Annotated in this window: 119 protein-coding genes, 1 other RNA gene, 1 pseudogene and 4 other annotated features (2 of these 125 cut by a window edge); of the genes and pseudogenes, 23 read left to right on the top strand and 98 right to left on the bottom strand. The window is 46.3% G+C overall.

Features of this window, described 5'->3' with window-relative positions:
• The 3 genes from ACHWTJ_RS05720 to ACHWTJ_RS05710 form a co-directional block, all read right to left on the bottom strand.
• Positions 1-490, bottom strand: partial view of a pyruvate carboxylase gene (locus tag ACHWTJ_RS05720; RefSeq protein ID WP_294740687.1) — the start only. The gene continues 2,945 nt to the left of window position 1, outside the view; the window shows 490 of its 3,435 coding nt (coding positions 1-490); the start codon lies at positions 488-490; the stop codon falls past the left edge of the window.
• Positions 483-1,754, bottom strand: coding sequence for an FtsW/RodA/SpoVE family cell cycle protein (locus tag ACHWTJ_RS05715; protein WP_394679251.1), 1,272 nt, complete (start codon positions 1,752-1,754; stop codon positions 483-485). The genes ACHWTJ_RS05720 and ACHWTJ_RS05715 overlap by 8 nt, the downstream gene beginning before the upstream one ends.
• A 71-nt stretch (positions 1,755-1,825) precedes the next feature.
• Entirely contained in the window at positions 1,826-2,104 is a 279-nt protein-coding gene (locus tag ACHWTJ_RS05710; RefSeq protein WP_023468835.1) for a YlaN family protein, read from the bottom strand.
• A 123-nt stretch (positions 2,105-2,227) separates the two neighbouring features.
• Here ACHWTJ_RS05710 and ACHWTJ_RS05705 point away from each other — a divergent pair, with 123 nt between their 5' ends.
• Positions 2,228-2,689 carry a hypothetical protein gene (locus tag ACHWTJ_RS05705; RefSeq protein WP_294740683.1) on the top strand — a complete coding sequence of 154 codons (462 nt, stop codon included), beginning with the start codon at positions 2,228-2,230 and terminating at the stop codon, positions 2,687-2,689.
• Positions 2,690-2,728: 39 nt separating this feature from the next.
• Here ACHWTJ_RS05705 and ACHWTJ_RS05700 read toward each other — a convergent pair whose 3' ends face one another.
• Positions 2,729-4,045 carry a PhoH family protein gene (locus ACHWTJ_RS05700; RefSeq protein ID WP_294740681.1) on the bottom strand — a complete coding sequence of 439 codons (1,317 nt, stop codon included), beginning with the start codon at positions 4,043-4,045 and terminating at the stop codon, positions 2,729-2,731.
• A 40-nt stretch (positions 4,046-4,085) separates the two neighbouring features.
• Positions 4,086-4,538, bottom strand: a complete 453-nt coding sequence (locus tag ACHWTJ_RS05695; protein WP_294740680.1) for a hypothetical protein — start codon at positions 4,536-4,538, stop codon at positions 4,086-4,088.
• Positions 4,539-4,655: 117 nt separating this feature from the next.
• Here ACHWTJ_RS05695 and ACHWTJ_RS05690 point away from each other — a divergent pair, with 117 nt between their 5' ends.
• On the top strand, positions 4,656-4,859 hold the full coding sequence (locus tag ACHWTJ_RS05690; RefSeq protein WP_029342171.1) for a YlaI family protein: 204 nt from the start codon (positions 4,656-4,658) through the stop codon (positions 4,857-4,859).
• Positions 4,860-4,902: 43 nt separating this feature from the next.
• Here ACHWTJ_RS05690 and ACHWTJ_RS05685 read toward each other — a convergent pair whose 3' ends face one another.
• The 3 genes from ACHWTJ_RS05685 to typA form a co-directional block, all read right to left on the bottom strand.
• Positions 4,903-6,000, bottom strand: a complete 1,098-nt coding sequence (locus ACHWTJ_RS05685; protein WP_294745518.1) for a sorbosone dehydrogenase family protein — start codon at positions 5,998-6,000, stop codon at positions 4,903-4,905.
• Between the two features lie 122 nt (positions 6,001-6,122).
• Positions 6,123-6,476: a YlaH-like family protein gene (locus ACHWTJ_RS05680; protein ID WP_394679250.1), complete on the bottom strand. Its 354-nt coding sequence runs from the start codon at positions 6,474-6,476 to the stop codon at positions 6,123-6,125.
• A 26-nt stretch (positions 6,477-6,502) separates the two neighbouring features.
• Positions 6,503-8,350, bottom strand: a complete 1,848-nt coding sequence (gene typA / locus ACHWTJ_RS05675; RefSeq protein WP_023468842.1) for a translational GTPase TypA — start codon at positions 8,348-8,350, stop codon at positions 6,503-6,505.
• Between the two features lie 185 nt (positions 8,351-8,535).
• On the opposite strand from typA, the gene ACHWTJ_RS05670 reads away from it, so the two are divergent.
• Positions 8,536-8,706, top strand: coding sequence for a DUF5325 family protein (locus ACHWTJ_RS05670; protein WP_294752152.1), 171 nt, complete (start codon positions 8,536-8,538; stop codon positions 8,704-8,706).
• Between the two features lie 41 nt (positions 8,707-8,747).
• On the opposite strand, the gene ACHWTJ_RS05665 is transcribed toward ACHWTJ_RS05670, so the two are convergent.
• The 3 genes from ACHWTJ_RS05665 to ACHWTJ_RS05655 form a co-directional block, all read right to left on the bottom strand.
• Positions 8,748-9,533, bottom strand: a complete 786-nt coding sequence (locus ACHWTJ_RS05665) for an inositol monophosphatase family protein (protein WP_294740677.1) — start codon at positions 9,531-9,533, stop codon at positions 8,748-8,750.
• A 124-nt stretch (positions 9,534-9,657) separates the two neighbouring features.
• Entirely contained in the window at positions 9,658-9,846 is a 189-nt protein-coding gene (locus tag ACHWTJ_RS05660; protein ID WP_023468845.1) for a hypothetical protein, read from the bottom strand.
• 282 nt (positions 9,847-10,128) lie between these two features.
• Complete coding sequence (locus tag ACHWTJ_RS05655; protein WP_294740676.1) at positions 10,129-10,401, bottom strand: UPF0223 family protein; 273 nt, start codon at positions 10,399-10,401, stop codon at positions 10,129-10,131.
• 132 nt (positions 10,402-10,533) lie between these two features.
• Here ACHWTJ_RS05655 and ACHWTJ_RS05650 point away from each other — a divergent pair, with 132 nt between their 5' ends.
• Positions 10,534-12,021: an aminotransferase class I/II-fold pyridoxal phosphate-dependent enzyme gene (locus tag ACHWTJ_RS05650; protein WP_394679249.1), complete on the top strand. Its 1,488-nt coding sequence runs from the start codon at positions 10,534-10,536 to the stop codon at positions 12,019-12,021.
• A gap of 57 nt (positions 12,022-12,078) precedes the next feature.
• Here ACHWTJ_RS05650 and ACHWTJ_RS05645 read toward each other — a convergent pair whose 3' ends face one another.
• The 5 genes from ACHWTJ_RS05645 to pdhA all read right to left on the bottom strand — a co-directional run bounded on the left by ACHWTJ_RS05645 (position 12,079) and on the right by pdhA (position 17,365).
• Positions 12,079-12,384 (bottom strand): SAV0927 family protein, encoded by a 306-nt coding sequence (locus ACHWTJ_RS05645; RefSeq protein WP_394679248.1) that lies wholly within the window; start codon positions 12,382-12,384, stop codon positions 12,079-12,081.
• 110 nt (positions 12,385-12,494) lie between these two features.
• A complete protein-coding gene (gene lpdA / locus ACHWTJ_RS05640) occupies positions 12,495-13,907 on the bottom strand; it encodes a dihydrolipoyl dehydrogenase (protein WP_294740671.1) in 1,413 nt (470 codons plus the stop codon).
• Positions 13,908-13,910: 3 nt separating this feature from the next.
• Entirely contained in the window at positions 13,911-15,200 is a 1,290-nt protein-coding gene (locus ACHWTJ_RS05635) for a dihydrolipoamide acetyltransferase family protein (RefSeq protein WP_294740669.1), read from the bottom strand.
• A gap of 101 nt (positions 15,201-15,301) precedes the next feature.
• Positions 15,302-16,279 (bottom strand): alpha-ketoacid dehydrogenase subunit beta, encoded by a 978-nt coding sequence (locus tag ACHWTJ_RS05630; protein ID WP_294752145.1) that lies wholly within the window; start codon positions 16,277-16,279, stop codon positions 15,302-15,304.
• Positions 16,280-16,282: 3 nt separating this feature from the next.
• A complete protein-coding gene (gene pdhA, locus ACHWTJ_RS05625) occupies positions 16,283-17,365 on the bottom strand; it encodes a pyruvate dehydrogenase (acetyl-transferring) E1 component subunit alpha (protein WP_023468852.1) in 1,083 nt (360 codons plus the stop codon).
• Positions 17,366-17,742: 377 nt separating this feature from the next.
• Here pdhA and def point away from each other — a divergent pair, with 377 nt between their 5' ends.
• Positions 17,743-18,282, top strand: coding sequence for a peptide deformylase (gene def, locus ACHWTJ_RS05620; protein ID WP_023468853.1), 540 nt, complete (start codon positions 17,743-17,745; stop codon positions 18,280-18,282).
• A 45-nt stretch (positions 18,283-18,327) separates the two neighbouring features.
• Here def and rnjA read toward each other — a convergent pair whose 3' ends face one another.
• Together rnjA and ACHWTJ_RS05610 are read right to left on the bottom strand one after the other, a co-directional pair.
• Positions 18,328-19,995 (bottom strand): ribonuclease J1, encoded by a 1,668-nt coding sequence (gene rnjA / locus ACHWTJ_RS05615; protein WP_035406688.1) that lies wholly within the window; start codon positions 19,993-19,995, stop codon positions 18,328-18,330.
• Entirely contained in the window at positions 19,992-20,207 is a 216-nt protein-coding gene (locus tag ACHWTJ_RS05610; protein WP_023468855.1) for a DNA-dependent RNA polymerase subunit epsilon, read from the bottom strand. The genes rnjA and ACHWTJ_RS05610 overlap by 4 nt, the downstream gene beginning before the upstream one ends.
• A gap of 173 nt (positions 20,208-20,380) precedes the next feature.
• Between ACHWTJ_RS05610 and ACHWTJ_RS05605 the strand changes: the two genes are divergently transcribed.
• Entirely contained in the window at positions 20,381-21,157 is a 777-nt protein-coding gene (locus tag ACHWTJ_RS05605; RefSeq protein ID WP_394679247.1) for a Cof-type HAD-IIB family hydrolase, read from the top strand.
• A gap of 36 nt (positions 21,158-21,193) precedes the next feature.
• On the opposite strand, the gene ACHWTJ_RS05600 is transcribed toward ACHWTJ_RS05605, so the two are convergent.
• The 5 genes from ACHWTJ_RS05600 to ACHWTJ_RS05580 all read right to left on the bottom strand — a co-directional run bounded on the left by ACHWTJ_RS05600 (position 21,194) and on the right by ACHWTJ_RS05580 (position 26,620).
• Positions 21,194-21,862: a TrkA family potassium uptake protein gene (locus ACHWTJ_RS05600; protein WP_035406684.1), complete on the bottom strand. Its 669-nt coding sequence runs from the start codon at positions 21,860-21,862 to the stop codon at positions 21,194-21,196.
• Between the two features lie 104 nt (positions 21,863-21,966).
• Positions 21,967-22,989: a cytochrome d ubiquinol oxidase subunit II gene (locus ACHWTJ_RS05595; RefSeq protein WP_035406681.1), complete on the bottom strand. Its 1,023-nt coding sequence runs from the start codon at positions 22,987-22,989 to the stop codon at positions 21,967-21,969.
• Between the two features lie 12 nt (positions 22,990-23,001).
• Positions 23,002-24,399 carry a cytochrome ubiquinol oxidase subunit I gene (locus tag ACHWTJ_RS05590; protein ID WP_394679246.1) on the bottom strand — a complete coding sequence of 466 codons (1,398 nt, stop codon included), beginning with the start codon at positions 24,397-24,399 and terminating at the stop codon, positions 23,002-23,004.
• A 234-nt stretch (positions 24,400-24,633) separates the two neighbouring features.
• The gene (locus ACHWTJ_RS05585) at positions 24,634-25,746 is read right to left on the bottom strand and encodes an N-acetyldiaminopimelate deacetylase (RefSeq protein ID WP_294740660.1); all 1,113 of its coding nucleotides are present in this window, start codon (positions 25,744-25,746) and stop codon (positions 24,634-24,636) included.
• A complete protein-coding gene (locus tag ACHWTJ_RS05580; protein WP_029342184.1) occupies positions 25,730-26,620 on the bottom strand; it encodes a LysR family transcriptional regulator in 891 nt (296 codons plus the stop codon). Before ACHWTJ_RS05580 ends, ACHWTJ_RS05585 begins: the two co-directional genes overlap by 17 nt.
• 65 nt (positions 26,621-26,685) lie before the next feature.
• On the opposite strand from ACHWTJ_RS05580, the gene ACHWTJ_RS05575 reads away from it, so the two are divergent.
• The gene (locus tag ACHWTJ_RS05575) at positions 26,686-27,081 is read left to right on the top strand and encodes a disulfide bond formation protein B (protein WP_294752142.1); all 396 of its coding nucleotides are present in this window, start codon (positions 26,686-26,688) and stop codon (positions 27,079-27,081) included.
• Between the two features lie 50 nt (positions 27,082-27,131).
• On the opposite strand, the gene ACHWTJ_RS05570 is transcribed toward ACHWTJ_RS05575, so the two are convergent.
• The 7 genes from ACHWTJ_RS05570 to ACHWTJ_RS05540 all read right to left on the bottom strand — a co-directional run bounded on the left by ACHWTJ_RS05570 (position 27,132) and on the right by ACHWTJ_RS05540 (position 32,927).
• Complete coding sequence (locus ACHWTJ_RS05570) at positions 27,132-28,403, bottom strand: FAD-dependent oxidoreductase (RefSeq protein ID WP_294752138.1); 1,272 nt, start codon at positions 28,401-28,403, stop codon at positions 27,132-27,134.
• 114 nt (positions 28,404-28,517) lie between these two features.
• Positions 28,518-29,336, bottom strand: a complete 819-nt coding sequence (gene nadE / locus ACHWTJ_RS05565) for an ammonia-dependent NAD(+) synthetase (protein ID WP_294740653.1) — start codon at positions 29,334-29,336, stop codon at positions 28,518-28,520.
• Positions 29,337-29,369: 33 nt separating this feature from the next.
• Positions 29,370-29,816, bottom strand: coding sequence for a BsuPI-related putative proteinase inhibitor (locus ACHWTJ_RS05560; RefSeq protein ID WP_394679245.1), 447 nt, complete (start codon positions 29,814-29,816; stop codon positions 29,370-29,372).
• Positions 29,817-29,897: 81 nt separating this feature from the next.
• Positions 29,898-30,110: a hypothetical protein gene (locus ACHWTJ_RS05555; protein ID WP_023468866.1), complete on the bottom strand. Its 213-nt coding sequence runs from the start codon at positions 30,108-30,110 to the stop codon at positions 29,898-29,900.
• Positions 30,111-30,468: 358 nt separating this feature from the next.
• Positions 30,469-31,560: a conserved virulence factor C family protein gene (locus ACHWTJ_RS05550; protein ID WP_294745493.1), complete on the bottom strand. Its 1,092-nt coding sequence runs from the start codon at positions 31,558-31,560 to the stop codon at positions 30,469-30,471.
• Positions 31,561-31,647: 87 nt separating this feature from the next.
• A complete protein-coding gene (locus tag ACHWTJ_RS05545; protein ID WP_294740647.1) occupies positions 31,648-32,361 on the bottom strand; it encodes an alpha/beta fold hydrolase in 714 nt (237 codons plus the stop codon).
• Positions 32,362-32,369: 8 nt separating this feature from the next.
• Entirely contained in the window at positions 32,370-32,927 is a 558-nt protein-coding gene (locus ACHWTJ_RS05540) for a GNAT family N-acetyltransferase (protein ID WP_294740645.1), read from the bottom strand.
• 111 nt (positions 32,928-33,038) lie between these two features.
• Here ACHWTJ_RS05540 and ACHWTJ_RS05535 point away from each other — a divergent pair, with 111 nt between their 5' ends.
• From ACHWTJ_RS05535 to ACHWTJ_RS05520, 4 genes are all read left to right on the top strand, one after another.
• On the top strand, positions 33,039-33,791 hold the full coding sequence (locus ACHWTJ_RS05535; RefSeq protein ID WP_294740643.1) for a hypothetical protein: 753 nt from the start codon (positions 33,039-33,041) through the stop codon (positions 33,789-33,791).
• A gap of 247 nt (positions 33,792-34,038) precedes the next feature.
• Complete coding sequence (locus ACHWTJ_RS05530; protein WP_050677561.1) at positions 34,039-34,332, top strand: hypothetical protein; 294 nt, start codon at positions 34,039-34,041, stop codon at positions 34,330-34,332.
• 346 nt (positions 34,333-34,678) lie between these two features.
• Entirely contained in the window at positions 34,679-36,004 is a 1,326-nt protein-coding gene (gene brnQ, locus ACHWTJ_RS05525) for a branched-chain amino acid transport system II carrier protein (protein WP_294740641.1), read from the top strand.
• Between the two features lie 65 nt (positions 36,005-36,069).
• The gene (locus ACHWTJ_RS05520; protein ID WP_294740640.1) at positions 36,070-36,945 is read left to right on the top strand and encodes a DegV family protein; all 876 of its coding nucleotides are present in this window, start codon (positions 36,070-36,072) and stop codon (positions 36,943-36,945) included.
• Between the two features lie 55 nt (positions 36,946-37,000).
• Here the strand turns inward: ACHWTJ_RS05520 and ACHWTJ_RS05515 are convergent, their stop codons facing one another.
• The 3 genes from ACHWTJ_RS05515 to ACHWTJ_RS05505 are packed head-to-tail and all read right to left on the bottom strand — an operon-like array spanning position 37,001 to position 38,660.
• A complete protein-coding gene (locus ACHWTJ_RS05515; RefSeq protein WP_294740638.1) occupies positions 37,001-37,498 on the bottom strand; it encodes a hypothetical protein in 498 nt (165 codons plus the stop codon).
• Complete coding sequence (locus ACHWTJ_RS05510; RefSeq protein WP_394679244.1) at positions 37,498-38,118, bottom strand: phosphatase PAP2 family protein; 621 nt, start codon at positions 38,116-38,118, stop codon at positions 37,498-37,500. The genes ACHWTJ_RS05515 and ACHWTJ_RS05510 overlap by 1 nt, the downstream gene beginning before the upstream one ends.
• On the bottom strand, positions 38,118-38,660 hold the full coding sequence (locus tag ACHWTJ_RS05505; RefSeq protein WP_294740634.1) for a phosphatidylglycerophosphatase A: 543 nt from the start codon (positions 38,658-38,660) through the stop codon (positions 38,118-38,120). The genes ACHWTJ_RS05510 and ACHWTJ_RS05505 overlap by 1 nt, the downstream gene beginning before the upstream one ends.
• A gap of 145 nt (positions 38,661-38,805) precedes the next feature.
• On the opposite strand from ACHWTJ_RS05505, the gene ACHWTJ_RS05500 reads away from it, so the two are divergent.
• Positions 38,806-39,318, top strand: a complete 513-nt coding sequence (locus ACHWTJ_RS05500) for a YjcG family protein (RefSeq protein WP_023468877.1) — start codon at positions 38,806-38,808, stop codon at positions 39,316-39,318.
• Positions 39,319-39,322: 4 nt separating this feature from the next.
• Here ACHWTJ_RS05500 and ACHWTJ_RS05495 read toward each other — a convergent pair whose 3' ends face one another.
• Together ACHWTJ_RS05495 and fabI are read right to left on the bottom strand one after the other, a co-directional pair.
• A complete protein-coding gene (locus ACHWTJ_RS05495) occupies positions 39,323-39,541 on the bottom strand; it encodes a hypothetical protein (RefSeq protein ID WP_294740632.1) in 219 nt (72 codons plus the stop codon).
• Between the two features lie 123 nt (positions 39,542-39,664).
• Complete coding sequence (gene fabI / locus ACHWTJ_RS05490; protein WP_029342212.1) at positions 39,665-40,438, bottom strand: enoyl-ACP reductase FabI; 774 nt, start codon at positions 40,436-40,438, stop codon at positions 39,665-39,667.
• A 144-nt stretch (positions 40,439-40,582) separates the two neighbouring features.
• Here fabI and ACHWTJ_RS05485 point away from each other — a divergent pair, with 144 nt between their 5' ends.
• Positions 40,583-41,752, top strand: a complete 1,170-nt coding sequence (locus tag ACHWTJ_RS05485; protein ID WP_294740629.1) for an FtsW/RodA/SpoVE family cell cycle protein — start codon at positions 40,583-40,585, stop codon at positions 41,750-41,752.
• A 54-nt stretch (positions 41,753-41,806) separates the two neighbouring features.
• Here ACHWTJ_RS05485 and ACHWTJ_RS05480 read toward each other — a convergent pair whose 3' ends face one another.
• Genes ACHWTJ_RS05480 through ACHWTJ_RS05470 form a run of 3 tightly spaced genes read right to left on the bottom strand, consistent with a single transcriptional unit; the run spans position 41,807 to position 44,175 of the window.
• Positions 41,807-42,691 (bottom strand): RluA family pseudouridine synthase, encoded by an 885-nt coding sequence (locus ACHWTJ_RS05480; RefSeq protein WP_394679243.1) that lies wholly within the window; start codon positions 42,689-42,691, stop codon positions 41,807-41,809.
• Between the two features lie 25 nt (positions 42,692-42,716).
• Positions 42,717-43,520, bottom strand: a complete 804-nt coding sequence (locus tag ACHWTJ_RS05475) for an NAD kinase (protein ID WP_294740626.1) — start codon at positions 43,518-43,520, stop codon at positions 42,717-42,719.
• Positions 43,521-43,530: 10 nt separating this feature from the next.
• Positions 43,531-44,175 (bottom strand): GTP pyrophosphokinase family protein, encoded by a 645-nt coding sequence (locus ACHWTJ_RS05470; RefSeq protein ID WP_035396676.1) that lies wholly within the window; start codon positions 44,173-44,175, stop codon positions 43,531-43,533.
• Between the two features lie 96 nt (positions 44,176-44,271).
• Here ACHWTJ_RS05470 and ACHWTJ_RS05465 point away from each other — a divergent pair, with 96 nt between their 5' ends.
• Entirely contained in the window at positions 44,272-44,853 is a 582-nt protein-coding gene (locus tag ACHWTJ_RS05465) for a CYTH domain-containing protein (protein ID WP_294745474.1), read from the top strand.
• A 94-nt stretch (positions 44,854-44,947) separates the two neighbouring features.
• A complete protein-coding gene (locus tag ACHWTJ_RS05460) occupies positions 44,948-45,739 on the top strand; it encodes a DsbA family protein (RefSeq protein ID WP_050677567.1) in 792 nt (263 codons plus the stop codon).
• Between the two features lie 217 nt (positions 45,740-45,956).
• On the opposite strand, the gene pepF is transcribed toward ACHWTJ_RS05460, so the two are convergent.
• From pepF to cls, 3 genes are all read right to left on the bottom strand, one after another.
• Positions 45,957-47,759 (bottom strand): oligoendopeptidase F, encoded by a 1,803-nt coding sequence (pepF, locus tag ACHWTJ_RS05455; protein ID WP_294740621.1) that lies wholly within the window; start codon positions 47,757-47,759, stop codon positions 45,957-45,959.
• Between the two features lie 64 nt (positions 47,760-47,823).
• A complete protein-coding gene (locus ACHWTJ_RS05450; protein ID WP_394679242.1) occupies positions 47,824-48,774 on the bottom strand; it encodes a competence protein CoiA family protein in 951 nt (316 codons plus the stop codon).
• Positions 48,775-48,792: 18 nt separating this feature from the next.
• On the bottom strand, positions 48,793-50,304 hold the full coding sequence (cls, locus tag ACHWTJ_RS05445; RefSeq protein ID WP_294740616.1) for a cardiolipin synthase: 1,512 nt from the start codon (positions 50,302-50,304) through the stop codon (positions 48,793-48,795).
• 71 nt (positions 50,305-50,375) lie between these two features.
• Here cls and ACHWTJ_RS05440 point away from each other — a divergent pair, with 71 nt between their 5' ends.
• Positions 50,376-51,098, top strand: coding sequence for an SDR family NAD(P)-dependent oxidoreductase (locus tag ACHWTJ_RS05440; protein ID WP_294740614.1), 723 nt, complete (start codon positions 50,376-50,378; stop codon positions 51,096-51,098).
• A 62-nt stretch (positions 51,099-51,160) separates the two neighbouring features.
• Here ACHWTJ_RS05440 and mecA read toward each other — a convergent pair whose 3' ends face one another.
• From mecA to ACHWTJ_RS05425, 3 genes are all read right to left on the bottom strand, one after another.
• The gene (gene mecA, locus ACHWTJ_RS05435; protein ID WP_394679241.1) at positions 51,161-51,787 is read right to left on the bottom strand and encodes an adaptor protein MecA; all 627 of its coding nucleotides are present in this window, start codon (positions 51,785-51,787) and stop codon (positions 51,161-51,163) included.
• A 171-nt stretch (positions 51,788-51,958) separates the two neighbouring features.
• Entirely contained in the window at positions 51,959-52,357 is a 399-nt protein-coding gene (gene spxA, locus ACHWTJ_RS05430) for a transcriptional regulator SpxA (RefSeq protein WP_012370920.1), read from the bottom strand.
• A 172-nt stretch (positions 52,358-52,529) separates the two neighbouring features.
• Positions 52,530-52,667 (bottom strand): hypothetical protein, encoded by a 138-nt coding sequence (locus ACHWTJ_RS05425; protein ID WP_023468890.1) that lies wholly within the window; start codon positions 52,665-52,667, stop codon positions 52,530-52,532.
• A 223-nt stretch (positions 52,668-52,890) separates the two neighbouring features.
• Here ACHWTJ_RS05425 and ACHWTJ_RS05420 point away from each other — a divergent pair, with 223 nt between their 5' ends.
• Entirely contained in the window at positions 52,891-53,424 is a 534-nt protein-coding gene (locus ACHWTJ_RS05420) for an HD domain-containing protein (protein WP_294740607.1), read from the top strand.
• Positions 53,425-53,468: 44 nt separating this feature from the next.
• On the opposite strand, the gene ACHWTJ_RS05415 is transcribed toward ACHWTJ_RS05420, so the two are convergent.
• The 5 genes from ACHWTJ_RS05415 to ACHWTJ_RS05395 form a co-directional block, all read right to left on the bottom strand.
• Entirely contained in the window at positions 53,469-54,422 is a 954-nt protein-coding gene (locus ACHWTJ_RS05415; protein ID WP_294740604.1) for an ABC transporter ATP-binding protein, read from the bottom strand.
• Positions 54,422-55,495: an ABC transporter ATP-binding protein gene (locus tag ACHWTJ_RS05410; RefSeq protein ID WP_035406599.1), complete on the bottom strand. Its 1,074-nt coding sequence runs from the start codon at positions 55,493-55,495 to the stop codon at positions 54,422-54,424. Before ACHWTJ_RS05410 ends, ACHWTJ_RS05415 begins: the two co-directional genes overlap by 1 nt.
• 32 nt (positions 55,496-55,527) lie before the next feature.
• Positions 55,528-56,559 (bottom strand): oligopeptide ABC transporter permease, encoded by a 1,032-nt coding sequence (gene opp3C, locus ACHWTJ_RS05405; protein WP_294740602.1) that lies wholly within the window; start codon positions 56,557-56,559, stop codon positions 55,528-55,530.
• Entirely contained in the window at positions 56,559-57,485 is a 927-nt protein-coding gene (opp3b, locus tag ACHWTJ_RS05400; RefSeq protein ID WP_035406592.1) for an oligopeptide ABC transporter permease, read from the bottom strand. Before opp3b ends, opp3C begins: the two co-directional genes overlap by 1 nt.
• Positions 57,486-57,818: 333 nt before the next feature.
• Positions 57,819-59,432, bottom strand: a complete 1,614-nt coding sequence (locus ACHWTJ_RS05395) for an ABC transporter substrate-binding protein (RefSeq protein ID WP_294740598.1) — start codon at positions 59,430-59,432, stop codon at positions 57,819-57,821.
• A gap of 272 nt (positions 59,433-59,704) precedes the next feature.
• Here ACHWTJ_RS05395 and ACHWTJ_RS05390 point away from each other — a divergent pair, with 272 nt between their 5' ends.
• Positions 59,705-60,085, top strand: coding sequence for a DUF3899 domain-containing protein (locus ACHWTJ_RS05390; RefSeq protein WP_294740597.1), 381 nt, complete (start codon positions 59,705-59,707; stop codon positions 60,083-60,085).
• Between the two features lie 56 nt (positions 60,086-60,141).
• Positions 60,142-60,347: a binding site (T-box leader), on the top strand.
• Between the two features lie 51 nt (positions 60,348-60,398).
• Entirely contained in the window at positions 60,399-61,400 is a 1,002-nt protein-coding gene (gene trpS, locus ACHWTJ_RS05385) for a tryptophan--tRNA ligase (RefSeq protein ID WP_294740595.1), read from the top strand.
• A gap of 101 nt (positions 61,401-61,501) precedes the next feature.
• On the opposite strand, the gene ACHWTJ_RS05380 is transcribed toward trpS, so the two are convergent.
• The 15 genes from ACHWTJ_RS05380 to ACHWTJ_RS05310 form a co-directional block, all read right to left on the bottom strand.
• Positions 61,502-63,145, bottom strand: coding sequence for a peptide ABC transporter substrate-binding protein (locus ACHWTJ_RS05380; protein WP_294740592.1), 1,644 nt, complete (start codon positions 63,143-63,145; stop codon positions 61,502-61,504).
• 205 nt (positions 63,146-63,350) lie between these two features.
• Positions 63,351-64,907: a peptide ABC transporter substrate-binding protein gene (locus ACHWTJ_RS05375; protein ID WP_394679240.1), complete on the bottom strand. Its 1,557-nt coding sequence runs from the start codon at positions 64,905-64,907 to the stop codon at positions 63,351-63,353.
• 97 nt (positions 64,908-65,004) lie between these two features.
• Positions 65,005-66,243, bottom strand: a complete 1,239-nt coding sequence (fabF, locus tag ACHWTJ_RS05370; protein ID WP_294740589.1) for a beta-ketoacyl-ACP synthase II — start codon at positions 66,241-66,243, stop codon at positions 65,005-65,007.
• A gap of 1 nt (position 66,244) precedes the next feature.
• The gene (locus ACHWTJ_RS05365; RefSeq protein ID WP_394679239.1) at positions 66,245-67,189 is read right to left on the bottom strand and encodes a beta-ketoacyl-ACP synthase III; all 945 of its coding nucleotides are present in this window, start codon (positions 67,187-67,189) and stop codon (positions 66,245-66,247) included.
• Positions 67,190-67,295: 106 nt separating this feature from the next.
• Entirely contained in the window at positions 67,296-67,994 is a 699-nt protein-coding gene (gene mtnN / locus ACHWTJ_RS05360) for a 5'-methylthioadenosine/S-adenosylhomocysteine nucleosidase (RefSeq protein WP_029342223.1), read from the bottom strand.
• Positions 67,995-68,046: 52 nt separating this feature from the next.
• Positions 68,047-68,520, bottom strand: coding sequence for a transcription elongation factor GreA (gene greA / locus ACHWTJ_RS05355; RefSeq protein WP_029342224.1), 474 nt, complete (start codon positions 68,518-68,520; stop codon positions 68,047-68,049).
• A gap of 56 nt (positions 68,521-68,576) precedes the next feature.
• Positions 68,577-69,224: a uridine kinase gene (gene udk, locus ACHWTJ_RS05350; protein WP_294740583.1), complete on the bottom strand. Its 648-nt coding sequence runs from the start codon at positions 69,222-69,224 to the stop codon at positions 68,577-68,579.
• Between the two features lie 16 nt (positions 69,225-69,240).
• The gene (locus ACHWTJ_RS05345; RefSeq protein WP_394679238.1) at positions 69,241-69,879 is read right to left on the bottom strand and encodes an O-methyltransferase; all 639 of its coding nucleotides are present in this window, start codon (positions 69,877-69,879) and stop codon (positions 69,241-69,243) included.
• A 71-nt stretch (positions 69,880-69,950) separates the two neighbouring features.
• Positions 69,951-71,099, bottom strand: a complete 1,149-nt coding sequence (gene mltG / locus ACHWTJ_RS05340) for an endolytic transglycosylase MltG (RefSeq protein ID WP_294740581.1) — start codon at positions 71,097-71,099, stop codon at positions 69,951-69,953.
• A 78-nt stretch (positions 71,100-71,177) separates the two neighbouring features.
• Positions 71,178-71,471 carry a DUF1292 domain-containing protein gene (locus ACHWTJ_RS05335; RefSeq protein WP_023468908.1) on the bottom strand — a complete coding sequence of 98 codons (294 nt, stop codon included), beginning with the start codon at positions 71,469-71,471 and terminating at the stop codon, positions 71,178-71,180.
• Positions 71,458-71,745: a DUF1292 domain-containing protein gene (locus ACHWTJ_RS05330; RefSeq protein ID WP_023468909.1), complete on the bottom strand. Its 288-nt coding sequence runs from the start codon at positions 71,743-71,745 to the stop codon at positions 71,458-71,460. Before ACHWTJ_RS05330 ends, ACHWTJ_RS05335 begins: the two co-directional genes overlap by 14 nt.
• A gap of 14 nt (positions 71,746-71,759) precedes the next feature.
• The gene (gene ruvX / locus ACHWTJ_RS05325) at positions 71,760-72,182 is read right to left on the bottom strand and encodes a Holliday junction resolvase RuvX (RefSeq protein ID WP_294740577.1); all 423 of its coding nucleotides are present in this window, start codon (positions 72,180-72,182) and stop codon (positions 71,760-71,762) included.
• A complete protein-coding gene (locus ACHWTJ_RS05320; RefSeq protein WP_029342229.1) occupies positions 72,179-72,448 on the bottom strand; it encodes an IreB family regulatory phosphoprotein in 270 nt (89 codons plus the stop codon). The genes ruvX and ACHWTJ_RS05320 overlap by 4 nt, the downstream gene beginning before the upstream one ends.
• A 34-nt stretch (positions 72,449-72,482) precedes the next feature.
• Positions 72,483-75,125, bottom strand: coding sequence for an alanine--tRNA ligase (gene alaS, locus ACHWTJ_RS05315; protein WP_394679237.1), 2,643 nt, complete (start codon positions 75,123-75,125; stop codon positions 72,483-72,485).
• Positions 75,126-75,182: 57 nt separating this feature from the next.
• Positions 75,183-75,393 (bottom strand) — a binding site (T-box leader).
• 42 nt (positions 75,394-75,435) lie between these two features.
• Positions 75,436-77,661, bottom strand: a complete 2,226-nt coding sequence (locus ACHWTJ_RS05310; RefSeq protein WP_294740574.1) for an ATP-dependent RecD-like DNA helicase — start codon at positions 77,659-77,661, stop codon at positions 75,436-75,438.
• Positions 77,662-77,777: 116 nt separating this feature from the next.
• On the opposite strand from ACHWTJ_RS05310, the gene ACHWTJ_RS05305 reads away from it, so the two are divergent.
• The gene (locus ACHWTJ_RS05305; RefSeq protein WP_294745448.1) at positions 77,778-78,326 is read left to right on the top strand and encodes a VOC family protein; all 549 of its coding nucleotides are present in this window, start codon (positions 77,778-77,780) and stop codon (positions 78,324-78,326) included.
• A gap of 45 nt (positions 78,327-78,371) precedes the next feature.
• Here the strand turns inward: ACHWTJ_RS05305 and ACHWTJ_RS05300 are convergent, their stop codons facing one another.
• From ACHWTJ_RS05300 to cymR, 4 genes are read right to left on the bottom strand one after another with little or no spacing between them, the layout of a single operon-like run.
• Positions 78,372-79,037: a lipopolysaccharide assembly protein LapB gene (locus ACHWTJ_RS05300; protein WP_058703823.1), complete on the bottom strand. Its 666-nt coding sequence runs from the start codon at positions 79,035-79,037 to the stop codon at positions 78,372-78,374.
• A 13-nt stretch (positions 79,038-79,050) separates the two neighbouring features.
• A complete protein-coding gene (gene mnmA, locus ACHWTJ_RS05295; RefSeq protein WP_133207563.1) occupies positions 79,051-80,172 on the bottom strand; it encodes a tRNA 2-thiouridine(34) synthase MnmA in 1,122 nt (373 codons plus the stop codon).
• A 16-nt stretch (positions 80,173-80,188) separates the two neighbouring features.
• On the bottom strand, positions 80,189-81,316 hold the full coding sequence (locus tag ACHWTJ_RS05290) for a cysteine desulfurase family protein (protein WP_394679236.1): 1,128 nt from the start codon (positions 81,314-81,316) through the stop codon (positions 80,189-80,191).
• Positions 81,317-81,329: 13 nt separating this feature from the next.
• Positions 81,330-81,737: a cysteine metabolism transcriptional regulator CymR gene (cymR, locus tag ACHWTJ_RS05285; protein ID WP_214853241.1), complete on the bottom strand. Its 408-nt coding sequence runs from the start codon at positions 81,735-81,737 to the stop codon at positions 81,330-81,332.
• 60 nt (positions 81,738-81,797) lie between these two features.
• Here cymR and ACHWTJ_RS05280 point away from each other — a divergent pair, with 60 nt between their 5' ends.
• A complete protein-coding gene (locus ACHWTJ_RS05280; RefSeq protein ID WP_294740569.1) occupies positions 81,798-83,135 on the top strand; it encodes a replication-associated recombination protein A in 1,338 nt (445 codons plus the stop codon).
• Between the two features lie 11 nt (positions 83,136-83,146).
• Here the strand turns inward: ACHWTJ_RS05280 and ACHWTJ_RS05275 are convergent, their stop codons facing one another.
• The 19 genes and pseudogenes from ACHWTJ_RS05275 to ACHWTJ_RS05185 form a co-directional block, all read right to left on the bottom strand.
• On the bottom strand, positions 83,147-83,911 hold the full coding sequence (locus ACHWTJ_RS05275; RefSeq protein ID WP_023468920.1) for a ThiF family adenylyltransferase: 765 nt from the start codon (positions 83,909-83,911) through the stop codon (positions 83,147-83,149).
• A 93-nt stretch (positions 83,912-84,004) separates the two neighbouring features.
• A non-coding RNA gene (ssrS, locus tag ACHWTJ_RS05270) (6S RNA) lies at positions 84,005-84,194 on the bottom strand.
• A 74-nt stretch (positions 84,195-84,268) separates the two neighbouring features.
• Positions 84,269-85,453 (bottom strand): DASH family cryptochrome, encoded by a 1,185-nt coding sequence (locus ACHWTJ_RS05265; protein ID WP_394679235.1) that lies wholly within the window; start codon positions 85,451-85,453, stop codon positions 84,269-84,271.
• Positions 85,454-85,743: 290 nt separating this feature from the next.
• Complete coding sequence (locus ACHWTJ_RS05260) at positions 85,744-86,328, bottom strand: DNA-3-methyladenine glycosylase (RefSeq protein ID WP_394679234.1); 585 nt, start codon at positions 86,326-86,328, stop codon at positions 85,744-85,746.
• 62 nt (positions 86,329-86,390) lie between these two features.
• Positions 86,391-88,157 (bottom strand): aspartate--tRNA ligase, encoded by a 1,767-nt coding sequence (gene aspS / locus ACHWTJ_RS05255; protein WP_394679233.1) that lies wholly within the window; start codon positions 88,155-88,157, stop codon positions 86,391-86,393.
• Positions 88,154-89,434: a histidine--tRNA ligase gene (gene hisS / locus ACHWTJ_RS05250; RefSeq protein ID WP_394679232.1), complete on the bottom strand. Its 1,281-nt coding sequence runs from the start codon at positions 89,432-89,434 to the stop codon at positions 88,154-88,156. Before hisS ends, aspS begins: the two co-directional genes overlap by 4 nt.
• 42 nt (positions 89,435-89,476) lie before the next feature.
• Positions 89,477-89,698, bottom strand: a binding site (T-box leader).
• Between the two features lie 45 nt (positions 89,699-89,743).
• A complete protein-coding gene (gene dtd, locus ACHWTJ_RS05245) occupies positions 89,744-90,193 on the bottom strand; it encodes a D-aminoacyl-tRNA deacylase (RefSeq protein WP_394679231.1) in 450 nt (149 codons plus the stop codon).
• A 14-nt stretch (positions 90,194-90,207) separates the two neighbouring features.
• Entirely contained in the window at positions 90,208-92,406 is a 2,199-nt protein-coding gene (locus ACHWTJ_RS05240; RefSeq protein ID WP_294740559.1) for a bifunctional (p)ppGpp synthetase/guanosine-3',5'-bis(diphosphate) 3'-pyrophosphohydrolase, read from the bottom strand.
• Positions 92,407-92,547: 141 nt separating this feature from the next.
• Positions 92,548-93,066: an adenine phosphoribosyltransferase gene (locus tag ACHWTJ_RS05235; RefSeq protein ID WP_294740558.1), complete on the bottom strand. Its 519-nt coding sequence runs from the start codon at positions 93,064-93,066 to the stop codon at positions 92,548-92,550.
• Positions 93,045-95,354: a single-stranded-DNA-specific exonuclease RecJ gene (recJ, locus tag ACHWTJ_RS05230; protein ID WP_294745419.1), complete on the bottom strand. Its 2,310-nt coding sequence runs from the start codon at positions 95,352-95,354 to the stop codon at positions 93,045-93,047. Before recJ ends, ACHWTJ_RS05235 begins: the two co-directional genes overlap by 22 nt.
• 72 nt (positions 95,355-95,426) lie before the next feature.
• Positions 95,427-97,635 (bottom strand): annotated as a pseudogene (gene secD / locus ACHWTJ_RS05225) (protein translocase subunit SecD).
• Between the two features lie 156 nt (positions 97,636-97,791).
• On the bottom strand, positions 97,792-98,085 hold the full coding sequence (gene yajC, locus ACHWTJ_RS05220) for a preprotein translocase subunit YajC (RefSeq protein ID WP_294740554.1): 294 nt from the start codon (positions 98,083-98,085) through the stop codon (positions 97,792-97,794).
• A 71-nt stretch (positions 98,086-98,156) separates the two neighbouring features.
• A complete protein-coding gene (gene tgt, locus ACHWTJ_RS05215) occupies positions 98,157-99,302 on the bottom strand; it encodes a tRNA guanosine(34) transglycosylase Tgt (protein ID WP_035406513.1) in 1,146 nt (381 codons plus the stop codon).
• A complete protein-coding gene (gene queA, locus ACHWTJ_RS05210; RefSeq protein ID WP_023468934.1) occupies positions 99,302-100,342 on the bottom strand; it encodes a tRNA preQ1(34) S-adenosylmethionine ribosyltransferase-isomerase QueA in 1,041 nt (346 codons plus the stop codon). The genes tgt and queA overlap by 1 nt, the downstream gene beginning before the upstream one ends.
• 4 nt (positions 100,343-100,346) lie before the next feature.
• A complete protein-coding gene (ruvB, locus tag ACHWTJ_RS05205; RefSeq protein WP_023468935.1) occupies positions 100,347-101,342 on the bottom strand; it encodes a Holliday junction branch migration DNA helicase RuvB in 996 nt (331 codons plus the stop codon).
• A 4-nt stretch (positions 101,343-101,346) separates the two neighbouring features.
• Positions 101,347-101,940 carry a Holliday junction branch migration protein RuvA gene (gene ruvA, locus ACHWTJ_RS05200; protein ID WP_394679230.1) on the bottom strand — a complete coding sequence of 198 codons (594 nt, stop codon included), beginning with the start codon at positions 101,938-101,940 and terminating at the stop codon, positions 101,347-101,349.
• Positions 101,941-102,102: 162 nt separating this feature from the next.
• Positions 102,103-103,200, bottom strand: a complete 1,098-nt coding sequence (gene nadA / locus ACHWTJ_RS05195; protein WP_394679229.1) for a quinolinate synthase NadA — start codon at positions 103,198-103,200, stop codon at positions 102,103-102,105.
• Positions 103,190-104,032 (bottom strand): carboxylating nicotinate-nucleotide diphosphorylase, encoded by an 843-nt coding sequence (gene nadC, locus ACHWTJ_RS05190; RefSeq protein WP_394679228.1) that lies wholly within the window; start codon positions 104,030-104,032, stop codon positions 103,190-103,192. Before nadC ends, nadA begins: the two co-directional genes overlap by 11 nt.
• A complete protein-coding gene (locus ACHWTJ_RS05185; protein WP_394679227.1) occupies positions 103,956-105,425 on the bottom strand; it encodes an L-aspartate oxidase in 1,470 nt (489 codons plus the stop codon). Before ACHWTJ_RS05185 ends, nadC begins: the two co-directional genes overlap by 77 nt.
• 98 nt (positions 105,426-105,523) lie before the next feature.
• On the opposite strand from ACHWTJ_RS05185, the gene ACHWTJ_RS05180 reads away from it, so the two are divergent.
• Positions 105,524-106,606 carry a cysteine desulfurase family protein gene (locus ACHWTJ_RS05180; protein WP_023468940.1) on the top strand — a complete coding sequence of 361 codons (1,083 nt, stop codon included), beginning with the start codon at positions 105,524-105,526 and terminating at the stop codon, positions 106,604-106,606.
• Between the two features lie 24 nt (positions 106,607-106,630).
• Positions 106,631-107,173, top strand: coding sequence for a transcription repressor NadR (locus tag ACHWTJ_RS05175; protein WP_058713797.1), 543 nt, complete (start codon positions 106,631-106,633; stop codon positions 107,171-107,173).
• Between the two features lie 41 nt (positions 107,174-107,214).
• Here ACHWTJ_RS05175 and ACHWTJ_RS05170 read toward each other — a convergent pair whose 3' ends face one another.
• The 11 genes from ACHWTJ_RS05170 to mreC all read right to left on the bottom strand — a co-directional run.
• Positions 107,215-108,489, bottom strand: coding sequence for a hemolysin family protein (locus tag ACHWTJ_RS05170; RefSeq protein ID WP_394679226.1), 1,275 nt, complete (start codon positions 108,487-108,489; stop codon positions 107,215-107,217).
• Between the two features lie 53 nt (positions 108,490-108,542).
• A complete protein-coding gene (obgE, locus tag ACHWTJ_RS05165) occupies positions 108,543-109,838 on the bottom strand; it encodes a GTPase ObgE (RefSeq protein ID WP_149427670.1) in 1,296 nt (431 codons plus the stop codon).
• A 15-nt stretch (positions 109,839-109,853) separates the two neighbouring features.
• On the bottom strand, positions 109,854-110,336 hold the full coding sequence (locus tag ACHWTJ_RS05160) for a Spo0B domain-containing protein (RefSeq protein ID WP_023468944.1): 483 nt from the start codon (positions 110,334-110,336) through the stop codon (positions 109,854-109,856).
• A 68-nt stretch (positions 110,337-110,404) separates the two neighbouring features.
• On the bottom strand, positions 110,405-110,683 hold the full coding sequence (rpmA, locus tag ACHWTJ_RS05155; RefSeq protein ID WP_012370976.1) for a 50S ribosomal protein L27: 279 nt from the start codon (positions 110,681-110,683) through the stop codon (positions 110,405-110,407).
• A gap of 14 nt (positions 110,684-110,697) precedes the next feature.
• Positions 110,698-111,036, bottom strand: a complete 339-nt coding sequence (locus tag ACHWTJ_RS05150) for a ribosomal-processing cysteine protease Prp (RefSeq protein WP_023468945.1) — start codon at positions 111,034-111,036, stop codon at positions 110,698-110,700.
• A gap of 3 nt (positions 111,037-111,039) precedes the next feature.
• Positions 111,040-111,348: a 50S ribosomal protein L21 gene (gene rplU, locus ACHWTJ_RS05145; protein WP_012370978.1), complete on the bottom strand. Its 309-nt coding sequence runs from the start codon at positions 111,346-111,348 to the stop codon at positions 111,040-111,042.
• A 15-nt stretch (positions 111,349-111,363) separates the two neighbouring features.
• Positions 111,364-111,433, bottom strand: a sequence feature (ribosomal protein L21 leader region).
• Positions 111,434-111,507: 74 nt separating this feature from the next.
• Positions 111,508-112,848 carry a ribonuclease E/G gene (locus ACHWTJ_RS05140; protein ID WP_394679225.1) on the bottom strand — a complete coding sequence of 447 codons (1,341 nt, stop codon included), beginning with the start codon at positions 112,846-112,848 and terminating at the stop codon, positions 111,508-111,510.
• 63 nt (positions 112,849-112,911) lie between these two features.
• Complete coding sequence (gene minD, locus ACHWTJ_RS05135) at positions 112,912-113,715, bottom strand: septum site-determining protein MinD (protein WP_029342255.1); 804 nt, start codon at positions 113,713-113,715, stop codon at positions 112,912-112,914.
• 50 nt (positions 113,716-113,765) lie between these two features.
• Entirely contained in the window at positions 113,766-114,440 is a 675-nt protein-coding gene (locus tag ACHWTJ_RS05130) for a septum site-determining protein MinC (protein WP_294740533.1), read from the bottom strand.
• A 3-nt stretch (positions 114,441-114,443) separates the two neighbouring features.
• A complete protein-coding gene (gene mreD / locus ACHWTJ_RS05125) occupies positions 114,444-114,947 on the bottom strand; it encodes a rod shape-determining protein MreD (RefSeq protein ID WP_023468949.1) in 504 nt (167 codons plus the stop codon).
• On the bottom strand, positions 114,940-115,343 hold the 3' portion of the coding sequence (gene mreC, locus ACHWTJ_RS05120; RefSeq protein ID WP_294740529.1) for a rod shape-determining protein MreC. The gene runs 481 nt beyond the window's last position; the window shows 404 of its 885 coding nt (coding positions 482-885); its start codon lies beyond the right edge, outside the window; the stop codon is at positions 114,940-114,942. Before mreC ends, mreD begins: the two co-directional genes overlap by 8 nt.

Below are 115,343 nucleotides of genomic sequence, written 5' to 3'. Positions count from 1 at the left end.
GTGATGCTTTGACCATGAGTGGATAGCCTGCTTCTTTTGCGAACGCATACGCTTCATCAATGGATGAGATCGGACCATCTGTTCCTGGAATGACGGGAAGACCAGCTTCAATCGCAGTCGTTCGTGCCCGTACCTTATCCCCGAACTTATACAAGTGCTCTTCTTGCGGCCCGATGAAGATAATTCCTTCCTCACGGCAACGTTTGGCAAGCTCGATATTCTCAGAGAGGAATCCATACCCAGGATGGATTGCATCACACTCGGCTTTTTTTGCGGTTGCGATGATGTCTTCAATGTCGAGATAGGCTTCAATCGGTTTTTTCCCTTCCCCGATCCGATACGCTTCATCGGCTTTATAACGATGAAGAGAACCCATATCCTCTCGTGAATAAATGGCAACGGTACGAATACCGAGTTCTGTCGCTGCGCGGAAAACGCGAATCGCGATTTCCCCGCGGTTTGCTACGAGAATCTTTTGGATTTTAGTCAACTGATGCTCCCCCTTTAGTTAATGAGCTTGTGGCACTCATCGAACGTGCAGTCCGCACTTCTTTCAGATATGCCATCCGGTATTTATTTTGCATAGAGATGTTTGCCATCACACCAAGCATCGTGCTCATGACGAGTAACGATGATCCACCGTAACTGATGAATGGCAAGGTGACGCCGGTTCCTGGAAAGAGACCAGACATCGCCGCGATATTGATACATGTCTGAATGAAGATGATACCGGAAATACCGAGCGCAAGCATGCTCGAATAGAGAGATACACACCTGTTGGCGATGATCGCCCCTTGAATCATCAGGTAGAACAACAAACCGAGTACGACAAGGACCCCGATGAAGCCGAGTTCTTCTGAGATGATTGACATGATGTAGTCGGTTTCAGGCTCTGGTAGATAGCCATACTTTTGGAAACTATTCCCGAGACCGACTCCGAATAATCCTCCATGGGCAATCGATATGACAGAGTTGATGAGCTGATACCCCTTACCCTCTGCATCAAGAAATGGATTTAAGCTAGCATGGATCCGCTGCATTTGATTATCTGAAAAATTATTCCAAGCATATAAAAAAATGAGTGGAACACTCACGGCACAGAGCGCAATATATCCGCTCGGTAATCCAACAGCAAATAAAATCATCGCCGTGATGAGTAACAGAATGAACAGTCCTCCATCATCCGGTTGCAAACGGATGATGATTGCATACGGAGCTAATAATACAACCATCGGAATCAAAATCCAGTCCGAGAAACTAAGTAAAATCCGTTTTCCTGAGGACGTCGCTGGAATTTGACGATGGATAAAATGATGGACGATTCCAATCACGCCATCCATTTTCCCTTTGTGTTTTTGATCAAAATAACTAGCAAGTCCGACAACAAGGACGAATTTACAAAGTTCAATCGGTTGAATCAAGAAGATACCGAAGTTTAACCATGCACGGGCACCGTTTAGTGGTTCAAAGAGCAATGTCGCCATTAACATAAACCACGTACCCGCATATAGAAATAAACGAATGACTGGTCCACGGAACACTTCATGATTCACTTGCGAAACGAAAAGGAACAGCACGATGGCCATCGCATCGAACATCAACTGCTTCTCAAAGAAGGACGTATTCGCATAATCGCCACCGTTCCACACGCTGGCACTGTAGACCATGACTGTACTGATTGCCATGAGGATGAGCATCGTAAAGAAGAGACCGTAGTCAAAAAATGCTCGTTTTTCTTTAAACTTCGCTAACATATGTACACGTCCTTTTTTTCGTTTTCTAAAAAAAAATACCCAAACGCCGCATTTCACGTTTGAGTAGAAAATCAGCACGTCTCCGCATCATGTAAATCAGATAATTGCTGTTCAAGTGATTCGAGCAACTGTTTCCCTTCACCCGCATCAATCAGTTCAAGACGTACCGCAAAATCAATCTGACGGGACAATCCGAACATTTGTGTATCCAATACTTCCTCGTAAAGAGGACATTGTGGCATCGTTAAATTCGCAAGCTGGACCTCGATCAACCGGCGGATTTTTTGTGCATCCGCTTCTAGTAGCTCAAGAGCGCGCTGGCGATGAACTGTCTCGATTTCAGTTGACAATCCAATCCCTCCTCATCAAATGACGCGTTCCTGTTATAGCTAAACTTTACCTTACTTTCGCCAACAATTCAACGTTTCGGTATAATGGATTTGTTGGACTTACACATTTAGGGGGTAGAACAAATGATTTTTCCGATTAACGGTAAAGTACGACATCAGTTAACGATTGATCCGACAGTTTGGATCTTTGACGAACGAAAGGTCGCGATCGAGAAGATTGGACAACCAGCAGATACGAGCGAACAAGAAGCTTACTACGCGAAAATGGGGGCAGCGTGGGATAAAGGCATTATGGAAGGCAGTCGTACGGATCACAATCGTCCGATGACACGCGCTGAAAAAGAGGCCGCGCTTCAAGGGTCATTCGCCATGGCACTCGCACCGTTCATCCGGAATGCTGAACTCTTACCGGATGCGATCGCTATTCGTTTCGAAGGTGAAGAGACGGTCGAACTTCCACTTGAGCAACTCGATGAAGTGTACCTACAGTTCTCACAAGACGGCAAAGTATTGGCAGATGGACCCGTCCACCTGTTGCACGGACAGCGAGTCGTCAAATCCGTTCATACGGTCACTGTCATATAAGGAAAACGTGGTGCGCCTGATTAGACGCACCACGTTTTTTCATAGTAAATCGGCTGCGAGACGCGCCAAGTTCGAGCGCTCCCCTTTGACGAGTTTGACATGCCCCGTCATCTTCTCATTTTTGAGTCGTTCTACAGCGTAGGATAAACCGTTGGAATACTCATCTAAATACGGATGGTCAATCTGCTGTGGATCCCCGACTAACACGATTTTCGAGTTTTCACCGACACGTGTCAAAATCGTCTTGACTTCATGTTTCGTCAAATTCTGCGCTTCATCGATGATGATGAATTGTCCCGGCATGCTCCGACCTCGAATATACGTCAAGGCTTCCAGTTGAATCGTTTTCATTCCAGCAAGAATGTTACCAAGTTCGTCTCCCGATCCTGTATTAAAGAGGTGTTCGAGGTTGTCGTAGATCGGTTGCATCCAAGGACGAAGTTTTTCTTCCATTTCACCCGGCAAGTAACCGATATCATTTCCCATAGGTACGACCGGACGAGCAACGACCAGTTTTTTATATTTATGCTCATCTTCCACTTGCAGGAGACCCGCAGCGAGTGCAAGTAACGTTTTTCCGGTACCTGCCTTACCAACGAGTGTCACAAGTGGTACATCGTCACGTAATAATAACTCAAATGCCATTCGTTGCTGCACATTTCGAGGAATGACACCCCAGACTTGATCGACATCGATCGAAAGTGCCCGGATGATCGGCAAATTCTGATCAACGACAGCAATGGCAGAAGCTTTTGACATGTTACTTTTTAGAATGACAAATTCATTCGGCTGTACTTTTTCAGGCAAGACATCAACCGAAAGTCGTTTATCTTGATAGAAAGCATCGATATATTCCTGATCGACGGTCACTTCGATGAATCCTGTATAGAGACCAGTCAAATCAGCGATATGATCCGTCATGTAATCTTCAGCGACTAATCCATACGCATCCGCTTTAACACGGACTAAGATATCTTTTGAGACGAGAATGACATCTCGTGGAGTCGCTTCAGCTTGTTGTTCCTGATGAATCGACCATGCGAGCTCGATAATCTTGTTATCATTTGATTCATGCGTAAACGGCGAACCCTCATGAATGGAGTCCCCAATATCGACGCGAAGAATACCACCGTTTCCAAGCGGAACTCCCGCATGAAGCTGACCGGTTTCTCGCAATTGGTCTAAAATACGAGCTGTTTCTCGTGCATTGCGTCCAACTTCATCCATGTTGCGTTTTTTTCCATCCAGTTCTTCTAGTACGATCGCTGGTATGACGACATCATGCTCTTGAAACTGAAAAAGAGAAAGTGGATCGTGAAGCATGACATTGGTATCAAGTACGTATATTTTTTTCATTCCATCGTTCGCCCCTTTAGAGTCGAGTTTGTGATGAATGTTACGCTTTTAGGATGCGATGAACGTGTTGATCCAACCGTTCGGCTGCCTGTTCATCGTATGTTTTTCCAATGGTTGGTCGTTGCGTGACAGCTGCTCCGTAAAATAAGATGTCACGTACCTCTTCGACACGTCCCTCATAAAAAGAGAGCGGAAGTGGAAGTGGTTCTTTCGGCGTAAACGCTTTGACGTCCGTACACGTTAAGCTGTACGTCGACTGCTCTGCAAAGAAGATCAAGGTGAAAACCGGATGTTCTTGTAACGTTTTGACGAGATGAGAATCGGCTTCAATCGCAAAACGAACCGTTTGCGAATCCAGCGCATGTACCCAACTGATTGCATGTGTGATCGGCCAATGTTTGGATTGGTCGTGCGTGATCAAAAAAACGAGTGGTAATTGTGATAATGCATCTAGTTGATTTGAGCTGAGTTGTTGCTCTACTTTATTTGCCATGACATCACCCCCTCTATGACTTAGTGATGATATTTCGAGATATACTTCTCATTTCCCTTTTTTACATCTGAATAATCTTCTAATATGATATACTAAGAAAAAAAGGGAGGACCTGACATGCGAGTGAAATGTACGATTTGCGATAAGCGTGAAACGATTGATGATTGGTCCTTCACCGCGAAGCGATTACGCAATAAACCAGTCCGTGTCCATATCTGTGATGAGTGTCGGTCACGTGTAGAAGAACGGACACTTGAACGCCATGCCTCTGGACAATTTCATCTTTATCCGACTTGGGAAACGAAACGGAAACACTGGTAAACAAAAGGTCTGCGGGGAACTTCCCTGACAGACCTTTTGTTATTCAACGCTTGATTCGAATCAAACGGTCATCCTCTGCCGATGGATTCCCTCTTCCGTCGGTATTATTTGTAATATAGTAAATCGATGTACCGTCAATCCACACGTCGCGAATCCGACCTTGGTTTTCGACGACCGTCTTGACCTGCTTCGTCTCTAGATCGATCGTTCGTAATCGTTGTCCGACAAGTGTTGCAAAATAAAGTGTATCCTCTGCCACCGCAATCCCACTCGGCGCAACAGATTGCTCTCCTACTTCATACCACGGCGTCACCAGTCCTTCTGCTCGTTCTTTCCCTTCAATCGTCGGCCATCCATAATTCTTTTGTTCGATTTGGTTGATTTCATCGTGTCCGCTTTGTCCATGCTCGCTTGCATACAGTTGATCATCGACGAAAACGAGTCCTTGTGGATTTCGGTGACCGAGACTGTAGACATATCCTTTTTGATTCCCCTCGAACGGTTCCCCTTCAGATGTGATGCGTAAAATCTTTCCTGCCAATGAATCAATGTCTTGCGCCAGTTCAGGATTCGCTGCGTCTCCTGCTGTGACATAGAGCGCCCCTTCAGGTCCCCACTCTAGCCGTCCGCCATTGTGAATTGTTGCTCCGGGAATATTGTCGAGTAAGACACGTTCTTCCGTCCACTGGTCACCTTCTTCTTTTATCGCAATGACACGATTCGTCGCTTGTCCTTGTTTGGCGTACGTATGGTAGACGTATGCTGTCTTATTGGTCTTAAAATCAGGATCAAGTACCATTCCAAGCAATCCACCTTCTCCTTCAGCGAGGACATCCTCGTTCAGCTGAAGGCGCATCCGTTCATAGTCACCTTGTTCTCCTTTGACAATCGTTCCTTCTCGTTCCGTGATGTAAAATACCTCTCCTTCGCGAGCGATATTCCACGGAGCATTTAGCTCTTTAAATACGACGCCTTCTTGCGCTTGCGATGCTTGCGTCGCTTCTTGATCACTTGAATCCTGTTGGTTGTTTTTTTGTGTCGTCTGATTCGTTTCCTCTGTTGACGATTCTTCTGATGTTTGTGTACAGCCCATCAGAACACCCGCTAACAGGAGGGGTGATATGACATACTTGATCTTCAATGTTTTCTCCCCCTTTTAGTATTCTAGTTCCCGCTACGCTTTAAATCATGCATATAAATTGGCTCAAAAAAAAGAACGAACCTCCGAAGAGATTCGTTCTTTTGATTCATGACACGCTTCCGTCAAGAAGCTGTCCGTTCACGTTCACGCTTGACCATCCACATCCGGAAGCGATAAATACCAAGTACGAAGACCATTGCAAGGAGTACTTCAGGAATCGGCCATGTCCAGAAGACAAGCGTCAATGCTGCCGAGAACACGGCGAGCAAGAGATAGACGATCAGTGATTTCCACCATGCTAGTTCCTTAGCAAATCCTAACTTAAAGACGACAAGCGTCAAGATGACGACGGTAATCATTAAAGGATAAAATCCCGCTTCGATGTTATTCGGATCACTTCCGACACCGAGAAGCTTCGCAATGAACGGAATATCGTATTTCGGAAAATCAGAAGCAACGGCAGCTTGTGCATTCATTGCCAGTCCCCCTATTCGTTCAAGACTTAATCTTTACCTAGACGACGACGTTTTTCTTGCTTTTCACGTTCGTTCTTGTTCAAGACTTGTTTACGGAGACGAACTGATTGTGGTGTGATTTCACAGTACTCATCTTCGTTCAAGAATGTCAACGACTCTTCAAGTGAGAAGACACGTGGACGTTTAAGAACGTTCGTTGAATCTTTTGCAGATGCACGCATGTTCGTTAATTGTTTTGCTTTAACGACGTTGACAGCGAGATCGACATCACGGTTACATTCGCCGATGATCATACCTTCGTATACTTCGATACCCGGCTCGATGAAGATCGTTCCGCGGTCTTCAAGAGCTGAGATCGCGTAAGCAGTTGCTTTACCTGTTTCGATTGAGACCATAACTCCACTGCGACGACCACCGATATCCGCTTGAATGAACGGACGGTATTCTTCGAATGTATGGTTCATGATTCCGTATCCGCGTGTAGCAGAAAGGAATTCGTTACGGTAACCGATCAAACCACGTGAAGGAACGATGAATTCCATTTTTGTTTGACCGTTGTCCATTGTTTGCATGTTCGTCAATTCACCTTTACGGAGACCGATCGATTCCATGACAGAACCTGTGTACTCTTCCGGTGTGTCGATGACGACGCGTTCGAATGGCTCGACTTTGACGCCTTCTTCTTCTTTGATGATAACTTGCGGTTTTGATACTTGAATTTCGTATCCTTCACGGCGCATGTTTTCGATTAAGATCCCGAGGTGAAGTTCCCCACGACCAGAAACGATCCAGCGGTCCGGTGAATCCGTGTTTTCGATACGGAGTGAAACGTCCGTCTCAAGTTCTTTTTCAAGACGCTCTTCGATTTTACGTGAAGTAACAAGATCCCCTTCACGACCAGCGAATGGCGAGTTGTTGACGATGAATGTCATTTGAAGCGTTGGCTCATCGATACGTAATAATGGGAGTGGATCAACGTGTGAAGTCGGGCAAACCGTCTCACCGACGTTGATGTCTTCCATACCAGCGATTGCAATCAAATCTCCTGCTTTTGCAGTTTCAATTTCGACACGTTTTAGACCGAAGTAGCCGAACAATTTCGTGACACGGAAGTTCTTCGTTGAACCGTCAAGTTTCGAAAGCGAAACGCTATCGCCAACTTTGATTTCGCCACGGAAGACGCGACCGACACCGATACGTCCGAGGTAGTTATCATAGTCAAGCATCGTCACTTGGAACTGAAGCGGCTCCATCGTGTTATCGACAGGTGCTGGTGTGTGCTCAAGAATTAAATCAAGAACGTTCGTGATTGTATCTTCTTGTTTCTCCAATTCAGGTTCGAATGAACTTGAGCCGTTGACTGCCGATGCATAAACGACTGGGAATTCGAGTTGATCTTCGTCAGCTCCGAGGTCGATCAAGAGATCAACGACTTCGTCGACGACTTCAAGAGGACGGACCATCGGTTTGTCGATTTTGTTGACGACGACAATTGGTTGGAGTCCTTGCTCAAGTGCTTTTTTCAAAACGAAACGTGTTTGTGGCATACAGCCTTCACGTGCATCGACGACGAGGATAACGCCATCAACCATACGCATGATCCGCTCAACTTCTCCACCGAAATCGGCGTGTCCTGGCGTATCAACGATGTTGATGCGTGTGTTCTTGTAGTCAATTGCAGTGTTTTTCGCAAGAATCGTGATTCCACGTTCCCGCTCGATGTCGTTTGAGTCCATTGCGCGTTCTTCGACTTGTTCGTTCGTACGGAACGTACCAGACTGTTTTAAAAGCTCATCGACTAATGTTGTTTTACCATGGTCAACGTGGGCGATGATCGCAACGTTGCGTAAATCATTTCGTACTAATGTTGTCATAGGTGTGTACCTCTTTCTATTCATTTAAATAAATCTTATCATACTTTCGGTCAACTTTAAGAGTATAGCACAGGTAGAGTCCTAATTGGCAATGACTAAGATTCGACATCAGTCCGAAAGCCTTTTCATTATCCTTCATTCGCGCTACACTGTTAACGTACTCACGGGTAGAGGGGGAAAAGAACATGCGTCTGCTATTTTTATTACTCGCCATGCTTGCAGTAGGATCCATGGCAGCCATCGGCATTTTCATCGCTGAACAAAACGTACCGATGACGATTGCCTCTGTCGTCTTGATGATAGTTGCGATGGGTGCCGGATTCGTCTTGAAGGCACGTTTACGAAAACAAGCATGACCAAGAAGGTTCCTTTCGTTTTGAACGAAAGGAACCTTTTTTCAATCCTCTTGTGTTTGTACGAACTTCAATACATCTTCAACGAACGTTTGGCTTCCTGCTAGCACACTCGTTTGTTCTAGGAAAGACATCGGTTCTCCTGTAATCGTCCCGACACGACCTCCAAGCTCTTCGATCAATAACTGACCGGCAGCATAATCCCAAGGCATGTTACGCATCGTGATATATCCATCGACTCTACCAGCAGCCGTCCATGCGAGTTCAAGAGAAGCTGCACCGATCGCGCGTACACCCACTGCGTGTCGCACGAGTGGAGCAAGACGATCTGTGTTAATCCGACGGTTCGGCGTCACCCAAGTAGCGTTCATACAAATGATCGCTTCCTTAACGCTTCGTTCTGTTAGCTGAGGTAACCGAATACCGTTTTGATAAGCACCTTGTCCTTTGATGACGTGAAACAGCTCGTCAGCCATGACATCATAAACGAATCCGTACCGTAATTCCCCCTCCATCATGATTGCGATCGAGATGGCGAACATTCGCTTTTGACGGATGAAGTTCATCGTCCCGTCAATCGGATCAACGAACCAAATCGTTCCTTCAAGTGTGTCAGGTCGAGCGATTCGCCCCTCTTCACCATAAATATGATGATCCGGATAGCGATCTAGGATACCTCTAATCAATAAATCCTCGACAGCTTCATCAATTTCCGTCACTAAATCACTTTTACCGGTTTTCTGTTCGATGTGATACGACACATCAATTTTTTCGCGAATATACTTTCCCGCTCGTTTGATTAAATCTATCGCATCCAACTCAATCTGCATTTGAGTTCACTCCTTCATCGTTGTTTCCAGCTTCTTCTATAGTAACAAAAAAAGAAAACCAGCGAACGATTCGCTGGTTGAAGTGGTGATATTTTATTATAAGGTAGAGAAAAGGACGTTGAAATCAAGCTTCAAGACGTACCATCTCTTGGCGATATTTTTCGAGGCGCTCTTTGCTCGCACCAACAGCTTCTGCGTCACTTGCCACCATTGCATCATGTAATGTAGCAAGCTCATAGTCGATTTCGAGACGCAATACAGGAATGCGTTTTTCTGCATCTTTTCTCTTGTATGCTTCTATCACTTGTTTCACAGTAACCACACTCCTTCGCGGGATAAACAAAAGTTTAATTTGTCAGACAATTGCGACTTATCAGTGGATTGAATCTATAATAGTACGATTCAACTTAGATGTAAAGCATCTAATTTTAAAAAATACAGTTTCACATATTTATAAGGATAACGTCTTGTATGTAATATATAGCCGCTTCCTTTCCACTTTAAACAAATGCTGATCATTTCCCGCACATTTCCAACTCGCTTAAGAGATAAGACTCCTACATGATCACATAGGAGTCCTAACTTAATGAGCACATTATTTTTTCATGCGAACGATTGGCTCTTCTTGACGTTTCGCCTGTTGCATCGTCCGATAACTCGAGCAACCGGTCTCTTCCATATAAAACTGATCCCATTGCTTCTCCTCAGATTTCGAGGTGACGATTTGTTTGAATTCACGATATGCTTCGAGCAAACGCTGTCGTTCAACGCCTGATTCATACGCTTGTTCGACTAAATTAAAGAAATCAATGACTTTCACGATTTCTTCAGTCGACCAATCGGAATTGAGCGGATAATTCAATGCCATCATTCCCACATCCTTTCTGCACTTTTCTATTTTACACGGAAAAGAAGCATAAAACAGTTGCAACCGCCTGAAAACTTGTTATAGTTAGCTTGTTTGATTGTATTTTTATTCGGTTTTAAGGGGGGAAATCTGGTGCAAACAAAAAGCTTAACACAGCTCGATACACCTTTATTCGATGCGCTACTTGCGCATGCGAAACGTCAACCAATTCAATTTCATATTCCCGGTCATAAAAATGGTCAAGGAATGGACCCAGCCTTTCGATCGTTCATCGGTCAGAATGCGCTCGATATCGATTTAATCAATATCGCTCCTCTTGATGATCTCCATCATCCAAAGGCAATCATTAAGGAAGCTCATCAATTGGCAGCTCAAGCCTTCCACGCCGACGAAACGTTCTTTTCCGTACAAGGAACGTCAACGGCCATCATGGCGATGATCATGAGTGTCGTCGGACCTGATGATAAAATTCTCGTTCCTCGGAACGTGCATAAATCGGTGATGTCAGCTATCGTGCTTTCTGGTGCGCATCCGATTTTCATTCACCCTGAATTCGATGAGACATTCGGAATCGCGCACGGTATCACACCAAGCGCGGTAGAACGTGCTCTTGCACTTCATCCTGATACAAAAGCAGTACTCGTCATCAATCCGACCTATTTCGGCGTTGCTGGTGACTTGGAGAGCATCGTCAAGCTTTCCCATAGTAAAGGTATTCCGGTACTCGTCGACGAAGCACACGGCGTCCATATCGCATTCCACGAAGATATGCCGTTGTCAGCGATGCAAGCAGGAGCTGATCTTGCCGCAACGAGCGTTCATAAACTCGGTGGATCACTTACAGGAAGCTCTGTCCTGAACGTTCGTCGCGGACTTGTCTCTCCGGATAAGGTTCAAGCAGTGCTCTCGATGTTGACGACGACTTCGACATCCTATCTACTGCTTGCATCTCTTGACTGTGCACGACGTCATCTTGCGATCAATGGTGAAGCGATGAATCGTCGGGCACTCGAGCTTGCGACACGGATGCGTTTCGGATTAGCGAAGCTTCCTTATCTCGCCGTTTTCGGCGAATCCGATCTTCACTCAAGTGCGACGTTCGCCTTTGATCCAACGAAAGTCCTCGTTTCCGTCAAAGGACTTGGCATTTCTGGTCACCTCGTCGAAGAGTTCTTACGTGATGAGCACCGTATCGAAGTCGAACTCTCTGATTTGAACAACATCCTCGTCATCATCACGTCTGGTGATTCGGAAGAGACGATTGATGCGTTCCTACATGCGATGTCATTACTCGTTGTACGTTATCAGAATAATGGTGCTGAGACGACTGATCACTCAATCGTTCTTCCAGATATTCCAGCACTCGCTCTCAGCCCTCGTGATGCGTTCTATGAAGAGACCGAGACGATTCCGTTGGTCGATGCGGTCGGACGGATTTCAGCTGAATTCATGATGGTGTACCCGCCTGGTATTCCCATTTTCATCCCAGGTGAGATGATCACGACAGACAATCTTGCCTATATTAAAGAAAACATCGAAGCCGGTCTTCCGGTTCAAGGTCTTGAGGATCATTCGCTCGAGACGATCAAAGTCATTCAACAATCGAATGCGATTCGATGAAGACAAGACAAAGCAGTAATCCTTATGCATTGAGGATTACTGCTTTTTTTAGTCACTTCATTCTGCGTACTCATCGTTTGGCGAACAAGGAATGAATGCTGCGAGTGCTTCACCAATCACTGCGACATCCTCTCGCTCAATCGCGAATGTACGAATCAAAACCTCTCCATTTAGCACATCCTGTTGATCGAGTAACGCTGACTGACCACCGGTTAAACTGACGACGAGTACTTTCCCGAAGAATTGTCCTGTACAGACGACAGCAAAATCATAACGGGCGAGTGCAGTCGTCCAGCCGATAAAACGAACTTTATCCATCTCCGAAACGTAATACAACTCCTCTAAGGCAGTCACGGATTCCATGTGCGTCCACCCTCTCCGATTTTTACTTTTTCTTTTCCTTTTTTGAGTTAATACCAAACAAAAAAACACCTCATACACAGTCGGCTCCCCGTGTATGAGGTGTTTCGGAATTATTTAATGATATGGATCGGGCTACCGATTGCAACTTCAGCAGTTTCCATTGCGATTTCACCAAGTGATGGGTGCGCGTGGATTGTGAGTGCGATATCTTCAGCTGTCATACCAGACTCGATTGCGAGTCCCATTTCAGCAATCATATCAGAAGCGCCTGTACCAGCGATTTGCGCGCCGATTAAGAGACCATCTGATTTACGAGTGATCATTTTCAAGAAGCCGTCTGGCTCGTTGAGTGCAAGTGCACGACCATTCGCAGCGTAAGGGAATTTAGACGCGACATAGTCGAGTCCTTCTTCTTTCGCTTGTGCTTCCGTGTAACCGACTGTAGCGAGTTCTGGATCTGTGAAGACGACCGCTGGAATCGCGCTGTAGTCGAGGTATGCAGGGTGTCCTGCAGCTGCTTCAGCAGCGATTTTAGCTTCGAATGAAGCTTTGTGTGCAAGTGGTGGTCCTGGAACGATATCACCGATTGCGTAGATGTTTTCGTTTGAAGTACGGCACTGATCGTCGATTTCAACAAGACCACGATCGCTAACTTTGACTTCTGCCATTTCAAGACCAAGATCACTTGTGTTCGGACGACGACCAACAGTGACAAGGACGTAGTCCGCTTCAACTGTTTGTGCTTCACCGTTGACTTCGAACGTTACTTTTACGCCATCTTCCGACTCTTCCACACTTTGTGCAAGTGCTTCGTTGTGGATTGTGATGTTACCTTTTTGTTTGAGCTTTTTCTTAACGACTTGCGTCATAGCAGGCTCGAAACCAGAAAGGATGTCTTTTGTTCCTTCAAGAATGACAACTTCTGTGTCGAAGTTTGCATACGCTGTACCAAGCTCCATCCCGATGTATCCGCCACCGATGACGATGAGTTTTTTCGGGATTTCAGGAAGGTTTAATGCGCCTGTTGAAGAAAGAACGCGTTTTGACCATTTGAAAGCTGGAAGTTCGATTGGAGTCGAACCTGTCGCGATGATACATTTCTTGAATTTGTAAGGAGTCGAAGAATCTTCGTTGATGATACGAACTGTATCTTCTGATTGGAAGTAAGCTTCCCCAACGACAGTCTCGACTTTGTTCCCTTTAAGAAGACCACTAACGCCGCCAGTCAATTTGTTGACGACAGATTGTTTCCAAGTTTGAACTTTCGAGAAATCGACAGTTGCATTCTCAGAAGTGATTCCCATATCGCTTGAACCTTTAGCGTGCTGGAAGTTATGTCCTGCAGTGATCAAGGCTTTCGATGGGATACATCCTACGTTTAAGCAGACACCGCCGACGTTTTCACGTTCAACGATTGTTACTTTCATACCGAGTTGCGCGCCGCGGATTGCAGCAACGTAACCACCAGGGCCAGCCCCGATTACGAGTAAATCTGTTTCTTGTGCGAATTCACCTACTACCATTGCTTATCCCTCCATGATGAGAAGTTGTGGGTCGTTCAATAGGCGTTTAACTAAGTTAAGCGCGTTTTGTGCAGTTGCACCATCGATGAGACGGTGGTCGAAGCTGAATGAAAGTGCAAGAACTGGTGCAGCAACGATTTCGCCGTTTTTAACGACTGCTTTTTCAGCGATACGGCCGATACCGAGGATGGCAACTTCTGGGTGGTTGATGACTGGTGTGAACCACTGACCGCCAGCAGAACCGATGTTAGTGATCGTGATTGATCCACCTTTCATCTCGTCGCCAGAAAGTTTACCTTCGCGTGCTTTACCAGCAAGGTCGTTGATGTCGTCAGCGAGTGAGAAGATCGATTTACGATCAGCATCTTTAACGACTGGTACGACAAGACCGTTGTCTGTATCTGCAGCGATACCGATGTTGAAGTAGTTTTTGTAGACGATTTCTTCGTTTACATCGTCGATTGATGCGTTGATTGCTGGGTATTTCTTAGCAGCAGCAGTCAATGCTTTTACGACGAACGGAAGGTAAGTCAATTTCGTACCTTGAGCAGCCGCAACTTCTTTGAAGTTTTTACGGAGTGCTACGAGGTTCGTAACATCAACTTCGTCCATGAGCGTTACGTGTGGAGCAGTATGTTTCGAGTTAACCATTGCTTTCGAAATCGCTTTACGGATTCCTTTGATTTTCTCGCGTGTTTCGAGTTCAGGTTGAGCAGCAACATATGGCTTAACTTCTGTTTTTGGTGCAGAAGCTGCAGCTGGTGCTTTTTCTTCTGTTGCTGGTGCTTCAGAAGTTTGACCACCGTTTGCGAATGCATCGATGTCTTCTTTGACGACACGACCGTTATCTCCAGAACCTTGGACTTCACGGATGTCGACACCTTTTTCACGTGCATATTTACGGACAGATGGCATCGCGATAACGCGTTCTGATTTATGGATTTGAACCTCGTTTGGTTTGTCTTCCACTTTTTGATCCGTATTTTGAACGTCTTTTGCGTTGTCTTCAGCTTTTGGTTGCTCTGCTTCTTCAGAAGGAGCAGAACCTTCGCCTTCGACTTCGAAAGTGATGAGGACGTCGCCAACGACAGCTACGACACCTTCGTCAACTTTTACTTCTTTAACAGTACCATCAACTGGTGATGGGATTTCAACGACTGCTTTATCGTTTTGTACTTCAAGAAGAACGTCATCTTCCTTGACAGTGTCGCCCGCTTTTACGAACCACTTTACGATTTCACCTTCATGAATACCCTCACCGATATCCGGCAATTTGAATTCAAATAAACCCATTTGAATATGCCTCCTTTTAGTTCACTCTTCTAGTCGATTGTTATCTGTAAAAACGGAAGCAAGGAGAGAATGAACCCCTCTCCTTATTTTCCGAAATGCTCTTAGAAATTGTAGACAGTTTTGACTTTCTCAACGATATCTTTGTGATCTGGGATCCAGACGTCTTCACCTTGTGCGAATGGGAAGATTGTATCTGGAGCAGCAACACGAAGAATTGGCGCTTCGAGGTCAAGGATTGCACGTTCTTGGATTTCAGTTGCAACCATTGCAGCGATACCCGCTTGTTTTTGTGCTTCTTGAACGACGACGACACGGTTTGTTTTCTTGACAGAAGCAAGAATCGTATCGATGTCGATTGGGCTGATTGTCATCAAGTCGATGATTTCGACGTTGATGTTTTCTTTTTCGAGCTCTTCAGCTGCTTTAAGTGAGGCGTGTACCATCGCACCGTAAGTGACGATTGTTACGTCTGTACCTTCACGTTTAACATCAGCTTTTCCGAGTTCGATCGTGTAATCGCCCTCTGGCACTTCACCGCGGAATGAACGGTAGAGTTTCATGTGCTCGAGGAATACGACTGGGTCGTTGTCGCGGATTGACGCGATCAAAAGACCTTTTGCATCGTAAGGTGTTGAAGGAATGACAACTTTAAGTCCTGGTGACTGAGCCATGAGTCCTTCGAGGTTATCTGCGTGAAGTTCCGGTGTTTTAACACCGCCACCGAATGGTGAACGGATTGTAACAGGTGCATTATACGTGCCACCTGAACGGTAACGGAGACGCGCAAGTTGTGCTGCGACTGAATCGAATACTTCGAATACGAATCCGAAGAATTGGATTTCCATGATTGGACGGAATCCTGTCAGACTGAATCCGACAGCAAGACCACCAATACCTGATTCTGCAAGTGGTGTATCGAAGACGCGGTCTTCGCCGAGCTCATCTTGAAGACCTTCTGTCGCACGGAATACCCCACCGTTTTTACCGACGTCTTCACCGAACAAGAGAACTTGTTCGTCGCGTTTCATCTCGACGCGCATTGCGTCAGTGATCGCTTGGATCATCGTCATTTGTGCCATGGGTTATTTCGACTCCTTTGCTGTATACTCATCAAGCTGCTCTTGCAGGTTTTGTGGAAGCTTTTCAGCCATCACGTTGATGAAATCTGTAACTTTTTGTTTTGGTTCTTTGTCAGCTTGTGCAAGTGCTTCCTTAACGTCAGCTTTAGCTTGCTCGATGACTTCGTTCTCTTTATCTTCGTTCCAAAGACCTTTTGCTTCCATGAAAGCACGGAAACGGACGAGTGGATCTTGTGCTTGATACTCATCATCCATGTCTTTTGTACGGTAACGTGTTGGATCATCACCAGCGAGTGTGTGTGGTCCGTAACGGTAAGTCAATGTTTCGATCAATGTCGGAACACCGTTGAGTGCTTCAACACGCGCTTGTTTCGTAGCTGCGTATACAGCAAGAACGTCCATACCGTCGACTTGGATACCATTGATACCAGCAGCGACAGCTTTTTGAGCGATTGTTTTCGCCATAGATTGTTTTTCGACAGGTGTCGAGATTGCGAAACGGTTGTTTTGAACGACGAAGATTGCAGGTGCTTTGAAAGCTCCAGCGAAGTTCATACCTTCATAGAAGTCACCTTGTGAAGAACCACCATCACCTGTGTAAGTGATTGCGACTTGTTCTTTACCGCTTTTCTTAAGACCGAGAGCAACACCAGCCGCTTGAACGATCTGCGCACCGATGATGATTTGTGGCATTAAGACGTTAACACCTTCAGGGATCTTACCACCTGTGATGTGACCGCGTGAGAACAAGAATGCTTTGTAAAGTGGGAAGCCATGGAAGACCATTTGTGGAATATCACGGTATCCAGGAAGAATCCAGTCATCTTTATCCAAAGCGAATTGCGTACCGATCATTGACGCTTCTTGTCCAGCTACTGGAGCGTAGAAACCAAGACGTCCTTGACGGTTAAGTGAGATTGCACGTTGGTCCCAGATACGTGTGTATACGAGACGGCGCATTAATTCCGTAAGCTCTTCATCCGAGAGGTCTGGCATAGCGTCTTTGTTGACGACTTCACCTTTCTCGTCAAGAATGCGGAACGTTTCAAAGTTTTCTTCCACGTTTTTAAACATGTTTACGTTCATCTTTTCACCTCATCCTTTCACTGCGTTCAGCGAAATATTCCTCTGACTGATTTGCCCACATGACAATAGTGTCCAAAAAACGAAGTCCCGTGTGACTATCCTTTGAACATGTGTCTGTGTACCTATTCAGTTGAGTAAACTGTATTATCATGAATCGACACGTTATAGTGTCTTGTTCATTACGTTACAAGTATAAATCTGTAACACCTTAAAATCAAAGGAAATGTTTTATTTTTTTCGTGATTCATTTTGTGAATTCAATCACAAAACTAGAATATTCCAGCTTCTGTATCATTCGATATTTTCCTGCTGTGTTAGTTGTCATCATTCCCCACTTTCCTATGCTATACTTTTTGTAGACGAAAGGAGTGTTGTTCATGATCACCATGAATGAAATCGTACGCGAAGACGTTCCTGCTCTTCACGAACGGTCAGTAGAAGTAACCTTCCCTCTCAGCGATGAGGATAAGGAAACGATGCGACTCATGCGCGAGTTCCTCGCCAACAGTCAAGATGATGAAATTGCGAAGAAATACGATTTACGAAGCGGCATTGGACTTGCAGCACCACAAATCGGTGTCAACAAGCGCATGTTCGCGATCCGCTTACCGGATGGTGATGATTTATTGGAATTTGGTATCTATAATCCAAAAATCATCAGTCATTCCGTCGAGCAGACGTATTTAACGGGCGGCGAAGGATGTCTGTCCGTCGACCGTGAAGTCGAAGGACATGTACCGCGCTATATGCGTATTACCCTAACTGGCATCGATCATAACGGAAATCCTGTAAAATTACGTTTAAAAGGGATGAAAGCAATCGTCTGCCAGCATGAATATGACCATCTAGATGGCGTCATGTTCTATGATCGGATTGATAAAAAAGAACCGTTCAAGGAATACGGCCCTGCCACGTAATACAAAAATCCTCGTTTCCATTTTCGGAGACGAGGATTTTTTGAATCAGACTTCCATGATGATCGGCATGACCATTGGATGACGTTGTGTTTTTTCTGTTAAATACGGTGTGAGCGTATCATTGATGACTTGTTTGATGTCTGTCCATTTCGTATTACGGTTCGCAAGCGATTGATCAAGCGAACGCTTGAGTAGACGTTCAGCATCTTTGATCAGATTACCTGACTCACGCATGTAGACGAAACCACGCGAGATGATGTCAGGTCCAGAGACGAGACGATTCGTCTTCGAGTCAAGCGTCACGACGACGACGACGAGTCCTTCTTCAGAGAGAATACGACGATCGCGTAAGACGATGTTGCCGATATCTCCGATTCCTTTTCCATCGACGTATACGGCATTCGCTTGAATCTTACCAGTGATAGCGGCTGCATTCGCGTCTAGCGCCAGTACTTCACCGTTATCCATGACGAAACAGTTCTCTTCCGGTACACCAGCATCCATCGCAAGCGACATATGTTTCTTCAGCATCCGGTATTCACCGTGAATCGGCATGAAGTATTTCGGATTCAATAGACGTAACATGAGCAGTTGCTCTTGTTGACTACCATGACCTGATGTATGGATATCATTCAGTTTACCGTACATGACATCTGCGCCAGCTTTATATAGCTGATTGATCGTCTTTCCGACAGAAACGACGTTTCCTGGGATTGGTGACGATGAGAAGATGACGAGATCATCCGGAATAATTGAGATTTGACGATGTGTTCCGTTTGCGATACGGCTAAGTGCAGCCATCGGTTCTCCTTGTGAACCGGTACAAAGGATCGTCAACTCATTTGATTTATAACGTTTCATCTCGTTCGGCTCGATGATCGTACCCTTCGGCGCTTTGATGAAATCAAGTTCTTGACCAATCATCATGACCTTGTCCATGCTACGTCCGAAGACGACGATTTTCCGCCCTGCTTCAACAGAAGCATTGACGACTTGTTGCAGACGATAGATGTTCGACGCGAATGTCGCGAAGATGATCCGACCTTCCGCTTTACGGAATATGTCTGAAATCGTTTCCCCAACGACACGTTCACTCATCGTAAACCCTTCCACTTCAGCGTTCGTAGAATCCGATAAGAGGCACAAGACACCTTCCTTACCAAGTTCAGCCATTTTCGCTAAATCAGCAGGTTCTCCCACCGGTGTGAAATCGAACTTGAAGTCCCCTGTATGCACGATGTTTCCTTGTGGTGTCTTGACGACGACGCCGAACGAGTTCGGAATCGAGTGTGTCGTGCGGAAGAACGAGATGCTCGTCTTCCGGAACTTGATGATCGAATCCTCATCGATTTCATGCAGTTCTGCGTTGCGAAGTAACCCGTGCTCTTCTAATTTTACCTTGATGAGACCCATCGCAATCTTTCCTGCATAAATCGGTAAGTTTACTTGTTTAAGCAAGAAAGGAAGACCGCCAATATGGTCTTCGTGACCATGCGTGATGAAGACCCCTTTGACCTTATCTTTGTTCTTGATCAAATAAGTGTAATCTGGAATGACATAGTCGATTCCAAGTAATTCATCCTCTGGAAACATGACACCCGCGTCGATGACGATGATTTCATCTTGGAATTGAACAACGTACGTGTTCTTTCCGATTTCCCCGAGTCCACCGAGTGCGAAGACGGCGGCTTGATGGTTTTTGACGAACTTCATTCGAACGTCGCAACCTTGAAGTCAGGATGTTGTTGTTCGTATGTCAAAAATTCTCCACTGACTTCGCGGATGAACTCGATGTTAATATCTTTGAGGTGGTCAATCGTTGATCGCACGTCACGAATGCTTTCCCCTTCTACATACATTGTTTCTGTCCGTTCACGAACAGGTGCTTCCGAACGAAGCGGTTGGTAAAATACTTTAAAAATCATGCCTAGCAACTCCTTATCAGTACATTGTTTTTTGTCCTTAGTACAGTATACACGATACATGGACTATTTTTCATCCTTATTCGGCATGTTCCCTTCCGGCAACACGCTTTTGGTTATGCTATACTTTCACATGAACAGGTCATTTCGACCAATTAAAAAGAGAAGGTGAAACCATGGCAAATCAGAAAGTCGTCTTTTTCGATATCGACGGAACCTTATTGCATGATGGTCATTTCGTTCCGGAATCAACAAAACAGGCAATTCGTAAACTTCAAGAAAACGGTGTCTATGTAGCGCTTGCGACCGGACGCGGACCTGCGATGTTATCTGGAATTCGTGAATTGCTTAACATCGATACAATCATCGGTTACAATGGGCAAATCGTTGTTCATCAAAATGAGATCATCTACAAACGTCCGCAACCTAAAGCCGATTTGACACACCTGACGCAACAAGCAAAAGAAAACGGACATACGCTTGTCTATCTTGGTGAAACAAAAGGCTTCACGACGAAATCAAATGATTTTCATGTCGTTGATTCGCTCGGCGATCTCGATATGCCGCTACCGATTCACGATGAAAAAGCTTTCTTATCTCACGACGTGTTCCAAACGCTTGTCTACTGCACAGCAGAAGAAGAAGCGGATTATATCAAACGGTATGACGCATTTGACTTTATTCGCTGGCATCCCCATGCGATGGATGTCATTAATGTCGGATCCTCGAAAGCAGAAGGTATCAAACAGTTCTTGAAACTGACCAATATTCGGCGCGAGGATACTTTTGCTTTTGGAGATGCCCTCAATGACCTTGAGATGCTACGCTATGTCGGAACCGGTATTGCAATGGGCAACGGACTTCCAGAAACAAAAGCCGCTGCCGACTATGTCACGAAATCGATTCTTGAAGATGGTATCGCACACGGACTCAAAGAATTCCAACTCATTTAATAGTTAAATGTAAAGCTGAGGCATGCCTCAGCTTTTTTAGTTCTTCACTTTATGAATCGCGCGCTCTAGCCGATCAAGATCTTCATTCTCACCGATGACGACGAGGTAGTCCCCTTTTTCGATGACTTCATCTGCTTGTAAGGAAATCATGACGTTCTCACCCCGTTTGATGGCGACGACGTTTGCTCCATACTTGCTTCGTAAATCGAGGTCAATCAAGGTTTGTTTTGCCATCCGATCACTGACTTTAATCTCAACGATTGAAAATTCTTGCGATAAATCTAAGTAATCAAGGATATTCGAGCTCATCAATCCGTTCGCGATCCGCACACCCATATCCCGCTCAGGGTGAACAATGAAATCCGCACCGATTTTTCGCAATACTTTTTCGTGGTAATCATTCGTCGCTTTGACGGTGATCGATTGCACACCGAGCTCTTTTAAGATCAATGTCGTCAAGATAGAGGCTTGAATATTCTCTCCGATGGCGACGATGACATGATCAAAGTTCCGGATTCCTAAGCTTTTTAAAACATTCTCATCGGTCGTATCAGCAATGACAGAATGTGTCGCGATTCCCATAAATTCATTGACACGTTCCTCATCGGAATCAATTGCCAAAACATCATAGCCGTTTTTCGATAATTCTCGAACAATTGAGCCACCAAAACGCCCTAGTCCGATTACTGCAAACTCTCCATTCATTTTCACAACTCTCCTTCACAATCGCTCTTCCTTAGTAGTGTACCTGATTCAATTTAAAAATACTATAAACGCCTCTGCGAATCGCAGAGGCGTTTATTCATCCATTATTTTGATGATTTTCCACGTACATAATCGTTATCGAATAAGAAGAGTCGTAAAATCAAATACAACGCCGGAATCAAGAGTAAAAGTCCGAAGATGAAGACGACGACGAGTGCAGAAGCCATCGTTTCGTTTACGACTGCTTTGTTGATATCGATATATGGATACAAGATATACGGTAAGTGTGTATATCCGTAACCGAACCAGGCGACCGCATATTGTAGCATGACCGCGACGAACGCGATACCGTAGTTCTTCTTCATATAGACGAGTGTCACAGCAATGAGGAAGAATAGGAAGCTAGCAGCGAACCACCACCAGTTGCCGTTTAGGATATTCTCATAATGCCATGCCGCTTGGTTCTTCAGTCCGAAGAAGACAAGCGCACAGACAAGAATCGTTGGTCCACTCCAGAAGAGTGCCCATTTCCGAATAAGTGGCGTAGCTCCCTCATCTTTTGCTTTATCCGCGTAGAATAAGAGGAACATCGCGCTAATGTATAAGACAGATACGATAGCGAGCGCTACGACCGTCCACGAGTAAAAGTTCGAAAATAACTTCGTTCCTAAAAACTCGACAGTATCATTCGTTTTACGGATGAAACCACCTTGACTGATTGTCAACGTTGTCGACATTGCAGCAGGAATGAGTAATCCTGTTGCTCCATATAAAAATGTGTAGAACATGCTGTCATTTGATCCATAATTGGCGAATGCATAAAAACTACCACGAATCGCAATCAAAACGAGGACGATTGACGCTGGTACAAGTAGTGCCGTACCAAAGTAATAAGCAGAGTCTGGGAAGAACCCGACGAGTCCTACGAAGAAGAATACGAAGAAGACATTCGTTACCTCCCAAACAGGAGAGAGGTAACGAAGAATCAATCGATTCGTCAAATGATCCCGCTTCGTATATTTTGAATAAAAGGCGTAAAATCCAGCACCGAAGTCAATTGAGGCAACGATGAGATATCCGTACAGGAAAGTCCAAAGGACCGTGATCCCTAGTGTTTGAACGTCCAAATCGTTCCCTCCTTACTTGTTATCATCCACGAACATTGCTTCACCGCGTGCATGGTGATTTTCAGCAAGTTCTTGAAGTTCTTTTCCAACCGTGTTTTTCTTGAACATCCGTAATAAGACGACTGTACAAATCGTACCGAGCAACAAGTACAACGCACTGAATAAGATGAGCATTGGACCAACTGCTGTTGAAGTCGTCGCTGCATCCGCTGTCCGCATGATACCGTAGAGCGTCCAAGGTTGACGACCAATCTCAGCGTACATCCATCCCGCTTCGATTGAAATCATCGCTAGCGGACCACCGATGAACACGCCTCGTAAAATCCACTTATTATATGGATTCAATTTTTTCAAACGGAACGCCAAGATAAACAAGGCAGAGATAGCAGTCAAGTACATTCCAATCGATACCATGATATCAAAGAAATAGTGAACGATCAGAGGTGCTTGATCTTCTTTTGCGAATTCGTTTAGACCGATGACTTCCGTATTCGGAGCCCCGCCTGCAAGAATCGAGAGCGCATATGGGATTTTGACGGCTCCCTTGATTTCATAACTGCCGTCTTCTTGCTGATCAAGTATCCCACCAAAAATTAATTCTGCTTCACTTGTCGTATCAAAATGCCATTCCGCAGCTGCTAGTTTTTCAGGCTGGTATTTCGCTAAATATTTCCCTGAGAAGTCACCGACAAGTGCTGTCGAGAATGCGAAAATTAGACCAGCCATGACAGTGAGACGAAGAGCTTTCTTATGATAAGCCTTCTCTGCTGCTGAGAGTGTCTTTTTGCGAAGCAAATGGAACGCCGCGATCGCTGCCAAGATGAAGGCAACAGTCAAGTAAGCTGAGACGATGACGTGTGTCGCCTTCGTCGGTGTCGCTGTATTGAACATTGCTTTCAATGGTTCGATTTGTGTCAACGTACCATTGACGATCTTAAATCCTTCGGGTGAGTTCATGAAGGAGTTGACTGTCGTAATGAAGAACGCTGATGCTGTCGCACCAATGACGACTGGAATCCCAATCAACCAGTGCAACCATGGATTTTTGAAACGGTCCCACGTATACAAATAAATACCAAGGAAAATCGCTTCAAAGAAGAACGCGAACGTTTCCATGAACAATGGCAGGGCAATTGTTTGACCTGCCACTTGCATGAGTGACGGCCAAAGTAACGATAGTTGCAAGCCGATTGCCGTCCCTGTTACGACACCGACTGCCACGGTAACGACGTATCCACGCGTCCACCGTCTGGCTAATAAGATATAATCTGGATCTTTGCGTTTCAGACCGATGAATTCAGCTGCCAGTACCATGAGTGGTACACCGACACCAATCGTCGCGAAAATAATATGAAACGCTAGTGTGAGCCCTGTCAACAATCGACTGAGCACTACGGGATCATTGAACATGTATATAGCCCCCTCTTCCTAAAACATACTTCTCTATATGGTCTATAACCGTATCATAGAGAACATAATCCTTTGTGTCTGTTTATAATGTTTGATGTAACAAATTGTTCACATATGCACGTGATTTTCTTCACAAAATGTTCGAAAACTCTTATTCCTACATATATTAAAAGCTTTCCCATTCCTGAATTCGAAAGGGAAAGCTTTATATCCTTTATTATTCCATAAAACTTTTTAAACATACTCCCGGAAATAATGGTCGAGTAAATCGATGACAAAAGGAATGGCTGATTCATCTGGATTTAATGTGGGTTGATGCAAACCAGATGTCGGATTATCGACACCGAGCCAAAACATCATCCCTGGGATTTCTTTCAGCATGAAACCAAAATCTTCACCCGTCATCGCTGCATCGCATTCAATATAATTCGCATTCATCTTGACGAATGATGAAAATTTATCAACGATTTGTCGATCATTGACGACCTCGTAATAGCGATTACCGAATTGTAGATCGATTTTAACACCAAACGAAGCTTCGATTCCTCGAATGATATCACGGACACGACGTTCCAGTTTTTCCATGTCTTCACCGTTTAACGCACGCATCGTTCCGTCAAGGACTGCTCTTCCAGCAATGACGTTTTCTCGAATCCCGGCATCGACCTTTCCAATCGTGATGACGCTACAGTTCATAGGATTGATGGAGCGACTGACGATTGTTTGCAATTGCATGATCAAGGCTGCTTGCGCAACGACTGTATCAATCGTCAAATGAGGGAATGCCGCGTGACCACTTTGACCATAGATTGTGATATGGACTTCCCGAGCACTTGCGAACAGAACACCTGGACGACTAGCAATCGTCCCGACTGGATATTCCGGCGCGACGTGAAGACCATACATCTCACTCGGACGATATTTTTCAAACAACGGACTTTTAATCATCGGTTCCGCCCCACCCGGTCCTTCTTCTGCCGGTTGGAATAAAAAGACGACATCATCCATGACAGGTAGTTCAACGATGCGTTTCATCAACCCTAACGCAATCGACGCATGCATATCGTGTCCACAAGCATGCATGAACCCTGGATGTTCCGAGCAAAACGGAAGTCCAGTTGCTTCTTCAATCGGTAATCCATCAATATCTGCTCGGTACCCGATCGTCCGATTTCCAGTCAATCCTTTCACTCGAACAAAAACACCCGTTTCGAACGTGTCATACGTGACACGATCTGGTGGATAAGCACGAATTTGTTCCAATATAAAAGCTTGCGTCTTAAATTCCTTGAACCCAGGTTCTGGTATTTTATGAAGCGCGCGCCGCATTTCAATGGCGTATTCCATCTGACTGACTTCCTCCTTCTTCTTTTACGATGTCCCAAAATGCTTGGACTTGTTTTAGTTCGAGCATCGATTCCGTGGACAAGATCCATGTATCTCGCTTTAATATCTTTCCCGATGATGTCTTTAGTGGAAGCTGCATGACTTCATTCGATTGCTGAATCGTCGACTCAGGCAAGATCGCAAAACCGATGCCATGTAGAGCCATCTGTTTACACGTCTCAATTTGATCGACGACCAGTGTCCGAGAAGGTGGGCTTGCGAACCGATCTTGCCACCACTCTAAAATTTCTTGGTAGTATGTCGAATCACTCTTGAACTGGATGAACGGTCGATCCGTCACGCGCAATTGTTCAATCGACGTCAGCTCACTGTCGACAAGATAGAGCGGATCTGAGAAAAGACGTTCTTTGACACCTTTCCAATCCGGGTTTCCGCGAATGATGCCAATATGAAAGTGCTCTTCTAGCATATGACGCATCATCTCACTTGACCATCCGGTGACTAACTGGACGCGCACATGTGGATAACGCTCGACGAATCGTTTTAAGACACGGGGGAGCCAGTATTGCCCCATGATGGAAGCGACGGCAATTCGAAGTGTTCCATACACGGCTCCCTCTTCTGCTGTCAATTCACTTTTTAGTTCCAGTTCCTTACGATTCATCTCTTTTGCGAGACCAATCACTTTTTCTCCTTGCGGTGTGATGCTTAAGCCACGCGATGAACGAATGAATAGTTTTGTTCCCCAGCGCCTCTCAATCGCAACGAGACGTTGACTAAGCGCAGGTTGTGAAACGAATAATCGTTCGGCGGCTCGTCTCATATTCAATTCTTCCGATAAAGTGATCAACATTTCCATTTCCGACACTTGCAATGTGAGATTCGACTCCTCATGATATAAGATGGCATTAGTTTAACACGTTAGAAAGGACGATACATATGACACGCTATCATTTTATGTTTATCATCTCAACGATTGCAACGCTTGGCAGTCTCTATTTCAGTGAAATTCGTGGATTCATCCCATGCCCTCTCTGTTGGTGGCAACGGATATTCATGTATACGACTGCCTTTTATTTACTCATCTCGCTATTCCGGTCGAAAACGATCGATCCTCTCTTTGTCCGTCTTTATGTGCTTGCCGGATTTGGTGTCGCCTTATACCACGTCATCCTTGAGCGCTTACCCGATGGCGAAGCGTTATGTACAAGCGGCTGTCTCGTCAAGTGGGTCAACTATTTTGGTTTCTTGACGATTCCGATGATGAGTCTCATTGCCTTTACATTACTCTTGATTCTAGCGTTCTATCCAGCACGTTCGAACAATGAAGCGTAAGATACAAAAAAAGAGAAGTCGATTCGACTTCTCTTTTTTGTCGTTTGACATTACTTCCATTGATTGAAGACACTTACGGCACTTGAGAACGCTAGCTCTGAGAGTTGCCCTTTCCCTTCACACCAGTCCCCGACGAAGGCGACATCTGAATGATTTGGAAGTTGTGTCGCAAGAGGTTTTTGTCCCATTCTCCACTTGATTTCTTGTACGACTGCTCGTTTAATCGTTCGTTCTGCGACGACCCGTTGTCGCCAGTCCGCAAAATGAAGATCAAGCATTTGTTCGATTCCCGTTCGAACATGTTCGATATACTCAGGATCCTCAAGTCGATCGTGTTCGAGATAGGCGATTGCTTGAAGCACTTGACCATCCTTCGGAGCAAGACTTGCATCGTAATGCGATAAATCCGTGATGAATGCCCGATGCGATCGGTCATAGATATATGAATAAGGTGTTTGGATGTATGGCTGAAGGCCGAGATCGTAAACGAATACTTCTACCTGTTCATGACTAGCGTACGGTGTCACAAACTGCTGAATCGTCGACGGCGTCGCCATTTTCAAGATTTCACGCGGTGGTATGGCAAAAATGATTCGTTCGACGTTCCATTCTTGTTTTTTCCGATCGCGCACCAAGAATCCTGTTGTAGTCGCTTCGACTGCTGTTATCTTTGTTTTTTTCAAGATTTCTCCACGGTTCTCTAAGATGATCCGTTCTAATTCTTGTACTAATCCTTGCCATCCTCCTTCGATGTACGAGACGGGCTTTCGCGTCCGAAAAAGCTTTTGATAATACTCGAAATAGACGTCTGACGGAATTTTTTCCGGCTCCGCCGTAAAAAAATTCGTCGAGGCCAAATCAAGCATCAACTGCGCCACTTGTTCATCGACTCGTTCTGTTTTTAACCATTGTCCGATCGACTGTTGCGGATTTCCTCGTTCAACTCGTAAAATCGTCTTAATGATCTCCCATGTAAAACGAACTTTGTTCGTTCCTTCGATGACTTCGGTTTTCAGTAATCCCCACGCATTCGCAGGCACTGCTGTCAAATGTCCTGAAAACTCATATTTCGCACGACTCGCTGAAAAATCGAGCCACGTCACTTCGATACCGAGTTGTTTTGTTAGTTTGCGAAGAATCGATTGATCACGTCCATAAATCGCATGGGCACCGTAATTAAACGTAAACCCCTTCACAGTTTGAGAGGTAGCACGTCCTCCGAGTAACCCAGCATCCCAAAGCGTGACCGGTTTTCCTTGTTTTGCGAATAATGCCGCTACCGTCAATCCGGACAATCCCCCACCTATGATTCCAATCGTCATACTCCCGCCTCCTCAACCGTCGTTTCTCTTCTTTTCCCATTACGGCTGAAGAAGAATCGAAGAACATAAAAAAAGCCATGATTTCAATCATGAAATCACGGCTTTTGCAGTGGATTATGCTTTCCACCATTCATCGAGTGGCGAGACAGGCATATGATGCTTGTGTCCAACACGTTTATACTGCGTCTCTAACTTTTCTTGACTTGCTTCTGAAATCGTTTTGCCCTCCAAATAGTCATCGATTTCTTCATATGTCATACCGAGTGCGACTTCGTCCGGTAACGCTGGACGGTTTTCTTCAAGGTCTGCTGTCGGAACTTTTTCAATTAAGACTTCTGGTGCGTTCAAGTAACGTAACAGTTGTTTCCCTTGCCGTTTGTTCAGCCCTGTCAATGGTGTCAAATCACATGCACCATCACCATGTTTCGTATAGAACCCTGTCACGAATTCAGCTGCATGATCCGTTCCAACGACTAAGCAGCCATAATGAGCAGCTAAATCATATTGACTTTTCATTCGTTCGCGTGCTTTCGTGTTTCCTTTACTAAAGTCCGAAAGTTCTGCACCGGTAGCTTCTTCGAATGCCCGCATTGATGCTTCGACCGCTGGTTTGATGTTCACCCGAAGCGAATGATCCGGTTGAATGAATGTCAAAGCTGTTTGCGCATCTGCTTCATCTTGTTGTTCACCGTAAGGCAAGCGAACCGCATAAAATGCGACATCTTCCCCCTCTTCTTTTCGCAACTCTTCAACTGCCAGTTGGCACAGGCGACCTGCGAGCGAAGAATCTTGTCCACCGGAGATACCTAATACGAACCCTTTTGCCCCTGTTTGCTTGAGATATGCCTTCAAGAAGGCTACCCGCTCTTTTACTTCTTGTGCTGGGTCAATGACAGGTTTTACGCCTGTGACCCGGATGATTTCTTGTTGCATGAATCGCTTCACTCCTTCACATCGTGTTGATCGTCATTTTGAATCAATCGTTTGCTGATCCGTCGTTTGTTTCGCACTTGCTCCCTTGAACTGACGGATTGTCGATACGCGAACTTCCGTGCTATCACCTACAGAGGAGATCGGTAATTCAACCGTGTACTGTTTTGTTTCGCGTTTCGTGAACGTATCCTTTTCAATCGCTTGCGTGAAAACTTGCTCTTTCTCAAAATCATACGTGACGTGTTGTTTCGCATCAATCAATTGAGCCTGAAAACGTTGTGAGGAAGGATACGTCACATTTACACTGTGATCATTTGGATTCGTTAAAGAAATGTCTAATTGCATCATGTCGTCCTGCTTTGTCGTTTTGACTGCGATCTGAATCGGTTTGTTCATCGTTTTTGTTGCCTGTTGTTTCTTTTCCTGGCAACCTGCTAAACAAACAGTAAGCAGCAACAGAATGAAAACGAGACGTTTCATTTCATCCCTCCTTTTACCTAAATCAATTTTATCACAAAAAAAAAGCGAGAGAGGATTCTCCTCTCTCGTGCGTTTCATCTCTTATGCCACAGGTAAAGTCGATGGATTCATCTTGAATGAAAACAATTGTTCTAATCCTGTTGCGAACAGTTCGTCACAAATATCTTCTGCCGCGTTTGCTGGTGCGACTAATGTAATCGTACGACTGTCGATCGTTTCAATCGTGACATACACTCCAGTTTTTGTCCGTTCTTTATATCCCACAGCTAAATCTGTTTCAGCAAAAAGTAGCATATTACGATTCTCCCCTTTTTCGTTCATATGATCAGCCAAAAGATGACCTACATGTTCCGAATTCGTTATTGTAGGTTTACTGTATCAAAGAGTAGAAAAGAGAAGAAAATTGTCATTCGACATTTCTTTTCAAAACAATATTTCAAACTTTATAGGTAATTATTGGAATTATAAAATTAATTGTTAGATGCAAGCTTTTTTATAAGCGTTTTCAACACATTTCATTTCGATTTCAAAAAGGTAACAATGAAATATTGATTATTTTACCACATTTTTTCGGTAGACAGGTAAAATATACCTAGAAAAACGGTGACTTCTTTTGTCGAATGATTCTTGCGTAAATATGTTTTTGAAGTTCTCATGAACTTTCATCTATCATTCGGTTCATTTGTTGCCAAACTGTTCCTAGTGCTTCTTCCCCACTTTCGATTCGAGTCAAGGCGAGTTCCGCCTGTAGCGCGACTTCATATTCTCGGTCTCGGCTCGCTTCACGCAGTCTTGAAATTGACTGTTCTGTTCCAACATCAAACAGGAATCGAGCAGCCCGCCAACGTACTAATTTATTTTTATCAGTTAAAGCCTCCATCATCATCGGTTCAGCCTCTGGCATCGCCCAATCCGAAATCGTATCGCCCGCTGTTCGTCGTACGATACCTGACGGATCATGGAGTGCACTTGTCAAATATTCCAATAATTCTTCCCGGTGCTCTTCAAACATCCCGAGCTTTACGATTGCTTGACGACGAATTTGCATTTTTTCGTCCTGTAACAATCGTGCATACGCTGGAACCCATTCCATTTCAACAGGTAATTCATCGAGCGCTGCGAATCGCTCCTTCCAATCAGACGAGCGAATGGCTTGACCACTAAAAGCAATGTCTTCTCCTGCTGCGAGTGACTTCAGACGTTCGAGACGTTCGATCGGATACGCGATTTCAATTTCATTTGCTACTTCGCGTAGACTCTCGTCAAGATCACCGTATCGAGGTGCTTGTTCTACCCAGCGCCGATCGCTAATGACATTCTGAACGAATGGCTGGACGAACAATGCAGCTTCGCGGAAACGTTCCGACAGCCCTTCGCGTTTTTCCTCTAATCCTTTCACACCTTTGATTTGCATCGGTACGCCTAGGATGAACTGAACGAACAGATGGACGGGTTCATATTCTGCATCCGTCTCATGCTGTTCGACATCGTTTAACGTTTCACCGAACGCGCGGCGTATGTCGATGACAAGTGAACGCCAATCATACTTCGGATAACGCTCAACAGACAAAAAATCACTGACTTGATAGACAAACTTAACACCCGGAATTTCAAGAAGTCTCTGAATATGTTCCGGCGCACCAAACGCGTGCTCGAATGTCTGTCCTTTCTCTGAAAAGACCTCATCAACAATGACTTTCATGTTATTCGGACTTGGTGTTGGTTCAATCGCTACGATTTTCATGTGTATCCCCTCCAATTCTATCATTTCAGATATCTAATCTGAAATGCAAAGCAAATGCCCTACAGAAATGACTGTAGGGCAAAATCATCATGCGAACGCTTCCTCTATGATCTCGACGAAGGCATCCGGTGTCTCAAACATCCCCATGTGCCCACTGTCTGTCGATCGATGTAAGAGATGCTCATTTGTTGGTGCAAACGCACTTTCCTTTGAGATCAATGAATCCTTCGTACCATGAATGATGACACCTTTTACGTTTGCTTCCGACAAAGCTTTCGTCATGTCTCGACGATCTCGCATCGCAGAAAGCGCACGGATGGCTCCCTCGACGGTCATCATATATCCGATTTCAAGTGCTTCAGCAACCGCGAATTCATCGGCTCCTTCCGCGAATAAGGACGGAACAAGACCATTGACGAATTCCCTCACGCCCACTTCTTCTACACGCGTGATGTTTTGATTTCGTTTTTGTTTCGCTTGTTCATCATCTGCCTTCGCCGTTGAGTAAACGAGACCGTACCCACTGATTTTGTCGGCATATCTTTCCACGATTGCAGCCGTGATGTATCCGCCAAAGGAATGACCAACGATGATTGGCTTTTCAACGCCGCGTCGCTCTAGATCATCCATGACCCATTCTGCGAACCCTTCAATCGTATCCGGTCCGACATCGAGTCCTTCATGTCCTGGTAAACTTAACGGTAAAACTTCAAAAGAATGTCGTAAATTCGCCTCTACCCGATTAAAATAATCTGTCCCTCCTGTAAATCCATGCAGGAGTACAAGTGTTTGTTTTTCCATTGACTACCTCATCCCTTCCACTCAGATGCAAGCATACGGTACATCGTCAAGTTCATGAAACGACCGTGACTGTATGCATAATCTTCTAATAGTCCTTCTGCTTGAAATCCTAATTTTTGCACCAATGCATTGGAAGCAAGATTCTCAGGTGCGACGAGAGCACTGATGCGATGGAGAGCGAATTCCTCAAATCCGTATGTCAGAACAGCTCGAGCTGCCTCTGAAGCCACCCCGCGTTGCCAATACTCTTGACTGACCTCAAAACCAATTTCAGCTCGATGATATTGAGAGAGCCAGTTATGAAAACCAATCGTACCGATCAATTGATTCGTTTCCGCATCAGCAATTGCCCAGCGAATCGCTTTACCTTGTGTGAACTGTTCCTTAAAGTAACTGATAACGTTTTTAGCTTCATAGACTGTCACAAGCGGATCCGATCCGTAATAGTACATGACTTCATCATCTGATAGGATTTTAAACAATTCACGTGCGTCACGGTTTTCGAGCTCACGTAATATGAAGCGCTCGGTCCGCAATTCCGGGAATGGCTTTCGCAAGCCCCACATGCTCCATCACCCCTCTTTATGCTTCTCTATGTAGTATGCCCGTTTTCAGGAGTAAATATCCTTTCAGGCAATTCAAAGTTTTGCTACTATTGAATTATGAAGGAGTTAGTCATGGAAAGGAAGCGAAGTGGTATGTCAAGTGCGTTACTTTACTTATATGAGGACGAGGAAAATCAACGATTGACGATGTCAGGTGTGCATTTCTCTGATTTCACCGCAGCCGTCGATTTGAAGCGTCCTTTGCTCATTTCAGGAAGTGATTTCAAACAGACGAAACAATCGTTTCGGACGATGCTACATTATATCGAAGCACATGAAATCGAACAGTTTTCACAATCCACAGATATCCAGCGTCATCCATTAATCGCTATCGATATTCGTTCCTCCCATTCACTCGACGTATTAACGGATGTCGAAATCGCAGAATTGTTATTTTTAATGCATATGAAACGCGGAACACCACTTCCCTTCCTTGATTCGATCGAGAATGAATTGGTCTATTTTAGCGAGCATGACGGACTTCATGCTTCCGTTTACTTAAAAGACTGGGCACGCGTCGAACAATTGATCGCTGACCTTGTGCAACGAAAATTCCGACAACACGCACGATCCGTTGCCTCGATTGCTTTAACAGCCGAAATCATGATTCACATCCGTCATCTTCTTGGGGAAGGGGTATTGATTGATTTCGAAAGCGCAAAACGATCTGTTTTTTCAAGAAATATTACGATTCCCGTCTACGTCGCTGGTCGTTATGAAGACATGAGCGTCTTACATGAAGATTTTGAAGCAGAGAAAGAATCGATTCTTCGGCGTGGAACGCTTGTATGTCGAAAAAAGAAATGGAGTTTTGAGTTAGATTGACCTTTAGCATCTTTTTCTTTTAGAAAAGGATGCTTTTGTTCTATTAAAATTTCAAAGGATGACTCCTTCTTTACGGTTATTCAAGACAATATGACAATATCGTTAAAAAATTTTTCGAATTTTCACACAAAATAAGACTAGCATCTTGTGAGGACTTCGCTATAATGAGGATAACCTTTTCAAGATAGAAGTTAGACCCGTTTTTTTGTAGGGATAGTACTGGAATCAGCAGAAGGAGGAATTCAATATGGATCAGTTAAAAGTGAACGGAATTGGCTCATTCACGAAATTTGCGACGAATGGGAACATCCTTAAATTAAAGGATGCGACACTCGGTGAAGTAAAACTGTCGCTGAATGAAGCGAGTTCAATGACCATCGCCCCTGTCGATGAAGAAAATGGACTTTTCATCATCAAAGGGCAACAGCAGGAATCGCTTGTTGAGCTGACGTTACCACGTCAATCCTGTGAGGTCGTTCACGCTTGGCTCCTCCATAAATTGAAACGTCATAAAAAAACACGCTCGATTGCAACGAGCTGATATGTACCGTGATACGCCTTGAGTAAAGACTCTCATCTCTACTCAAGGCGTTATTTGTTTTCAAAAATTCGGTGATGAATTTTCAGAAAATATTGTTTTATTAAATTCTTCATGTTATCCTTAGAAAAATTCAAACAGGAGGTTTCAAACATGACATACGCAACGCTCATCCAAGTACGACTGATTGTGATTAGGACCAGGGACTGAAGATTCATTTCTCGATTGAGAAGATGAAGACCAGGCCCTTTTCGTCATTTCGACAAGGCGTCTGATCACATGACGCCTATCCACGCACATCGTGGATGAGGCTTTTTTTATTGAAATTAAGATGAATGGAGGACAACACATGTTTAAGACAAAAGATACATTCGCTTTAGGATTTATGATTTTTGCATTATTTTTCGGTGCGGGCAACTTGATCTTCCCACCAGAACTCGGTGCCCTCGCAGGTAAACAATTCCTCCCAGCCATTCTCGGCTTTATCGTGACGGGTGTTGGACTTCCATTGCTCGGCTTACTTGCAGTTGCCTCTATCGGAGGTGGCATCAAAACACTTGCTGCACCACTCCCTCGTTTCGTAGGTGCTGCCTTGACGTTTGCACTCTATGTTGCGATTGGTCCCTTCTTCGGGATTCCGCGCACATCGGTTGTCACGTATGAGCTCGGAGTCGTCCCGTTTCTTGGTGCTCCCTCACAAATGTCGTTGATCATCTCATCGAGTCTCTTTTTCCTTGCCACACTTTATCTTGTACTACGACCAGGAAAGTTACTTGAGATCATCGGGCGTTTCATCACACCATTATTATTGATGGCTCTTGCTGCATTAAGCATCAGTAGCATCATTTCGCCACTCTCGAGCGTCGCTTCACCAAACGAAGCATATGAGACGACTGGACAGGCATTCATTCAAGGATTCCTTCAAGGATACTTAACGCTTGATGCACTCGGCGCCTTAGTATTTGGTGTCGTCGTACTGCATACATTAAAAAGCCGAGGCGTTCATGAACGAACAGCCCAGTTTAAAGTCGTCACTCGTGCCGGAATCATCGCTGCCACTGCTTTGACGCTCGTCTATGTCGGACTCGGAATGATCGGACGTAATACATTTGCCGCCATCGGAAAAGTCGATGGTCCAACACTACTTCAACATTATGCAAATACGGCATTCGGCTCAATCGGTTTAGCTGTGCTCGGTCTTGCGATCCTGCTTGCATGTTTGACGACATCAGTTGGTCTCGTCACCGCATTTGCAGAATATATGATGACTCTTTCCACACGTATCTCATTAAAAACGGCAAGCACCTTCACGACTGCTCTTGGTCTTACAGTATCCATCGTCGGATTGCAGACATTGTTATCCATCGCTGTCCCTGTATTAATGTTCCTTTATCCAATCGTCATCGTTTTGATTGCATTGACATTCATGCGTCATCTGTTCCGTCGTAAGTCGGTCGTCTATCAATTAACACTCGGAGTAACAATTTTCTTCTCACTTTGTAGTGCGTTGAATCAACTCTCTCTTTTCCCGGGAAATCTTAAAACGTTCTATCAATCGCTCCCTTTAGTGGACCAAAGCTTAGAATGGTTATTTCCGACACTCATCGCCTTTGGAATCAGTTCATGGTTTGGACACGTTTCCAGTGCTTCTATCACACAAAAACGCGCTAGCTAGTGATTCCGCTTTCATCGCTATGGTATGATGAACAAAATGGTTATATTAATGGAGGCGTCATATACATGGATAAGATTGCTTGGATTACCGACAGCATGGCTTTTTTTGAGCCAGGAGAGGCTGAAAAAATCGGAGTCCATGTGATACCGACATTACTCATCTTAAACGGAGAGTCTTACCGGGAGTATGTCGATATCTCGATTGAACAATTGAACCAAAAAATGCAGGACGATTCGAAAACTTCACCTACGACTTCTCAACCGTCATTTGGTGATTTCGTGACTTTATATGAACAGTTACTTGAAGACGGTTACGATTACGGATATGCGATCCACATTACAAGTGGCTTAAGCGGCACCTACTCCAGTTCGGTCGCTGCGGCTGAGGCTGTCGGTTTTCCGCTGTATGCGATTGACTCATACACGGGTGCTGCCAATCAACAAGAACTTGTCCGGATCGCACAACAACTAGCATCTGCTGGTAAAAGTCCAAAAGAAGTCATGTCGACGCTTGAAACGTTTAAACACAAATCACATTTTTATCTGATTATTGGAAATATGGAGACGATGCGACGTAGTGGTCGTGTATCTGGAAGTCAATTTTTGTTAGCGAATATGCTCAACATCAAGCCAATTGCTCAATTTGATGAAGAAGGACGGCTTGTTCCTTTCAAGAAGGTCCGCTCAATCAAAAAAGCATTCAAGGAAATGGTGACCGAGATCACTTCTAAAGTAACGGCACAAGGAGTCTACGATCGAACACTTTATATCGGTCATACGCTCGCTCATACGGCCGCTGAAGAATTAAAACGTTTGATTATAACGGAACATCCTGAAATCAATGTTCGAATCACTCAATTCGGTCCTTCCATCTTGGCACATGCTGGTGCTGAGACGGTCGGCGTGTATTGGTTCGATGACATTTCTCTACCTACAACTTGATGCCTTACGCAAAACAATGAAAAACCGGACGGTCTTAAAAAGACTGTCCGGTTTTTCATTTCACTTCATATTTACGAAATAATTCTTCTAGTAACATCGCTTCATCCGACGTACGTTGAAGCGGTTCGTGTGGTAGTGCGATTTGATTCGACAATGTTTCGGAAGGATATACGTCAAACGACACTTGTTCCATCTCAATCAGATACTCAAGGATAGAATCAAGTGAGGTTTCCTTCTTGAATTGACGAAGCCAATTGTCATATCGACGATCCACATTGCCTTCTTTCAGCAATGTCTCTCCACCAGCAATGATCGCCCATTTAGGTGGTGCATCGATTTGGAAAAGTTCCAATTGCTTATATTCTTCCATCGTTCGTTTCGTCACTGGAATGACACCATTGATCGATACCAACCGCTTCAATCTAAGATGAGCTCGCATCGTCATGAAACGAGGTCGCCCGGCGACTCGTTCGACAAGCAACGTCGGCTTGTCGATGGAGCGCATCGTCTCTTCATCAAATAATAAACTGTGATCAACATCTAATAGTAACATCAAGTCACTCCTTTTTTTCTACGGGAGACGATGAATGCATAGGAGCTACATAAAAGAATCGCAGCAAAACAATAACCACCGATGACATCTGAGAAATAATGGACGTTCAAAATAATGCGAGAAGCACCCATGGCGAGAAACATTCCAATCGTCAACACCGATACGATCACTTTACCAGTCGTTTTCAAATGACGGAAAGCGACGACAAGAAATCCTGCATATACAGCGAACGCTATCGCGGAATGACCACTTGGGAAACTATAGCCAACGCCACCCACTAGCTCATTCAATGATGGGCGTTCTCGCACAAAGGCAAATTTGACGACTTGATTTAACGCCCCTACCGAAATCGCCATCAGTACATACCAAATACTTGCGATACGATCTCGCCACAAGACATAACTCACTACTCCGAGCAACACCGTCATCGTCATTGCTCCTGGACCAGAGCCTAGTTGAGTAAACCAAGAGACATAGTTCCCCGGTACATGTCGAGACATGTAAGACGATAATTGCGCATCAAATAAAAAGTAGCCCGTCATACGAATCGAGACGGCGATGATCACGAACAAGACGACAGCGATGGACGCACCCACCCACGCCGTTCTTGCACCCCTCATTAATATGTCCCCTTACGTTCTTCTAATTCTTCTGCTGAATAATCTTCCTTATCCCGCAAACGATGCGCCAAACGTCCGGATGCATTTGCCGCGATCGCTGCGACGATATCGTCCATGAACGTATTGACTTTTCCGTCACCAAGCTTCGTATCGAGTTCTTTGATGATCCCGATTTTCGCTTTATCCAAATATCCGAACGTCGTAACCGCGATGGATCCGTACGTATTGACGGCACCAATCGCAATCGTCTCGTCTACGCCAAATAACCCTTCATCGCTTTGGATGATGGACAAGAGTGGTTCAGATAATAATCCTTTTTCAGCAAGAATGTCTAATTCTGCTCCGACAAGGATCGCATGTTGTAATTCACGCTTTTCCAAAACTCGTTCAACCGAACTGACACATGTTTCTACTGTCAGATCCACCGTGTAAGGTGCTTGCATTTGGTAAACGATTTCAGCAATCGCATGGATTGTCACCCCGCGTTCATGTAACTTGTCAATCGCTGCTTGTTTGACCTCTTTTGAATGTGTTTTCTTCATGACTGTATCCACCTCTCCAACAAAGTACTTCATTAGTATACACGGATTCTGAAGCTCCTCTCAAACTTCTTTGACATCGACGCCAGAATCCGTCATGATTATTTTGTAAAGCGTTATCATTTCAGGGGAAAGTAGGGGATTTTCGATGAACATCGGGGTTGTATTGTTTCCATCGAAACGCGTTCAAGATTTTGCAAATTCATACCGAAAGAGATATGACTCAAAGTATGCACTGATCACACCTCACATCACGCTACGGGAGCGGATGGAAGTCGATGAGACAGAATTAGATCACATCGTGACGGAGTTGAATCGGATCGCGTCTGAAACGAAGCCGGTCAATCTCCACATCCAAGGAGCTCGTTCGTTCCATCCGACAAACAACGTCTTGTTCCTTAAAGTCATGCCGACGGATGAGTTAGAACAATTACATCGTGCCTTGCATACGGGACCACTCGAACATAAGCCGAAATATGATTTCTTGCCACATATCACGATTGGTCAAGAACTGTCGGATGTCGAACTGTTCGATGTATTAGAACGTCTCAAGATGGAAGATATCCGCTTCCAAGAAGATGTTACGAAAATGGCTTTACTGTATGAACTAGAGAACGGTGCTTGGAGTGTCTACGAGACGTTCCGCTTTACAGGTCAATGAATGATTAAACTTCCCGGTCGAAGCTTCGACCGGGAAGTTTTAGTTCTGGCAATACCCCATATGCATTCGCCTGTTCCTCTAAAAAATCTTGCGTTTCATAATCTCGATAAGGGTCGACTGGGCGTATCGGTTGAACCCTTGCGACCGGTTCAGTCTTTAGTTGTGGGTCGACACGTACTTGACGATTCACATATTGTACGACCGTAAAATCGATTGAATTCATCCTTTGCACTTCCTCTCCCCTGCTCATTCTAACGATGCTTATAATTATCAGTTCCCCGATTAAGCATAAAAAAAACCAAGCTCTCCTCCTAAGGAAAGCCCGGCTTAGTGAATTACCTATTTATTATAGAATGTGGAATCCGCTATCGACGTGAAGGATTTCTCCTGTCACACCACTCGACATTTGCGAAAGTAAGAACAATCCACTTTGACCGATTTGTTCCGTCGTGACGTTACGGTGAAGTGGCGCACGTTCTTCGATGCTATCGAGGATCGAGTTGAAATCGCCAACACCTTTTGCTGAAACCGTCCGGATCGGACCAGCTGAGATCGCATTGACGCGAACACCTTGCTGTCCATATTCAGCAGCGAGATAACGAACACTTGCATCTAATGCTGCTTTCGCAACACCCATGACGTTATAGTTCGGAACCATCTTCTCACCACCAAGGTACGTCAATGTGATGACGGATGCGTCTTCTGTGAAGAAGTCTTTCGCCGCCTTGACGACCGCTGTCAAACTGTAGGCAGAGATATCAAGTGCTTGCGCGAACTGTTCACGTGTCACACCAGAAAACTCCCCACGAAGTGCTTCTTTGTCAGCGAAGGCGATCGAGTGAGCGATTCCTGAAATCTTCCCGTGATCCGCATGGATCGTCTGGAAGACCTGTTCGATCTCTTCATCACTTGTGACATCACACGTATAATAAGAAGCCGGACGTGATAATTCCTGTCCTAATTTTTCAAGCGGTGCCTTAAAACGTTCCCCGACATATGTAAATGCGAGGCTTGCTCCAGCAGCGTCGAGCGCACGTGCAATGCCCCATGCAATCGAACGTTGGTTGATGACACCCATGACGACGTACGTCTTGCCTTCGAGTGAAGGATAAATATTCATGATAAAGTCCCCCTTGAATTAGTACCTGGTAATAAAACCTATCTTCAGGTTACAAAAACGTAACGCTTCTGTCAACCATCGCTCTTGATATTGCGGATTTGATAAATTACGGTAATATAGAAAGTGATAGAAAGTAGGGATGAAATGAATCGATTCAAATCATTTACACAACGTTATGACCATACGTTGCTTTTTTTACTCGCCTGTCTGATGGTCATCAGTGTCATCGCCATCTATACGGCTCAACCTTCACTTAAAGGTGCCATCAGTGCCATCAACTTCTCCGCCAAACAAGTTCAATGGTATGTTATCGGCTTCATGGCATTGTCCGTCGTCATTTTTATTGATTACGAACAATTGAAGCGATTCCACTGGTATTTATATGGAGCAGGTATCATATCATTGATTGGTCTTGTTGTTCTTCGGAACACTCCAATCGTTACCGAAATCAAAGGAGCGTACGGATGGTATCAATTCCCTGTCATCGGAACCGTTCAACCGGCTGAGTTCATGAAGTTCTTCTTGATCGTCTCTCTTGCTGCCGTCATTTCAGAACATAACGCTAGGTATGTCCAGCATGAACGCGATCTTTTATTACTCATCAAGATGGTCGTTGTCACAGCTTTACCACTTGGACTCATCATCATCCAACCCGATTTAGGAATCGGTTTGATCTTGTGTGTCATTCTTGCGTGTGCCATGTTATTATCCGGACTGAACTGGAAATGGCTCTTGACGATGTTTGCACTGTTCGCAGGTTCTGTCATCATCTTCTTCTACCTGTTTTATTTCCACAACGACTTACTCGCAACGTTTTTCCCGGGTCACGCGATGAACCGGATCATGGCTTGGTTGCAACCTTTTGAATATGCGGATGACCTATCGTATCAGCTCGTCCAAGCAATCAATGCAACAGGTTCTGGTCAAATGTTTGGTGTTGGATACGGGAAACTGCAAGTATTCGTTCCGGAATTGCATACGGACTTCATCTTTACGACGATCGCCTCACACTATGGTTTCATTGGGGCTGCCATCGTATTGATCGTCTTATTCCTGTTCGTCTACCGCTTGATTCAAATCGCTCTTGAGACGGCGGATCCATTTGGTACATATATCGTGACAGGATATGTCGCGATGTTCACGTTCCAAATCTTCCAAAACATCGGGATGACGATCGGTGTTTTACCGATCACAGGTCTTCCTCTACCATTCATCAGTTATGGTGGATCGACGATGATCGTAAACCTCGTCGGTTTAGGATTAATCATGGCAATCGCTTCTCAATCACGGATTTCCATGTTTGATGAAGATTAATCGCATACGATAAAAGGCAGTGGATTAAGTCCACTGCCTTTTATCGTATATCCATTATTCCAATCGAAGATCCTCGGGTAGCGGTGCTTCAAATCGGACCCGCTCTCCTGTCGCAGGATGAAGGAACGTCGCTGACGCGCTATGAAGTGCCTGACGCGGTAGTAACGGTTCCCCCTGATACATCGTATCACCAATCAAAGGATGTCCTAAAAAGGCAAGATGGACACGAATTTGATGTGTCCGCCCTGTCTCTAACCGAATATCGAGCACCGAAAACTCTCGATCAAAGGCTTGAACCAGACGACTATTCAAAATATGTGTAATGGCCCGTTGCCCATCTGATCGTACCATTCGTTCCATGAAGGAATGATCGGTTTGACCGATTGGCTGATCAATTGTTTGTACCGGTACATGTCCTGGTGCATAGGCTAAATAGTGCCGTTCTAATTCGTTTGATTGTTGCATGAGACTCATTCGGTGATGAGCAAGGCCGTGTTTCGCGAATACGACGAGACCACTTGTGTCACGATCGAGTCGATTGACGATATGAATCGCGTACGGAATGCTTTGTTTTCGATAATAACCAAGAACATAATTCGACAAGGAGTGTTCCGGATGCAATCGTGAAGGGATTGATGCCATACCGGGTGGTTTATTGACGACGAGTAGCCAGTCATCTTCAAACAGGATATCGAGCTCCCCTTCAGTCGCTATCATATCCGGCGCAGGTTTCTCTTCCGGGAAGAATACATGGACATGATCGCCCGCATACAAAATATCATGGACATTGACATGCTGACCGTTTCGTGTGATATCTCCATGATTTTTGATCGATACTAACATTTTTCGTGAGATACCTAAGCGTGTTGTACAAAAATGACTGACGCGCCAGCCATCCTCGATGTCAGTAACCGTCTGTTGTATCTGAAATCCATTCATATTTCCATTTCCTTTACGTGCTACATTAACGTCTTTCGTCTGCCAGGAAAGATTCCCGAACCCGTTGCCAGAACGGGAAAGAACGAAAACGAGCAAATTTCACTTTTTTATCCGAGACCCGACACCGAATCGATGTCACATTTTGATGGACAATCGAAGCATAGTGATCATAGGTCATCTGAAAATCAATCGGATTGACGGGACGGATTTCGACATCGTGATGTTTCGGTAACAACATCGGTGAGCCGATCGTCCGGTAAACACGATTATTGATCGAAGCCATCTCTGTGATTTGAATCGCTTCGAGCGCCGGATGGACGATTGCTCCACCGAGCGCCTTATTGTACGCTGTCGAACCAGACGGTGTCGATACACACAGCCCGTCACCTCGGAATGTCTCGAAATAGTCGCCCCGAATCGACAAATCGCAAACGAGCGTTTGATTAAAGCTTTTGATCGTACATTCGTTTAAAGCGAGCAGTTGATTGTGCGAACCATCCGCATAATCAATCGATAGTTCAAGCAGCGGGTATTCAACCGTCGCTAAATCCTGCTTCGCGATATGATCAATCAACTCTTTCATCTCTTCAGGACGCCAATCCGCATAAAAACCAAGGTGCCCTGTATGAATCCCAACAAGGGTAATCGTCTCTACTTGATCGAGATACGAATGGAACGCTTGTAACATCGTCCCGTCTCCCCCGATTGAGACGACGATTTCCGGTTGACTGACATCAAGGACACATCCCCGATCCGTCAATGCCTGCTCGAGTTGTTGTTTTAGCGCATGAGAACGCTCATCATCACGAGCCGTGATTGCAAAACGCATGGTCATCCCCCTACTCTTTTAATCGTTCAGACGCCTTGGCGTCGCGTTGAAAGACGAGTTGTGCGTCTTGGATTTCTACCTTCAATTGACTCATCTCCGCATCAAGCAAAAATGCCGCTTCTGCCGCTCGTCTTAACCGCTCACGCGTCTCTTCCGGAATATTCCCTTGGTACTTGTAATTCAAGGAGTGTTCGATCGTCGCCCAAAAATTCATCGCGAGCGTCCGAATTTGAATCTCGACTAGTGTCGGGACTTCACCTTCGATCGTTTGTACCGGATAGGCAATGATGACGTGATACGACCGATAACCACTATCCTTCTTTTGCGTGATGTAGTTCCGTTCCTCGACGATTTTAAAATCACCGCGCGAACGCAACAGCTCAAGGACATGGATGATATCATCAACGAATTGACACATGATGCGTAATCCGGCGATATCCTGCATATCTTGTTCTAACGATTCACGCGCAATGGCTTTTCGTTCCGCTTTTTGAAGAATACTTTTTACAGGTTTGACCCGTCCTGTGACAAATTCAATCGGTGAATGCTCTCCCCGTTGCTGAAATTGTTTACGAATCGCTTTTAGCTTAACTTTCAACTCATCGACCGCGATTTGATACGGTGCAAGAAATAAATCCCAATTTTCTTTTGTCATCTGATTTGTCACCACTTTTAATCGAATAGTATTGGTTCAGTGCCTGTTCCTACCTCATTCATGTTATCATATTTTCAGACATTCAACTAGAAAGGCGTGATTCCGATTAGACAAGAATTGGAAATCGAATTCAAGAACTTATTGTCTGAACAAGAATATCTATCGTTATTTACCCATTATGCGTCAACTAAACAACCCATTTGGCAAGCAAATGATTATTTTGATACGCCGGATTTCGAACTTCGAAAAAAAGGTGCTGCCTTACGGATTCGTGAAAAAAAACAAGGACTCGTCCTTACATTAAAGCAACCTCATGAAAACGGATTACTTGAAACACATGTCACGTTATCCGCAAGTGAAGCAGAGGACTTATTTAAATACGGTCTGATTCACTCCGATGAGATGAATCAACAGTTGTCATCTTTTGACTTACAGGGTTCTTTGGAGCATTTAGGACGTTTGGAGACTGAACGGATTGAGACGACGCTGCCGGAAGGGTTGCTCGTCCTTGATAAAAGTCGCTATCTCGGACATACGGATTACGAGTTAGAATTTGAGGTCAGCAACTTCGAACAAGGGCAAAAGGATTTCGAGCGACTTCTTTCAGAACACGATATTCCACAGCGCGAAACAAAAAATAAAATCGTCCGTTTCATGGAACGTAAAGCGCTTACTTGAATTTTCGTGTAGGACTGAACAAGCAAAACCTTTGCTCTTTCTTTTTTTTCGTTGCTAAAATAGGGTAACGATAACAACAGGAAGGGGTGAGCGGATGGAACACGCACAATGCAACGGATCTTATTGTTCATTGGACGAACCATCGATTCAACAACCGACGAAACCTCTGGAAATCTATCATTTTCTAGATGTGACACAAACGGATGGTTTACGGTTGATACCCGTTCTCAAGAAATTAGAGCTAGAATATGGTCATCTCTTTCGTCTCCGGACGATTGCCACGATTCCATGCGCTCCTTCACGTTCAGCATGCGACATGTCACCACTTGTCATCCTAAAAGCCATCGAACTTCAAGGAAAAACGTTTGGTATGCGATTCATGCGACGCCTTCGAATGCTTCATAATGTTGAAGGAGAGAGTGCTTACAGCCGTCCATCATTGATGCGATTAGCAGAAGCACTGACAGAGTATGGTTTGGATTTAGATGAATTCCATCGTGATGTCTCATCGGATACGATTCAGCAAATGCTCGAGAAAGAGACTGAACTGGTCACAGAATGGGATGTCCGAATTCTTCCGACACTCGCTTTCGTCGGAGATGAGGAAGCCATTAAGGCAGAAGGTCCTTATGAGTATTTGGTCTATGTCTCGATCTTAAGTGAATTGCTAGATCATACGATTGAAAAACAACCAAAGCCACCACTTGAACAATTCTTGAGACGGTATGAAACAGCAACTACGGCTGAAATCGCCTTTATTTATGACGCTCCTGAATCCCAGATTGAACACGAATTAAAAAAACTCGTCTTGCAACAAAAATGTGCTTCTCTATCATACTGTGATGGAAAAGTATGGCGTCATTTAAAAGATTCGGCACATGCATGATAAAACGATGAAAAAGACAGTGAGGTTCACTTCACTGTCCTTTTTTGTATCTAATTTTAGAATAAGAAAAAAGCCCTCCATGACGAGAAGGCTTTTTCTTTTGACCATTGGATGGGGGAAAAAGAGAATCGATTGGGGAATGTGACCCTCTTCACAATATAAGTATATCGTGAGTCTCTCCTCTTTTCCACTCTTTGTTCACTTTGTCACAAAGATGTCACTCTGCTAACAAAGCTTCGAATTCATCTAGGACACGTTCAAACTGTCGCAGTGCCGCTTCAACTGGTGCTTTCGTTGTCATATCGACACCCGCAGCTTTTAAAACTTCAATCGGATAATCACTTGATCCCGCTTTTAAGAAATTGTTGATGTATCGCTCTACAGCCGGTTCTCCTTCTTCTAGAATCTGATCCGTCAAGGCAGCGGCCGCAGAAATACCTGTCGCATACTGATAGACATAATAATTGTAATAGAAATGTGGAATCCGAGCCCATTCTAGACCGATTTCTTCGTCTAATACAATCTCTTCTCCGAAGTATTTTTGATTCAAAGCATAATACGTTGATGTCAGGAATTCTGGTGTCAGCGATTGTCCAAGACGAGCCGCATCATGAATCGCATGTTCGAACTCAGCGAACATCGTTTGTCGGAACAATGTACCGCGGAAGGTTTCAAGTTGATTGTTCAATAGATAAAGTTTTTCTTTACGATCCGTCACTTTCTTCAATAGATAGTCGTTTAACAACGCTTCATTTGTCGTTGAAGCGACTTCAGCGACGAAGATTGAATAATCGCCATATGGATATGGTTGAGATTTCCGCGTGTAATAACTATGGACGGAATGCCCGAATTCATGCGCGAGTGTAAAGAGGTTGTTGATGTTATCTTGCCAGTTCATCAAAATGAACGGCTGTGTATCGTAAGCACCAGAAGAGTAAGCCCCGCTACGTTTACCGCGCGTCTCCCGGACATCGACCCAACGTTCAGACAATCCCTCTTCAAGAATGTGCTTGTACTCTGCTCCAAGAGGCGCGAGTCCTTCAACCATCAATTGTTTTGCTTCTTCGTAAGAGACCTTCATCTCGACCTCAGAAACGAGTGGTGTATACATATCATATACGTGTAATTCATCAAGACCGAGTACACGTTTACGTAAGGCAACGTAGCGGTGAAGCAGTGGTAAGTGCTCGTGCACCGCTTCAACTAATCCATCATAGACGGACTCAGGAATCGCATTACCGTGTAAGGCTGCCGCGCGTGCCGATGGGAACTTACGGACATCCGCATAGAAGTTGTCCTTCTTAACTGATCCAGCAAGCGTCGAAGCGAGCGTATTCGTATATTTCGCATACGTTCCATACATTGCTTTAAATGCGGCTTCTCGAACGGAACGGTCAGATGACTCAAGGAATGTAATGAAGCGACCATGTGTCAACTCTGTCTCTTCACCGTCTTCCCCTTTAATTTTCGGGAATGTCAAATCCGCATTATTCAGCATACCGAAAGTCGTACCGGATTGACCGAGCACTTCTCCTGCCTTCGCAAGAATTGCTTCTTCCGCTTCCGTCAGTACGTGTTCGCGTTCTTGATTCAATTCATCAAATGCATGACGGTACATCCCAAGGTCTGCATTCTCATTCAGGTATGTTTCAATCGTTGCTTCCGGTACAGCTAACAGTTCTGGTGTCATGAATGCAAGTGTAGCTCCGATTTGCGACGCAAGCGTCCGAGCACGGTCGTTCATGGCTTGATAGAAGCTATCCGCTGTATTTTCGTCGTAACGCATGTGCGCGTATGTATAGAGCTTATAAAGACGTCTTGAGACTTCATCTCGCAACTGTAACCCTTCATAAAGCGTCTCCGCACTCTGTCCAAGACGACCTTTATACTCGACGAGTAATGGAAGCATCGCTTTCACCGATTCGAATTCTTCTTCCCACACTTCGTTCGTTGCATAGATGGATTCTAGATTCCAAGTTTCTGTAACATCAACATCTTGACGTGTTAGTACTTCTGCCATTTACCTCACTCCTTTAATTCAGTTATACCTGTTTTCTTTTCGACAAACAATCGAAGTGCTCCTGCTAGAACAGCCGATTCGCGTCCTCGATCCGCTCCAACCATTCCGTAATAAGCAAATCGATCATTGGTCGTTCAAACGAAATATCTAATCGATAAAGCAATTGACAGACCGTCTGTTCTAAAGCAGTAGAAGAATAGACCCCTTTTAACCGTAAAAAGACAGCGATTTGAAACTCAAAAGGATGAACGGGATACGATAATAAGTGGCTGATCGGAAGAAAAACCGATGACGGTAGATTATGAAGATGAAACCCTGCCTCATATAATGGAAGTTTAAGCATTCGTGGAGGTAAAGAAGGATGGAAAGGACGCTGTCGATAACGTAAGACGATTCCTTGCCAGCGAGCCATTGAGAATTTCCGAGGAAATGACGGAAGTTCCGTCGAAAGGAAGTCGGATAAGGAGAGAGAGTGAACTGTACAATAGATGTAATGTTTCGTATAGGGAATCGGATGTCGAAACCGTCGAATTTGATTGTCGACGATTAAGTCCAAATAATAATTTTGTAAGAAGGCTTGACGCATCCATCCTTGTAAACGAAACGTGACACCATGGGATGGATGAAATCCAATCCATCGTACCGTTTGTCCATGTCTTACATCAAGTCTTGCTCGTCTGATCCATTCATCTGACGACATTGGTGAACGCTGAATTTCAATCCCGATTTCCTTTTCCGGGATCCACAGGTCGAAGCGTCGCTGTCCGATCGTCCATTCAGTCTCGACGCGAACGCCTGCATTCATCAACGAATCTGCAATACGTCGTTTCCAAGATACATGTAAGCTACTTTCTCCTGAACAAGCTGAAGTATGTGCAAAATGTAGTCGTCGTCCCTGCCTGACGCGCAATGGCTTCAGGCAGTACGGACAACGTAAGGACATGGTTTTCAACGTATGGATGGAAAACCTATGAATTAGGATGCGTTTCCCCGACCCATCAATGGCTTCAAACATCAGCATCGTCCCCTTTTGCTAGAGTAAAGGTGAGAATAAGCGTGAAATCGATTCAACTAAACGACGACGCAATGGACGACGATGAAACAAATCGGCATCAACTTGTGTCGAATGGCTGAAATCCTCATAAAAATCACGTGTTAATTGATGAACAGAGTTTGTTCCGTATAAAAAAGCATTCACCTCGAAATTTAAATGAAAACTCCGTAAATCCATATTCGCTGTTCCAATCGTTGCGATGGCGTCATCCACGACGATGACTTTCGAATGCATGAATCCTTTGTTATACTCATAGATTTTCACACCAGCTTGGAGCAAATCATCAAAGTAAGAGCGACTCGCATAAAACACGATTTTATGATCCGGAAAGCTTGGTAGAAGTATCCGGACATCAATTCCAGACATAGCAGCTGTCTTTAGTGCCGTCATCAGGTCTTCATCCGGTATTAAATATGGAGAAGCAATGTAGACGGATTCACGTGCTTCCGTGATGAGTCCGAAGTAAAGTGACTTCATTGCCTCATGCGGCTCATCAGGTCCACTTGCAATGATTTGAACCCCACCTGTTGCTTCATCGACATATTCCAGTGGCTCCATATAAAACGGTGTAAACAGTCGTTCTCCTGTCATGTAGTACCAATCTTGGAGAAAAATCAGTTGAAGTTCAGAAACAGCCTCTCCTCGTACGAGAAGATGCGTATCACGCCAAAATCCAAAGTGCTGGTCACGACCGACATACTCGTCTCCAATGTTTATTCCACCCGTAAAAGCAACCGTTCCATCGATGACAACGATCTTCCGATGATTCCGGTAGTTGGACTTACTCGAAATGAACGGTAATACGACGGGGAAGAATGCTCGAACCTCCACACCCGCTGCCTGCATCTTCTTGAAATAGTGCTTATCTGTCGAAAAACACCCGACGGCATCATAGAGAAATCGAACTTCAATTCCTTGCTGAGCCTTTTCAATCAATACTTCCTGTAACTGCAATGCGAGCTCGTCATCACGTACGATATAGTATTCCAAATGGATATGATGTTGCGCTTGACGAATCTCTTCTAAAAGAATCGGAAACTTCTCCTGACCATTTGTTAAAATCTTTGTATGTGTATTATACGAAATTGGAAGTCGGCTGATCGAATCGATAAGTGTGACAACTTTACCATAATGTCCTTCTTGGAACACTGATTGGTGTACCGCTGTCTTAAACTGGGTACGATATTTAATGTAAGACTCTTCATCCAGCATTGCTTTCAATCGAAACATTCGTTTCCGGCGGTAGTTCTGACCGAATGTAAAATAAACGAACACGCCGACGACAGGTAGTGCCATCATGACGAGTGCCCAGACAAGGGTCCGTTCTGGATTGCGATTTTCAAGCAAAATGATGACGAACACGCTCATGACGACCAAAATAATGACGATTGACAGCCACCCTACCATATAGACACTCCAGTAGTAGGATAAAAAGGCGATTAAACCGATGGTCAAGATGAGGGTCATGAGAAGTTGTACACGTCGTAGCATGAATCCCCCTCCTTTTATGTATGTTGTACAAATCGTAGTTAAAGAACTTATGACAGAAAGGAAGCGTTTAAATGGGTACGTATATCATTACGGGTGCAACAAGTGGAATCGGGGAGGCAACTGCCCTCCAGCTGATTCGAGAAGGTCATACCGTCCTTGCGATTGGTCGTAATAAAGAAAAAGGGGCTTCTCTTGAGTCTAACGGAGAAGGACGTTTATATTTCTTCCCTGTCGACTTGACTGATTCCTCTGCCATCGATGCGTTCTTTGAAGAAACACTCGAAGATTTCCCAGAAATCGACGGGATTTTTAATAATGCAGGAACCTTCGGAAAACCCGTCGCACCCGAGAGAGTCTCCGATCAACAAAAAGAAGTGTTCCAGGTGAATTATCATGCTCCTGAACGAATCATCCAGCTCGCGACGAAACGTTTCTCAAAAGGTGCCTCCATCGTCAACAACAGTGCCATCGTCGGACACGTCAAGTTTCCCGCCATGCTCTTACCCTATGCATCATCTAAGAGCGCTTTATTGACACTGACAAAGACATACGCCGCCCGCTTCCACGGCAAGTATCGTTTTAATGCCATTTGTCCTGGACCGGTCGATACAGCACTGAGCCACGCATTATATGGCGGGAAAGATAAATTTGATCTCGCAATGAAACATCACCTTCGTGGTGAACCTGCACAACCTTCCGAAATCGCAGAGGTCGTTTGTTTCCTGCTATCGAATAAAGCGAGTTACATCAACGGACAAGCACTCATCGTAGATGGTGGTTATACCCTCACTTAATATCCGAACAAAAGGAGGCATCACGATTCGTGATCCTCCTTTTACTCGCACTTTTGGTTCCTTTAGTTCGGAAAGTGTTTCCGAATGAAGGCAAAGACGTCTGAAGCAATGATTTGTTTTCCATATTCAGCGACAGGATGAATCGTTTGTTCACTGAAGTGGAGATACTCCGCGATTAAACTCATGACGTTCTCTTGTGTTTCTACGTTCACATCATCTTCGAAATGAACATGCAGTAGATAAAGTCCGTCTTTTTGGTAAAGCGCTGTTTCAAGTTCTTCGAATACAGGAGCATTCGCATATTGACTAAGCGCAATGATATGCTCGAAATCATGGGTTTCAAATAAGACATCCTGGCTTAATTCTGTATCTTTATCTTCTGTCTCAGACATCGCTGATCGTAAAAGTGAATCGAGTTCGTCTTCATCGACTTGCTCGCCATCAACTGCATTTTTCGCGATCGTTACAGTGACTTCAAGACCTTTTTCAAAAGCTTGCACTTGTATCCATAGTGGACCTTCGAAGGAGATGGACTCTTTTTCATTCGCTTCGTCCATCATCTGCCAGAATAACTGTTCTCCCCGTTCCCGATTATACCAAATCTCATCTCGGGCAAAACCACGGCGTTCGATGTCGGTGTACGTGATGAAGAACTTGACCGTATTGTCATTGACGCGTTCGATTTTCAATCTGTCCACTCCTTTCTTCTCGTTCCTTATCTAGAATACGAACGAGGACATGACTTGGATTCACACTTTCGAATCCGAAGGATATATTTCTATTCCTTTGTTATCTTTATTTTAACCTTTTTTATCGGTAACAAAAAGCACACTGCTCACGAAGCAGCGTGCTTTTTAAAATTACTCGTTTACAAGACGCTGTGCTTCCAAAAGTTGGAACGTACGCACCTTGCGTGGTAAGAATCGGCGGATTTCATCTTCATTGTATCCAACTTGTAGACGTTTTTCGTCAATCAAAATCGGACGACGTAATAATCCAGGATATTCTTGAATTAAATCGTATAGGTGCTGTAACGATAAGTTTTCAACGGAAACATCGAGTTTCGAGAAGACTTTTGAACGTGTTGAGATAATCTCGTCCGTTCCATCTTCCGTCATTCGAAGAATCTGTTTGATTTCATCGAGCGATAACGGTTCTGAAAAAATATTGCGTTCTACGAACGGGATTTCATGTTCTTCAAGCCACGCGCGTGCTTTCCGACAAGAAGTACAACTTGGTGAAGTATAGAGTGTTACCATTGAAAAACATCCTCCCCCTGATTTAACATCATTCAACACCTATGTGAATACGCAGCTATTGATGATGGTTCTATTACTTGACAGTTTACATCTAATAAAGCAGAAAACCTAGCTTTTTTATAAAGATGAAAGAACTTTTCGTAAAAAAGCTTGTTAAAGCCACCACGTGGCTTTAACAAGCTGGCGTGTGATCAAATGGCTGAGAAATCGTCTCTTTTGCTTTAGGAAGTTTCATTTCTTTCAGTTTTTTCTCTAAAATATCCCGCAAAAGGCGCTTCTTCAGCTTCTTCTTCTTGTCACGTTCTTTCATATTCCGACACCCCAATCGGCCCGAAACAGAACTAACAACCTACGAAAGCAAAATAATCATCTTCTACATTAGTAAGTATACCACGTATCTCAAAAATCTATTCCTACTTTAAGCAATTAAATATGTGAGATTGTCGATTGAGTAATGAAAAACAGTTGCAATTTCTTTCAATTTTCTGTAGAGTGTATAGAAATATCAACGCTCAGGAAGGAGTTTTTCATTCATGTCATTAACACTAGTCACGATTCTCGATCACCCGATCGCTCAAAAATATTTATCCCGTTCTGGCTTGAATCACGCGATTTCAGTAGCTGAACGCGCTCTGACGCTTGCTACGAAACGCGGCTTAGATGCTGACACTGCCACGAAAGCCGCACTCCTCCATGATATCGGTCATTATGAATGGTATACCGATGGCACTTGGAACTATGATCTCTATCGCCAAAATGATATACATGCCATTAAAGGAGCTGAACGCGCTCATAAACTTTTGATTCGCCTTGGTGAAGAACCCGCACGTGCTAAAGAAATCGCACTTGCCGTTCTCTTGCATACAGATTCGTATCTCCCACCCGGTGCAATCAATCGGACACCACTTCAGCAACTCGTTCATGACGCAGATACGCTGGAAGAACAACCAGGCGGACTACATCACTATGAAAAAATCGATTTTGAAGAAGCAATGCGCCGTCTTGATGCGATAGATTCTGTCGTTCACCGCTTCGCTCATCTCCCACGAATTGCATCAGAAAATTAAAAGGCATTTCCACGATCAACGTGGAAATGCCTTTTTTTAAATAATTATACGAGTTGTGCTTGATAAGCTTCAAGTTCTGCATCCGTCATCGAAACAAAGTGACCTGGTTCGATTTCACGAAGTGGTGGGATGCTTGAATCTTCATTTGATTTACCAACAGGTCCACTTGTTGGACGATCGTATACGATCCGCTTACGCGTCCGCTCGTGCTCTGGATCCGGAAGAGGAATCGCAGACAAGAGCGATTTCGTATAAGCATGAACCGGATTCTCATATAGACGGTCCGCACTACATAATTCAACAAGGTGACCTTGGTACATGACGCCGATACGATCCGAGATGTATTTTACCATCGATAAATCGTGGGCGATGAACAAGTAAGTCAAGCTACGATCACGTTGCAGTTTTTTCATTAAGTTGACGACCTGCGCTTGGATCGATACATCAAGTGCCGAGATCGGCTCATCCGCGATGATGAAATCCGGTTCTACAGCAAGTGCACGCGCGATCCCAATCCGTTGACGCTGTCCACCTGAGAACTCGTGTGGGTAACGGCTCGCATGTTCTTTCGTCAAACCAACTGTTTCGAGTAAATCGTAAACACGGTTATTTCGCTCGTCTTTCGACTTCGCTAGACCGTGAATATCAATTCCTTCAGCAATGATATCACCGACTGTCATCCGTGGGTTAAGTGACGCATATGGATCTTGGAAGATCATTTGCATCGCACGGTTGAACTTTAGTTTATCTTTACGCGACTTTTTACCATGAACGTTTTCACCTTTGAACATGACTTCGCCGTCTGTCGCCTCATACAATCCAATGATTGAGCGACCAGTTGTTGATTTACCGCAACCCGATTCACCTACAAGACCAAGTACTTCGCCTTCATAGATATCGAATGACAATCCATCAACCGCTTTGACGACACGTCCGCGTCCAATGTTGAAGTGTTGCTTCAAGTTTTTTACTTCAAGTAATTTATTACGGTTTTCCATTATTTCAGACCGCCTTTCAGAAGCGATTTCGCGAATACGCTATCTGGGCGGTATTTCAACGCCAGATCACGAATTGCAAGTGGTGGCTCAACATACGGTGCTTGTGGATGGAGCAACCATGTCGCCGCTTCGTGAGTATCTGTAATTTTGAAGAAAGGAGGTTCTTTTTCAAAATCAATCTTCATAGCATATTTATTTCGTGGCGCAAACGCGTCACCGACTGGTGGATGAAGTAAGTTAGGTGGTGTTCCTGGAATCGCCGGTAGATCTTGTGAACGGTCATCCGATGGACGTGGCATTGAACCAAGAAGTCCCCAAGTGTATGGATGACGTGGCTCATAGAAAATCTCATCGACTGTACCCTTCTCAATTAATTTACCAGCATACATGACCGCTACACGATCGGCCATATTCGCTACGACACCTAAATCGTGGGTGATGAAGATGATCGCTGTACCCGTTTTTTGTTGAATATCTTTCAACAACTCAAGGATTTGCGCTTGAATCGTAACATCAAGTGCTGTCGTCGGTTCATCAGCAATCAATACTTTCGGATTACAAGCAAGTGCGATCGCGATGACGATTCGTTGACGCATCCCACCAGACAATTGGTGTGGATATTGTTTTAGACGTGCTTCTGGGTTTGGAATCCCTACAAGCGTGAGTAATTCAAGCGTACGTTTTTTCGCTGCATCACCTGTCAATCCTTGGTGACGTTTTAAACCTTCAGCAATCTGTTTGTAGATCGTCATCGTCGGGTTAAGTGATGTCATTGGATCTTGGAAGATCATTGCGATATCACGACCGCGTACTTTTTGCATTTCTTTATCGGAAAGCTTAACCAAGTCGCGACCTTCGAATAAGATCTCACCTTTTGTGATTTCACCCGGTGGGTTTGGAATCAGACGCATGATGGCTTTTGAAGTAACCGATTTACCAGAACCAGACTCACCAACGATTGCGAGTGTTTCACCTTTTTTTAAATCGAACGATACTCCGCGGACGGCTTGAACCGTCCCGGCGTACGTATGGAAAGCGACATTCAGGTCGCGGACTGACAAGATTGTTTCCATTGTGGATGAGCTCCTCTCTAATCTAATTTTTGTTAGCGACGTAGACGTGGATCGAACGCATCACGTAATCCATCTGCCAACATGTTGAAGCTGATCATGAGGAGTACGAGCACTGTCGATGGAACGACGAGCAAGAAAGGAAACGTCTTAAGTTCTTTGTACCCTTCATTGATCAATGTACCAAGCGACGGTTGCGGTGGTGCAAGCCCAAGACCGATGAAGCTTAGGAAAGCTTCGAAGAAAATTGCCCCAGGAATCGTAAACATAAGCGAGATGATGATTGTACCCAAGGTATTTGGAATCAAATGTTTGAAGACTAAACGTGCGCTAGAAGCACCAAGTGTACGTGCTGCAAGAACGAACTCTTGGTTCTTTAGTTTCAGGATCTGACCACGAACGAGTCGGCTCATCCCAATCCAACCAGTGATTGTCATCGCGAGGATGATCGTCGTGATCCCTGGCTCAAGAATCAAGATGAAGAGGATGATCAAGATCAAGTTCGGTACCCCTGTCAGGATTTCCGCTATCCGTTGCATGATGTTATCGACACGACCACCATAATAAGCAGAAATACCACCGTATGTGACACCGACAAGAACGTCAATGAGCGCTGCCATCAAACCGATGAAGAGTGAAATTTTCGTTCCTTCCCAGACACGCGACCAAAGATCACGACCAAGATGGTCCGTACCAAACCAGAAGTTTTCTTTTACTTGTTTTTGCTTGTAGAAATCGATTGGTGTTTCACCAAGCGTCGCCATACCATCAAATCCAGCCCACTCTAAACCTGTCACTTTTGGTGGAAGTTTAGCTTGCGTGATAGTTTGGGTATAAGCATCTCTACCAGAGATTGCAGGACCCGCTACTGACATGATGGCAATCACGATGATCAAGACAAGAGAAATGATCGCTGCTTTGTTCTTACGCAAGCGCATCCAAGCATCCTGCCAAAAGTTTAAGCTTTTACCGGCAATTCGTTCACCGGCCTGTTCATTAAATTCAACCTGTTGAAACAACGATGAATCGAACTGTTCCGCTTTTGCATTTGAATTTTGTTCAGCCATTATTTACTACCCCCCAAACGAATCCGTGGATCAACGACACCGTACAGCAAGTCGACGATTAAAATCATGAGAATGAAGATTGCCGAGAAGAACAGCGTCGTACCCATGATGACTGTATAGTCATTCTGTGTGATTGACGATACGAACAACTCACCAAGACCCGGTACAGCAAAGATTTTTTCAATAACGAATGTACCTGTGATCAATGCAGCAGTCATAGGTCCAAGAATCGTAATAGCAGGAATCAAGGCATTCCGAACCATGTGTTTCCAAGTAATCGATTGACCATCTAGGCCTTTTGCTTTAGCTAACGTGACGTAATCCTGACCTGTAACCTCAAGCATTTCCGTCCTTACGAATCGGGCAATCGAGGCGGTGACCCCAAGAGACAACGAAATCGTTGGTAGGATCGTATGCGCCGGACTTTCCCAGAACGCTACTGGCAAAGCGCCCCATTTCACGCCAACATAATACTGAAGGAGTGAGGCGAATACGAAGGATGGTACTGAAATCCCGAGAACCGAGATGAACATTGCTCCGTAGTCAACAACTGTGTTGTGACGAAGTGCAGCAACTACACCAAGTACGAGACCTAAAAGTACACCAAGTACGAGTGCTTGAACTCCAAGTTGAGCCGATGGTCCAATTCGTTCAGAAATTAAATCCGTAACTGGACGGCTGTCATATTTGAACGATACACCAAGGTCTCCTTGGAATAAGTTGACCATGTACGCTGCGTAGCGTTGTGGTAGTGGATCATTCAAATTGTACTTATCCCGAAGGATATTCAACTGTTCAGGAGAAAGTTTCTCCTGGTTCTGGAACGGTGAACCTGGTAGCAGATCCATCAGGAAGAAAGTGAACGAAGCGATGAGTAAAAACGTCAATACGCCGTAAACCAGGCGTTGAGCTAAATAACGGCCCATAAGATGGCACCCCCTATAAAGATTTTCTGTTTTTTTCGAAACATCAATAAAATCAGTATGACCCACAATTGTCGGAACATTCAAGAATTTTGTTATAAAAATTTAAAATTCTTTTTAATTGTGCTTTCATTCGATGTTCGATTAGACGCTTTTTTGAATATCGTCCAATAGTCAGAATTTTTCGTTTGATTCCATTATACTTTGCTAACAAAGTAATTAGAACCACTTTTTTACGAAAATTTCACATTTCCGATAAAAATGAGTTTCCGTTCATTCAAAGTAGTATAAAACAGGAGCGTACCCGAACTGACTTAGGGACGCTCCCGTTCTCGATTACTTCACATCAACATATTTGTATTGGAAATCTGCTCCGAACAATTGACGGTTGAAATCTTTGACCGTCGGACGGCTCAAGTATGCAGAACCCGCTTGATAGATTGGTGCGATAGCTTGATCTTTTTCAATCAATTGCGCCTCAGCTTGTTTGAACAAATCTAAACGCTTCGTCAAGTCTGACTCATCGTTTGCCGCGTTTAATAATTTATCATACGCAGCTGATTTGTACTTCACGTCATTTTGGCTGTTCGTTGATTCGAAGATAGAAAGGTTAGACATTGGATCTTGATAATCCGGACCCCAGACTGAGTAAGAAACTTGGTAGTCGCCTTTTGTTTCAAGATCGAGTTTATTCTTGAACGGCTGTTGTTTAATCGAAACAGTGACATTCGGAAGATTCTTCTCGAGTTGACCTTTCATGTACTCACCGATTTTCTTAGCGTCTTCGTTATCAAACGAAAGCAATTCGATTGTTGTCTTTTTATCACCGTTTGCTTTTTTCCAAAGATCAGCTGCTTCTTTCGCGTCACGATCGAACCAGTTGATGTCGCTCGTGTAGTCTTTACCTGATGCATCCTTGACAAAGTCTTTTGGAATGAAGCTTGTTGTTGGAATTGAACCATTCGCAAGAAGCGTATCCGTGATACCTTTTGGATCGATAGCACGAGCGATTGCTTTACGTGCATTGACATCTTTCATCGTTGCATCTTCGTTATTGAATTTCAAGTAAGCGATCGAAGAACGAAGCGCTGTTTTGAATTCAGGTTTCGATTTGTATGCTTCAACTTGCTCCGAAGTCAAACCTGCGTAATCGATTTCGTTTGAATCATACAAGTTTGCGACTGTCGAATTATCCTTAACGACACTGATTGTAACTTCGTCGAGTTTGACGGCATCTTTATCCCAGTAGTTGTCGTTCTTTTTCAGAACACGTTTTGAATCCGTTTTCCAAGATTCCCAAACGAAAGGACCGTTGTAAAGCAATTTATCTGGTTTAAGCGAGAAGTCTTTTTCATTCTTCTTGTAGAAGTCTTCACTGATTGGTGTATACGTACCGAACGATGTCAGTGAGAGGAAATACGGAGCTGGACGCTCGAGTTTTACTTCTAACGTTTTATCATCGATTGCTTTAACGCCGAGTTCATCAACAGGCTTTTTACCTTGTGTAACATCAGAGCCGTTTTTTAACGTGTCAAAGATGTATGAGTAACTAGAACCTGTTTTTGGATCAGCAGCACGTTTCCAAGCGAATTCAAAATCTTGTGCTTTGACGGGTGAACCGTCTGACCATTTCGAATCACGAAGTGTGAACGTATACGTCAAATTGTCGCTTGAGATATCCGTTTTTTCTGCAAGTGCTGGAATCGCTTTTCCGTCCTTGTCTAAACGATAAAGACCTTCCATCGTGTTTCCGATCATGTTGAAAGCGACGGAATCCGTAGCTTTCGCTGGGTCCACTGTCGTAATATCCGAAGTGTCCGTTAAACGTAGATTTTTTTTGCCGTCTGTCGATCCTGAATCTTTGTCTCCGCCACCTGTCGAACATCCAGCAAGCACTGCGCTTCCTGCAAGCATGACTGATAAAGCGAGACCGACTGTTTTTTTCTTCATCGGTAAGTCATCTCCTTTTCAATTTCCAAGTTGCCATAATGCCTATGACATCAATAACGTCCCGTCGAAACTGCAATGTATTCCCCAAAATGCATTGACCTAGTTTCAAAAACTTAAACGAAGTGATAAATTGATTTTATGTGAGAATAGCATTAACGTCAAGTGAATAGTCACACTATTTGCTATTTTGCATCATTCGTTTGTTACCGATTCGTAACAGCATTAAAAGTTTCGTATACTAAGAATATCTATGTACGCAAAGGGGGATTTTCATGCGATCGACGTATTTCCGACCGGTCATCATTGCGGTCATTCTTGTTCTGCTTTACACGATTTGGGCAACCATGACGGATTCGACACACGGTATCTTGTATCATCTGTCTGGTGGTTTATTCATAGCAGGATTCTTGTTAGTTGCAGTAGGATTCTTCTCAAACATGTCTGCTAACGGCTTCTTTCGTGGCATGACAGCTGGATTCAAAAAACAACGGGAAGCAAAATTAAGAGAGATTGATGAGGACTATTACGAAGATGAGGACGAGGAGGAAGAAGTACTTCGCAAAAAGCAGCGCCGTGCTTCAGCACGGACGAAACCCTACGTCTCAAGCGGTGTCATCTTCATCATCGTCTCACTGATCATCTCGTATTTTTAAACGAAATCAACGTGACGCTCTACCTCAGATATGGTAAACTCAAGCTAATCAAACAAGAAAACACGACGACAAAGAGTAGTAACTTAGATCCATTCCTCTCAGAGAGTCCATGGTGCTGAAAATGGACAGGTGATGCCTAAGTGAATGGACTTTCGAGTGGCTGATTCGAAACAAGTAGAGTCAGATGGGTTTGCCCATTACAGCAAATTGAGCGGCTATGTAAATAGCAACTTGGGTGGCAACGCGATGACTCGTCCCTTGATTTTCAAGGGGCGCTTTTTATTTTGAATTTATTATTTGGAGGGATTTCATTATGAAAACGATTTTCTCAGGTATTAAACCAACCGGAACGGTCACACTCGGAAATTACTTAGGTGCCATGAAACACTTCGTGAATTTACAGGACGGTCATGATGCATATTACTGCGTCGTCGATTTGCACTCAATCACGGTCGATATCGATCGTGTCGAACTGATGAACAATACTCGCGCCCTTGCTGCTTTGTATATCGCAAGTGGTCTAAATCCTGAAAAGTCAACGATCTTCGTTCAATCAGAAGTCAAAGCACATGCACAACTCGGCTGGATGTTGACATGCCTTTCCGGTATGGGTGAACTGGAGCGTATGACACAATATAAAGATAAATCACAAGGAAAAGAGCGAATTGGAGCAGGGTTGTTCGTCTACCCGACACTTATGGCAGCTGATATCCTACTCTACGATGCGGAACTCGTTCCAGTCGGTGACGACCAAAAGCAACATATTGAGTTAACGCGTGATCTAGCGCAACGTTTTAATAGCCGCTATTATGAGACGTTCACATTACCAGAACCAATCATTGCAGAGTCGGGTGCCCGGATCATGAGTTTGACGACACCTGATAAAAAAATGTCAAAATCAGATCAAAATCCGAAAGGCTTCATCTCGATGCTTGATGCACCGGATGTCATTCGTAAAAAAGTGAAGTCAGCTGTCACGGACTCGGAAGGTATCGTAAAATTCGATCGAGAACACAAACCAGGTGTGTCGAATTTACTTGAAATCTATTCCCTGCTCGCTGGTATCTCGATTCCAGATCTTGAAGCAAAATATGAAGGCTCGAATTATGGAACATTCAAAGCAGATGTCGCGGAAGCGATCATCGCGGAACTCGAACCGATTCAACAGCGCTATTATGAATTGATTGATTCTGAAGAGCTTGATCAAATTCTTGACGCTGGACGTGACCGCGCAGAAGCAGTCGCTGCAAAAAAACTCGCGAAGATTGAAAAGGCAATGGGCTTACAACGGAAACGTGCGAAAGTAAAAAAATAATTCGTTCTCCGCGCGAAAGATCGGGATATTCCGGTCTTTTTTTATATATCAATCACAAAAAAACGACTTCCGAATTAAATCGGAAGTCGTTTTTATTTTGCTTATTTTCCTTCGATTGAAGCCCATTTGTATGAGAAGTCTGCGCCGAAGTTATGCTCGACGACTCCTTTAACGTATGGTTTAACGAGGAATGCACGTCCACGCTGATAAACAGGTGAGATCGCTGCTGAATCAAGAAGGATTTTTTCAGCTTCTTGCAATTCAGACCAACGTTTTGCTGCATCTGTTTGTGTTTGTGCATCTTTGATGAGTTTATCGTACTCTTTGTCCGACCATTTACCACGGTTGTATGGTCCGCCTGTAACGAAGAGATCGAGGAACGTCATTGGATCTTGGTAGTCAGGACCCCATCCTGCGAGTGAGAACTGGAAGTCACCTTTGTTTTCAAGATCAAGTTTGTTTTTGAATGGTTGTTGCTTGATCGTAACCTTCATACCTGGAAGGTTTTTCTCAAGTTCACCTTTCAAGAACTCACCGATTTTCTTCGAATCATCGCTATCATAGTTCAAGAGCTCAAGATCAACCGATTTTTGACCGATTTCTTTGAGACCCTCTTCCCAAAGTTTTTTCGCTTCGTCAGCATTGAATTCATTGAATCCAGGGTACTTGTCGCGGAAATCTTTTCCGTCAGCATCTTTCGCGAAATCTTTTGGTACGAGATAGTTCGCTGGAAGTGATCCGTTTGCGAGGATAACATCCGTGATTCCTTTTTTGTTGTAACCCATGTCGATCGCGCGACGGATTTTTTCGTTATCAAGCGCTTTTACCTTTGTATTGAGGTAAAGGTAGAAGATTGTTGATTCACCTTTTGTTTTGAACTCTTTATTGTCTTTGTACTGGGCAACGAACTCAGAAGTTAGACCTGTACGATCGATATCACCTTTTTCGTACAAGTTAACGCCTGTCGCTGTCTCTTTGACGACCTTAACGTTGATCGTTTTAAGTTTAACGGCATCTTTATCCCAGTAGTTATCGTTTTTGACCATTTTCCAGCCTTGCTCACGTGTCCATTCTGTTAACTTGAATGGTCCATTGTAAAGCGACTTGTCTGCAGTCGAACCAAAGTCTTTTCCGATTTTCTTCGAGAGTTCTTCTGATTTCGGCATGAATGGTCCGAATCCAGTGAGTCCGAGGAAATAATCTGCAGGTGCTTTTAATTTAACTTCAAGCGTTTTGTCGTCGACTGCTTTAACGCCGACAGCATCACGATCGCCTTTTTTCGTGTTATATTCTTCTGCACCTTTAATGTTGTAGAAGACATATGCATACTGTGAAGCGTTCTCTGGGTTGAGAACTTCTTTCCATGCATATTCAAAGTCTTTTGCCGTGATTGGTGTACCGTCAGACCATTTCGCATCACGTAATTTGAACGTGTATGTTAATTTGTCATCTGAAACCGTGTGACTTTCAGCGATACCTGGAGTCGGTTGCTGCTTGTCATCTAGACGATAAAGACCTTCCATCGTGTTGTTCAACACGTTGAATGAAACTGAGTCTGTAGAAGTCGTCGGGTTGAGTGTCGGGATATCCGAACCTTCGATCAAGTTAAGTGTTTGATCATTTGATTTCTTGCTTGAACCTGTGTCGCCCGATTTGTCGCCTGAATCCGTTGTCGAACAAGCTGCGAGGAACGCACTTGATACGAGTGCTACCGATGTAGCTAAAGCAAAGCTTTTCTTCTTCATGTTACGATGACCCCCCTAGGTTTCTAAAAAAATGATACTGTCAGGTTTTTTTGACCGAAAAAAAGAATTACTATATTCGAATCAAACCCTTCGTTACAAATAGTTTACAATGTTCTGATAATTTTGCAAACCTTTTATCCGATTTTTCTAAATATTTTTTCAAAAAAGACTGGGACCTTAAGAAATAATGGTCCCAGTTAAGTGATTATTTTAAAATTTTCATCGATCGAAGTAGGTATTCCGGTCCATAAATTGGTACTTCAATTCCTTGAATCGTATCAGAAACATATAATTTCTCAGTCGTCTGATACAAAGGAACGACGACAGCATCCTGATGGATTAACCGGTCTTCTGCTTGATGGTAAAGTGCTTGTTTTCGTTTTATCTCTCTTTCTTGTCGTGCTTTTTCAATCGTCTGGTCGTAAATCTTCGATTGATACTTCACTGAATTTAACGGATTATCCGAGACGAACTGATTTAAATACGCTAGCGGACCAGGATAATCTGGCATCCAACCAGTAAGCGTCATCGCATATTGTGATGTTTGTTCTTTAGTGATCTTCTCTTCGATCGCGACTGGCTTAAGAACGATATCGATCTCAGGTATTTGTTTCTCAAGATAGGTTTCGAGTTGCTCCCCAATTCGTTTTGCTTGTGGATCATCAAAATTAAGCATCTCGATCCTTTGTTTATTCCGTTTTTCTGATTTTTTCTGTTCTTTCTGAACGGATTCTGACATCAATACGTTCGTATCAGTGACGACGAATCGATTCGTCGGAATGCCTGCATACCCTAAAGGAAGTTGAACTGATTCCTTTTCCGTCAGTGCGCGAGCAATCCGCTTTCTGAGTGTCACTTCACGGAACACATCGTTTTTTTGATTGAAAGCGATATAAAAGACACCACTCCGCTTTTTTTGATAAGTCGGTCGCGAAACCTGATTGGCTTGTGTTTCGACACTCTCTTGTAATGGAAGGACGGCCGCCTTGCTCTTCTCATACGAACTCCATTGTGTCTGATGATCAGGGATGATATGGCTTTCTATTTTCCCTACTGTGACGACGTTTTGTTGATGATACTGATTGTTTTTCTTAAGTGTATATCCGCTTTTTGACATCTCTTCTAGCATAAATGCGCCATTTCCAACAAGCTCTTCCCACTTCTTAGATTCCGGTTGTGGATAGAAGACGGACATCGCGAGTAATTCTTTTAGATTCGAAACTGGCTGATTCAGCGTGATGACGAGTTGATCTCGTCCTTTCGCCTTTACACCTAGACGCTCTGGTTTTATTTTTCCGTCATTGACGGCACGTCCGTTCTCAAACACTTCAAATAAAAAACCATAGGGAGAATTTGTTTTATTGGCTGCGACACGTCGAAAACTATCGACGAATTGTTGCGCCGTGATTGGTTGCCCCTTCGCATTTTTCGTTTGTTTGAGTTGAATCGTATACGTCAATCGATCCTTTGAAACTGTCATATCCTGCGCTAGACCCCGACGGACGGATGTTCCAGAAGTAAAGACGTATAGTCCTTCGTACAGTTGTGCTAATAGTGTCTGAGAACGACTATCTGTCGCCAGTGCAATATCTGATGTTTTCGGAAGCGATGATTCGATTAGTTCAACTTTCACTGCCTTTGTTACGTTGACTGTTTTAGTTTCTTGAGACGACGACAGACGATATATGAGCACACTACTGAGACCAATAATTAAAAGTAGGATCAGTGCTATGATCGATGTTTTTTTCGTGATGTTAGCCATAAACGACTCCTTTCTGCGTCAAACACGCATTTCTCTATTGAATCAGAAAATCAGCAAAAAAGCGACCCCCTCGTTTTTCCAAGGGAATCGCTTAAGCTTAAGCTTCGTAACGTTTGAAGACGAGTGACGCGTTGTGTCCACCGAACCCGAGCGAGTTACTCAGGGCGTAATTCAATTCGACGCTCCGTGCACCTTCCGTCACGTAATCAAGATCACAGCCTTCACTCGGCTGTTTGAGATGAATCGTTGGGTGAACGGTTTGTTCTTGTAACGATTTGATCGTTGCAATCGCCTCGACGCCGCCAGCGCCACCAAGCAAGTGACCAATCATCGATTTCGTCGAGTTGACGACGAGTTGTTTTGCCTGTTCTCCGAAAACACTGTGAATCGCTTTTGTTTCAAGAATGTCGTTCATCGGTGTACTCGTTCCGTGTGCATTGATGTATCCGACTGCTTCTGGTGCGATACCTGCATCTTGGATTGCCATCGCCATTGCGCGCGCGCCACCGTCTCCATCTGGATCTGGAGCCGTGATGTGGTACGCATCAGCTGTTAATCCATATCCACTGACTTCGGCATAGATTTTCGCGCCACGTGCTACCGCATGCTCGTACTCTTCAAGAATCAAGATGCCTGCCCCTTCTCCCATGACGAATCCGTCACGTCCTTCGTCAAACGGACGGCTTGCTGTCTCAGGATCGTGATTCGTTGACATCGCTTTGTTGGAACAAAAACCAGCAAAGGCTAAGTTTGTGATCGGTGCTTCCGCTCCACCAGCAATCATGACATCCGCATCGCCCCGTTCGATGACACGAAGTGCTTCCCCGATGGCATTCGTTCCTGAAGCACACGCTGTAACGGAACAGTTATTCGGTCCCTTGGCTCCGGTATAGATCGATACCTGACCGCTTGCCATGTTCGGAATCATCATCGGAATGAAAAATGGGCTGACACGACGGTGTCCACGTTCAAAGTAGATTTTCGCTTGTTTCTCGATCGTCTCGACGCCACCGATTCCAGACCCAATCCAGACACCAGTACGTTCAGCAATCGACTTGATGTCGATTCCAGCATCTTTTACAGCTTCCATGCTCGCAACGAGTGAATAATGGACGAAACGGTCCATCTTGCGTGCTTCTTTCGCCTCAATGAATTCTGTCACATCGAAGTTTTGCAATTCGCCCGTGACCTTTGTTGGATACTCATCGATATCGAGACGCTCCATCGGACGAATTCCGTTCGTCCCTTCTTTTAAAGCTTCCCAGAATGTATTCGCATCATTCCCGATTGGTGTCAGTGCCCCGATTCCTGTGACTACAACGCGTTTTCTCATCATCTTATGTGTTCTCTCCTTTAGTCCAAGTAATGTATGCTGCTCCCCAAGTCAATCCGGCACCGAATCCCGCAAGTACAAGTTTTGTACCTGGTGTCAAACGACCTTGTTGACGTGCTTCTTCGAGTGCGAGCGGGATCGAAGCAGCAGATGTATTCGCATGCTCATCAATCGTAACGATGACCTTTTCTTGCGGAATATGCAGTCGTTCACACGCTGCATCGATAATTCGCAGGTTTGCCTGATGCGGAATCAAGATATCGATGTCTTCGAGCGTACTATCCGCTTTTTGAATGACTTTCTCAACGATTTCCGGTAATTTACGAACGGCGAACTTAAAGACTTCACGACCGTTCATCTCGATTGGTCCATCGATATCCTTAAACAACAGATGAGCGCCACGTCCGTCTGTTCCGAGTTCAAAAGCATTTAGTCCCTCTTGCTCAGTTTGTCCGATGACGACCGCCCCTGCACCGTCCCCGAATAAAATCGCTGTTGACCGGTCTGACCAGTCAACGATGCTCGACATTTTTTCAGCTCCGATGACGAGCGCATGTTTTCCTTCGACTGTTGCTAACATACTCGCAGCTGTTTGTAATGCAAAGATGAAGCCACTACATGCCGCACTAATATCGAATGCGGTCGCTCCACGTGCCCCTAAACGCTCTTGGACGATACAGGCTGTGGAAGGAAACGCACGTCCTGTTGCCGTACCGACAACGATCAACCCGATGTCGTCTACTGTCAATCCAGCATCATCAAGTGCCTTATGAGCCGCTTCCGTCGCTAAGTCTGTGACATCCACATCATCGGCTGCAATCCGCCGTGCTCCGATTCCTGTCCGTGTCCGAATCCATTCATCGCTCGTATCGAGCGTCGTTGCTAGCTCATCATTCGTCACGCGGCGTGATGGTAAAGACGTTCCTAATCCTACAATCCCGATCTTCATAAGGCATCCCCTTTTGTTATTAGTATCTGGTACTAATATAAAGCGTTAATTTGCTTTTGTCAAAGAAAAAAGGAAGAGCATGGTCTCCCGTGCTCTTCCTCATACCTCATTCTGCTAACGTCCGTACGACTTCCATGACCATCTTAGCGGAATTGATTGACGCAATCTCGAGGAACTCATCAAACGAGAGTGACGCTTCTTCATTGGCGCTATCTGAAATCGAGCGCGTGACGACAAATGGGACACCGAACTGATGACAGACTTGTGCAATTGGTGCTGCTTCCATCTCGACGGCTGCGACTTCTGGGAAGTGCGCCTTGATTTGAGCAGAACGCTCTGAATCATGGATGAATGAATCGCCTGTCGCAATCAATCCATGAACGACACGAATCGCATCCATCCGCTCGATGACAGCTTCTGCTGTTGCAACAAGTTTCGGATCTGCTTGGTAGGCAGCTGGCATTCCAGGTACCTGACCATATTCGTATCCAAATGCAGTCACGTCAACGTCGTGGTGACGCACTTCTGTTGAGACGACGACATCCCCGACCGTTAAGCCTTCCTTAAATCCCCCTGCTGATCCTGTATTGATGACAGCAGTTGGTTTATAGTGATCCAGCAATAATGTCGTCCCGATCGCAGCGTTCACTTTCCCGATTCCTGACTTCAAGATGACGACAGGAACGCTATTCAAGAGTCCTTCATAAAAATGGTAGTTTGCAATGACTGTATCTTTACGTTCTGATAACTCATTACGCAATAAGTTGACTTCCTCTTCCATTGCGCCGATGATTGCGATTGGCATGGTCCATTCCTCCATCAAACAGAAAGCCGGATTGCTCCGGCTCCTGTGTTCTTTATTTGATCGATGTAATTTTCACGGCGTATTCGCCGCCTGGTGCTGGTACAGAGACTTGATCTCCGACTTGATGCCCCATTAAACTTTTCGCGATTGGTGATTCGTTCGAGATTTTACCTGTGAACGGATCTGCTTCGGCACTACCGACAATCGTGTACGTATCTTCTTCGTTATCTTCGACACTCAAGAAAGTGACTGTCGTTCCGATACCAACGACCGAGATATCCTTCTCTTCTTCCGAGATGATTGCAACGTTGCGAAGCATTTCTTCTAATTGAGCGATCCGGCCTTCGACCATCGCTTGCTCTTCTTTTGCTGAATCGTACTCTGCGTTCTCTGAAAGGTCACCGAACGAACGGGCGATTTTGATGTTCTCGACGACTTCTTTCCGGCGGACTGACTTCAATTCATTCAATTCATTTTCAATGTTCGCTTTACCTTCAAGCGTCATGTAGTATTGCTTTTCTGCCATTTTTGTCACGCTCCTTTTTATTCCACTAGTATAGTATATTCACATCTTTTTTGGAATCAATATCCTCTTTGATCAAGTGCTGAACGATAATCAAGAATCGCTCGAATCTTCGTCACGAGTAAATCGATAGCGACATGATTCTCTCCGCCTTCCGGTACGATGATGTCCGCGTAGCGTTTTGTTGGTTCACAGAACTGCAGATGCATCGGACGAACGACGTTCGTGTACTGCTCAACGACCGAGTCAATCGAACGTCCACGTTCGTTGATATCACGTTGCATCCGACGCAGAATGCGAACGTCCGCATCTGTATCGACGAACACCTTGATATCCATTAGTTCCCGTAACCGTTCGTCTTCAAGCGCTAAAATTCCTTCTACGATGATGACATCACGTGGTTCGAGACGGATTGTTTCTTGTGCCCGCGTGTGGGCGACATAGTCATATACCGGTTTTTCAACGGCAATGTTTTCACGGAGCGACTGAATGTGCTCAATCAACAGACCATTATCAAATGCGAATGGGTGATCATAATTTGTCTGATACCGCTCTTCCATTGATAATTCACTCTGGTCTTTATAATACGCGTCCTGCTCAATCATGACGATTGATTCACTTGGAAACGCATCGACGAGTGAACGCGCCACCGTCGTCTTCCCTGAACCCGTTCCGCCCGCTACGCCAATTACTACCGGTTTTTGCATGTCATTCGTTCCTCCATCATTTTGACTTTTTCCGACTGACGGATACACCGTCACCGAGCGGAAAAATCGTCGTATCGTATTGTTCTTGTTCCATCATCCAGACCGTGAATTCTTTGACGAGACGCACGAGTCGACGTCTTCTTCGATCGAACGTTTTCGGGTCAGGCTCAAGGACGTCTCCGTGTAAGAAGAGGTTGTCCGTATAAAGCACGCCACCTTCTGGAATGAGTCGTCCATATCCCGCAAAGAATTTTTTATACTGTCCTTTCGCTGCATCGATGAAGACCGCATCAAACTCGTCTTCAAGCGTTTCGGCTAATTCTACTGCATCACCAAAAATGATGTCAATCCGGTCCGCCACATCTGACCGGGCGATGAAGGTTTTTGCTTCTTCATACCGCTTTGCATTCCGTTCAATCGTCGTAATCCGCGCATCCGGTAATGCACGTGCCATCCGGATCGCACTATAACCGATTGCGGTTCCGACTTCTAGAATACGTTTCGGTTGCTGTAATCGCAGGAGCGACAACAAGACTTCGGAACCGGTCAACTCGATGATCGGTATATGATGTTCTTCCGCATAACGCTCCATTTCTTCTAGTAGGGCATCACGAGGATGAATCATCGATTCGACATAGGTCGTGAAATCCTTCACGCCATTCACTCCCTCTTCCGCATAAACAGGTTGACTTGAAGCATCATTTCCGCTTCAACCCAACCCGTTGCTCATTGCTCTTTACTCGCTTCGTATTCTACCCATTCTGGTTTATACTTAACGACGTTTCGTTGATGTTCTTCATATGTCTCTTCGTAAAGAATCTGTCCTCGCGGATGTTTATCACTCGGTGGACGTGCGAAGAAATAGACATATTTCGTTTTATTCGGGTTTAAGACAGCCAATACGGAATCCTTACTGACTGTTGAAATCGGACCAATCGGAATTCCTTCGTACTTATACGTATTGTACTTCGAATTGTTCTCGAGATCCTTCAACGTCGTCAGTGCTGTATTCTCGCCTGTACCATACCAAACCGTTGGATCCGACTGTAGTTTCATGCCATCATCTAAACGGTTTTTGAAGACACCTGCGATTTCACGACGATCTTTCGGTGTTGCGGCTTCACGCTCAACCATGGAACCGAGACTGAGCACTTCATGGAAGGTCATGCCTGATTGTCGAATGGCATCCTTATTTTCATCATAGACTTTTTCTGTCTCGTCGAGCATCGTCTCGACGATTTGATCAATGCTTTTTCCTTTATCGAACTCATACGTAGCTGGGAAGAGATATCCTTCAAGTGCATACAAGACACCATTCTTCTTCACTTCATCCGTCAACATTGGATATTTTTCAATCATGGCATCGATGAACGTCGCATCCGTCAACTCTTTACGGACCGTCTCTTCTTTGAAGTTCGTCGCTTTTGCAATCAAAGCGATTTGACGATCCATCGTGATGCCTTCAGGTAACGTGATTTTCACATCCGCTGCCTTCATGACCGTTCCCGTCTTTAATTCATTGATGATTTCATCCGGGGACATGGCTTGTGACAGTGTATACGTACCCGCCTGGAATGACGATTCATTCTTGTAGCGGACGTAGTAACGAAAAATCGTCTCATTCGCAATCAAGTCTTTCTCCTTTAGTAAAGAAGCAATCGAACTCGTCCCTGCTCCTAAAGGAATTTCGACTTTGACAGATTTCGTCGCTGTTTCATCGACTGGTTCAAGCGCATTTTTCAAAAAGACATAGACGACCGCACTGGTAACTAGAAAAATCGTCAACAATACAGAAAGGATGATTAGCGTAATCCGGCGTGATGTCCGGCGTCGCCTTTTTTCGATTTCAGCATTTTGCTTCCATTCGTTCTCCATCGGTTCCTCCTTCTTCTCTTAAAACAAGGTGACATCGTAAGAGAAAGTCTCTTACGACGTCACCTGTCATGAGTCGGGTTAGTCTAACTGATCTTCGAGCGTGTTAAAGACTTCTTCGATTTCATCCCAAGTCGCTGTATCGTCTTCATCGATTGGTACGAGGTTGAAGTCGTTATCTCCATCACCGTATTCGTCGAGTTCGTAAACGAAGATATCGACTTCTTCTGCTTCATCATAGTCTGCTCCGATTGGCTCGAGGAAGATGTATGTCTTGCTCGAACGTGGGCTTTCATAACGCAGACGTTCTACGAATTCGAAATCATTTCCTTCGCCGTCCGGAATTACGTAACGTGTTGGTTCATTCTGTTGCATCAGTGATCCGCTCCTTTAACGCAAGCTCGAGTTCATCCCAAGTTTGCTCATCATTTTCATCGATCAGGCTTAATTCAAAATCATCTTCGCCTTCTCCATATTCATCGATCTCACAGATGATCAGATCATCTGCTCCTTCGTCAGGGTTACCGATCATTTCAAGAAACAGATAGGTTTTTCCTGTACGTTCACTCGAGTAACGGTACCATTCTTCGAAAAGATGTTCGCCGCCCTCTTCATCTGGAAAGAGATACTGACGTTTTTCTTCAGCCATCGGTTTCTCCCCCTTCATCGGTTCGTCCGATCCAAGTACGATTGCAGGATCATGACGGCAGCCATCTTATCGATGACTTGTTTACGCTTTTTACGGCTGACATCGGCATCGATCAGCATCCGTTCTGCTTGCATCGTCGTCAACCGTTCATCCATGAAAACGACGTCAAGCCCGGTATGCTGTTCGATTTCCTTCGCAAAAGCTTCACTTGCTTCGGCGCGGGGGCCGATGGAACCGTTCATGTTTTTCGGAAGACCAATGACTAGGATTTCGACATTGTATGTCTTCATGATGACATCGAGCCGTTTGAAGGCTTCTGGGTAATCCGGTTCCGTCCACTTGACCGTCTCGACTCCTTGCGCTGTCCAACCCATCAAGTCACTGACCGCTACCCCGATCGTCTTCGAACCGACATCTAGTCCCATTGCACGTTTCATTTTGAATTTCCACTCTCCGCCAAATAAGATTTCACGAGTTCTTCGAGCAATTCGTCGCGTTCAATCTTACGAATTAAATTACGTGCGTCATTATGACGAGGAATGTAAGCAGGATCTCCTGAAAGGAGATAGCCGACGATTTGGTTGATCGGATGATATCCTTTTTCTTCTAAAGCATGATAGACCGTCAACAACACATCACGTGTCGCTGCTTTGTTATCGTCTTCCGGAAAGTTGAATTTCATCGTTTGATCCATCTGACTCACGTTCATCACCTCTTTCATATACACTACGTTTCTATTATGCCAGTGATTGCACGTATTGTGAAGCATACGCGAGTGCTTCTTCTAATTTCGACGCATCTTTTCCACCAGCTTGAGCCATGTCAGGACGACCGCCACCGCCACCACCGCAGCGTGTAGCGACTTCCTTGATCAATTTACCAGCATGATAGCCTTGGTCGATTAAATCTTTTGAGACGCTTGCGACGAGATTGACTTTCTCGCCTTGCGCACTTCCGAGAACGATGATTGCTGATCCGAGCGAACCCTTCAACTCGTCCATCATACCGCGAAGAGCATCCATATCTGAGACGTCGACGCGTTTCGCAAGGACACGTACACCGTTGATTTCCTCAACATCGTCCTTCAATGAAGCAGCTTCGATGTTCGCAAGTTTTGCTTGCAACGATTCATTCGCTCGCTCCGTCTCACGAAGTTGTTGTTGCAATGCTTCGATGCGAACAGGAACTTCTGTCGTCTTCGTCTTCAAGACAGCTGCTGCTTGTTCGAGTGTTTCCAAGTGCTGATTCATGACACGATACGCACCTGCACCCGTTACCGCTTCGATTCGGCGTGTACCTGCACCGATACCAGACTCTGAAACAATCTTGAACAAGCCGATTTCTGCTGTGTTTCCGACATGGATACCGCCACACAACTCGATCGAGTATGTGCCTGCTGAGACGACGCGGACCGTTTCGCCGTACTTCTCACCGAACAACGCCATTGCACCTTTTGCTTTTGCATCAGCGATGTTCATCTCTTCGATATCAACCGGTAGTGATGCCCAGATTGCTTGGTTAACATCTTGTTCAATCTTCGTCAACTCTTCTTGTGTCACTGCACCGAAGTGTGAGAAGTCGAAGCGAAGACGGTCTGGAGAAACGAGTGATCCCGCTTGGTTGACGTGTGTTCCGAGCGTATCTTTCAATGCTTTGTGGAGCAAATGTGTTGCCGTGTGGTTTTTCGTGACGGCTTTACGTTCTGCTACTTCGACCGTTGCAACGACGTCTGCAGCTTCCGTTGCGATCCCTGTACGAACGATGACCGTATGCAAGTTTTGACCGTTTGGTGCTTTTTGAACATCTTTGACATCAAGAACGAAGTCTTTGCCTTCGATTGTTCCTGTATCCGCGACTTCACCACCACTTTCAGCGTAGAACGGTGTGATGTCGAGAATGACTTGTGCTTCTTCACCAGCAGCGACTTCTGTGACTCGTTCTCCATCATGCAACAATGCGATGATTTTTGCATCCGCCTTAAGGTCGGTATAGCCGACGAACGTACTCTTATCTTTTAGCGTCGAGAGAACTTCCGATTGCTGTTGCATCGAACCACTCTCTTCACGCGCTGCACGTGCCCGTTGACGTTGTGCATCCATCGCTTGTTTGAAGCCTTCTTCATCAACAGACATCTGATGATCTTCTGCATACTCGACTGTCAATTCGAGTGGGAAACCATACGTGTCATATAGACGGAACGCATCTTCACCACTGATGACATGCTCACCGTTCGCCTTAGACGTCTGAGCGACCGTGTTCAAGATTGCAAGACCGTCATGAAGTGTCTCATGGAAACGTTCTTCTTCGTTTTTGATGACGCGTTTGATGAAGTCTGCTTTTTCTGGCACTTGCGGGTAGAAGTCGACCATGACATTCCCGACCGTATCGACGAGTTCATACATAAACGGACGCTCGATTCCAAGCATCTTCGCATAACGAACCGCACGGCGTAGTAAACGACGAAGGACATACCCACGTCCTTCGTTCGAAGGAAGCGCACCATCACCGATCGCGAATGATACGGTACGGATGTGGTCTGCGATGACTTTGAACGCTACATCCAGTTTTGAATCGTCACGGTAGATTTTACCGCTGATTTCTTCTGTCTTATGAATGATCGGCATGAACAGATCCGTATCGAAGTTCGTCGGCACGTCCTGCATGACACACGCCATCCGTTCAAGTCCCATCCCTGTATCGATGTTTTTACGCGGAAGTTCCGTGTAGTTGCCGTGTCCATCGTGGTTGTATTGACTGAATACGATATTCCAGATTTCAAGGTAACGTTCGTTTTCGCCACCTGGGTAGAGTTCAGAATCGTTCGGATCGTCTCCGAAAGCTGGACCACGGTCGAAGAAGATTTCCGTATTCGGACCAGATGGACCTTCACCGATTTCCCAGAAGTTATCTTCAAGTGGAATGATCCGCTCAGCCGGTACGCCGAGTTCAAGCCAGATTTGACGCGCTGCGTCATCTTCCGGGTGAATCGTGACCGAAAGACGTTCTGGGTCAAGACCGTACCAATCATCACTCGTCAAGAGTTCCCAGCCCCATTTGATGGCATCTTCACGGAAGTAATCACCGACAGAGAAGTTTCCGAGCATCTCGAAGAACGTATGGTGACGCGCTGTTTTCCCGACGTTTTCGATATCGTTCGTCCGGATTGATTTTTGTGCGTTGACGATACGTGGATTATCAGGAATGACACGACCATCGAAATATTTCTTGAGTGTTGCAACACCTGAGTTGATCCACAAGAGCGATGGATCCTCGACCGGTACGAGTGAAGCACTCGGTTCGATCGCATGCCCTTTACTTTGGAAGAAATCAAGATACATCTGACGGATTTGTGCACCCGTTAATGGTTTTAGAGCTTTCATGAACAGTTACCCCCATTGGTTTTATTTGGACGCAAAAAAGCGATGTCTTCATCCCTGAAAAGGGACGAAAGCATCGCTTCCGTGGTACCACCCTCGTTCGTAAGCAATCCATTGCCTACCTCGAACATCTGATAACGGGGATGACCCGCAGGTGTTTACACCCGACTCCGGAAGGAGCTTCAAAGGGACTCGAGAAAGTGATTGCAGCAGACTCACTTCTCTCTGGACTCGAGTTTTCCTTTTACTTATCTTCCATCAACGTGTTACGTCCATTCATCTATCGTGATTATTACCTATCGCACAGCATCCGTCAAGTCTTTGTCACCCCACCGAGTCGTTCAATCAATCGTGTTCGGCGCCGGGGTTCCTCTTCTTGCGACGCTTTATGAAACGCTCGTGGGTCGCCGAACAATAATAAACTCGACTTCGCACGAGTGACCGCTGTATAAATCAAATTTCGTGAATGCTTGAATGCCCCCGTGAAATAGACCGGCATCAAGACGATCGGAAACTCGGATCCCTGTGCCTTGTGAATCGTAATCGCGTAGGCATGCGTGAATTGATCCCAGTCACTTCGGTTGTACTCGACTTCCGTCTGATCAAAACGGGCGATGATCTTATCGACTTTATCAACATTCTCTTTGGCGAAAAAGATATTGACGATTTCCCCGATATCTCCGTTATAGACATTTTCTTCCGCATTGTTGACGAGTTGGAGAATCTTATCCCCCGTCCGGTAAATCCGCGTGCCTTGTTTGACTTCCCGTTTCTTCGGTTCTTCCGGGTTATAGACGCGTTGCAAGGCGACATTCAGTTCGTCGATTCCGACCTGACCGCGGTAAGTCGGCGCGAGGACCTGAACATCGAATTTCGAATACCCTTTTGCAAGTGCTTTTTCCGCGAAGGCTGAGATGCCGCGTAACGTCTCTTGCGGAGACGCGGTGTAAAAGCGACGATCTGAAAGTGGTAATAACAAATCAGCTGACGTCGTCCGGTTCTTCAAATCGTGCGCGAGCCGTAAAATCGAAGAATCTTCCGCTTGGCGATGGACAACATTCAAACGAACGACAGGAATCCCTTCTGTGTCCATCAAGTCTGCCAGCACCTGCCCCGGACCGACAGATGGTAACTGATCGCGGTCACCGACGAACAAGATTTTCATACCGTTCGGCACAGCACGGAGCAGACTCGATAACAAATAAATATCAATCATCGACGATTCATCAATGATCAGTACTTTTCCCGTGATTGGCTGATCTTCATTCAGTTGAAAGTTCGTTCCGTCATACTTCAATAGACGATGAATCGTCATCGCTGGGACGTCCGTTGCTTCCGACAAACGTTTGGCGGCGCGTCCGGTCGGTGCAACAAGAACGTACGGATAAACTTCTCCCGTCTTGACGCGACTTTTCTCAAGCGGCCAGTCATGAATTTCTTGCAGGGCATGTAAAATTCCTTTGATGACGGTCGTCTTACCGGTACCGGGTCCACCGGTCAGAACCATTAACGGTGCTTTGACCGCTAACTCGATTGCTTCCCGCTGTTGCGCCGCATATTCCATGCCAAACTGTTCTTCGAGGTGTCCGATCGCTTCAAGGATCGTCGCGACATCGACTTCCTGTTCAGCACCGTTTGCCATGACGCGCGCCAGTTCCTTTGCCGCTCGGACTTCGGCATAAAAGATTGTCGGTAAATACAAACAGCCTTCTTCGAGCTTGACCTTATCTTCAGCGAGTAACAGTTCAATCGCTTGTTCTAGCCGTTCCCCCGGGTCTTCACCAAGCAAACGGGGTGCTCGCTGCAATAGTGAGTCGACCGTCGCAAAGGCGTGTCCCTCTCCTGCTTCTTGTTCCAATATGTGCATGATCGAAGCAGCGACGCGCTCCGGGTGTAATCCGACGAGTCCAAGGTGTGAAGCGATATGATCGGCTGTCTTAAACCCGATCCCATTCACTTCATACATCAAAGAATATGGATTCTCTCGTATTCGCGCCATGGCATCCCCTTCGTAAGCAGCATAAATCTTTGCCGCTAGCTTCGGTGTAACATCAAATGGTGCTAAGAACAGCATCAGCTGATCGACACCGTATAACGTGGCGAGTCGACTCAAGATGATGTCAGCTTGTTTTTGTTTTAACCCAGGCACCTGATTCAGTACCCGTTCATCCTTCAAAATGAGATCCACTGCCTCTTCTCCGAGAGCATCGACGATATTTTTCGCTGTCTTCGGACCAATGCCGGTGAACGAACCATTCGTCAAGAAGCGGATCGTCGCATGTTTTGTCATCGGAACCGATCGCCGAATCAGCTCCGCCTTCAGTTGTTTTCCGAACCGGGGATGATCGACGAGACGACCGAATGCTTGATACGTTCCTCCGAGTTCGATCCCAACCCCAGTACCCGTGATGACGAGCTCGGTTTCTTTCAGTTCAAAGTTCTTTTCTTTGACGGCGACCAATACAATGGAGTGTGCTTCTTCTTCAGAAGAAAAGAGCACACGTTTGACGCGCCCGACGACTTGATGGGGGTGCTCCATCACTCCACCTTCTTTCTCTCTTTTTCATTCGCTGCTTTCATCATAGCATTCGTTTATCGGATTTTAAATCAGGGAAAGATAACCTGAAACATTTCGTTAAGAGGAGGAGTTCAAGGATGGCGCGTTTACCGATTGCAGGATTATGTGAATTAGTACTGGAAGTCGAAGATATGGACCGTGCGGTCGGTTTTTGGAATGGAACACTTGGCATTCCAATCGTCGAGCAATGGGCACCTGAGGATGCGGAACCAAGTAAAGAACAGTCTCAACAAAACGGGGTCTGGGCAACCTGGCTCTATATTGGCGGCAACACCCGACTCGGTCTGTGGCTGAAACGGGACTTCACAATGGAAGAACGTACCGTCAAACACTTACCCGTGTCCGAATGGGATACGTTATACGACGAAGGTGGTGTTCATGTCCACTGTGCTTTCTACGTTGAGAAGGACGAGTTCCAACAAGCGCTTAATCAACTGCGTGAAGCTTCGATCACCGTGAAGCTCAGAGAGTGGGATGAACAAGAGACGTCGAACCAAAAAGAGTATTCGGCTTATTTCAAGGATACGGAAAATAACGTCATCGAACTGTATACGAAAAACATGGATGAAGCCTATGAAGACTTTTCCGGACCTCCACTTCGCGTCATTCGTGAAGTTGGGAATTAAATAGCATAAAAAAAGACGACTCCAGGCGGAATCGTCTTTTTTATATCAGTCTGCTTGTTTTAATAACGCATCCATCTTCGCTTTCGCGTCCCGCGCAAGGGCGTGTTCCGGCTGGTAGGCAAGAACCGCTTCGAGTTCTGCATAACAGGCTTCCTGTTGACCGAGGAAAGCAAGGGCAATCGCATAATTGTATCGTGCATCCGTATGCGTTTCATCAAGCATCAAAACATGCTCGAACATCTCGACCGCTTCTTCCAACTTCTCGTTTTGCGCTAGGGCAAGTCCGTATTGAAATGCAATCTCGATATCGACACCGTTTAGTTCTGACGCACGTTGTAGACGAGGTAAGCCACGTACTGGATCACCGAGTTTTTGATACGTCATCCCCAGCATGAAATGGAGATCCGCGTCGTCAAGTCCATATAATAACGCTGCCCGCAATGATTCCTCTGCTTCGACGAGTTGATCGGCAGCAAAGAACAGAGCACCTTTCGCATAATAGGCACTCGCGAACGTATTATCGATCATCAGTGCCCGGTCATAAAAACGAAGGGCACGATCGGCGTCGTTCATCGATTGGAGTAATGTTCCAAGATTGACGTACGCCGTCGGATCTTTTGGGTTTTGTTCGATCGCGTCGTTAAACGCTTGCGCTGCTAATTCATAATTCCCAGCTTCTAGATGCCGGAATCCTACTTCATTATAGTTCATCTTCTTTTGCTCCTTACGCTAGATAAGCGAGGCGTTCGCCTGCTTTATAGGCTGCATCGATCGTCGCACCACCGAGACAGATGTCTCCATCATAGAACACGACCGCTTGTCCTGGTGTGATTGCCCGTTGACGCTCGTCAAACGAGACATCGAGTCCCTCTTCGAGGACACGAACCGTGACCGCTGTATCTTGTTGACGGTAACGGAATTTCGCCGTACAACGGAATGTCTCACCGACCGGACGCTCAGATGTCCAGCTGACATCTGAAGCAAGTAATCCTTCCGAATACAGCAATTCGTTGTGGAACCCTTGATCGACATAGAGAATGTTTTCCTCTAAGTTTTTCCCGACGACGAACCAAGGCTCTCCGTCACCACCGATACCGAGTCCATGACGTTGCCCCATCGTGTAGTACATCAATCCATCGTGACGACCCATGACGTTGCCGTCAAGCGTCCGCATCTCACCGGGTTGTGCCGGCAGATATTGACCGAGGAACTGTTTGAAGTTCCGCTCGCCAATGAAGCAAATGCCTGTCGAGTCTTTTTTCTTCGCCGTTGCAAGGTTCGCCTCTTCTGCGATCCGGCGCACTTCTGATTTTTCCATATGACCGATTGGGAACATCGCCTTCGCGATTTGCTCTTGCGACAATTGATTCAAGAAATACGTTTGATCCTTGTTCGTATCCACGCCTCGAAGCAATTTGTGTTCTCCGTCCTCATAGACGGCACGCGCATAGTGCCCTGTCGCGACGAAATCGGCACCAAGACGCATCGCATGATCGAGGAAGGCTTTGAACTTGATTTCCTTGTTACACATGACGTCTGGATTCGGTGTCCGACCGAGTTTATATTCATCGAGGAAGTACGTGAAGACCTTATCCCAGTATTCTTTCTCGAAATTGACCGCATAGTACGGAATGCCGATTTGATTGGCTACCGCGATGACGTCTTCATAATCTTCCGTCGCCGTACAAAAGCCGTTTTCATCCGTGTCATCCCAGTTTTTCATGAAGATTCCGATGACGTTATAGCCTTGCTCTTTTAATAAATGAGCTGTCACAGAAGAATCGACACCGCCCGACATCCCAACGACGACTGTCGTTTCACTTGGGGCTTTCGCTCGTGTATTCATTTATTTCACCTCTTAGTTAATTCTGAAACGATTTTACGACATCTTGCAAGGCTTGTGCGAGTAGTTCGACTTGCGCGACCTCATTTCCGTGACCAAAACTGATCCGGACCGATGCTCGTGTCCGTTCATCTTCGCCATACATCGCCGATAAGACATGCGAAGGTTCAACAGATCCTGCCGTACATGCACTCCCGCTCGATACGGCCATCTGGCGCATATCAAGCATGATCAAGAACGGTTCGATCTCAATCTGCGGGAAGTAAAGATTGAGCACATTCGGCAATCCTTCAACACCGTTGACTTCGTAAGTGATGCCACTTTCATCCAAGCGTGTTAGCAAAACGCTGCGCAGCTGTTTGATGTGGTCCTGTTGTTGATCACGCTCTGCGATCATCAGTTCAAGCGCTTTCGCTAAACCGACGATTCCCGGTACGTTCTCTGTACCAGCGCGACGCTTGCGCTCCTGTTCTCCTCCGAATGTTTGAGGGGCTAACTTCACACCAGTCCGCACATACAACAATCCGATTCCTTTTGGACCATTGATTTTATGACCAGATGCGGATAAGAGATCGACCTGTAACGCTTCGACATCGATTGCTTGTTTTCCGAATACTTGCACCGCGTCCGTATGGAACAAAATACTGCGTTCTCGTAAAAATTGACCGAATGCCGCAATCGGCTGAATCGTTCCGACTTCATTGTTGCCGAACATGATCGAGACGAGTGTCGTATCTTCCCGGACGGCTTCTTGCAAGGCAGCTATTGAGACGACGCCTGTAGATGGAACATCGAGATACGTGACGTCATAGCCTTGTTTTTCGAGCTCTTCGAACGCATGTAATACAGCATGGTGCTCAAACCGTGTCGTAATGAGATGACGCCCTTTTTCACGCGTCGCCTCAGCCGCACCGAAGATTGCATAATTATCCGATTCCGTTCCACCGCTCGTGAAAATCAGTTCGGTTGGTTTTGCGTTCAATTCTTGTGCGATCTGCCGGCGTGCTTTGTCAATTGCTGCCCGAGCAGACCGACCAGCCGCGTGGACACTCGATGGGTTGCCATACTGTTCGAGCAAATAAGGCGTCATCGCCTCAAGGACTTCCGGACGCATCGGCGTCGTCGCCGAATGGTCAAAGTAATTCATTCGTTTTCACCTCTCAAATATAGAACATGTATCCTGTATCGTCTTCTTCCGCTAAGTCTTGTAGCGTCGTTGAATCGAGTACTTGATCGACTGCTTGTTGGATTTTATCCCACAGTTTGCGTTTCGTGACCTCGTCACACGCATCGCCTTCGACGACGACGAGTGGTCCTTCAAGCAGGCGGATGATTTCACCCGCTGTGATGTTTTGCGCTTCACGACCGAGCTTGTACCCGCCGTAAGCACCACGGACACTTTTGACGAGACCTCCATTACGAAGGGGGGCAATCAACTGTTCAAGATAATGCTCAGATAGGTCATACATCTGCGCGATTTTTTTTAGGGATAATGGTTTAGATTCAGCTTCTTTCGCGAGTGCGATCATGATCGTTAGACCATATCGCCCTTTCGTCGAGATTTTCATCATGCGAAGGATCATCCTTTCTAGTATAGTAGTAGCTAAAAGTGGAAGGAGCGTATGTGTATGGCACATTTATTTGAATCCCAGTCACCTGCCGGACCGCTCGCGAATCGAATGCGTCCGCAGAATCTGGATGAAATCGTCGGACAACGTCATCTGATTGGAGAGACGACGCTCCTGCGGCGTGCCATCTTAGCTGATCGCCTCGGAACCGTTATTTTTTACGGTCCACCAGGTACCGGTAAGACGACGCTCGCGCGTGTCATTTCTAGTTATACAAAATCAGCGTTCGAGCAATTGAACGCGGTCACGGCGAAACTGGAACAATTACGGGAAATTCTAAAAGCAGCCGAAGCCCGACTTCAGTTCGAGGATCAAAAAACAATTCTCTTTCTCGATGAGATCCATCGATTCAATAAGATGCAACAAGACGCCCTACTCCCGGCGCTTGAAGCAGGTACGATCACGTTGATCGGAGCAACGACGGAAAATCCGAGTTTTGAGGTCAATGCCGCGCTCTTATCGCGGGCAACGGTTTTTCGTTTCGAACCTCCGACAGCAGATGACTTACGGATCGTCCTCGATCGGACCCTGAAGGACACGGAGCGTGGTCTTGGCAAATATCCGATCACGATCACGGATGACGCGATCGATCATTATGTCAAGTTGTCGGATGGCGATTACCGGGCATTATTGAATGCGCTTGAACTTGCGGTCTTAACGACACCGGAAATCGATGGTCAAATCACGATCGACCTTGCTGTCGCCGAGGAATCGATTCAGCAAAAAGCATTGAAGTACGACAAGGACGGCGATCGTCATTACGATGTCATCTCCGCCTTCATTAAATCGATTCGCGGTTCCGATCCTGACGCTGCGCTCTACTGGCTCGCCGTCATGATTGAAGCGGGCGAAAGTCCGCGCTTCATCGTACGGCGTCTCTACGTCCATGCGGCAGAAGACATCGGTCTGTCTGATCCGCAAGCGTTATTGATGGTCGATGCCTGCGCACGTGCTTGTGAATACGTCGGTTTCCCAGAAGCACGGATTCCGCTTGCTGAAACGGTCTTATATCTCGCGACGGCACCGAAATCGAATGCTGTCATCTCAGCGATTGATCAAGCATTGACCCTCGTTCGCCGTTCAGACGGTGGTCCGGTACCGCCACATTTGCGCGATGCCCATCATCCGGGAGCAGCGGCACTTGGTAATGGCGTCACCTATCAATATCCACACGAGTTCGAACATGCCTATGTGCCACAGAATTACTGGCCCGAAAACCTTGCCCGGACAAAACCGGTCTTTTATCGTCCAAGCCCACGCGGTTTTGAGAAACAACTGCAAGCTCGTCTTGATTTTTGGAACAAACAAACAGCCACACATCAGAAAAAGCGACCATAAGGTCGCTTTTTTTAACGAACGCGTTCGATCGTCACGCCGGCTTCACGGACGATCTCATTGATGACGTAGCTCGCTGCGATCAATCCACCAACTGATGGAACGAACGCATTTGAACTTGGCGGCATCTTTGCCTTACGAATTGCAGCCGCATCGTTCCCGACGACTTGACGGACTTCTTCGATGATCTTAACGGGTGGTTCATCGGAGAAGACGACAGGAACACCTTTATGGATGCCGGCTTTCCGGAGTTTCGTCCGAATGACCTTCGCTAGTGGATCATAACTTGTATCTTTGATGTCAACGATCTTGATGCGTGTCGGATCCATCTTGTTCGCCATCCCCATGCTTGAGATGATCGGGATGTTACGTTTCTTACATTCTTGAATCAAGTGAATCTTGAATGAAACCGTGTCCGATGCATCGATGACATAATCCGGTTGCTGTTCAAAGAACGACTCGAATGTCTCTTCATTGTAGAACATCTTCAAGCGAACGATCTCAAGATCCGGATTGATTAATGCAAGACGTTCTGCCATCGCATCAACCTTCGGTTGACCGACCGTCGGAAGCAAAGCATGGATTTGTCGGTTGACGTTCGTGATGTCGATATCATCCTTATCAACGAGAATCAAACGACCTACGCCACTGCGGGCAAGTGCTTCTGCTGAGAACGATCCAACACCACCGATACCCAGAATAGCGACGGACTTGGATGCCAATGCGTCAAGTCCCGTTTTACCGATTGCTAGTTCATTACGCGAAAATTGATGTAACATCTCATAACCTCACAATACTCATACTGTTTTACTCGGAATTATATCATAAAAAAAAACGTCATGCGACGTGTCAAACAATAAAATAATAAGACGATGGGACCCGAAGTGCCGTGTCGATACCTTATTTTTGAACCTGCTGTGCAGGTGGGTGTCTTATCCGATTCCTATTCGTACGTCCTCCTGCTATGTTACGAGGCATGTACTACTAGTTGGAACGTCAAACTCCCTATCAAAAAAGAGTGGCTCAAAGATAAAAGGCGGCTCTCGTACAATTCAGGAACCCCATCTGATGCATTTAATATAGCATCCTCCCCTCTGAAATGCAACTACTTCCCACTCCAGAAAAAGATGCTTTTTTTAGGTCCAACGTTTCGTGAACTGTTGATTCGGATCATATCGTTGTTGTTGGAATGCGGGATCAAATCGTGGTGTGCGTGTTGCATTCCCAACACCCGCGATGAACGCCCAGTTGCCATAGTTCGAAGCGACATCATAGTCGATCAACTGTTGTTCGAAATATCGCGCTCCGATGCGCCAGTCCTGCTTTAATTCATGAATGAGATAACTGGCAACGATCTGCCTGCCCCGGTTCGACATCCATCCCGTCTCGCGAATCTCGTTCATAAAGGCATCAACGAACGGTACACCGGTCTTTCCTTTTATCCAACGTTCGACAGCTAGCTGATCCGTCTTCCATGTATAGTGTCCTTCCTTTAATCCACTCGCACGGAACAGACGGCTTCCTGTCTCGCGCATCGTCAAATGGAAGAAGTCACGCCACAACAGTTCGAAATACAACCAGTACGTCGATTCATTCGCTCCTTTTTCTCGCTCAGCTTCCTGCAATTCAGCCATGATGCGACGCGGTGACAGTGAACCGTTCGCTAGCCAGGCAGACAGCTTCGAAGAATCATTTCGCAAAAATCCATTACGTGTTTCTTTATAAGTGAATACAGGCTGAGCAAGGTATTCTCGAAGGCGCGCCCTCCCAGCTGATTCTCCACCGCGGAACGGGAACGCGATCTCCGGATTCGCTTCGACTGATTCCTCTTTTATCAACTGGATGCCGGTTGGCGGATCAAGCGGATCGTAAAAAGTACCGTTCGCCTCGACCCGTTTTCGAAATGCCGTAAAGACCCGCTTTAATTCATCACTTCCGATATCATCCCGGCGATAAAATGTCTGTGTCTCAAAAGAACGGACGGTATATCTGTCTTCGATATACTGCTCACTTGCCGTTTCTTCTGTTCCGGTCATCTTATGAAAATAGACGGTATCATCCGCTTGCAGATAAGAATCGAGTGCCTCATGCACCTTCCCCTCTAGAATATCTAACGTGATTCCGATTTGAGACAGGTGATCGGCTAGGTTCTTTAATGTTTCTTGTTCGAACTTCGCTTGTTGTGTTCCTCTTTTGAAATCCTGTTTCTTTTGCTGTTTAACGTATACGGCACGAATCACTTCCTGTTCTTCGCACGCACTCCGAAGTGCCTCATGATCATCGACACGTAAATCATGACGATACCAAACGACTGCTCCCATATTGATCGACTCCCTTCTCCTTATACTATGACCCGACCACGGTAGTTGGAAAACCACTCGATGTGCCGGTGAGGTTTTAAGAAGTTGTTTTCGTGGAATATGATTAATACAACAAACCAGAGGAGTGAATGGATCAATGGCAGCAAAACGCGGTAAACTCAGAACACTAGTGACGCTTGTAACGACGGTTGGACCAATCGTCTATAAATTCTATAAAAAACAACAAGCAAAAAAATCAATCAATAATCCTAAATAAAAGATGGACGCTTCCTCACGGGAGCGTCCATCTTTTAACGTTTACTGACCCCTTCACTCGCCTCTACATAAAACCGCCATGGATAGGCTGTCGCTTCTCCTGCGTTCGGAATACCGATCCGTGTCGTCTGGACGATCGCATCGACCGGGTCGGCAACAAGTCGAAACCGGGTTTGATAAAGATCCTGACCTGAATCCGCTGTCGTTAGACCGAATCCTTGGCACAGTTTCGCTGGTCCATTGACGAGATTACGTCGTTGCACCGCTGTCAACTCTGCGTAGGAACAACCAAAACGACGTTCCGCGACGAGGTCGTGCCCGCTGATGATTTCCGCACCTCGTAACAACAGTCCGTATCCTTCCCCTTCATGTCCACAAACGATATTCATGCAGTGATGCATACCATATGTGAAATACACATAGAGATGCCCCGGTGGACCGAACATCGGTGCAGTCCGTTTCGTTGGTTTTCCGGAAAACGAATGCGCTGCTTGATCGTGAGGACCGAGATAGGCTTCGACCTCGATGATCCGCATCGTCACCTCATCGACTGTGATCTGTGTTCCTAAGAAATCTGGACCGATTTCAACCGGAGACCGTTCAAAAAAGTGTCGTTCCATCCGTTTGTCCTCCTTCATGAAACAAGCGAACCTCCCATACCGGAAGATTCGCTTGTCGTGTCTTACGATTGTTTGACTGCTGTTCGAATCGAGAGATCGTTTAATTGTGCATCCGAGACTGGGCTTGGTGCTGCCGTCAACAGATCGCTTGCTGATGCTGTTTTCGGGAAGGCAATCGTATCACGCAAGTTTGAACGTCCTGCGAGTAACATGACGAGACGGTCTAGACCAAGTGCGATCCCCGCATGTGGTGGTGTTCCGTATTCGAAAGCTTCCATCAAGAAACCGAACTGCTCGTTTGCTTCTTCTTCTGTGAAGCCAAGCAACTTGAACATCCGCTCTTGGATATCCCGTTCGTAGATCCGTTGTGATCCACCGCCGAGCTCGTATCCGTTCAAGACGAGGTCATACGCGACTGCGAGGACTTTTCCAGGATCCGTCTCGAGCAATTCGAGATCTTCACGACGTGGCATCGTGAATGGATGGTGGTTCGCATAGAAACGACCCTCTTCTTCTTCGTACGTGACGAGTGGGAAGTCCGTCACCCACAGGAAGTTGAAGACCGACTCATCAATCAAGTCCAGTTCCTTCGCTAACTTCTGACGGAGCGCACCTAAGCTGTCTGCTACGATTGATGCTTTTGCTGCGACGAACAACAATAAGTCGCCTGCTTCCGCATCTGTCGCCGCTGTCAGGCGAGCAGTTGCTTCTTCGTCGAAGAACTTCGCGATCGGACCGTTCAGTCCGTCTGCTGTCACTTTGACCCACGCGAGACCTTTTGCACCGTAGATCGCCGTGAATTCTTGTAACTTATCGATGTCTTTCCGCGAGAAGCGCTCAGCTGCACCCTTGACGTTCAAGGCTTTGACTTCGCCACTTGCTTCTAGTGCCATATCGAATACTTTGAATCCTGCCCCTTTGACAGCTTCCGCAACATCAATCAATTCGAGACCGAAGCGTGTATCCGGTTTATCCGAACCATACCGGCTCATCGCTTCTGCGTACGGCATCCGTGGGAATGGTGTCACGATGTCTTTGCCAAGTGTTTCTTTCATGACACGCGTCATCATCGACTCCATCATCGCATACAAGTCTTCGATGTCCATGAAGCTCGTCTCGATATCGACTTGCGTGAATTCAGGTTGACGGTCTGCCCGTAAGTCTTCGTCACGGAAACAACGTGCAATTTGGAAGTACCGCTCAAAACCAGACACCATCAGCAATTGTTTGAACAATTGCGGTGATTGTGGCAAGGCATAGAACTCACCTGGGTGAACACGACTCGGAACGAGATAGTCACGTGCGCCTTCTGGTGTTGATTTCGTTAAGATTGGTGTCTCGACTTCTAGGAAGTCTTGCTCATCGAGGAAGTTCCGCATGATGTTCGACGCTTTCGAACGGAGACGGAATGTCTCTTGGAGCGACGGACGACGCAAGTCGAGATAACGATATTTGAGACGTAAATCTTCTGACGTCTGTTCTGCTTCTTCACTGATCGGGAATGGTGTCATCTTCGCTGCGTTCAAGATGACGACTTCATCCGCGACGACCTCGACTTGTCCAGTCGGGATGTTCGGATTCGGATTCTCACGGGCGATGACGTGCCCTTTGATGTCGAGGACATACTCTGAACGAATGGATTCCGCAAGGCGGTGTGCCTGCTCGTTTTCCGGTTGGAAGACGATTTGGACGATACCGCTACGGTCGCGTAGATCTAGGAAGATTAATCCTCCTAAGTCACGTCGTTTTTGAACCCATCCTTTAAGTTGAACGTGTTGTCCGATGACTTCTTCCGTCACCTGACCGTTCATATGCGTGCGTCCGATCATTGTGCTTCCTCCTTTAATTTCGCGACGATCGTATCAGCGACTGCTGATAACGGAACGTCCGTCTGTTCCCCTGTAGCCATGTTCTTCAGCGCCGCTGCACCACGCTCGACTTCTTCATCCCCGAGGATGACCGTGTAACGTGCTTTCAAGCGATCCGCCGCTTTAAATTGTCCTTTGAACTTCCGACCGAGATAATCCCGATCCGCGACAAGTCCTTCGAGACGCATCAATTGTAAGAGACGTGTTGCCGTCTTTTCGACTTCGTCACTGCCTTGCGCAACGATGAAGACGTCGATTTGATCGTCGACTGCCGGTAAGACGTTCTCATTCTCAAGTGCCATCAATAAACGCTCGATACCGATTCCGAATCCGATCCCCGGTGTTGCCGGTCCACCAATCTGTTCGACGAGACCGTTATATCGTCCACCGCCACATAGTGTCGTGATCGCTCCGAAACCTTCTGCTTCTGACATGATCTCGAACGCCGTGTGATTGTAATAATCGATTCCGCGAACGAGCGTTGGATCAACGACATACTCGATGCCAAGTGCATCTAAGTGAAGCAATACTTCGTCGAAGTAAGCTTTTGACACCGGGTTTAAGTAATCGAGAATCGATGGTGCTGTTGCCATGCTCGGGTGATCGCGGTCGACCTTACAGTCAAGGACACGAAGTGGATTCGTTTCGAGACGATTCTGACAGTCCTGACACAACTCGTGAACGACCGGTTTGAAGTGATCGACGAGTGCTGCCCGGTGTGCGGCGCGGCTTTCGTTATCGCCAAGTGTATTGATGACGAGCTTGAGGTGCTTCAATCCGAATGAACGGTAGATGCTCATCGCAAGACTGATGACCTCTGCATCGATTGCCGGTTGTTCACTACCGAGTGCTTCGACTCCGTATTGGTGAAGCTGACGGAAACGACCTGCTTGTGGACGTTCATAACGAAACATCGGTCCGATATAGAACAATTTCGTCGGTTGGTTCGGTGAACCGAATAGTTTGTTCGTCACGAATGAACGAACGACGGCAGCCGTTCCTTCTGGACGTAACGTCAACTGGTCTTTTCCGCGTTTCTCAAGCATGAACATCTCTTTTTGAACGATATCCGTCGTCTCACCGACGCCACGTTTGAAGAGTTCTGTCTCCTCGAAAATCGGTGTCCGGATTTCCTTATAGTTGTAACGCTTACTGATGTCACGTAATTGTTGCTCGATGTACTGCCAGCGTTCGACGGTTCCTGGAAGGACATCAAACGTACCGCGTGGTAATTTCATCTCAAATTCCTCCTTTTTTGAATACAAAAAAGTCCTCGTCCGCAAAGGGACGAGAACTTGAAGATCCCGTGGTACCACCCTGGTTGTCAAATCACATTTGACCACTCGGTGCAGTTAACGCCTGCGTACGACCTTCCCTACTATCAGTTCAGGAAGATACCTCGGAAGGGTCTTTCATCGAGTTCGTCTGTTCGCCCTTCCAGCCAAGGGGCGACTCTCTAAGCAGACGAGGTCTTGATTACTCCTCTTCGTCTTCGGTCGTATGAATCATTTGGTTACGTCTAATATTGCCTCGTCTCTCGGTTCCTGTCAAGCGTTTGCTTCTTTTTCAAGAATCAATGTCACCGGTCCATCATTGACGAGCGCGATATCCATCATCGCACCGAACTGACCTGTCTCGACCGTCAGTCCTTGCGCACGAAGACGTTCATTGAACGCTTCATACAATTCGTTGGCAAGATCCGGTTTCGCTGCTTCTGTAAAAGCAGGACGACGTCCTTTTTTGACATCACCATACAACGTGAACTGTGAGACGGATAGAATCTGACCGTCGACATCTTGCAACGAACGATTCATCCGTTCTTCTTCATCTTCAAACACGCGGAGTCCTGCGATTTTATCAGCTAACCAGTTCACCTGTTCGATCGTGTCTTCGTGTGTGACACCGACAAGCAAGAGAAAACCTTGCTTGATTTGACCGATGACCTCCTGATCGACTGTGACACTTGCTTCTTTGACTCGTTGTAATACGACTCGCATGACTCATCCGCTCCTTACGTCATCATGACGCGATGTACAGCATACACGTCAGAGATTTGTTTGATCCGATCAACGACTTTTTGTAAATGGTTGACGTTGTTGATCGCGATCGTCATTGTGATTTTGGCTTGTTTACTGTCATCGCCTTTCCCGCTGACGGCGACGATGTTCGTATTCGTCGCAGATACCGACTGCAGGACATCGTTCAGTAATCCTGCCCGGTCGAATCCGGAGATTTCGATTTCGACGTTGTAACTCTTGACGGCTTTGCCTTCATGTTCCCACTCGACTTCGAGCAAGCGCTCTGGATTTTGTTCATGAATGACGTTCAAACAATCCGTCCGGTGAATCGAGACCCCTCGTCCACGCGTGATATATCCGACGATATCGTCTCCTGGAACCGGATTACAACAACGACTCATGCGAACGAGCATGTTATCGATGCCTTTGACACGAACACCTTCTGGATTTTCCTTCTTCGGACGATCAAACGTCTTCATCTCGCTGATTGCTTCGTTCAGCTCAAGATTTTTGGACTCTTTGTCTTTGCGTAACTTTTCCGTCAATTTGTGCGCGACTTGGGCGGCGGTCAGACCATGATACCCAACGGCAGCATACATATCTTCTTCTTGCGAAAAGTTAAATTTCCGCGTCACATCTGCAAGCGTCTTCTCATTGATGACTTCTTTCGGCTCGAATCCGAGTTTTTTCACTTCCGCTTCGATCAGTTCCCGTCCTTTTGAGACGTTCTCTTCCCGTTGCTGACGTTTGAACCATTGACGGATCTTGTTCTTCGCCTGACTCGATACACAAATCTTGAGCCAGTCCTTACTTGGACCATAACTGTGTTTTGATGTGACGATTTCAATGATGTCACCTGTCTTCAGCTTATAATCAATCGGTACCATCCGTCCGTTGACTTTCGCTCCGATCGTTCGGTGACCGATCTCTGTATGAATCCGGTAGGCATAATCAATCGGAACAGAGCCTTTCGGCAATTCGATGACATCGCCTTTTGGTGTAAAGACGTACAACATGTCACTAAAGAAGTCGACTTTGACCGATTCCATGAATTCTTCAGCATCCGCCGTGTCTTTTTGCAACTCAAGAATTTCACGGAAATGGGCAATTTTATCTTCAAAGCCTGATTTCGCTTCCTGTTCCTTACCTTCTTTATACGCCCAGTGAGCGGCAATCCCGTACTCGGCAATAAAGTGCATGTCCCGTGTCCGAATTTGGACCTCGAGCGGCTCGCCTTTCGGTCCGATGACCGTCGTATGCAGCGATTGATACATGTTCGGCTTCGGCATCGCGATATAATCCTTGAAACGTCCCGGCATCGGCTTATACTGCGTATGAATGATTCCTAGAACGGCATAACAATCTTTAATTGAGTCGACGATGATGCGCACAGCCATCAAATCATAAATTTCACTGAACTCTTTTTTCGAGTTTTGCATCTTGTTGTAAATGGAATAGATATGTTTTGGACGTCCATCGACTTCCGCTGCGATCTGTACATCATCGAGTACTTCATTGACCTCTTCGATGACCGAACTGACGAGCGCTTCTCGTTCCGTCCGTTTTTGTTTCATCATCGAAACGATCCGGTAGTACTGTTGCGGATTGATATAACGCAAACTGATGTCTTCGAGTTCCCACTTGATCGTCGAAATCCCGAGACGATGCGCAAGCGGCGCAAAGATTTCAAGCGTCTCTTCTGCCTTTTGCACCTGCTTTTCCTTGACCATATGTTGCAATGTCCGCATGTTATGCAAACGGTCAGCCAGTTTGATCAAGATGACGCGAATGTCTTCCGCCATCGCGATGAACATCTTCCGGTGGTTCTCAGCCAATTCTTCACGCTTCGATTTATATTTGATTTTCCCGAGTTTTGTCACGCCATCGACAAGCATCGCGACGTCGGGTCCGAATCGTTCCGTTAATTCTTCGAGTGTAATGTCCGTATCTTCGACGACATCATGAAGAAGCGCAGCGACGATCGTCGTTGCATCCAAACCAATATCGACTAAGATACCGGCAACTTGTACCGGATGAATGATGTAGGGTTCCCCTGAACGGCGGAATTGTCCATCATGTTCGTCCTTCGCGAATTGGTAAGCCCGTTCGATGTCTTTGACTTCAGCTTGCGTCATGTATTCCGCACATCGAGCGAGAAGGTCTTCTACATTTACGATTTGTTTGTTTGTCATCCCTTTTCCTCACCCAGTCCCCGGGATCGTCTGCAACGGAATCCCTAATATATAGTTCTTATTATCGTGAAATCTTGAGAAGATGTCAAAATAAAAAGAAATACCCCCTTGGTCATCAAGTACCAAGAGAGTATAGAGGCTTCAGTCTTCGTAGCGAATCAATGAGAGAACGTCGTATCCTTCGAGTTTTTCACGTCCACCAAGACCATCGAGTTCAATCAAGAATCCGATTCCGGCAACCGTTCCGCCTAATTTTTCGATCATTTGGATCGTCGCTTCGATCGTACCACCTGTTGCTAGCAAATCGTCAAGGATGACGACGCGTTGTCCCGGCTTAATCGCATCTTCATGCATCGTCAAGACGTCTTTTCCGTACTCAAGACCATACTCGACACGGACTGTCTCACGCGGTAATTTTCCTTCTTTACGGACAGGTACGAATCCGATTTCCATCGCGTAAGCTGCTGGGCAACCAACGACGAATCCACGTGCTTCCGGACCCGCGATGACATCCGCGCCTTTACTCCGTGCATATTCGACGAGTGCATCGACCGATTGTTTGTACACTGGTCCGTTCTGCATGAGTGATGTGATATCTTTGAAACTGATTCCTTCTTTCGGCCAGTTCTCGACCTCTTTTATATGCTGTTTGAACTCCATGTCTTTTCCTCCTGCTTCGCCGCTTCTACCAAAGTATCAAAACGCTCTTTCAACTGAGCGAGTGACGAATAAATGTATTGTTGCTCGAGCTCTTGACGCGCTTCATGACGCTGGTACGTCGGAGCTTCCGTCAGATCTCGTTTTGCAGCATTTGGGTTCACACCCGGCAGCCCGTCCTCCATTGTAACAAGAAAATCAAGTTCCGAGAATACCGAATGCATAAAGTTAATCGATCGTTTCGTCCATTTTCGCGATTTCGACAAACGTACGAGACCGATCCGGAGCTCGTCTCGTGGACATTTCGCGAAATACTGGAAGTAATGCTTGAAGTCTTCCCGCGACGGAATTGTCTCGAAATAGTATCCTTCATCCTTAAAGGCACAATAAATCCGCTCTGCCTGTCGCACGTATGGATGAAACGCGTCTTCTTCTTCCGGTAGATCAAGGAAAACGATGTTTTGACGGATCGGACCGTTCAACGGACGTTCTGCGTACTTTTCTTTCACCTCATCGGTGAACGCAACGAACGTCGTCGTCTCGTACGGTAAGGCGAACAACTCACTCAAGGGACGTTTACCTCCACGGTAATCGAACACTTGGACGTCTTCGACGGCGACGTCTTGAATCATCAATTGTGGTTTACGGAACCCATTCCATTCATTGATGTTTAGACTGCCCATCAGGTGAATCTCCGATAAGGTCGAGACTTCATCGACAAGATCGCCGAAGCCGAAGCCGATCGCATCGAGTTCCTTTCCGTTGCCTGATAGTAGTGCTTTGACATGCGTCAAATCACGACCGATCCGTTTCATGTCACGGATTTTCGCTTGCTCGATGACGATTCGTGGCGCGGGATTTCCCATTCCAAACGGCGCGAGTCGCTGAATATCTTCAATCAACTGAATCGACACATCACTGACCTGTAGACGTAAATCGACATCAATTGTCGCAATGAAGGCATCATCTGGCAACGTACTTGCTTGTTCATTCAAGCGTTGACGTAACGCCTCGACGTCATCGGAAGAGAGCGTCATACCGGCAGCAGCGGGATGTCCGCCGAAGTGCGGCAAGATATCTTCACATTTCGTCAGTTCAGCGAATAAATCAAAGGCTGGGATTGAACGTCCAGAACCCTTCGCTGTTCCTTTTTCAGCATCATGACACAGCATGATGACAGGGCGATGATATTTTTCAACGAGTCGCGAGGCGACAATCCCGACGACACCTGGATTCCAGTCTGCCGCATCAACGACGAGCACGCGGTCATCTTTAAAACGTTCTTCGACAAGCGCCGTTGCTTCTTCTGCAATCTGCTTGACGATATCTTGACGTTGTTTATTTTGTTGGTCGAGTTGTTTTGCGAGATGAAGTGCCTCATCCTTACTTTCCGCTAGTAACATCTCAAGCGCTGGCATCGCCGAATCAAGCCGACCTGCCGCATTGATCCGCGGACCGAATGCAAATCCGACCGATTCTTCCGTCAGTTCGTCCTCCGTCAAACTACAAACGTCCCGTAATGCAAGGATACCGGGACGTTCACTTGCATTCAGCGCTTCGATGCCACGAATCGCGAGCAAGCGGTTTTCACCGATGAGTGGTACGAGATCGGCAATCGTTCCGAGCACGGCAAGATCGAGTAACTCGACGGGTTCCCGGTCAAGGAGAGCATGAGCGACTTTAAAGGCAACGCCTGCCCCAGCAAGTTTTGAGAACGGATAGTCTGGATCAACACCTGGGTGTATTAAGGCAAAGGCATCAGGTAACGTTTCTTTTGCTTCGTGGTGATCGGTGATGATTAAATCGACCCCGAGTTCTTTCAGGACTTCTGCTTCGTGGATGCCGGAAATCCCACAGTCGACGGTGATGACGAGGCTAAACCCTTCTTCTGCTGCCCAGCGAAAAGCGGCTTCGTTCGGTCCATAGCCTTCCGTGAATCGGTTCGGGATATAGCACTCTGCCATTCCTCCGATTTCAATCAAGGCGTGCCAGAGAATCGCAGCGGAACTCACGCCGTCGACGTCATAGTCACCGTAGATTAAAATCATCTCACCTTCATCAACGGCACGTTGAATCCGTTCGACGACTTTTGGCATATCTTTAAAAGTAAATGGATCATGGAATGTCATTTGATCCGTCTCTAAAAAATCACGGGCGGCTTCACGTGTCGTGAATCCCCGTTGGACAAGTAGTTGTGCGACGTGCGGTGAGATCGTGCCATCCGCCGTCAATTGTTCGATCTGTTCTGAATCGATGACTTTATCAAGCCATGTTTTTTTAGCATGGTACATCTCAACCCCTCCAATCAACTTCCCCATTATAATTGAAAATCCGCACCAGCGATAGCTGATGCGGATACTCTTTTAGGAAGCACGTTTTGTCCGACCAAGTGTCCGACCTTTCATGACGAGCCAGAGCTGCGCGGCGATGAAGATCGAAGAATACATTCCCATGATCAAACCGACAAGCAGGGCGAGACTGAATCCACGGATTGCTTCGCTACCGAAGATGTAGAGTGCCGCTGCTGTCATGATGACCGTGACGACCGTATTGATTGATCGAATGATCGTCTGTTGAATCGATTCATTGACGATGTGTGCCAATTCATCGAACGAGACTTTCCGGCCACCTTTTTCAGCAAGTCCGAGATTTTCTCGTACCCTGTCGAACGTAACGATCGTATCGTTGACCGAGTAACCGATGATCGTCAGAATCGCTGCGATGAAGTACAGATTGACTTCGATCTGGAACAGCGAGAAGAAGGCGATGATCATCAACGCATCGTGCAATAGCGCGAGCACTGTCGCGATTCCGTAGAGCGGTTGGAACCGGAATGAGACGTAGATGACGATTCCGAGTGACGCCAGTAAAACGGCATAAATCGCGTTACGCGCGATTTCTTGACCGACTTGCGCCGAAACTGTCGAGATGCTTGGTTCTTTTTTGTATTTGGCTTCAATCGTTTGTTTCATTTCAGAAATCTGCTGTTGGCTGAATTCCCCAACGAACGTGACGTTCGCTAGTTTTCCACCTTGAGCAAACTGGATGCCGTCGATTTCCTTAGCATCAATACCTGCCTTTTCAATGACAGAGCGGACATCCGCTTCTTTGATTTGATTCGTCGAGGAAATCTCGACGCGTGTTCCTTGCGAAAAGTCAATTCCGAGATTTAGACCACGGAACGACAGCAGGAGCACTGAAATGACGACGAGCGCAATCGTGATCGCAAAGTAGACTTTACGATGTTTGACGTAATCAAATTTCGTAGGATTAAAGCTCACGAATTTCACTCTCCTTTACACCGAACCATGATTTCTTCTTATCGAACCATCGGCTGCTGACGAGGAGCTGCATCAGGTAACGTGAGACGAAGACGTTCGTGACGAACGTGACGGCGATCGAGACCATCAACATGATGGCGAATCCTTTGACCGTACTTGTCCCGAAGTAATACAAGACACCGGCAGAAATCAATGTCGTTAAGTTGGCATCGAGAATCGTACCGAACGAACGACGGTTCCCGGCTTTAAATGCGGATAAGACTGATTTGCCGCTTCGTAATTCATCCTTGATCCGCTCTGCGGTGATGATGTTCGCATCGACCGCCATCCCGACTCCAAGAACGAGTGCCGCGATCCCTGGTAAGGTGAGTACGGCATTGATCCCGTTAAAGAAGATCATGACAAGATAGATATAGAACAACAAGGTGATGATCGAAACAAACCCTGAGAGACGATAGAACAGCAGCATGAACAAGAAGACAGCCGCAACACCGATCGCAGAAGCGAAGAGTGTCTGATCAAGCGCATCCTGTCCAAAAGCAGCAGAGACCGACGTTGAATAGATTTCTTCGAGTTTGACCGGTAACGCACCAGCGTTCAAGATCGAAGATAACTGTTTTCCGTACTCAGCATCGATATCGCCACCGGAAATAATCGCCTTATCCGAGTTGATTGGTTCTCGTACAGATGCATCCGAAACGATTTTCGAATTTTTCTTTTGAATCTCTTTTTCATACGTATCACCCTTCTCATAATCAAGCCAGATGACAAGGCGATTCGCAGGTGCTTGCATTTGTGAAATTTTTTGTGTCACATCATAGAATTTTTGTTTTGATTTGAGCGAAAGTTCTACGAGCGGTTGGTTCGTTTGTGGATCGTAGCCAACCTTTGCCCCTTTGGCTTTTAAATCCGAACCATCTAGAAGCAATTTGTTATTGATGTCACGGAATGACAGTTGAGCTGTTGACGATAAGATTTTCCGAGCATCAGTCTGATCTTTGACGCCAGCAAGTTGAACACGAATCCGGTTATTGCCTTCAATCCGGATATCCGGTTCTGAGACACCGAGAACGTTGACACGGTTCTCGATTGCCGTCAACGTGGCACTCATCGCATTTTGATCGATGACGTCTCCTTCTTTCAGTGGTTGTACTTCATACAAGACTTCGAAGCCACCTTTAAGGTCAAGGCCAAGCTTCGTATCCTTCAACAACCATGACGATGTCGTACCAATCAGTACGAGCAACGCAATGACGACGATGAAGAATGTGGCAAGTTTCCCTTTCTTGATCATGCTACATTGTCCTTTCTCTAGTTCCCAGTATATTTTCAGACAACTTTGTTCTCCTACCCTAGCTTACAAAAGAAATGGTAATCTTAGCAAACGTTTTTCTCATATATAAACAGAAAAGACGCTCCGGAATCCGGAAAGCGTCTATTTGATGCCTTATTCGACCGTTTCGTCGTCCGTGACAGTCGTTGATTTTTTCGTCACTTCTGCCACGGCACTCCGGTTGAAAGTCAATTGTGCATTACCTGACTTCAACGTCACCGTCATGTCGTCAACTTTTTGGACAACCCCGTGAAGACCACCGATCGTTACGATCGAGTCGCCGCGTGAGAGTTCATTTTGCATCTGACGCACTTGCTTCTGGCGTTTGTTCTGTGGACGGATCAACAAGAAATAGAACACCACGAAGATCAAGATCATCGGGAGGAATGCAAAGATACCACTTCCCATTTGTATCAACTCCTTTATCATTCAAATCACGTTCATTATACCGTGAAAGAATTAATTTGTCAGACCATTTATCAGAAATTCTTTGCATTCGGCAAATTATAGCCGTATTCTTCGAAAAATTCTTCTTTGAAATCAAGCAGACGATCCTCACGAATCGCTTGACGAACGCCTTCCATCAATTTGACGAGGAAGTGAAGATTGTGTGTCGAACAAAGATGCAGACCGAACGTTTCTTGCGCACGAATCAAATGATGGATGTACGAACGTGAGTAATTCTTACACGCGTAGCAATCACATTTCTCGTCGAGCGGACGGAAATCACGTGCATATTTCGCGTTCCGGACGACGAGACGACCTTGTGATGTCATCAACGTTCCGTTACGTGCGATCCGTGTCGGCAAGACACAGTCGAACATATCGATTCCACGAATCGCGCCTTCAATCAACGCATCCGGCGAACCGACGCCCATGAGGTAACGTGGCTTGTCTTCCGGCATGAGTGGTGTCGTGAATTCGAGTGCACGGTACATGACGTCTTTTGGCTCTCCGACTGATAGACCACCGACCGCATAACCCGGGAAATCAAGCGCAACGAGGTCTTTTGCACTTTGACGACGTAAGTCTTCATATTCTCCACCTTGGATGATTCCAAAGAGTGCTTGATCTTGCGGACGTTCATGCGCTGCAAGACAACGTTCTGCCCAGCGGCTAGTCCGTTCGACGGATGCTTTCATGTACTCGTGAGAAGCTGGGTAAGGTGGGCACTCGTCAAACGCCATCATGATATCTGAACCAAGTGCATTCTGGATTTCCATTGCTTTTTCCGGTGATAAGAACAATTTATCCCCGTTCAAGTGGTTACGGAAATGAACCCCTTCTTCTGAGATGTTCCGGAGGTCAGCAAGTGAAAAGACTTGGAAACCACCTGAGTCCGTAAGAATCGCGCCATCCCAGTTCATGAACTTATGCAGACCGCCCGCTTCCTTGATGACATCATGTCCTGGGCGCACCCATAAGTGGTACGTGTTCGCGAGGATGATGTTCGCATTCATGTCCTTGATTTGTTCCGGTGCCATCGTCTTGACTGTCGCTTGTGTTCCAACCGGCATGAAGACCGGTGTCTCGAAACTACCGTGCGGCGTGTGGACGATTCCTAACCGCGCTCCGGATTGTTTACATGTCTTGATATGTTCGTATGTTACCGCGTGTTTTGTCATTAGTTTCGTTCCTCTCTCGTTAAGAACATCGCATCACCGAAGCTAAAGAAACGATAGCCGTTTGCAACTGCTTCTTCATAGGCATGCAGAATGTGTTCCCGTGTCGATAACGCGGACACGAGCATGATCAATGTTGATTTTGGTAAGTGGAAGTTCGTGATCAATCCATCGATCCCTTTGACTTCCTGACCTGGGAAAATAAAAATGTCCGTCCAGCCCGTTGCTTCGACGAAGTCGCCATGGTCGCGAATGACCGTCTCAAGCGTCCGCGTCGACGTCGTTCCGACCGCGATGATCCGTCCGCCTTGTTTCCGTGTTTCGCGTAGCAAAGCAGCTGAACTTTCCGGCAGTTCGTAGTACTCACTGTGCATCTTGTGACTATCGACGTCGTCGACCGAGACAGGACGGAATGTGCCGAGTCCTACGTGTAACGTCAACGGTGCGATCCGGACACCTTTCGCTTTAAGCGCTTCAAGCAACTCGGGTGTAAAGTGAAGACCAGCCGTCGGTGCTGCCGCACTTCCGCGTTCCCGAGCATACACCGTCTGATAACGATCTTGATCCTCGAGTTGTTCATGAATGTACGGCGGTAGTGGCATTGTTCCTAGTTGGTCGAGCACTTCATAAAAAATGCCGTCATAGAAAAACTTCAGGATGCGTCCTCCGTCTTCAAGTGCTTCGACACACTCAGCACGAAGTAATCCGTCACCAAACGACAAAATCGTTCCTGGTTTGACGCGTTTTGCCGGTTTCGCCAGTGTTTCCCACACATCGTCACTCGTTTGCTTCAAGAGTAACAATTCGATCTTCCCACCTGTCTCTTCCTTCACACCAAAGAGACGTGCTGGTAAAACTTTCGTATCGTTGATGACGAGTGTATCACCTTCGCGGAAGTGATCGACGATATCATGGAAGTGTTGATGCTGAATCGCACCCGTCTCCCGATCGAGGACCATCAATTTCGAACTCGTCCGGTCGAGCAATGGCACTTGGGCAATTTGTTCTTCTGGTAAATGAAAATCAAATAAGTTTACATCCATTGGTTCAATTTCCTTCTTTCAGTCCTAAATGTTGGCGGGCGAACGGTGTTAAGACACGTCCGCGCGGAGTACGTTGTAAAAAGCCTTGTTGCAGTAGATATGGTTCATATACATCCTCAATCGTCTGCGCATCTTCCCCGATCGTCGCTGCGATCGTCTCAAGACCGACCGGACCACCGGCAAACCGTTCTGCAAGCGATCGTAGTAAACGATGGTCGACATCGTCGAGCCCAAGCGCATCGACATGCAAACGATCAAGTGCACTTGTCGCGAGCACGGCATCGATCTCGGTTTGATGGGCGACTTGAGCGAAATCACGGACACGCCGTAACAACCGATTCGCGACACGTGGTGTTCCACGTGAACGAAGCGCGATGGCTTCTGCAGCCAGACGATCCGCTTCGAATCCGAACAATCGTGAAGTTCGGGTCACGATGGCAGACAACTCTGACATCGTATAATATTCAAGCTTCAGCGTCACGCCAAAACGATCGCGGAGCGGTGCCGATAACATCCCCGCACGCGTCGTTGCACCAACGAGCGTAAACGGTGGTAAATCAATTCGGACGCTGCGGGCGAGTTCACCTTGACCGATGACGATATCGAGACAATAATCCTCCATTGCTGGATACAGAATCTCTTCGATCGATCGACTCAATCGATGAATCTCGTCGATGAACAGTACATCGCCCGGTTCAAGCGATGATAGGATCGCCGCTAGATCACCCGGTCGTTCAATTGCAGGACCGGCTGTCGTCTTGATGCCGACCCCCATCTCGTTCGCAATGATCGTCGCAAGCGTCGTCTTCCCAAGACCCGGAGGACCGTAGAGAAGCACGTGATCGAGTGTTTCCTGACGAATTTTTGCCGCCTCGATGAAGACACTTAAGTTTCCTTTTGCTTTCTCCTGCCCGATGTATTGCTCGAGCGTCTGAGGACGCAGACTCCACTCTTCTTGATCTTCCGCATGGGCGGATTCTGACAAAATGCGCTCTTCCATGTCCTCACCTCACATTCAATAACAACTGGAGTGCCCGTTTGACATATTGATCCGTCGACAGGACTTCTGCCTGCAACGTTTTTTTGACTTTCTCGACTTCTCGGTCACTGTAACCAAGCGCCGTCAAGGCTTCACAAGCTTCATTCAGCTCAGCATTGCCTTGTGCGAACAAGCCTTCGCTCGGTACGTAATCCGGTGCGAGCTCGGCTAACTTTCCTTTTAGGTCGAGCGTCATTTGCTTCGCTGTTTTCTTGCCGACCCCCGGGAACTTGACGAGATAACTTTCCTTCTCTTGTTCAATTGCTTCAACGAGCGCATCGACATTCCCTGACGCGACGATCGCGAGCGCTCCTTTTGGTCCGATTCCTGTGACACCGAGCAACTTCGTGAACAAGGCACGCTCACGACGGGAACGGAATCCAAATAAGACTTCTTGGTCCTCACGGACATAATGATACGTATATACGATGATCTGTTCGTCTCCGGTCCGATAAAAAAACGGGTTCGGTGCTACGATTTTGTAGCCAATCCCGCCAACTTCTACCGTCACGAATTCCGCACAGACATAAGCGACTTCGCCGCGTACGAATTCTATCAATGTGGAACGCTCCCATCCTTAAACAAACTCTCGTGTTATTGTAGCATACATCTTCGTTTGGCTTCAAAGCGTTCTTCAGCAAAAATCAATACATACGTTCGCTCTCTCAAACAGAAGACAAAAAGCGTGATCGTTCACACGACCACGCTCCTATCCTCTATTTTACGAACGCGCAAGCATCCGTTCGAGTGCCAATACGGCATGCCGTGTCGTCTCTGCGTCGACTTTAATGATGTTGACAGGCTCACCAGCTTCGACTTGTTCGAGCGCCCACGCTAAGTGCGGTAAGTCAATTCGGTTCATCGTCAAACACGGACACATGAACGGATTGAGCGATACGATATCGAGTTCCGGATGCGTCGTCGCGAGTCGATTGACGAGATTCATCTCTGTTCCGATCGCCCACTTCGTTCCGGGAGCAGCCTGTTCGATTTGTTGAATGATGTACGCCGTTGATCCGTTGAGATCAGACGCTGTCACGACCTCGTGCGAACATTCCGGGTGAACGAGAATCTTTCGCTCCGGATCCGTCTTGCGGAACTGATCAATCTGACCGACCGTGAATTTCTCATGGACCGAGCAGTGTCCTTTCCACAAGATGACGCGGACGTCCTGGTCCTCCCCATCAAAAACGAGTTCGTCCTTAATCGGATCCCAAATCGCCATCTGTTCTAACGGAATTCCGAGTGCGTGCGCCGTATTGCGACCGAGGTGTTGATCCGGCAGGAAGAATAAGATGTCGCGTTCAGCAAGCGCCCACTCGACCATCTGGACAGCATTTGACGACGTCACCGTCGCCCCACCATGACGACCAACGAACGCTTTGATGGCTGCCGTCGAATTGACATACGTCAACGGTAAGATCGACTCCCCGAACCGTTCCGTCAAGATCGTAAAAGCACGCTCCGTTTGCGTATCGTTCGCCATATCCGCCATCGAACAACCAGCACGCATGTCAGGCAAAACGACCGTATGTGACGCATCGGTCAACATGTCTGCCGTCTCTGCCATGAAGTGGACACCACAAAAGACTGTATATTCGGCTTCTGTCATCTGCTTCGCGACTTGCGCGAGCTGGAGCGAATCTCCCGTCGCATCCGCGAACTGGACGACTTCATCCTTTTGGTAGTGGTGGGCAGGTAAGAACAAGCGACTGCCCATCCGTGCTTTGACCCCTTCAATGATCGCGATCAAGTCTGCTTCTGTTTGCTGTAAGTATGACGTCGGAATTCCTTCGTGACGTAATAGATCAAATGACATCTTTTTTTCCTCCTTCGATTTTCATGCTGATATCAAGTGCTGTTGCTGAATGGGTGAGTGCCCCGAGTGAGATGACGTCTGCTCCGCTATCCGCGAAGTCCGATAATGTGTCTAGCGTAATCCCACCGGATAGTTCGACCGTGATATGCGGTGGAATCAATTGCCGGAGTTGTTTGATTTCTGCTGGCGTCCGATTATCGAGCATGATGATATCGACTTCTGCAGCCACTGCCTCAAGCACTTCCGCTTCCGTCTCGACTTCAACTTCGATTGGTGTCGTATGTCCCGCGACACGTTTTGCTCGCGCCACCGCCTCTGTGATCGATCCCGCGACTGTGATGTGGTTGTCCTTGATCATGACCGCGTCATCGAGACGTCCGCGATGACTATAGCCACCCCCGACGCGAACGGCATGTTTTTCGAGCATTCGTAATCCAGGGGTCGTCTTTCGTGTATCCGTGATTCGGATTCGTCCTGCTGCTACCTCGACCGCTTGACGAGTTTTTGTCGCGATCCCGGATAAGCGTTGCACTAGGTTCAAGGCGACCCGTTCTCCGCTTAAGATGTCCTGTAACGAACCAGACCACTCGGCAAGGAGTGTTCCTCGCGTGACGATCGTCCCTTCCGCTACATGAATCGTCACGTCGACTTGTAAGAGATGTGCCATCTCCCGAATGATGTCGACACCGCAAAAGACACCGTCTTCCTTTGCTAGAAAACGACCGGTCCCGCGTTCTTGTCCCGTCAGACATCCTTCACTCGTGATATCCCACTGTCCGATATCCTCGATTAAAAATGCCTCCAGTTGTTGCCGTAACTGCCACTTGTTCAACGTTCTCATCCTCTCCTGTCAACCGACTTCGCGCCCCTTCAAGCAACAGACATGCCGTTACGTGACGTAATCGATTCTCTTCCGCTTCCTGTCCGGATTCGTCTAATGTCCAGCTTTTTAACTCTTCTAAACTATCTTCTATTTGCTTAACATCCATTTCAACACCAATGACCTGCGATAGATGGTCTGTTACGGAACGAAGTGTTCCCGGACGTCGTTTCACTTGTTTGACTGAAAGTTCCGGTAACAGCTTAAGCTGTTCTGCTACTGCTTTCCCCATGACGACGCATTCAAGGAGCGAGTTCGACGCCAGACGATTTCGACCGTGTAGTCCAATCGATGCTGTCTCGCCGACCGCGTATAGTCCTTCGACATGCGTCTGTCCCGTTAGATTCGTTTCGATTCCGCCCATTAAGAAATGGATGCCTGGTGTGATTTCAACGAGATCTGGATTTATGTTCAGTTTTTCACATTTTTCAACAAACGTTGGAAATCGTTTCGTCCGGTCGACGACGTTTGATGTATCGAGATAGACCGGTTCACGTTTTCGCACCTCATGGATTCGTTTTGCGACTTCATCTCGCGCTGCTAAATCTTGCATCGGATGATCCGCCATGATTCGGTCGCCATTTTTCGTTACAAGCGTTGCTCCCGCACCACGTAATGCTTCCGTGATCAAACCTTCCGAACGACCTGCATGAACGAGTACCGTCGGATGATGCTGGATATAACCAAGATCACGAATCGTCGCCCCCGCTTCAAAGGCGAGCGCAATCCCGTCTCCTTGAATCAAAGGGTCATTCGTCGACGCCGCGAATAATCCGCCCACTCCACCGGTCGCGAGAATCGTCGCGCGCGCCACAATCTCGATCGGCTCTCCCTCGTTATATCCGACTGCACCTACTACCTGCCCGTTGACTTGAATCAACTCCGTGATACACGTCTGCTCAAGAATCGGAAATGGTACTCGCGGCACCAACGTCTCCATGATCCGTTTACCAGTCTCGTCCCCGCCAGAGTGATAAATCCGCGGCAAACGATGTGCTCCTTCACGACCGAGCAAAAACTCTCCCTCGGATTGATCGAATGGAACGCCTTGTCGTAACAAGAATTCCATCGCCTCGGTTCCCGATCGGGTGACGTAATCGACGACGGACGGATTGATACGCCCTTTTGCTGCTTGGCATGTATCTTCAAAGTGACCACGATGATCGACTTCTGCATAAGCGGAAGCAATCCCACCTTGTGCTCGAACAGAATTTGTCTCAAACCGCGTACCTTTTGTGACAAGCAACGCTTCCGTTCCGGATGGAAGATGCAGAGCGACCGATATTGCGGCGAGCCCTGTTCCAATGATCAACACATCCGTCTCAAGTCTTTTATGTAAAGACATATGTTTTACACCTCTATATCTAAATGTTTACTATTGACTTGACAATAAGTTTGGCATACTTTTAGCTGAGTGACAAGACGAAAGGACAGGATTTTTTCATGATCTATCTCGATTACGCAGCGACGACTCCGCTGCATCCACAAGCACTCGATCATTATCAACAAGCCGCTCAGTCGTTCTACGGCAACAGTTCTTCTCTTCATGACATCGGTGGGAACGCTGAACGTTTACTCGAACGAGCTCGTCAGTATCTGATGCAACAATTGGCTCAACAAGAAGGAACTGTCATCTTTACAGGGAGCGGTTCAGAAGCAAACTACATCGCTTTGACACATCTGATGCGACAGAGTAACAAATCAGTTGTCTTGACACTTCGATGTGAACACGACTCGGTCTTGCTTCCGCTTGCGCGCTGGGCACAAGAAACACGACACCTTTCTTTATTACCGGACGGAACGTTCGATTGGGAACAATTCGTTGCAGCTTGTACGGATGAAATCGGTGTTGTCTCGATTCAACATGTCAATTCGGATACGGGTTTTCGCTTTCCGGTCGAACGGATTGCAGCATACTGTCAATCGCGCGAGATTCTGTTTCATTGCGATGGTGTCCAAGGATTTTTAAAAGATGCAATCAACATCGACGCTTTTGATGCCTACACGATGAGTAGTCATAAAGTGTATGGACCAAAAGGATTGGGCGCTTTGTATTTACGGCGTCCGCTCTTCAGCCCTTATTACGAGGGACATCACGAATTCGGAATCCGTCCAGGCACAGTCGATGTTCCAGGAATTGCTGCGTTCATCGCTGCCTGTGAAGCGTCTCGCTTCGAAAATCCAGGAATCCAAGCTTCAAGCCGTCGATTTCGTGGTATGCTAAAAAAAACATTGTCTTCGTCTCGTTACACGATCATCGAGTCGCCGACGCAACTCGCTTCCATCTGCGCCATCCATACGAAGCAACGTGATGGTCAATACGCATTGCTCGCCTTGAATCGTGCTGGAATCGCGGTTTCCGCTGGTAGTGCTTGTCGTGCTGGAGAAAACGGTCCGAATGCGACATTACGTGCCATCGGCTTTGACGAATCAGCGGCTCATGGGTTGATACGACTCAGTTTTGGAAGACAGACGACGAACGAAGAAATCGAACAGTGCATTGATGTGTTGAACACGATCTCATGACACTGAAGAAAGGTAGGAGACATGATGGGGAAACGCATCTCCGGAGAAGAACGCCGGAAATCATTACTTCGTATGATTGAGGAAAGTGAGCAACCTGTCACAGGAACGGCACTGGCGAAACAAGCAGGTGTCAGTCGCCAAGTGATCGTGCAGGATTTATCATTGTTAAAGGCAAAAGGATATCCTGTCATCGCGACAGCTCGTGGCTATTTGATCAACGATCCGGAAGTCGACGGTTCAAAATTACGTCGCAAGATCGTTTGTCGTCACGGCATCGATCAATTAAAGGATGAGTGTGACGCCATTGTTGACGAAGGGGTCGTCATCCGCGATGTCATTATCGAACATCCCGTCTACGGCTTCATCACTGGAGAATTGATGCTAAAAAGCCGCCGGGATGTCCGCGTACTGCTAGAGCAGTTACATGAGACGCAAGCTACTCCACTCTCGAGCCTGACGGACGGCGTCCATATTCATACGCTTGAGGCTGATCATGAAGACGCACTGGAAGCCGCTATTGCTAAACTCGATCGTCTCGGAATTCTCGTTTCGGAGCTCGATGTCTGAACATACAAAAACCGCCTATTCCTAAGGAATAAGCGGTTTTTTTATCGTTCAATCGGTTCAAGTCGTGTCTCCGGCATCGTAGATGGCGGATCGAACGTTGCTAAGACTTTGCGGACGCGTCGGTTTTCGATATGCAAGACGGTCAACGTGACACGTTCATAACGCATCGCCGTTCCGACGTCCGGCAATTGTCCGCTCTCCTCCATGATCCATCCCCCAAGAGACTGGGCGTCCGTGTCCGGCATCGTCAATTGAAATTGCTGACAGAAGTCTTCAATGTCATACTCCGCTAGACATTCGTATTGCTCTGGACCAATCCGTTTTGTATATTCCAACGATTCATCGTGTTCATCCCAAATCTCCCCGACGATTTCTTCTAAAATATCCTCAAGAGTGATTAAACCTGCCGTCCCTCCGAACTCATCAAGGACGACTGCCATATGGGACTGCTTGACTTTGAGTTCCGGTAATAAATCCATCAATCGTGTCTGTGGGACGACGAACGATACCGGTCGAATCCATTCTCGGATATCAACGGAGCCGTTCTTCACGTATGCACGCAGAAAGTCCCGCTCCGATAATACACCGATGACGTGATCAATCGAATCCTTATAGACCGGTAGACGAGAATAGCCGCCCTTCTGGACTTCTGCAAGGATGTCTTCGAGCCGTGCATCGATATCAATCGCTTGAATATCCATCCGTGGCGTCAATGCATCCTCAACCGTCACATGTTGAAAATCAACTGCTTGATGAACGAGTTCAGCCTCTGCAAGCCCCATGATGCCCTCTTCCTGACTGATATCAACGAGTGCCTTGAGTTCCTGTTCGGTCACGAGCGGTCCTTTCGGATCCGCTCCAATCAACCGTAGCGCCAATTGGCGTAAGCGGAGTAACAGGAAAACGAGCGGTCGAAAGCACAGTAAGAAGAAACGCAGTGGACGTCCGATCAATAACACGTAACGTTCCGTATGTTCACGAGCATACGACTTCGGTATCAATTCTCCGAACAACAGCAACAGGAAAAATAGCGCAAGAAAGGCAACGGTTTGTGTTGCGATCGTCTCGACGAACTGGATGATCCACCAGCCACCAAATAAGATAAAGGCGACGTTGACAATCGTATTCCCAATCAAAATCGACGTCAGTGTCTCTTCGTAACGTTGAAGTAAGCGGAATACACGGGACGCACGCGCGTCCCCTGCTTCCGATTGATGCAACAACCGCAACCGGTTGACACTCGCGAGTGCCGTCTCGGCTGAGGAAAAGAATGCGGATAAGACGAGAATCGGAATTAACCAAACGACTGAAATCATGGGCAATGGGTCCACGATGCTTTCACACTCCGTTTCCTAATGGAATGAACCGCTTAGAATGATGACTCGACGAATTCGAACTCGAAATCACGGATTCGAACGACATCGCCGTCGATCGCACCAAGACGACGTAACTCTTCGTCGACACCCATTTGACGCAGTGTCCGAGCGAAACGTTTAATCGATTCTTCACGCATGAAGTTTGTCATCGTGAAGAGTTTTTCGATGCGTGGTCCTTTGATGACGAAGCAATCGTCTTCATCTTTCGTGATCGTAAAGCCGGCTTCAGGTGCTTCATAACCGTAGACGACACGTGGTGTCGCTGTTTTCTCTTCGAGTTCCTCAAGACCGAATTCTGGTGTTGCATCGACGAGGTCAGCGATTCGGAATAACAGATCACGTAACCCTTGGCGTGTTGCTGCTGAAATTTCGAATACTTCAAGCTCTGGGAAAGCTTCCTTAAAGGCTTCAAGATGTTCTGCTGCATCCGGCATATCCATCTTGTTCGCAACAACGACTTGTGGACGCTCTGTCAAACGCAGGTTATAGTCCGCGAGTTCTTTATTGATGATGTTGTAGTCTTCGATTGGATCGCGACCTTCCATCCCACTCATGTCGATGACGTGGACGATGACTTTCGTCCGCTCGACGTGACGGAGGAACTGGTGACCGAGTCCGACACCTTCACTTGCGCCTTCGATCAATCCTGGCAAGTCAGCCATGACGAAGCTACGGCTATCTTCCGTTTCGACGACACCGATGTTCGGTGTGATCGTCGTGAAGTGATACGCGCCGATTTTCGGGCGTGCTGCTGAAACGACGGATAACATCGTTGATTTTCCGACACTTGGGAAACCGACGAGACCGACGTCTGCTAACATCTTCAGCTCAAGTTTCAAGTACTTCTCTTCCCCTGGCTCACCGTTTTCAGCGTGCTCAGGTGCCGGGTTGGCTGGTGTCGCAAAACGTGTATTCCCACGTCCGCCACGTCCACCTTTTGCGACGATTGCTTGTTGTCCGTGATGGACGAGGTCAGCGATGACCGCATTCGTATCGTCATCGTAGACGACCGTGCCGGGTGGCACCTTGACGATTAAATGCTCAGCTTTACGACCGTGCATCCCTTTTGACATACCGTTTTCACCTTGAACCGCTTTAAAGTGACGTTTGTAACGGAAGTCCATCAATGTCCGAAGCCCTTCGTCAACTTCAAGGACGACGTGTGCCCCGTGACCACCGTCACCGCCGGCAGGACCGCCGTCCGGAACATATTTCTCGCGACGGAACGCTACTTGCCCACGTCCTCCGTCACCTGCTTTTACATAAATATTTACCTGATCGACAAACATGTCGGATCCCTCCTCTTACTTCTCTTCCTCAAACGGAAGACTTTCAATCTCAATCACACACTCATTTTCCGTCTGCGACTCGATTTCCATCGGCGTCACTAGATCCTCAAGGCGCGACATATCTAGTAGATCCCGATAGATCTCGATGGTCACGCCCTCGTGGAAGGTCACGGATACTTCTCCTACTCCTACATCAATCATGGCGATGGCTGCTTCGACGAGTTGCTTCAGCCGCTCATCTTCCATGTGGGGTGCTCCGATGACATCATACGTCACAGTTTTGCCTGACCATTCAGCTTGCAGTAACGCCAGTGCGGTTTTCGGCAATCCGATTCGCGCTAAACGTCCTTCCCGAGATGCTTGCTCCCGGTACGCCGAACAGATCGACTCGACTGCTTGTTCGTCTCCGATCGCGCCATACGAACGGACGAGTTGTATCCGGTTCAACCACTCGTGACGAAGAGTCTTTAAAAGATCAAGTACCTGCTGTTCCTCCATCGGTCGTTCCCTCCTAAAAAAAACAGACCCTAACCCTCGAAAGTGGCTAGAGTCTGCTTCGTCGATCCTTATGCTGGGTAAACGCTGACTTGTTTCTTGTCGCGTCCGAGACGTTCGAAACGAACGACACCAGTTGCAGTTGCGAAAAGTGTATCATCGCCACCACGTCCGACGTTCATACCTGGGTGAATCTTCGTACCGCGTTGACGGTAGAGGATTGAACCAGCAGAAACAGTTTGACCGTCTGCACGTTTCGCCCCAAGGCGTTTCGATTGCGAGTCACGACCGTTCTTTGTCGAACCTACCCCTTTTTTCGATGCGAAGAACTGAAGATTAAGTTTCAACATGTGGAATCCACCTCCTATACTTGTTCAAGTTGGATAAACTCACCGTAACTTTCAGCGATGGTACCAAGTTGGACCAAAGTCGCTTCCAGTAACAATTGGGTGCGTTCACTGACATCCGGTGCTAAGTCAGCGTACGGTTCTACATAAAAGTAGCCACCCTCTTGTTGTTCTGCCATTTCAAGGAGCAGGACCTGCCCGAGTAATGCTTCTATGGCATTGTATGCCCCGAAGATCACCGACGAGACGCCGGCACAGACAAGGTCGAGACCTGGTTCTGCAAACTCGGCATGTCCTGTCACTTCGATGGAGCGGACGAGTTCCGCTTCATCTCGTCGAATCTTGACACGTATCATGGCTTACGCTTCGATTTTCTCGATGCGGACCTTCGTGTAAGGTTGACGGTGACCTTGCTTACGACGGTAGTTCTTTTTCGCTTTCATTTTGAAGACAGTGATCTTTTTCGCGCGAGCGTGTTTGATGACCGTTGCTACGACCTTCGCACCTTCTACGAGTGGAGCGCCGACTTTAACATCGTCACCACCAAGGATCAATACTTCACCAAATTCGACTGTGCTGTCGACGTCTGCGTTTAATTTCTCAACGTAGATTTCTTGGCCAGCTTCGACTTTGACTTGTTTACCACCAGTTTTGATAATTGCGTACATTACGTGCACCTCCTCTTAGGAACTCAGACTCGCCATCACGGGCAGCGGATGCTTTAAAACCCGGTCTGTGCGGTTGTAGTCATTTGGGTGCTTCCAAACGAACTAACGTTATTCAGAATACCAAACGTTCTTCCACCTTGTCAATGCTGTTCTGAAGGATTATTCCGATCGCTTGATGAAATCAAGACAGTCTTGTGACGCCCCCGTGAACAGGACCGCTGGATCGCCTTCGAGCACATGGACTTCGAGCGGTTGGCGAGAGATGAATTCGTCCTGCAACAGGTGACGTGGTGCGCGAATTACGACCGCTTCCGCATAGGTCGCGATCTCAAGCAACTTCGGTTCAATCAAGCGATAGACACTCAATCGTGTCCACCGACCGGATTCCTGTGAGCGTTCCTGCAATGATTTTCCGTGACGTTGCCGCGTCATTTCGCATAAGCCCATCTTCGTAAAGCCGTATACTTCGATCTGCTTCGTCTCGAGCGCTGCTCGCTCTTTCAGGAGTTGAGTCACGCGTGTCTGACCTTTACTAGAGCCACGTAAGAAATCAATCGCAATCATGCCACTGATATTGCGCAACCGTAATTGGCGCATGACTTCGACAGCAGCCGCTTCATTGATTTGATCAAATGTCCGCTTTTGTTCCTTTACGGAGATCGTCTTTCCGCTGTTGACGTCGATGACAGTCATCGTTTCGACCTCTTCAATTAAAAGATACGCTCCACCGTCAAACCAGACGACCCGTTGCATCGCCTTCTCAATTGCACTATCAATTGCTTCCATCTCGGGCAAACGTCCTTTTCGTAGCGAGCGTTCGACGGACAGACCAAGTAGTTCGAGGCGTTCCTTTTCCTGACGTGTCATGACGAGCGCATCGGTAACATGTGGAAGTCGTTTCGCTTCTTGGACGATCAGTGCCTCGTCTTGTTCAAGTCGCGGTGCCTGCAAAAGTTCTTTATGTCGTGTCCGTAATGACTGCAATTCTTGCTTCAATTCGTCGATTGATGCTTTTGCTGCTTCCGTCCGGTAGAGAATCCCCTCTTCTTCCGTTGTCGTCAATTGCTCCGCCAGTTGGCGCTGGACGACGAGATCCAGCTTTCGACTGAAACGAACGCGGCGACCGTACGGGAAATAAACGAGATAACGTCCACCATAGGTAATGTTCTGTGTCACCTTGTGTTGTTTCGGTGCGACCCCTTCCTTGACGACCTGAACGAGCAACGTCTGTCCGACCTGGACCGCTTGTCCGATCGTCGGTACGTCTGGATAGCGGCGAAGTGCTTCCACCGTCTCATTCAGCGGTAAGTAAAGCGGTGTGCCGTCAGTCGCGATCAAAAAGGCTGCTCCGAGCGTCGGATGCAACCGGTCGACCTTGGCATAGACGAATGTTCCGACCCGGATCTCGTCACGCATTCGTTCATGGTATTCAATTAATCGACCGCCTTCGACCAATGCCAATCGTTCGAGTGAAGCGGTCTGTTCACTAATCCATCGCATACTGATCCCTCCAAAAAAATTAGACTAGGCGCGACGATGTCGTCCTAGTCTAATTTCCCATTCTTATTTCATCCCAAGCATCTTCTTCAATTTGACGAAGAAGCCTTTTTGCGGCTGTTCATTTAAATCGAGCAGTGGCACGGACTCTCCAAGAATCCGGCGGGCGATGTTCCGGTAGCCGAGTCCAGCCCGGTTATCCGGATTCATCGTCACAGGTACACCGCGGTGGGAAGCGGCGATAACTTCTTCATCATCAATGATCAGACCAAGCAGATCAATCGAGAGGATACGCATGATCTCATCGATGTCGAGCATATCACCCGATGCCATCATATGTGAACGCACCCGGTTAATGACGAGTTTCGGAACGATGTTACGTTCTGAACGCTCGAGCATCCCGATGATCCGGTCCGCATCCTGAACAGCAGCTTTTTCTGGTGTTGTCACGACGACAGCTTCATCCGCTCCGGCAATTGCATTCATGAATCCTTGTTCGATTCCTGCAGGGCAGTCAATCAACACAAAATCATATTCAAGTTTTAACGTATCGATGATTGCCTTCACCTGTTCGGGTGTGACGGAGGACTTATCCTTTGATTGAGCAGCAGGCAACAGATACATTTCTTCAAAACGTTTATCGCGAACGAGCGCTTGGTGCAACTTACATTGTCCCGTCACGACGTCAACGATGTTATAGATACTCCGGTTATCAAGACCAAGCACGATATCCAGATTACGTAACCCGATATCCGTATCAACGAGACAAACCGAATGTCCCATCAATGCAAGTGCTGTTCCGATGTTCGCAGTCGTCGTCGTCTTACCGACGCCGCCTTTACCGGATGTGACGACGATGGCGCGTCCCATGTTCGTCTTCGCCTCCATATGTACCTGTTCTTTCACTTGTTCCATATCCGTCACCCTCTTTCACTATCAATCGCAAACTGATCCATCCGCGCAAGCGGAACGGTTTGAAGGCGGGAGAATTCAACCCCGTCTTCGCCTAAAAATGCACAACCCATATCGAGAGCTGGAATCGGTGCGTCGTCCGGTTCTTCGTGGACGGTGCCAGCGACCGCGATCCATTTCGGTTGCAGCACACTCGCCGCGATAACGGCTTCCGTATTACCACCTTTACCCGCATGAACGGTACCCCGTAAAGCTCCGAGACAATAGATACTTCCAGTCGCATGGACGACCGCTCCCGGATTGATATCTCCGATGATGACGATCGAACCTTCGACGTCTAATACGTGCCCACTGCGTGCCGTCCCACCAAAATAGTGGAACGTCCGCTCTCCGTACAAGGCTTTTGCCTCGTCCTTCGTGATGCATTCACTATCATAACCTTTGAAAGAAAAGGAATCATGTCGCGCGACGATAGATTCGACGGCCGTCAGCACCCCTTCATCGACATAACGTCGACCGAAGAAGAAGGTGATTGGTACGGCGCGTCCGTTCTCGACGGATTTGTCCGCAAGCGTCAACTCTAAATCGTCAAGAAATTCATCCACACTGCACCTTTCATTCACATAGACGGCGAGGCCACCACGATGGCCTTTCATCGTTACATAACGTTTACGCTCAATCATGACTCATCCTCTTTTCTCGTCAAGGGTCGACTGCACGAGTCGGGTCATCGGATAATACAGGATGATGATCCCGATCAACTGGGCAACCAGACTCCTTGGAATGATCTGTGTCGCAAGTTCCTGGAAGGATACCCCGACACCAACGACCGAAGCCGTGAAGAAATATATATCGAGTTCATACAAAATGGCACTGAACGTGAACGTGACGAGAATCGTCAATACGTTCTCCTTTACATATTTTAGCACGAAGCTACTAAAAAGCGGAATGGCGGATAACGCAAATAAGTAAATGCCGATGATATCCGAATAGACGAAATCATACAGCAATCCAAAGACGAGTCCGAATCCGAGTGCCTGTTCGAGTTTTCCATATCGACCAAGGAACATCAAACCGATCAATGTCGCATGAATGACATATGGCGAGCCATCTCCGAGAGGTCCTGCGAACAGCGTTCCTTCCAAGATAAAAAGAAGGAACACGGCGAAAAACAACTTAACGTTATTCACGAGTGTCCCCTCCCTTATCGGTCTCAGCGAAAGGTTCCTTCGCTTCGCGTTCAATCACGAAGACATGACCGAACTGTTCGAAGTCTGCTGCCGGTTTGACGTATGCGATTTTTGAAGCCCCATACTGATCGGATTTTACTTCCTTGATTTTTCCAATGACGATTCCACTCGGATACTTCCCACCGAGACCGGACGTCGTGACGGTCTGCCCTTTTTTCAGCTTCGCGTCGTTCGGAATTTTCGTGAATTTGAGTAACTTCGTTTCTTCATCAAATCCCTCGATCGTACCGAAAACACCTTTTCCCTTCGTGTCGTCAGCCGTTGCCGAGACGTTATTCGTTCGACTCGTATCCGACATCAACTGCACGAGAGACGTATAGGCGCTCGCTTGGATGA

Source organism: uncultured Exiguobacterium sp. (genome assembly GCF_964277885.1).
GTDB lineage: Bacteria > Bacillota > Bacilli > Exiguobacteriales > Exiguobacteriaceae > Exiguobacterium_A.
Note: the sequence above shows the minus strand (reverse complement) of the source record. Positions and strands in the feature narration are given on the sequence as shown.

Coding starts and splice junctions, on each gene's coding strand:
- tgt (WP_035406513.1), bottom strand. CDS start 99,302: ATGACAAAACACGCGGTAACATACGAACATATCAAGACATGTAAACAA.
- ACHWTJ_RS05500 (WP_023468877.1), top strand. CDS start 38,806: ATGAACATCGGGGTTGTATTGTTTCCATCGAAACGCGTTCAAGATTTT.
- ACHWTJ_RS05670 (WP_294752152.1), top strand. CDS start 8,536: ATGCGTCTGCTATTTTTATTACTCGCCATGCTTGCAGTAGGATCCATG.
- ACHWTJ_RS05560 (WP_394679245.1), bottom strand. CDS start 29,816: ATGAAACGTCTCGTTTTCATTCTGTTGCTGCTTACTGTTTGTTTAGCA.
- ACHWTJ_RS05600 (WP_035406684.1), bottom strand. CDS start 21,862: ATGAATGGAGAGTTTGCAGTAATCGGACTAGGGCGTTTTGGTGGCTCA.
- ACHWTJ_RS05265 (WP_394679235.1), bottom strand. CDS start 85,453: ATGGGAGCAGTCGTTTGGTATCGTCATGATTTACGTGTCGATGATCAT.
- opp3b (WP_035406592.1), bottom strand. CDS start 57,485: ATGGGCCGTTATTTAGCTCAACGCCTGGTTTACGGCGTATTGACGTTT.
- ruvB (WP_023468935.1), bottom strand. CDS start 101,342: ATGGAAGAGCGCATTTTGTCAGAATCCGCCCATGCGGAAGATCAAGAA.
- ACHWTJ_RS05185 (WP_394679227.1), bottom strand. CDS start 105,425: ATGTCTTTACATAAAAGACTTGAGACGGATGTGTTGATCATTGGAACA.
- ruvX (WP_294740577.1), bottom strand. CDS start 72,182: ATGAAACGTGCAATGGGACTAGATGTCGGTTCGAAGACGATCGGGGTA.
- ACHWTJ_RS05420 (WP_294740607.1), top strand. CDS start 52,891: ATGTCATTAACACTAGTCACGATTCTCGATCACCCGATCGCTCAAAAA.
- ACHWTJ_RS05410 (WP_035406599.1), bottom strand. CDS start 55,495: ATGGAAACAATCTTGTCAGTCCGCGACCTGAATGTCGCTTTCCATACG.
- ACHWTJ_RS05515 (WP_294740638.1), bottom strand. CDS start 37,498: ATGTTACTATTAGATGTTGATCACAGTTTATTATTTGATGAAGAGACG.
- ACHWTJ_RS05665 (WP_294740677.1), bottom strand. CDS start 9,533: ATGCAGATTGAGTTGGATGCGATAGATTTAATCAAACGAGCGGGAAAG.
- obgE (WP_149427670.1), bottom strand. CDS start 109,838: ATGTTTGTCGATCAGGTAAATATTTATGTAAAAGCAGGTGACGGAGGA.
- mltG (WP_294740581.1), bottom strand. CDS start 71,099: ATGGAGAACGAATGGAAGCAAAATGCTGAAATCGAAAAAAGGCGACGC.
- ACHWTJ_RS05150 (WP_023468945.1), bottom strand. CDS start 111,036: ATGATACGTGTCAAGATTCGACGAGATGAAGCGGAACTCGTCCGCTCC.
- ACHWTJ_RS05610 (WP_023468855.1), bottom strand. CDS start 20,207: ATGATTTTTAAAGTATTTTACCAACCGCTTCGTTCGGAAGCACCTGTT.
- ACHWTJ_RS05365 (WP_394679239.1), bottom strand. CDS start 67,189: ATGAAGATCGGGATTGTAGGATTAGGAACGTCTTTACCATCACGCCGC.
- ACHWTJ_RS05535 (WP_294740643.1), top strand. CDS start 33,039: ATGGAAAGGAAGCGAAGTGGTATGTCAAGTGCGTTACTTTACTTATAT.
- ACHWTJ_RS05470 (WP_035396676.1), bottom strand. CDS start 44,175: ATGACAAAAGAAAATTGGGATTTATTTCTTGCACCGTATCAAATCGCG.
- alaS (WP_394679237.1), bottom strand. CDS start 75,125: ATGAAAGCTCTAAAACCATTAACGGGTGCACAAATCCGTCAGATGTAT.
- aspS (WP_394679233.1), bottom strand. CDS start 88,157: ATGATCGGACGCACGCATATGAACGGTCAGGTGACGGAAGAAGTCATC.
- ACHWTJ_RS05390 (WP_294740597.1), top strand. CDS start 59,705: ATGCGATCGACGTATTTCCGACCGGTCATCATTGCGGTCATTCTTGTT.
- dtd (WP_394679231.1), bottom strand. CDS start 90,193: ATGCGAGTCGTATTACAACGAGTCAAAGAAGCAAGTGTCACAGTCGAT.
- ACHWTJ_RS05450 (WP_394679242.1), bottom strand. CDS start 48,774: ATGTTTGAAGCCATTGATGGGTCGGGGAAACGCATCCTAATTCATAGG.
- ACHWTJ_RS05440 (WP_294740614.1), top strand. CDS start 50,376: ATGGGTACGTATATCATTACGGGTGCAACAAGTGGAATCGGGGAGGCA.
- ACHWTJ_RS05180 (WP_023468940.1), top strand. CDS start 105,524: ATGATCTATCTCGATTACGCAGCGACGACTCCGCTGCATCCACAAGCA.
- ACHWTJ_RS05240 (WP_294740559.1), bottom strand. CDS start 92,406: ATGACAAACAAACAAATCGTAAATGTAGAAGACCTTCTCGCTCGATGT.
- ACHWTJ_RS05575 (WP_294752142.1), top strand. CDS start 26,686: ATGACACGCTATCATTTTATGTTTATCATCTCAACGATTGCAACGCTT.
- ACHWTJ_RS05590 (WP_394679246.1), bottom strand. CDS start 24,399: ATGTTCAATGATCCCGTAGTGCTCAGTCGATTGTTGACAGGGCTCACA.
- ACHWTJ_RS05160 (WP_023468944.1), bottom strand. CDS start 110,336: ATGGAGGAACAGCAGGTACTTGATCTTTTAAAGACTCTTCGTCACGAG.
- ACHWTJ_RS05550 (WP_294745493.1), bottom strand. CDS start 31,560: ATGAAAATCGTAGCGATTGAACCAACACCAAGTCCGAATAACATGAAA.
- ACHWTJ_RS05275 (WP_023468920.1), bottom strand. CDS start 83,911: ATGTTACATCAATTTTCGCGTAATGAACTAGCAATCGGTAAAACGGGA.
- ACHWTJ_RS05505 (WP_294740634.1), bottom strand. CDS start 38,660: ATGAAGAAAACACATTCAAAAGAGGTCAAACAAGCAGCGATTGACAAG.
- cymR (WP_214853241.1), bottom strand. CDS start 81,737: ATGAAAATCTCGACGAAAGGGCGATATGGTCTAACGATCATGATCGCA.
- ACHWTJ_RS05335 (WP_023468908.1), bottom strand. CDS start 71,471: ATGCAACAGAATGAACCAACACGTTACGTAATTCCGGACGGCGAAGGA.
- cls (WP_294740616.1), bottom strand. CDS start 50,304: ATGCTACGACGTGTACAACTTCTCATGACCCTCATCTTGACCATCGGT.
- ACHWTJ_RS05380 (WP_294740592.1), bottom strand. CDS start 63,145: ATGAAGAAGAAAAGCTTTGCTTTAGCTACATCGGTAGCACTCGTATCA.
- ACHWTJ_RS05495 (WP_294740632.1), bottom strand. CDS start 39,541: ATGAATTCAATCGATTTTACGGTCGTACAATATGTGAATCGTCAAGTA.
- mtnN (WP_029342223.1), bottom strand. CDS start 67,994: ATGCCAATCGCAATCATCGGCGCAATGGAAGAGGAAGTCAACTTATTG.
- pepF (WP_294740621.1), bottom strand. CDS start 47,759: ATGGCAGAAGTACTAACACGTCAAGATGTTGATGTTACAGAAACTTGG.
- nadE (WP_294740653.1), bottom strand. CDS start 29,336: ATGCAACAAGAAATCATCCGGGTCACAGGCGTAAAACCTGTCATTGAC.
- ACHWTJ_RS05645 (WP_394679248.1), bottom strand. CDS start 12,384: ATGGAATCCGTGACTGCCTTAGAGGAGTTGTATTACGTTTCGGAGATG.
- ACHWTJ_RS05715 (WP_394679251.1), bottom strand. CDS start 1,754: ATGTTAGCGAAGTTTAAAGAAAAACGAGCATTTTTTGACTACGGTCTC.
- ACHWTJ_RS05570 (WP_294752138.1), bottom strand. CDS start 28,403: ATGACGATTGGAATCATAGGTGGGGGATTGTCCGGATTGACGGTAGCG.
- ACHWTJ_RS05680 (WP_394679250.1), bottom strand. CDS start 6,476: ATGAATGCACAAGCTGCCGTTGCTTCTGATTTTCCGAAATACGATATT.
- spxA (WP_012370920.1), bottom strand. CDS start 52,357: ATGGTAACACTCTATACTTCACCAAGTTGTACTTCTTGTCGGAAAGCA.
- ACHWTJ_RS05175 (WP_058713797.1), top strand. CDS start 106,631: ATGGGGAAACGCATCTCCGGAGAAGAACGCCGGAAATCATTACTTCGT.
- rnjA (WP_035406688.1), bottom strand. CDS start 19,995: ATGAAGTTCGTCAAAAACCATCAAGCCGCCGTCTTCGCACTCGGTGGA.
- ACHWTJ_RS05395 (WP_294740598.1), bottom strand. CDS start 59,432: ATGAAGAAAAAAACAGTCGGTCTCGCTTTATCAGTCATGCTTGCAGGA.
- ACHWTJ_RS05290 (WP_394679236.1), bottom strand. CDS start 81,316: ATGAATTACTTTGACCATTCGGCGACGACGCCGATGCGTCCGGAAGTC.
- ACHWTJ_RS05585 (WP_294740660.1), bottom strand. CDS start 25,746: ATGGAATACGCCATTGAAATGCGGCGCGCGCTTCATAAAATACCAGAA.
- ACHWTJ_RS05280 (WP_294740569.1), top strand. CDS start 81,798: ATGGCACATTTATTTGAATCCCAGTCACCTGCCGGACCGCTCGCGAAT.
- ACHWTJ_RS05480 (WP_394679243.1), bottom strand. CDS start 42,691: ATGAATGGATTTCAGATACAACAGACGGTTACTGACATCGAGGATGGC.
- greA (WP_029342224.1), bottom strand. CDS start 68,520: ATGGCAGAAAAGCAATACTACATGACGCTTGAAGGTAAAGCGAACATT.
- ACHWTJ_RS05300 (WP_058703823.1), bottom strand. CDS start 79,037: ATGAACTATAATGAAGTAGGATTCCGGCATCTAGAAGCTGGGAATTAT.
- rplU (WP_012370978.1), bottom strand. CDS start 111,348: ATGTACGCAATTATCAAAACTGGTGGTAAACAAGTCAAAGTCGAAGCT.
- rpmA (WP_012370976.1), bottom strand. CDS start 110,683: ATGTTGAAACTTAATCTTCAGTTCTTCGCATCGAAAAAAGGGGTAGGT.
- ACHWTJ_RS05700 (WP_294740681.1), bottom strand. CDS start 4,045: ATGAAAAAAATATACGTACTTGATACCAATGTCATGCTTCACGATCCA.
- ACHWTJ_RS05655 (WP_294740676.1), bottom strand. CDS start 10,401: ATGGCATTGAATTATCCGCTCAATTCCGATTGGTCGACTGAAGAAATC.
- ACHWTJ_RS05235 (WP_294740558.1), bottom strand. CDS start 93,066: ATGGAGTTCAAACAGCATATAAAAGAGGTCGAGAACTGGCCGAAAGAA.
- fabI (WP_029342212.1), bottom strand. CDS start 40,438: ATGAATATTTATCCTTCACTCGAAGGCAAGACGTACGTCGTCATGGGT.
- pdhA (WP_023468852.1), bottom strand. CDS start 17,365: ATGAACGTAAACATGTTTAAAAACGTGGAAGAAAACTTTGAAACGTTC.
- ACHWTJ_RS05705 (WP_294740683.1), top strand. CDS start 2,228: ATGATTTTTCCGATTAACGGTAAAGTACGACATCAGTTAACGATTGAT.
- lpdA (WP_294740671.1), bottom strand. CDS start 13,907: ATGGTAGTAGGTGAATTCGCACAAGAAACAGATTTACTCGTAATCGGG.
- ACHWTJ_RS05425 (WP_023468890.1), bottom strand. CDS start 52,667: ATGAAAGAACGTGACAAGAAGAAGAAGCTGAAGAAGCGCCTTTTGCGG.
- ACHWTJ_RS05485 (WP_294740629.1), top strand. CDS start 40,583: ATGAATCGATTCAAATCATTTACACAACGTTATGACCATACGTTGCTT.
- ACHWTJ_RS05690 (WP_029342171.1), top strand. CDS start 4,656: ATGCGAGTGAAATGTACGATTTGCGATAAGCGTGAAACGATTGATGAT.
- brnQ (WP_294740641.1), top strand. CDS start 34,679: ATGTTTAAGACAAAAGATACATTCGCTTTAGGATTTATGATTTTTGCA.
- ACHWTJ_RS05375 (WP_394679240.1), bottom strand. CDS start 64,907: ATGGCTAACATCACGAAAAAAACATCGATCATAGCACTGATCCTACTT.
- queA (WP_023468934.1), bottom strand. CDS start 100,342: ATGGATGTAAACTTATTTGATTTTCATTTACCAGAAGAACAAATTGCC.
- ACHWTJ_RS05555 (WP_023468866.1), bottom strand. CDS start 30,110: ATGCTACTTTTTGCTGAAACAGATTTAGCTGTGGGATATAAAGAACGG.
- def (WP_023468853.1), top strand. CDS start 17,743: ATGATCACCATGAATGAAATCGTACGCGAAGACGTTCCTGCTCTTCAC.
- udk (WP_294740583.1), bottom strand. CDS start 69,224: ATGCAAAAACCGGTAGTAATTGGCGTAGCGGGCGGAACGGGTTCAGGG.
- yajC (WP_294740554.1), bottom strand. CDS start 98,085: ATGGGAAGTGGTATCTTTGCATTCCTCCCGATGATCTTGATCTTCGTG.
- ACHWTJ_RS05695 (WP_294740680.1), bottom strand. CDS start 4,538: ATGGCAAATAAAGTAGAGCAACAACTCAGCTCAAATCAACTAGATGCA.
- ACHWTJ_RS05415 (WP_294740604.1), bottom strand. CDS start 54,422: ATGGAAAACCGTAATAAATTACTTGAAGTAAAAAACTTGAAGCAACAC.
- ACHWTJ_RS05475 (WP_294740626.1), bottom strand. CDS start 43,520: ATGCGTTTTGCAATCACGGCTCGTGATGATGAGCGTTCTCATGCGCTA.
- ACHWTJ_RS05605 (WP_394679247.1), top strand. CDS start 20,381: ATGGCAAATCAGAAAGTCGTCTTTTTCGATATCGACGGAACCTTATTG.
- ACHWTJ_RS05170 (WP_394679226.1), bottom strand. CDS start 108,489: ATGATTTCAGTCGTTTGGTTAATTCCGATTCTCGTCTTATCCGCATTC.
- ACHWTJ_RS05305 (WP_294745448.1), top strand. CDS start 77,778: ATGGCGCGTTTACCGATTGCAGGATTATGTGAATTAGTACTGGAAGTC.
- fabF (WP_294740589.1), bottom strand. CDS start 66,243: ATGATGAGAAAACGCGTTGTAGTCACAGGAATCGGGGCACTGACACCA.
- mnmA (WP_133207563.1), bottom strand. CDS start 80,172: ATGAATACACGAGCGAAAGCCCCAAGTGAAACGACAGTCGTCGTTGGG.
- ACHWTJ_RS05530 (WP_050677561.1), top strand. CDS start 34,039: ATGGATCAGTTAAAAGTGAACGGAATTGGCTCATTCACGAAATTTGCG.
- ACHWTJ_RS05260 (WP_394679234.1), bottom strand. CDS start 86,328: ATGGAACGACACTTTTTTGAACGGTCTCCGGTTGAAATCGGTCCAGAT.
- nadA (WP_394679229.1), bottom strand. CDS start 103,200: ATGTCATTTGATCTATTACGTCACGAAGGAATTCCGACGTCATACTTA.
- ACHWTJ_RS05545 (WP_294740647.1), bottom strand. CDS start 32,361: ATGGAAAAACAAACACTTGTACTCCTGCATGGATTTACAGGAGGGACA.
- ACHWTJ_RS05635 (WP_294740669.1), bottom strand. CDS start 15,200: ATGGGTTTATTTGAATTCAAATTGCCGGATATCGGTGAGGGTATTCAT.
- minD (WP_029342255.1), bottom strand. CDS start 113,715: ATGGGACGCGCCATCGTCGTCACATCCGGTAAAGGCGGCGTCGGTAAG.
- ACHWTJ_RS05540 (WP_294740645.1), bottom strand. CDS start 32,927: ATGTGGGGCTTGCGAAAGCCATTCCCGGAATTGCGGACCGAGCGCTTC.
- typA (WP_023468842.1), bottom strand. CDS start 8,350: ATGACAACATTAGTACGAAATGATTTACGCAACGTTGCGATCATCGCC.
- opp3C (WP_294740602.1), bottom strand. CDS start 56,559: ATGGCTGAACAAAATTCAAATGCAAAAGCGGAACAGTTCGATTCATCG.
- ACHWTJ_RS05140 (WP_394679225.1), bottom strand. CDS start 112,848: ATGCGATGGATTAGTGAACAGACCGCTTCACTCGAACGATTGGCATTG.
- ACHWTJ_RS05330 (WP_023468909.1), bottom strand. CDS start 71,745: ATGGCTGAAGAAAAACGTCAGTATCTCTTTCCAGATGAAGAGGGCGGC.
- ACHWTJ_RS05520 (WP_294740640.1), top strand. CDS start 36,070: ATGGATAAGATTGCTTGGATTACCGACAGCATGGCTTTTTTTGAGCCA.
- trpS (WP_294740595.1), top strand. CDS start 60,399: ATGAAAACGATTTTCTCAGGTATTAAACCAACCGGAACGGTCACACTC.
- ACHWTJ_RS05130 (WP_294740533.1), bottom strand. CDS start 114,440: ATGATTGAGCGTAAACGTTATGTAACGATGAAAGGCCATCGTGGTGGC.
- ACHWTJ_RS05630 (WP_294752145.1), bottom strand. CDS start 16,279: ATGGCACAAATGACGATGATCCAAGCGATCACTGACGCAATGCGCGTC.
- ACHWTJ_RS05310 (WP_294740574.1), bottom strand. CDS start 77,661: ATGGAGCACCCCCATCAAGTCGTCGGGCGCGTCAAACGTGTGCTCTTT.
- ACHWTJ_RS05460 (WP_050677567.1), top strand. CDS start 44,948: ATGGAACACGCACAATGCAACGGATCTTATTGTTCATTGGACGAACCA.
- hisS (WP_394679232.1), bottom strand. CDS start 89,434: ATGAAATTACCACGCGGTACGTTTGATGTCCTTCCAGGAACCGTCGAA.
- recJ (WP_294745419.1), bottom strand. CDS start 95,354: ATGTACCATGCTAAAAAAACATGGCTTGATAAAGTCATCGATTCAGAA.
- ACHWTJ_RS05510 (WP_394679244.1), bottom strand. CDS start 38,118: ATGAGGGGTGCAAGAACGGCGTGGGTGGGTGCGTCCATCGCTGTCGTC.